General features: G+C 66.5%; 104 protein-coding genes, 1 tRNA gene, 2 pseudogenes and 2 riboswitches (1 of these 109 running past the window's edge). Of the genes and pseudogenes, 60 read left to right on the forward strand and 47 right to left on the reverse strand.

The genetic code is table 11. From position 1 onward, the window contains the following. Positions 1–169: 169 nt before the first annotated feature. The 5 genes from ACVOKU_RS09035 to ACVOKU_RS09055 form a co-directional block, all read right to left on the reverse strand. On the reverse strand, positions 170–901 hold the full coding sequence (locus ACVOKU_RS09035; RefSeq protein ID WP_053517196.1) for a LytR/AlgR family response regulator transcription factor: 732 nt from the start codon (positions 899–901) through the stop codon (positions 170–172). Positions 902–911: 10 nt separating this feature from the next. Then, the gene (locus ACVOKU_RS09040; RefSeq protein WP_481559699.1) at positions 912–1955 is read right to left on the reverse strand and encodes a sensor histidine kinase; all 1044 of its coding nucleotides are present in this window, start codon (positions 1953–1955) and stop codon (positions 912–914) included. A gap of 3 nt (positions 1956–1958) precedes the next feature. Continuing rightward, positions 1959–2618 (reverse strand): alpha/beta hydrolase, encoded by a 660-nt coding sequence (locus tag ACVOKU_RS09045; RefSeq protein ID WP_065174484.1) that lies wholly within the window; start codon positions 2616–2618, stop codon positions 1959–1961. Positions 2619–2668: 50 nt separating this feature from the next. After that, positions 2669–4594 carry a glucans biosynthesis glucosyltransferase MdoH gene (gene mdoH / locus ACVOKU_RS09050; protein ID WP_481559700.1) on the reverse strand — a complete coding sequence of 642 codons (1926 nt, stop codon included), beginning with the start codon at positions 4592–4594 and terminating at the stop codon, positions 2669–2671. A 394-nt stretch (positions 4595–4988) separates the two neighbouring features. Beyond that, entirely contained in the window at positions 4989–5159 is a 171-nt protein-coding gene (locus tag ACVOKU_RS09055) for a hypothetical protein (protein ID WP_164972337.1), read from the reverse strand. A gap of 215 nt (positions 5160–5374) precedes the next feature. Between ACVOKU_RS09055 and ACVOKU_RS09060 the strand changes: the two genes are divergently transcribed. Next, entirely contained in the window at positions 5375–5761 is a 387-nt protein-coding gene (locus ACVOKU_RS09060) for a DUF2628 domain-containing protein (protein ID WP_111186117.1), read from the forward strand. Between the two features lie 79 nt (positions 5762–5840). Here ACVOKU_RS09060 and ACVOKU_RS09065 read toward each other — a convergent pair whose 3' ends face one another. Together ACVOKU_RS09065 and ACVOKU_RS09070 are read right to left on the reverse strand one after the other, a co-directional pair. Next, positions 5841–8381 carry a methyl-accepting chemotaxis protein gene (locus tag ACVOKU_RS09065; protein ID WP_481559701.1) on the reverse strand — a complete coding sequence of 847 codons (2541 nt, stop codon included), beginning with the start codon at positions 8379–8381 and terminating at the stop codon, positions 5841–5843. Between the two features lie 210 nt (positions 8382–8591). Further along, a complete protein-coding gene (locus tag ACVOKU_RS09070) occupies positions 8592–9485 on the reverse strand; it encodes an NAD-dependent epimerase/dehydratase family protein (RefSeq protein WP_263175924.1) in 894 nt (297 codons plus the stop codon). Positions 9486–9689: 204 nt separating this feature from the next. On the opposite strand from ACVOKU_RS09070, the gene ACVOKU_RS09075 reads away from it, so the two are divergent. After that, complete coding sequence (locus ACVOKU_RS09075) at positions 9690–9977, forward strand: KGG domain-containing protein (RefSeq protein WP_481559702.1); 288 nt, start codon at positions 9690–9692, stop codon at positions 9975–9977. Positions 9978–9987: 10 nt separating this feature from the next. Here the strand turns inward: ACVOKU_RS09075 and ACVOKU_RS09080 are convergent, their stop codons facing one another. Beyond that, entirely contained in the window at positions 9988–10338 is a 351-nt protein-coding gene (locus tag ACVOKU_RS09080; RefSeq protein ID WP_481559703.1) for a VOC family protein, read from the reverse strand. Between the two features lie 222 nt (positions 10339–10560). Here ACVOKU_RS09080 and ACVOKU_RS09085 point away from each other — a divergent pair, with 222 nt between their 5' ends. Next, positions 10561–13914, forward strand: coding sequence for an autotransporter domain-containing protein (locus ACVOKU_RS09085; protein ID WP_481559704.1), 3354 nt, complete (start codon positions 10561–10563; stop codon positions 13912–13914). Between the two features lie 82 nt (positions 13915–13996). Here the strand turns inward: ACVOKU_RS09085 and ACVOKU_RS09090 are convergent, their stop codons facing one another. Further along, a complete protein-coding gene (locus ACVOKU_RS09090; protein ID WP_053517176.1) occupies positions 13997–14449 on the reverse strand; it encodes a PA2169 family four-helix-bundle protein in 453 nt (150 codons plus the stop codon). 458 nt (positions 14450–14907) lie between these two features. Between ACVOKU_RS09090 and ACVOKU_RS09095 the strand changes: the two genes are divergently transcribed. Both ACVOKU_RS09095 and ACVOKU_RS09100 read left to right on the forward strand, forming a co-directional pair. Then, positions 14908–15405 (forward strand): YciE/YciF ferroxidase family protein, encoded by a 498-nt coding sequence (locus tag ACVOKU_RS09095; RefSeq protein ID WP_065174478.1) that lies wholly within the window; start codon positions 14908–14910, stop codon positions 15403–15405. Between the two features lie 50 nt (positions 15406–15455). Next, positions 15456–15734 carry a hypothetical protein gene (locus tag ACVOKU_RS09100; RefSeq protein WP_346480483.1) on the forward strand — a complete coding sequence of 93 codons (279 nt, stop codon included), beginning with the start codon at positions 15456–15458 and terminating at the stop codon, positions 15732–15734. Here ACVOKU_RS09100 and ACVOKU_RS09105 read toward each other — a convergent pair whose 3' ends face one another. The 4 genes from ACVOKU_RS09105 to ACVOKU_RS09120 all read right to left on the reverse strand — a co-directional run bounded on the left by ACVOKU_RS09105 (position 15735) and on the right by ACVOKU_RS09120 (position 18321). Further along, positions 15735–16496 (reverse strand): DNA-formamidopyrimidine glycosylase family protein, encoded by a 762-nt coding sequence (locus ACVOKU_RS09105; RefSeq protein WP_481559705.1) that lies wholly within the window; start codon positions 16494–16496, stop codon positions 15735–15737. It lies immediately after the preceding gene. Then, positions 16489–17259, reverse strand: coding sequence for a DUF72 domain-containing protein (locus ACVOKU_RS09110; protein WP_481559706.1), 771 nt, complete (start codon positions 17257–17259; stop codon positions 16489–16491). Before ACVOKU_RS09110 ends, ACVOKU_RS09105 begins: the two co-directional genes overlap by 8 nt. After that, entirely contained in the window at positions 17256–17732 is a 477-nt protein-coding gene (locus tag ACVOKU_RS09115) for a BLUF domain-containing protein (protein WP_481559707.1), read from the reverse strand. The genes ACVOKU_RS09110 and ACVOKU_RS09115 overlap by 4 nt, the downstream gene beginning before the upstream one ends. Before the next feature lie 250 nt (positions 17733–17982). Beyond that, a complete protein-coding gene (locus ACVOKU_RS09120) occupies positions 17983–18321 on the reverse strand; it encodes a hypothetical protein (RefSeq protein ID WP_481559708.1) in 339 nt (112 codons plus the stop codon). A gap of 191 nt (positions 18322–18512) precedes the next feature. Here ACVOKU_RS09120 and ACVOKU_RS09125 point away from each other — a divergent pair, with 191 nt between their 5' ends. From ACVOKU_RS09125 to ACVOKU_RS09145, 5 genes and pseudogenes are all read left to right on the forward strand, one after another. Then, on the forward strand, positions 18513–18905 hold the full coding sequence (locus tag ACVOKU_RS09125) for a response regulator (protein WP_053517160.1): 393 nt from the start codon (positions 18513–18515) through the stop codon (positions 18903–18905). Positions 18906–19008: 103 nt separating this feature from the next. Continuing rightward, positions 19009–19307 (forward strand): annotated as a pseudogene (locus tag ACVOKU_RS09130) (DUF6766 family protein); the annotation flags it as partial. 98 nt (positions 19308–19405) lie between these two features. Continuing rightward, positions 19406–19630, forward strand: a complete 225-nt coding sequence (locus ACVOKU_RS09135) for a hypothetical protein (RefSeq protein WP_481559709.1) — start codon at positions 19406–19408, stop codon at positions 19628–19630. 74 nt (positions 19631–19704) lie between these two features. Beyond that, positions 19705–20346 carry a glutathione S-transferase family protein gene (locus ACVOKU_RS09140; RefSeq protein ID WP_481559710.1) on the forward strand — a complete coding sequence of 214 codons (642 nt, stop codon included), beginning with the start codon at positions 19705–19707 and terminating at the stop codon, positions 20344–20346. A gap of 252 nt (positions 20347–20598) precedes the next feature. Continuing rightward, positions 20599–21354, forward strand: a complete 756-nt coding sequence (locus tag ACVOKU_RS09145) for an SDR family oxidoreductase (RefSeq protein ID WP_481559711.1) — start codon at positions 20599–20601, stop codon at positions 21352–21354. 52 nt (positions 21355–21406) lie between these two features. Here the strand turns inward: ACVOKU_RS09145 and ACVOKU_RS09150 are convergent, their stop codons facing one another. Next, the gene (locus ACVOKU_RS09150) at positions 21407–21814 is read right to left on the reverse strand and encodes a hypothetical protein (protein ID WP_481559712.1); all 408 of its coding nucleotides are present in this window, start codon (positions 21812–21814) and stop codon (positions 21407–21409) included. Positions 21815–21997: 183 nt separating this feature from the next. Here ACVOKU_RS09150 and ACVOKU_RS09155 point away from each other — a divergent pair, with 183 nt between their 5' ends. Then, positions 21998–22390 (forward strand): DoxX family protein, encoded by a 393-nt coding sequence (locus ACVOKU_RS09155; RefSeq protein WP_481559713.1) that lies wholly within the window; start codon positions 21998–22000, stop codon positions 22388–22390. A 178-nt stretch (positions 22391–22568) separates the two neighbouring features. After that, the gene (locus tag ACVOKU_RS09160) at positions 22569–23186 is read left to right on the forward strand and encodes a hypothetical protein (protein WP_481559714.1); all 618 of its coding nucleotides are present in this window, start codon (positions 22569–22571) and stop codon (positions 23184–23186) included. 25 nt (positions 23187–23211) lie between these two features. Here the strand turns inward: ACVOKU_RS09160 and ACVOKU_RS09165 are convergent, their stop codons facing one another. Continuing rightward, positions 23212–23994 (reverse strand): SDR family oxidoreductase, encoded by a 783-nt coding sequence (locus ACVOKU_RS09165; protein ID WP_481559715.1) that lies wholly within the window; start codon positions 23992–23994, stop codon positions 23212–23214. Continuing rightward, positions 23991–24317 (reverse strand): nuclear transport factor 2 family protein, encoded by a 327-nt coding sequence (locus ACVOKU_RS09170; protein WP_065174462.1) that lies wholly within the window; start codon positions 24315–24317, stop codon positions 23991–23993. Before ACVOKU_RS09170 ends, ACVOKU_RS09165 begins: the two co-directional genes overlap by 4 nt. A 99-nt stretch (positions 24318–24416) precedes the next feature. Here ACVOKU_RS09170 and ACVOKU_RS09175 point away from each other — a divergent pair, with 99 nt between their 5' ends. After that, the gene (locus tag ACVOKU_RS09175) at positions 24417–25352 is read left to right on the forward strand and encodes a LysR family transcriptional regulator (RefSeq protein ID WP_481559716.1); all 936 of its coding nucleotides are present in this window, start codon (positions 24417–24419) and stop codon (positions 25350–25352) included. A gap of 146 nt (positions 25353–25498) precedes the next feature. On the opposite strand, the gene ACVOKU_RS09180 is transcribed toward ACVOKU_RS09175, so the two are convergent. Continuing rightward, positions 25499–26218, reverse strand: coding sequence for a helix-turn-helix domain-containing protein (locus tag ACVOKU_RS09180; protein ID WP_164151289.1), 720 nt, complete (start codon positions 26216–26218; stop codon positions 25499–25501). Between the two features lie 245 nt (positions 26219–26463). Between ACVOKU_RS09180 and ACVOKU_RS09185 the strand changes: the two genes are divergently transcribed. The 9 genes and pseudogenes from ACVOKU_RS09185 to ACVOKU_RS09225 all read left to right on the forward strand — a co-directional run. After that, positions 26464–28497 carry a serine hydrolase domain-containing protein gene (locus ACVOKU_RS09185; protein ID WP_481559717.1) on the forward strand — a complete coding sequence of 678 codons (2034 nt, stop codon included), beginning with the start codon at positions 26464–26466 and terminating at the stop codon, positions 28495–28497. Between the two features lie 61 nt (positions 28498–28558). Continuing rightward, positions 28559–29560, forward strand: coding sequence for a dipeptide epimerase (locus ACVOKU_RS09190; protein ID WP_481559718.1), 1002 nt, complete (start codon positions 28559–28561; stop codon positions 29558–29560). After that, positions 29557–30828, forward strand: coding sequence for a peptide MFS transporter (locus ACVOKU_RS09195; protein ID WP_481559719.1), 1272 nt, complete (start codon positions 29557–29559; stop codon positions 30826–30828). The genes ACVOKU_RS09190 and ACVOKU_RS09195 overlap by 4 nt, the downstream gene beginning before the upstream one ends. Before the next feature lie 13 nt (positions 30829–30841). Further along, positions 30842–32548 (forward strand): N-acyl-D-amino-acid deacylase family protein, encoded by a 1707-nt coding sequence (locus ACVOKU_RS09200; RefSeq protein ID WP_481559720.1) that lies wholly within the window; start codon positions 30842–30844, stop codon positions 32546–32548. Positions 32549–32688: 140 nt separating this feature from the next. Then, on the forward strand, positions 32689–35034 hold the full coding sequence (locus ACVOKU_RS09205) for a TonB-dependent receptor (protein ID WP_481559721.1): 2346 nt from the start codon (positions 32689–32691) through the stop codon (positions 35032–35034). Between the two features lie 59 nt (positions 35035–35093). After that, positions 35094–36146, forward strand: coding sequence for an N-acetyltransferase DgcN family protein (locus ACVOKU_RS09210; protein ID WP_481559722.1), 1053 nt, complete (start codon positions 35094–35096; stop codon positions 36144–36146). Between the two features lie 4 nt (positions 36147–36150). Next, on the forward strand, positions 36151–37275 hold the full coding sequence (locus tag ACVOKU_RS09215; protein ID WP_164151299.1) for a YkvI family membrane protein: 1125 nt from the start codon (positions 36151–36153) through the stop codon (positions 37273–37275). A 13-nt stretch (positions 37276–37288) separates the two neighbouring features. Next, positions 37289–38884: a serine hydrolase gene (locus tag ACVOKU_RS09220; RefSeq protein WP_481559723.1), complete on the forward strand. Its 1596-nt coding sequence runs from the start codon at positions 37289–37291 to the stop codon at positions 38882–38884. A gap of 796 nt (positions 38885–39680) precedes the next feature. Then, positions 39681–39848 (forward strand): annotated as a pseudogene (locus ACVOKU_RS09225) (arsenical resistance protein ArsH); the annotation flags it as partial. A gap of 34 nt (positions 39849–39882) precedes the next feature. On the opposite strand, the gene ACVOKU_RS09230 reads toward ACVOKU_RS09225, so the two are convergent. Together ACVOKU_RS09230 and ACVOKU_RS09235 are read right to left on the reverse strand one after the other, a co-directional pair. Beyond that, the gene (locus ACVOKU_RS09230; protein WP_481559724.1) at positions 39883–40407 is read right to left on the reverse strand and encodes a DUF6622 family protein; all 525 of its coding nucleotides are present in this window, start codon (positions 40405–40407) and stop codon (positions 39883–39885) included. Positions 40408–40651: 244 nt separating this feature from the next. Further along, positions 40652–41533 (reverse strand): LysR substrate-binding domain-containing protein, encoded by an 882-nt coding sequence (locus tag ACVOKU_RS09235; RefSeq protein ID WP_231108643.1) that lies wholly within the window; start codon positions 41531–41533, stop codon positions 40652–40654. 161 nt (positions 41534–41694) lie between these two features. On the opposite strand from ACVOKU_RS09235, the gene ACVOKU_RS09240 reads away from it, so the two are divergent. After that, on the forward strand, positions 41695–42093 hold the full coding sequence (locus ACVOKU_RS09240) for a RidA family protein (protein ID WP_481559725.1): 399 nt from the start codon (positions 41695–41697) through the stop codon (positions 42091–42093). Further along, positions 42090–43241: an NADH:flavin oxidoreductase gene (locus ACVOKU_RS09245; RefSeq protein ID WP_285317590.1), complete on the forward strand. Its 1152-nt coding sequence runs from the start codon at positions 42090–42092 to the stop codon at positions 43239–43241. Before ACVOKU_RS09240 ends, ACVOKU_RS09245 begins: the two co-directional genes overlap by 4 nt. A 13-nt stretch (positions 43242–43254) precedes the next feature. Here the strand turns inward: ACVOKU_RS09245 and gcvA are convergent, their stop codons facing one another. After that, positions 43255–44430 carry a transcriptional regulator GcvA gene (gcvA, locus tag ACVOKU_RS09250; RefSeq protein ID WP_481559726.1) on the reverse strand — a complete coding sequence of 392 codons (1176 nt, stop codon included), beginning with the start codon at positions 44428–44430 and terminating at the stop codon, positions 43255–43257. On the opposite strand from gcvA, the gene ACVOKU_RS09255 reads away from it, so the two are divergent. Beyond that, the gene (locus ACVOKU_RS09255) at positions 44332–45120 is read left to right on the forward strand and encodes an MBL fold metallo-hydrolase (RefSeq protein WP_481559727.1); all 789 of its coding nucleotides are present in this window, start codon (positions 44332–44334) and stop codon (positions 45118–45120) included. The genes gcvA and ACVOKU_RS09255 overlap by 99 nt on opposite strands. Continuing rightward, on the forward strand, positions 45117–45977 hold the full coding sequence (locus ACVOKU_RS09260) for an MBL fold metallo-hydrolase (protein WP_065174150.1): 861 nt from the start codon (positions 45117–45119) through the stop codon (positions 45975–45977). The genes ACVOKU_RS09255 and ACVOKU_RS09260 overlap by 4 nt, the downstream gene beginning before the upstream one ends. Before the next feature lie 244 nt (positions 45978–46221). Here the strand turns inward: ACVOKU_RS09260 and ACVOKU_RS09265 are convergent, their stop codons facing one another. Further along, entirely contained in the window at positions 46222–47154 is a 933-nt protein-coding gene (locus tag ACVOKU_RS09265; RefSeq protein ID WP_481559728.1) for a LysR family transcriptional regulator, read from the reverse strand. Positions 47155–47247: 93 nt separating this feature from the next. Here ACVOKU_RS09265 and wrbA point away from each other — a divergent pair, with 93 nt between their 5' ends. From wrbA to ACVOKU_RS09300, 7 genes are all read left to right on the forward strand, one after another. Further along, positions 47248–47880 carry an NAD(P)H:quinone oxidoreductase gene (gene wrbA / locus ACVOKU_RS09270; protein WP_309338282.1) on the forward strand — a complete coding sequence of 211 codons (633 nt, stop codon included), beginning with the start codon at positions 47248–47250 and terminating at the stop codon, positions 47878–47880. Next, complete coding sequence (locus ACVOKU_RS09275) at positions 47877–49097, forward strand: MFS transporter (RefSeq protein ID WP_081279686.1); 1221 nt, start codon at positions 47877–47879, stop codon at positions 49095–49097. Before wrbA ends, ACVOKU_RS09275 begins: the two co-directional genes overlap by 4 nt. Beyond that, positions 49094–50023, forward strand: coding sequence for a SphA family protein (locus ACVOKU_RS09280; protein ID WP_481559729.1), 930 nt, complete (start codon positions 49094–49096; stop codon positions 50021–50023). The genes ACVOKU_RS09275 and ACVOKU_RS09280 overlap by 4 nt, the downstream gene beginning before the upstream one ends. Positions 50024–50182: 159 nt before the next feature. Continuing rightward, positions 50183–50611: a RidA family protein gene (locus ACVOKU_RS09285; RefSeq protein ID WP_481559730.1), complete on the forward strand. Its 429-nt coding sequence runs from the start codon at positions 50183–50185 to the stop codon at positions 50609–50611. Between the two features lie 281 nt (positions 50612–50892). After that, positions 50893–51324 carry a nuclear transport factor 2 family protein gene (locus tag ACVOKU_RS09290; RefSeq protein ID WP_081279689.1) on the forward strand — a complete coding sequence of 144 codons (432 nt, stop codon included), beginning with the start codon at positions 50893–50895 and terminating at the stop codon, positions 51322–51324. A 99-nt stretch (positions 51325–51423) separates the two neighbouring features. Then, entirely contained in the window at positions 51424–52548 is a 1125-nt protein-coding gene (locus tag ACVOKU_RS09295) for an alpha/beta fold hydrolase (RefSeq protein WP_481559731.1), read from the forward strand. A 405-nt stretch (positions 52549–52953) separates the two neighbouring features. After that, a complete protein-coding gene (locus tag ACVOKU_RS09300) occupies positions 52954–53259 on the forward strand; it encodes a hypothetical protein (protein WP_481559797.1) in 306 nt (101 codons plus the stop codon). An 834-nt stretch (positions 53260–54093) separates the two neighbouring features. Here ACVOKU_RS09300 and ACVOKU_RS09305 read toward each other — a convergent pair. From ACVOKU_RS09305 to dtd, 4 genes are all read right to left on the reverse strand, one after another. Beyond that, positions 54094–54169: transfer RNA gene (locus tag ACVOKU_RS09305), tRNA-Ile, on the reverse strand. Positions 54170–54234: 65 nt separating this feature from the next. Then, complete coding sequence (locus ACVOKU_RS09310) at positions 54235–54978, reverse strand: HipA domain-containing protein (RefSeq protein WP_481559732.1); 744 nt, start codon at positions 54976–54978, stop codon at positions 54235–54237. A gap of 114 nt (positions 54979–55092) precedes the next feature. Then, positions 55093–56946, reverse strand: a complete 1854-nt coding sequence (gene rpoD / locus ACVOKU_RS09315; protein WP_481559733.1) for an RNA polymerase sigma factor RpoD — start codon at positions 56944–56946, stop codon at positions 55093–55095. 92 nt (positions 56947–57038) lie between these two features. Further along, a complete protein-coding gene (gene dtd / locus ACVOKU_RS09320; protein ID WP_053517128.1) occupies positions 57039–57479 on the reverse strand; it encodes a D-aminoacyl-tRNA deacylase in 441 nt (146 codons plus the stop codon). Positions 57480–57540: 61 nt separating this feature from the next. Here dtd and ACVOKU_RS09325 point away from each other — a divergent pair, with 61 nt between their 5' ends. From ACVOKU_RS09325 to ACVOKU_RS09340, 4 genes are all read left to right on the forward strand, one after another. Next, positions 57541–58461 carry a lauroyl acyltransferase gene (locus ACVOKU_RS09325; RefSeq protein ID WP_065174456.1) on the forward strand — a complete coding sequence of 307 codons (921 nt, stop codon included), beginning with the start codon at positions 57541–57543 and terminating at the stop codon, positions 58459–58461. Between the two features lie 74 nt (positions 58462–58535). Further along, a complete protein-coding gene (gene ribA / locus ACVOKU_RS09330) occupies positions 58536–59672 on the forward strand; it encodes a GTP cyclohydrolase II RibA (RefSeq protein ID WP_481559734.1) in 1137 nt (378 codons plus the stop codon). Positions 59673–59746: 74 nt separating this feature from the next. Then, a complete protein-coding gene (locus tag ACVOKU_RS09335; RefSeq protein ID WP_481559735.1) occupies positions 59747–60247 on the forward strand; it encodes a PH domain-containing protein in 501 nt (166 codons plus the stop codon). Next, positions 60244–61767: a PH domain-containing protein gene (locus ACVOKU_RS09340; protein WP_481559736.1), complete on the forward strand. Its 1524-nt coding sequence runs from the start codon at positions 60244–60246 to the stop codon at positions 61765–61767. Before ACVOKU_RS09335 ends, ACVOKU_RS09340 begins: the two co-directional genes overlap by 4 nt. A 95-nt stretch (positions 61768–61862) precedes the next feature. Here the strand turns inward: ACVOKU_RS09340 and ACVOKU_RS09345 are convergent, their stop codons facing one another. Further along, positions 61863–62921 carry a CDP-glycerol glycerophosphotransferase family protein gene (locus ACVOKU_RS09345; protein ID WP_065181628.1) on the reverse strand — a complete coding sequence of 353 codons (1059 nt, stop codon included), beginning with the start codon at positions 62919–62921 and terminating at the stop codon, positions 61863–61865. Here ACVOKU_RS09345 and ACVOKU_RS09350 point away from each other — a divergent pair. After that, the gene (locus ACVOKU_RS09350) at positions 62920–63726 is read left to right on the forward strand and encodes a glycosyltransferase family 2 protein (RefSeq protein ID WP_053517120.1); all 807 of its coding nucleotides are present in this window, start codon (positions 62920–62922) and stop codon (positions 63724–63726) included. The two genes, ACVOKU_RS09345 and ACVOKU_RS09350, sit on opposite strands and share 2 nt — an antisense overlap. Here ACVOKU_RS09350 and ACVOKU_RS09355 read toward each other — a convergent pair. The 5 genes from ACVOKU_RS09355 to def form a co-directional block, all read right to left on the reverse strand. Next, on the reverse strand, positions 63696–65090 hold the full coding sequence (locus ACVOKU_RS09355) for an O-antigen ligase family protein (protein WP_481559798.1): 1395 nt from the start codon (positions 65088–65090) through the stop codon (positions 63696–63698). The two genes, ACVOKU_RS09350 and ACVOKU_RS09355, sit on opposite strands and share 31 nt — an antisense overlap. Before the next feature lie 143 nt (positions 65091–65233). After that, on the reverse strand, positions 65234–66946 hold the full coding sequence (locus ACVOKU_RS09360; protein ID WP_481559737.1) for a glycosyltransferase family 39 protein: 1713 nt from the start codon (positions 66944–66946) through the stop codon (positions 65234–65236). Between the two features lie 22 nt (positions 66947–66968). Continuing rightward, positions 66969–68300, reverse strand: coding sequence for a 16S rRNA (cytosine(967)-C(5))-methyltransferase RsmB (gene rsmB / locus ACVOKU_RS09365; protein WP_481559738.1), 1332 nt, complete (start codon positions 68298–68300; stop codon positions 66969–66971). 3 nt (positions 68301–68303) lie between these two features. Then, positions 68304–69227: a methionyl-tRNA formyltransferase gene (gene fmt, locus ACVOKU_RS09370; RefSeq protein WP_481559739.1), complete on the reverse strand. Its 924-nt coding sequence runs from the start codon at positions 69225–69227 to the stop codon at positions 68304–68306. A 121-nt stretch (positions 69228–69348) separates the two neighbouring features. Continuing rightward, positions 69349–69861 (reverse strand): peptide deformylase, encoded by a 513-nt coding sequence (gene def, locus ACVOKU_RS09375; RefSeq protein ID WP_053517114.1) that lies wholly within the window; start codon positions 69859–69861, stop codon positions 69349–69351. A gap of 126 nt (positions 69862–69987) precedes the next feature. Between def and ACVOKU_RS09380 the strand changes: the two genes are divergently transcribed. From ACVOKU_RS09380 to ACVOKU_RS09420, 9 genes are all read left to right on the forward strand, one after another. Beyond that, positions 69988–71118 carry a LysM peptidoglycan-binding domain-containing protein gene (locus ACVOKU_RS09380; protein ID WP_481559740.1) on the forward strand — a complete coding sequence of 377 codons (1131 nt, stop codon included), beginning with the start codon at positions 69988–69990 and terminating at the stop codon, positions 71116–71118. Between the two features lie 79 nt (positions 71119–71197). Then, on the forward strand, positions 71198–72325 hold the full coding sequence (gene dprA / locus ACVOKU_RS09385; protein WP_481559741.1) for a DNA-processing protein DprA: 1128 nt from the start codon (positions 71198–71200) through the stop codon (positions 72323–72325). Between the two features lie 43 nt (positions 72326–72368). Further along, positions 72369–72842, forward strand: a complete 474-nt coding sequence (locus ACVOKU_RS09390; RefSeq protein ID WP_053517108.1) for a DUF494 family protein — start codon at positions 72369–72371, stop codon at positions 72840–72842. A gap of 39 nt (positions 72843–72881) precedes the next feature. Continuing rightward, positions 72882–73619: a pilin gene (locus ACVOKU_RS09395; protein WP_481559742.1), complete on the forward strand. Its 738-nt coding sequence runs from the start codon at positions 72882–72884 to the stop codon at positions 73617–73619. 48 nt (positions 73620–73667) lie between these two features. After that, positions 73668–74600: an RDD family protein gene (locus ACVOKU_RS09400; protein WP_053517104.1), complete on the forward strand. Its 933-nt coding sequence runs from the start codon at positions 73668–73670 to the stop codon at positions 74598–74600. 191 nt (positions 74601–74791) lie between these two features. Further along, a complete protein-coding gene (locus ACVOKU_RS09405; RefSeq protein WP_481559743.1) occupies positions 74792–77293 on the forward strand; it encodes a DNA topoisomerase I in 2502 nt (833 codons plus the stop codon). Between the two features lie 100 nt (positions 77294–77393). Beyond that, on the forward strand, positions 77394–77984 hold the full coding sequence (gene tsaC, locus ACVOKU_RS09410) for an L-threonylcarbamoyladenylate synthase type 1 TsaC (RefSeq protein WP_481559744.1): 591 nt from the start codon (positions 77394–77396) through the stop codon (positions 77982–77984). Positions 77985–78042: 58 nt separating this feature from the next. Then, positions 78043–78717 carry a DUF4124 domain-containing protein gene (locus ACVOKU_RS09415; RefSeq protein ID WP_481559745.1) on the forward strand — a complete coding sequence of 225 codons (675 nt, stop codon included), beginning with the start codon at positions 78043–78045 and terminating at the stop codon, positions 78715–78717. A 25-nt stretch (positions 78718–78742) separates the two neighbouring features. Then, positions 78743–79465 carry a hypothetical protein gene (locus ACVOKU_RS09420; protein WP_481559746.1) on the forward strand — a complete coding sequence of 241 codons (723 nt, stop codon included), beginning with the start codon at positions 78743–78745 and terminating at the stop codon, positions 79463–79465. A gap of 38 nt (positions 79466–79503) precedes the next feature. Here ACVOKU_RS09420 and ACVOKU_RS09425 read toward each other — a convergent pair whose 3' ends face one another. Further along, positions 79504–80280 carry an SDR family oxidoreductase gene (locus ACVOKU_RS09425; RefSeq protein WP_312556203.1) on the reverse strand — a complete coding sequence of 259 codons (777 nt, stop codon included), beginning with the start codon at positions 80278–80280 and terminating at the stop codon, positions 79504–79506. A gap of 111 nt (positions 80281–80391) precedes the next feature. Between ACVOKU_RS09425 and ACVOKU_RS09430 the strand changes: the two genes are divergently transcribed. Further along, complete coding sequence (locus ACVOKU_RS09430) at positions 80392–80604, forward strand: hypothetical protein (RefSeq protein ID WP_481559747.1); 213 nt, start codon at positions 80392–80394, stop codon at positions 80602–80604. A 100-nt stretch (positions 80605–80704) separates the two neighbouring features. Here ACVOKU_RS09430 and sppA read toward each other — a convergent pair whose 3' ends face one another. From sppA to ACVOKU_RS09450, 4 genes are all read right to left on the reverse strand, one after another. After that, on the reverse strand, positions 80705–82627 hold the full coding sequence (gene sppA, locus ACVOKU_RS09435) for a signal peptide peptidase SppA (protein WP_481559748.1): 1923 nt from the start codon (positions 82625–82627) through the stop codon (positions 80705–80707). A 109-nt stretch (positions 82628–82736) separates the two neighbouring features. Further along, positions 82737–84101, reverse strand: coding sequence for an MATE family efflux transporter (locus ACVOKU_RS09440; protein WP_053515745.1), 1365 nt, complete (start codon positions 84099–84101; stop codon positions 82737–82739). A 125-nt stretch (positions 84102–84226) separates the two neighbouring features. Beyond that, on the reverse strand, positions 84227–84796 hold the full coding sequence (locus tag ACVOKU_RS09445; protein ID WP_481559749.1) for a DUF3106 domain-containing protein: 570 nt from the start codon (positions 84794–84796) through the stop codon (positions 84227–84229). Further along, complete coding sequence (locus tag ACVOKU_RS09450) at positions 84789–85796, reverse strand: hypothetical protein (protein ID WP_481559750.1); 1008 nt, start codon at positions 85794–85796, stop codon at positions 84789–84791. Before ACVOKU_RS09450 ends, ACVOKU_RS09445 begins: the two co-directional genes overlap by 8 nt. A gap of 413 nt (positions 85797–86209) precedes the next feature. Here ACVOKU_RS09450 and ACVOKU_RS09455 point away from each other — a divergent pair, with 413 nt between their 5' ends. Then, positions 86210–88387 (forward strand): primosomal protein N', encoded by a 2178-nt coding sequence (locus ACVOKU_RS09455; RefSeq protein WP_111186295.1) that lies wholly within the window; start codon positions 86210–86212, stop codon positions 88385–88387. A gap of 59 nt (positions 88388–88446) precedes the next feature. On the opposite strand, the gene ACVOKU_RS09460 is transcribed toward ACVOKU_RS09455, so the two are convergent. Further along, the gene (locus tag ACVOKU_RS09460; RefSeq protein WP_053515737.1) at positions 88447–89067 is read right to left on the reverse strand and encodes a glutathione S-transferase family protein; all 621 of its coding nucleotides are present in this window, start codon (positions 89065–89067) and stop codon (positions 88447–88449) included. 106 nt (positions 89068–89173) lie between these two features. Further along, a complete protein-coding gene (locus tag ACVOKU_RS09465) occupies positions 89174–89968 on the reverse strand; it encodes an NYN domain-containing protein (RefSeq protein ID WP_065174439.1) in 795 nt (264 codons plus the stop codon). Between the two features lie 119 nt (positions 89969–90087). On the opposite strand from ACVOKU_RS09465, the gene ACVOKU_RS09470 reads away from it, so the two are divergent. Beyond that, positions 90088–91368 (forward strand): NAD(P)/FAD-dependent oxidoreductase, encoded by a 1281-nt coding sequence (locus tag ACVOKU_RS09470; protein WP_481559751.1) that lies wholly within the window; start codon positions 90088–90090, stop codon positions 91366–91368. Between the two features lie 68 nt (positions 91369–91436). On the opposite strand, the gene ACVOKU_RS09475 is transcribed toward ACVOKU_RS09470, so the two are convergent. Next, positions 91437–91712, reverse strand: a complete 276-nt coding sequence (locus ACVOKU_RS09475) for a GIY-YIG nuclease family protein (protein ID WP_481559752.1) — start codon at positions 91710–91712, stop codon at positions 91437–91439. A gap of 39 nt (positions 91713–91751) precedes the next feature. Further along, positions 91752–91841: riboswitch (glycine riboswitch) on the forward strand. Positions 91842–91854: 13 nt separating this feature from the next. After that, a riboswitch (glycine riboswitch) is annotated at positions 91855–91960 on the forward strand. Positions 91961–92042: 82 nt separating this feature from the next. On the opposite strand from ACVOKU_RS09475, the gene ACVOKU_RS09480 reads away from it, so the two are divergent. Then, entirely contained in the window at positions 92043–92660 is a 618-nt protein-coding gene (locus ACVOKU_RS09480) for a trimeric intracellular cation channel family protein (RefSeq protein ID WP_053515730.1), read from the forward strand. After that, the gene (locus tag ACVOKU_RS09485; RefSeq protein ID WP_312556186.1) at positions 92657–92806 is read left to right on the forward strand and encodes a hypothetical protein; all 150 of its coding nucleotides are present in this window, start codon (positions 92657–92659) and stop codon (positions 92804–92806) included. The genes ACVOKU_RS09480 and ACVOKU_RS09485 overlap by 4 nt, the downstream gene beginning before the upstream one ends. Positions 92807–92857: 51 nt before the next feature. Here the strand turns inward: ACVOKU_RS09485 and ACVOKU_RS09490 are convergent, their stop codons facing one another. Together ACVOKU_RS09490 and ACVOKU_RS09495 are read right to left on the reverse strand one after the other, a co-directional pair. Beyond that, positions 92858–93931 carry a 3-deoxy-7-phosphoheptulonate synthase gene (locus tag ACVOKU_RS09490; protein ID WP_481559753.1) on the reverse strand — a complete coding sequence of 358 codons (1074 nt, stop codon included), beginning with the start codon at positions 93929–93931 and terminating at the stop codon, positions 92858–92860. 257 nt (positions 93932–94188) lie between these two features. Continuing rightward, a complete protein-coding gene (locus tag ACVOKU_RS09495; RefSeq protein ID WP_481559754.1) occupies positions 94189–94449 on the reverse strand; it encodes a hypothetical protein in 261 nt (86 codons plus the stop codon). A gap of 511 nt (positions 94450–94960) precedes the next feature. Here ACVOKU_RS09495 and ACVOKU_RS09500 point away from each other — a divergent pair. Further along, the gene (locus tag ACVOKU_RS09500; RefSeq protein WP_279941967.1) at positions 94961–95317 is read left to right on the forward strand and encodes a hypothetical protein; all 357 of its coding nucleotides are present in this window, start codon (positions 94961–94963) and stop codon (positions 95315–95317) included. A gap of 59 nt (positions 95318–95376) precedes the next feature. On the opposite strand, the gene ACVOKU_RS09505 is transcribed toward ACVOKU_RS09500, so the two are convergent. Continuing rightward, positions 95377–96111 (reverse strand): DNA alkylation repair protein, encoded by a 735-nt coding sequence (locus ACVOKU_RS09505; RefSeq protein WP_481559755.1) that lies wholly within the window; start codon positions 96109–96111, stop codon positions 95377–95379. Then, complete coding sequence (locus tag ACVOKU_RS09510; RefSeq protein ID WP_481559756.1) at positions 96108–96608, reverse strand: MarR family winged helix-turn-helix transcriptional regulator; 501 nt, start codon at positions 96606–96608, stop codon at positions 96108–96110. The genes ACVOKU_RS09505 and ACVOKU_RS09510 overlap by 4 nt, the downstream gene beginning before the upstream one ends. A 166-nt stretch (positions 96609–96774) precedes the next feature. Between ACVOKU_RS09510 and ACVOKU_RS09515 the strand changes: the two genes are divergently transcribed. Continuing rightward, positions 96775–97935: a serine hydrolase domain-containing protein gene (locus tag ACVOKU_RS09515; RefSeq protein ID WP_346475317.1), complete on the forward strand. Its 1161-nt coding sequence runs from the start codon at positions 96775–96777 to the stop codon at positions 97933–97935. 100 nt (positions 97936–98035) lie between these two features. Here the strand turns inward: ACVOKU_RS09515 and groL are convergent, their stop codons facing one another. Together groL and ACVOKU_RS09525 are read right to left on the reverse strand one after the other, a co-directional pair. Beyond that, positions 98036–99685 (reverse strand): chaperonin GroEL, encoded by a 1650-nt coding sequence (gene groL, locus ACVOKU_RS09520; protein ID WP_053515717.1) that lies wholly within the window; start codon positions 99683–99685, stop codon positions 98036–98038. 81 nt (positions 99686–99766) lie between these two features. Then, positions 99767–100054: a co-chaperone GroES gene (locus tag ACVOKU_RS09525; protein ID WP_006396661.1), complete on the reverse strand. Its 288-nt coding sequence runs from the start codon at positions 100052–100054 to the stop codon at positions 99767–99769. Between the two features lie 312 nt (positions 100055–100366). On the opposite strand from ACVOKU_RS09525, the gene ACVOKU_RS09530 reads away from it, so the two are divergent. The 4 genes from ACVOKU_RS09530 (at position 100367) to ACVOKU_RS09545 (ending at position 105502) form a co-directional block, all read left to right on the forward strand. Next, entirely contained in the window at positions 100367–102157 is a 1791-nt protein-coding gene (locus ACVOKU_RS09530) for an endonuclease (protein ID WP_481559757.1), read from the forward strand. A gap of 68 nt (positions 102158–102225) precedes the next feature. Further along, positions 102226–102564, forward strand: coding sequence for a divalent-cation tolerance protein CutA (gene cutA, locus ACVOKU_RS09535; protein ID WP_053515713.1), 339 nt, complete (start codon positions 102226–102228; stop codon positions 102562–102564). Further along, complete coding sequence (locus tag ACVOKU_RS09540; RefSeq protein ID WP_481559758.1) at positions 102561–104939, forward strand: protein-disulfide reductase DsbD family protein; 2379 nt, start codon at positions 102561–102563, stop codon at positions 104937–104939. Before cutA ends, ACVOKU_RS09540 begins: the two co-directional genes overlap by 4 nt. Continuing rightward, on the forward strand, positions 104936–105502 hold the full coding sequence (locus ACVOKU_RS09545) for a TlpA disulfide reductase family protein (RefSeq protein WP_053515709.1): 567 nt from the start codon (positions 104936–104938) through the stop codon (positions 105500–105502). The genes ACVOKU_RS09540 and ACVOKU_RS09545 overlap by 4 nt, the downstream gene beginning before the upstream one ends. Before the next feature lie 38 nt (positions 105503–105540). Here ACVOKU_RS09545 and ACVOKU_RS09550 read toward each other — a convergent pair whose 3' ends face one another. Then, positions 105541–106461: a bifunctional helix-turn-helix transcriptional regulator/GNAT family N-acetyltransferase gene (locus ACVOKU_RS09550; RefSeq protein ID WP_481559759.1), complete on the reverse strand. Its 921-nt coding sequence runs from the start codon at positions 106459–106461 to the stop codon at positions 105541–105543. Between the two features lie 296 nt (positions 106462–106757). Here ACVOKU_RS09550 and ACVOKU_RS09555 point away from each other — a divergent pair, with 296 nt between their 5' ends. Together ACVOKU_RS09555 and ACVOKU_RS09560 are read left to right on the forward strand one after the other, a co-directional pair. After that, positions 106758–109301 carry a TonB-dependent receptor plug domain-containing protein gene (locus ACVOKU_RS09555; RefSeq protein WP_481559760.1) on the forward strand — a complete coding sequence of 848 codons (2544 nt, stop codon included), beginning with the start codon at positions 106758–106760 and terminating at the stop codon, positions 109299–109301. A 161-nt stretch (positions 109302–109462) separates the two neighbouring features. Then, positions 109463–111979, forward strand: coding sequence for a PepSY domain-containing protein (locus ACVOKU_RS09560; RefSeq protein ID WP_481559761.1), 2517 nt, complete (start codon positions 109463–109465; stop codon positions 111977–111979). 36 nt (positions 111980–112015) lie between these two features. On the opposite strand, the gene ACVOKU_RS09565 is transcribed toward ACVOKU_RS09560, so the two are convergent. Then, positions 112016–113753, reverse strand: partial view of a methyl-accepting chemotaxis protein gene (locus ACVOKU_RS09565; RefSeq protein WP_481559762.1) — the 3' portion only. The gene runs 797 nt beyond the window's last position; 1738 of the gene's 2535 nt are visible here — the last part of the coding sequence; the start codon falls outside the window, past its right edge; it ends in the stop codon at positions 112016–112018.

Here is a 113753-nt window from a genome sequence, read left to right on the forward strand (position 1 = left end):
GGCGCCATGGATGGCGCCATCGAGCCCCCATGGATGGGTTCACGGCGTGTCTCGCCCGCCCATCCCGACTCACCCAACACGCAACAGCTCAGAGCCGAACACAACCTGCAGTTGCTGTTGCTTCAGACGTTGCCCGCAAGCAGTCGCGGCCGCAGGCCGCGCAGGACACTCACAGATGCCGCAGTTCCTGCTTCAGCGTCGCCACACAGCGGCGGCTGACCTCCAGCGGCTGCTTCCCATGCCGGAGCACCGCCTGCACCTGCCCGCCCACGCCACGACGCAGTTCCACCAGTTCGTGCCGCGCCACCAGACAGTTGCGGTGGATGCGCACGAAGCGGCTGGCGAATTCCTCCTCCAGCGACTTCAGCGACTCCTCGATCAGGTCCTCACCACGCGCGTGGTGCACCACCACGTACTTTTCCTCGGCCTGCAGGTAATGGATGTCATCCAGCGGAATCAGCCGCAGGCTGCCCCGCAACCGGGCGCACAGCATGCTGCGTGCCTGTTGCCCCGCGTCGTGCTGTGGCTGCCCCCCGCGCCCGGCCAGGAAGGTCCGCGCGCGCGCGATGGCCGCTGCCAGCCGCTCGGCACGCACCGGCTTCATCAGGTAGTCGATGGCCGCCGCTTCGAATGCCGACAAGGCATGCGCGTCATAGGCCGTACAGAACACCACCGCCGGGCGTGGCTCGAAGCTGGCCAGGTGACGGGCCGCTTCCAGCCCATCCAGTCCGGGCATCGCGATGTCCAGCAGCACCAGGTCCGGCTGCAGTTCCGCGCAGGCGTGCAGGGCCTGCTCGCCGTTACCGGCCTCAGCCACCACGTCCACCCCCTCCTGCGCCGCCAGCAGGCTGCGCAGGCGCTCGCGCGCCAGCGGTTCGTCATCGGCGATGACTACCCTCACGATCGTTCCCTCACTGGATCGGCACCGTCACCTGGCAGTCATAGTAGCCCTCGCTCCAGCCGGCCGTCATCCGTGCGGCACTGCCGAAGCGCCACGCCAGGCGATGACCGATGCTGTGCTGGGCATGCCCGGCGCCGCGGGCCAGGGCGAGCCCCGGCATCTGTGGATCGGGAGCGGGATTGCGTACGCGGATGTGCAGCTCGTTGCCTTCGCGCGCCACGTGCAGCTCGACGGTGCCACCTTCCGGCAACCGCGAAATGCCATGCAGCACCGCGTTTTCCACCAGGGGCTGCAACACCAGCCGCGGCAGCGGCTGCTCCCACGGCAGTGGCTCGTCACGCTGCCAATGCACCTGCAGGCGCTCTCCCAGGCGCAGCGACTCGATCGACAGGTAACGCTCGGCCAGCTCGCATTCGGCCTGCAGGGTGGAATCTCCATCGCCCGCCCCCAGCGCCGCGCGGAACAGATCGGACAGGTCCAGCACGGCGCGTTCGGCCACCGCCGGATCGCGATGCAGCAGGCTGGCGATCAGGTTCATGCTGTTGAACAGGAAATGCGGACGGATCCGGGCCTGCAGTGCATCGGCCTGTGCACGTGCGTTGGCCTGCACCTGCGCGGCCCAGCGGTCGCTCACGTAGAAGTAGCGCAGGGCCAGCGCGCTGATCAGTGCGCTGGTGGCCGCACTGCCAAGGGTGAAGCGCCAGAAGCTGATGCCACGGGCGAAGCTGTCGCCCAGCACGGCATACAGCGCGTGGATGATGCCCGCGCAGACCACGGCGATCAGCGCCGCCAGTGCGATCGCCGCAGCGGCGCCCAGCAGCGGTGGCAGCCTCGACAGCGCCTGCCGCAGCATGCACAGGCTGGCGGTCACCGCCAGCGCCAGCCAGAGTGCGAAACCGCTGGCCGAAAGCAGCTCGCCCACCGTCCAGTGACGGCTGCCATCGGGGGCCAGGGCCAGCAGCACCACCACCAGCTCGGCCAGGCCGAGCATCGCCGCCAGCCGCCGCAGGCGGCACAGTTCCGGCATCCAGGGAGGCGTGCTGGCCGGAGACATGGGTCAGGCGACGCCCAGGCGTTCCTGCAGCCAGTCACCCAGGGCATCGATCTCCTCGGCACAGACCTGGTGCGCCATCGGGTAGCTGTGCCACTGCACCTGCAGGCCCAACGCGCGCAGCGCCTGCGCGCTGTGTGCGGCTACCGCCTGCGGAATGACCGGATCGCCGCTGCCGTGGGCCATGAACACCGGCACGTCCACTGCGGTAGCCACGCGCTCGGCGCTGTCCGCGTCGGGCAGGTAGGTGGACAGCGCGATCAGCCCGGCCAGCGGCGCCGTGCGCGACAGCGCGGCGGTAAGAATGATCGCGCCCCCCTGCGAGAAGCCGGCCAGGAAGATCTGCTCCGGCGTGATGCCCCGCTCGATCTCGCGGGCGATCAGGGCCTCTACCTGGGCCACCGATTCGCGCACGCCGGCCATGTCGGCGCGGGAACGGAAATCCATGCCGACGATGTCGTACCAGCCGCGCATCGGCACGCCGTTGTTGATCGTGATCGGCCGCACCGGGGCGTGCGGGAACACGAAGCGCAGCGCCGGCCAGTGCGGACGCACCAGCTCCGGAACGATCGGGGCGAAGTCATGGCCATCGGCGCCAAGGCCGTGCAGCCAGATCACCGACCACTGCGGCGAGGCGCCGGTTTCCTGTTCCACCGTTTGCAGCATGTTGCGGCTCCTTCAGATGCGAGCCGCATTATGCCGCCGGTGTGGGGCGATCAGTACAGCGGTGGCTGTTCGGCCGCTTCCCGGCGCAGCTGCGCGGCGCGTACCAGCACCGGCGGCGGAATGTTCTCCTCGGGGATGTCGAGCAGGCCCAGCCGGTGCAGGAACGCACCGGGACCGCGCGACGAGGTCAGTGCCACCACCGGAATGGCCAGCACCATGCCGATCACCACCGGCGCCATCCATGCCGCCAGCGACGGCGAGACCAGCCAGGCCAGCACGCCCATGAAGGCGCCGAACAGGCCCAGGCCGCCGTAACCGCGCACCAGCGCCATCCAGGAAATGCCACCGTCATCGCGCTGCTGCGCGTCCCACCCCGAGTCGCGTCCGGACAGCACTTCGGCCACCCCGCGGGACTGCACGTACATGACCACCGGCGCCATCAGTGCCGCCAGCACGGTCTCCACCAGCATCGACACGAAGGCACGGAACGCACCGCCGCAGCCACGACGATCCACCGGGTCCAGCAGCATCGCCAGGTAGCCCAGCACCTTGGGCATCAGCAGTACCGCCATGGTGGCGGCGAACAGGCGCACCACCTGCTGCTCGTCCTGCGCGCGCCAATACACGCCGGGCGCCAGGTGCAGCACGGCATTGAAGTCGATGCCTTCCTGGAACAGCGGGATGGCGATGCCGATCAGCATCAGCATCGCCCACATGGGCGCAGTGAAGTAGTGGCCGATGCCGATCAGCATGTGCATGCGGCTGATCCAGTGCAGGCCGCGGCTGCCGACCACCTTGCCGTGCTGCAGGTTGCCCTGGCACCAGCGGCGGTCGCGCACCAGCAGGTCGGTCAGGGTCGGCGGGCCTTCCTCATAGCTGCCCCCCAGGTACGGCACCATGTGCGCGGCCCAGCCGCCACGCCGCATCAGCGCGGCTTCGACGAAGTCGTGGCTGAGCACGTGGCCGCCGAACGGCTTGCGCCCAGGCAGCGATGGCAGGCCGGCATGGTCGGCGAAGGCACGGGTGCGGATGATGGCGTTGTGGCCCCAGTAGTTGCTTTCAGCGCCGTGCCACCAGGCCACGCCCCGGGCGATCACCGGCCCGTAGACGCGGCCGCCGAACTGCTGCATGCGCGCGAACAGGGTGCGTCCGCCGATCACCGACGGCAGGGTCTGGATCAGGCCGACGTCAGCGTTGTGTTCCATGCCGGCCACCAGGCGCACGATGCTGTCGCCGGTCATCAGGCTGTCGGCGTCCAGGATCAGCATCTGCGGGTAGGCCCCGCCGAAGCGGCGCACCCAGTCGGCGATGTTGCCCGCCTTGCGGCCGCTGTTGTCGCCACGACGGCGGTAGAACAGCCGCACGCGGCCGTCGGGCACCTGCTCGCGGAGCTCGGCGAAGACCTGCTCTTCGGCCCGCGCGATATCGTCACGGCGGGTGTCACTGAGCACGAAGAAGTCGAAACGCTCCAGCTGGCCGGTGGCCGCCACCGATTCGTAGATCGCACGCAGGCCGGCCAGCAGCCGGCGCGGATCCTCGTTGTAGGTCGGCATCAGCAGCGCCGTGCGGCTGTGCACGGTGGGCAGCGGCTTGTCCGGATCAATGCCCAGGCGATAGCCACGGTCGAACACGGCGGTGAGGAAGCCGGCCACCGCGCTGGCGAACGACAGCGCGATCCAGGCGAACAGGCCCACGAACAGCACCAGCAGGCAGGCTTCGAGCACGCTGATGCCGTTGACCGACAACACCCGCCACATCATCCGGGTGGCCGCTGCGGTCATCACCAGCGTGCCGCCCAGGATGTACAGCCGACGCAGGCCGATCAGGCGTGGCGAGGTGCGGTGCCGTCGCACCCTGAGCCGCCCTTCGCGCAGGGTCTGCTCGGGCATCGACAAGGGCACTTCGGCAGGCAGCAGCGCCCAGCCGGCGTCAGGCCCGGGCGATTCCGCCTCCGCATGGATGGTCTGCACCCCCATCGGCGCCTACTCCGCGCAGTCGGCATGGCCGGCCGTCCCGGCCAGGCTGCATGCACGAAGGTTCCCGGCGCGCCTTCCCGGCGCCCGCACTTGTCCTGGCTGCGTCGGCCTGAGGCCGCGCAGTCGCTGTCTGTCACTACCGGAACCCACACGATCTCCAACGGGGCGGAATCGAAAATGCGGCCCAGTCTAGGCCGCTACATGTAAGCCGGGTGCGAAGGCCTACGCCGGGATTTCTCCCCATTCAGCAAACAGCAGGCGAGGCTGCCGGCGCGGTGCCGACGGCCTGGCACATCGAGCGCAATTGGATCGAGCAAAACGGGCGGCGACACATCCCTCGGCGATCGCGCTGTAGGCGGGGCCAACGCGATCGATCGTACTTCAGCAGCGCGCGTTACTCGTCCTGCAGGACGACGCCGGCCGCGTCCTGCAGGGCAGCGGTGCGCGCACGGTCCATCGCCACCGCCAGTTGCTGGCGGGCGAGCAGTTGTTGGGCCTGCACCACTTCGGGTGTGGGCAGAAGCACCGGTCCCGGTGCGTTTTCCGGTGTAGCGGGTGTGGTCATGCAACCTCCGTGGACATCCCCGCTGCCGCGCGGGTCCAACCGGGCGGCAGCGGAACTGCGCACCCTATCCTAAAAACAAGGCGGATGGGTGACGTGCAAGCCGGTGAGGCCTGCGCCTGCAAAGGGCATGCGTCACGTTCCAGGCACGCAGCGCTGGATCCTGAATAGGCATTTCCGTTAGCATGAAAACGTTTTCTCACAGGGAAGTTCCTCCCATGAATACCGTCGACCTCACCCACTTCAGCCCCAAGTGGCAGTTCCGCTTCAACTTCTACCGCCAGCACGGCGCGCCCAAGGAGCCCGGCTTCAAGCAGGCATGGCGGGCCCTGTCCTTCGGTGACCGCCTGAAGATCAACCTGAACATCTTTGCCCTGTTCTTCGGCCCCATCTACCTGCTGATCCTGGGCATGTGGCGCAAGGCGCTGGTGGTGGTCGGCATCGCCATCGCCCTGGCGGCCATCACGATGTTCCTGCCCGACATCGTCGGCCGCGCGGTGTTCATCGCCTTCAATGTACTGGTCGCCTCCAGCACCAACTACAGCTATTACCTGGAAAAGGTGGAAGGCCGGACCGGCTGGAACCCGTTTGAAGGAATGTTCTGAGCCACTCAGACCTGCGCACGGACGCGCGGCAAGGATGCAACCGACGCCCGGCCCCCGCCGGGCGTCTTCGTTTCCGGCATCAGGCAGCGCGCAGCGTGGCCGTCGTGCCCGTGCCCGCTTCCGACTGCAGCCGGAAGCGGGACACCGCCACCGCAAGCTGCTCGGCCTGCTCTTCCATCGCGCGCGCGGCAGCACTGGCCTCTTCCACCAGCGCCGCATTCTGCTGGGTGGTTTCATCCATCTGCACCACGGTCTGGTTGACCTGCTCGATGCCGGCCGACTGCTCGCGCGAGGCGGCCGAGATCTCGGCCATGATCTCGTTGACCCGCCCGACCTGGCCGACGATCTCCTGCATGGTGTTGCCTGCGCGGTGCACCAGCTGCGCACCGCTGCCGACCTGGGCCACCGATGCGTCGATCAGTCCCTTGATTTCCTTCGCCGCTGCGGCCGAGCGCTGGGCCAGCGCGCGCACTTCGCTGGCCACCACGGCGAAGCCGCGACCCTGCTCGCCCGCACGCGCGGCCTCAACGGCGGCGTTCAGGGCCAGGATGTTGGTCTGGAAGGCGATGCCGTCGATCACCGAGATGATCTCGGCGATGCGTTGCGACGAGGTTTCGATCTGCTGCATGGTCTGTACCACCTGGCCGACCACCTTTCCGCCTTCGCTGGCCACGTCCGCCGCCGATGCGGCCAGCGTGTTCGCCTGCAGGGCATGATCGGCATTCTGGCGCACGGTGGAGGTCAACTCCTCCATCGACGCTGCCGTTTCTTCCAGGTTGGCCGCCTGCAGTTCTGTGCGACGCGACAGATCGCTGTTGCCCGCGGCGATCTCGCCGGCCGCCAGGCGGATGCTCGCCGCTGACTGCTGGATCTGGCCGACGATATGGGTCAGCTGTTGCGCGGTGCTGTTGGCATCGTCGCGCATCACCGCGAACACGCCGTGGAAGTCGCCCTGCATGCGTGCACTGAGGTCGCCGGCGGCGATGGCGCGCAGCAGCGTGGAAAGCGCCGCGAGGTTGTGGTCGCTGGCCTGCATCATCGCGTTCAGCGTGGTCACCATGCGGCGGAAATCGTGCTCGAACCGCTCACTGTCACCACGCACGGCAAAGTCGCCGGCGGCAGCAGCGGCGGCCAGCTGCTGGATCTGCTCGTTGATCGCCGCCAGGTTGCTCTTGGTGGTGGCCATGGCGGCGGTGAACACCGCCTTCTCGCCCGGCAGCGGCTCCATGTCCACGCTCAGATCGCCCACCGCGTAGCGCTGCATCACGTCCACCAGGCGCTGGGTGACCGCATTGCTGGACGCCACCAGCTGATTGCTGTCGGCCACCATGCGACCGTACTCCCCCGGGAAGGCCGCCGCGTCCATCCGGTAACTGAGCTCACCCGCATCATGGCGGCGTGCCATCTCCGCCTGCGCCGCCATCACCGCCTGCAGCTGTCCCCGCATGCCCTGCATCGCCTCGAGCAGGCGCCCGACCTCATCGTTGCCGCGCGCCGGCAGCGCGGTGTCCAGCTTGCCCGCCGCCACGTCACCTGCAACGCGTACCGCCTGTGCCAGCGGCCGGATCGCCAGCTGGCGCAGCAGCAGGTAGACGCCTGCGCTCAATGTCAGCGCGGCCAGCACGCCGACCAGCAGCGTCAGCCACAGCAGTTGGCGAGCCTCGGCCACGATCACCGCATGCGGCACCACCACACCCAACGCGAAGCGCTGCGGGGCCTCGCCAACCCGCAGAGGCACGTACAGGCGCACATTGCCGGCGGCATCCGGCTCGAACGCTTCGACGGTCCTGTCGGCCGCGATTCCGGCCAGCATGTCGCGGGTGAAGGCATCGGTGCGCGGCTTGCCGATCTCGGCGGCATCGGCCGAAGCCAGGACCACGCCCTTGGGCGAGAGCAGTTCAACGCGGCCTGCTCCCATCGGCGCAAGCGTCGCCAGATGCTTCTGCAGCGCCGCCAGCGAGAAATCGACGGTGAACACGCCGAGGAACGTGCCGTTCTCCACGATGGGCGTGCTCAGGGTGCTCATCAGCACCTTCTGGCCGGCGATCTCATAGGCATAGGGCTCGCTCACCTTGGGCAGCTTGTCGCGGCTCGGCCCCATGTACCAGTCACCGGACCCGCTGGCGGTGTCGGTGTAGTCGGTCATCACCGACTGCTGCGGTTTGCCATCCTGCCAGGCCCAGTAGCTCATGTAGCGACCGGTGGCGTCATGTGCCTCGCTGTTGACGAACTCCGCGTCCTTGCCATCGAAGGCATCGGCCTCCCACATGGTGCTCTTGCCCAGCCACTCCGGGTGCGCGCGGAGCTGTTCGCCGAGCACGGCCGCCAGGCTGGCACGATCAGGCTGGTCGCCCCGCGAGCGCTGGGCCAGGACGGCCTCGACCATGGCATCGTTGCTGGCGAAGGCGGTGCCCAGATCGGCCGCGACCTGGCGTGCTTCGGCCTGCGCCTCGCTGGCCATGGTCTGCCGCGATGCGTTGATCAGGCTGGCACTGGCCTGGCGGTAGATCAGAAAGGCGGTCAGGCCGAAGCACAACAGCGCGATGGCAGCGGTGCCCAGCATCAGCTTGTGGGCGATGCTGCCCGGACGACGGGCAGCGGCGGAGCGGGAAGACGGCATGGGAGGGTCCGCAAGACAGGTCAGGACATCCGGCACCGCGTTGGCGCCGCGCTGGTGCGCGATCCCTCGCGCGGCGACCTGTCTGCGCCGGGCGATGCCCGGCACCGCAAGGGCGCACCGGGTTAGCGGCCGGTCCGCGGCGTTGTTGAGCCGTTGCCCTGCGTCAAACTGAATACACTCAGCTTCGGATGGCCTCCAGGCGGGGCGAACCTACTCGACCACCCGGTCCTTCAGCCACTGCGTGCGTGGCAGCACTTCGATGCTGCCTGCCGCATACTGCTGCAGTACATCGTCCGGACCGTAGCGCGGCTGCCAGCCCAGCACCGCAACCGCACGGCTGCCGTCGTACACGCGGTCGATGCTCAGCGGCAGTGGCCAGCCGCGGCGCTCGAACTCGGCCAGCAGCTGCGGTGCGCGCCGCGCCAGCACCCGGCGTGGCTGGGTGGCCAGTTCCAGGCAGTCCTCGCGCCGGAAGGGGGTCGGCGCGCAGGCGATGTAGCGCTGGAACGGTGCGCCCGCGTTGTGCAGCAGCGCGGCATGCGCGCTGGCCACATCGCGTGCATCCAGGCCCCGGTGCAGGCGGAACATCGCCATGCGCTCGGGAGGCTCGGGGAAGCAGCGGCCCATGCGCAGCACGCGCACGGCGAACGCCTCCGATGCCGCCGCTTCGGCCAGCGCCTCGGCCTGCAGCTTGGTGCGGTGGTAGATGGTCCTGGGCAGGGGTTCAGTGTCTTCGTCGATCCAGCGGCAACCGCCCGCCACCACGGCATGGCCGTACAGGGCGGTGGTGCTGGTCAACACGAAGCGTCCGACGCCAGCATCGCGCGCCAGCCGCAGCAGCTGCGCGGTCGCCTCCACGTTGATCTGCTGGAACACCGTGTCCGGCACCAGCCCGACATGCGGTGCATGCAGCGCAGCGGTGTGAATCACCGCATCCACGCCGCGCACGGCACGCTCCAGTGCCTTCGTGTTGGTGACGTCGGCAATGATGCGTGTAGTAGCGAACGGGCTGCGGTCCAGCCCGATGACTTCATGGGTGGCCGCCAACGCGCCGAAGATCGCGCGTCCGATCCGCCCGGAACTTCCGGTCAACAGAATCTTCATTGAGTCCATTCACTCAACAGCGCCCGGGAGCTACCGGGATGAACCGATTCTAGGCGTGGCCTGTGTCCGGGGCGATAGCAGCGCTGCGCAAGTGCAGCGTCAACGACAAGCAGGCAGAACGTGAAGACCGCGCGCCATCTGCGGACGTACCGTTAGCCTGCCGTCGGCAAGCATGAGGCTCCGCCACGCCGAGAGAGACCCCCTATGGCCAGCAGCAACCGCGGGTTCGCGTCGATGGACCAGCGCATGCAGCGCGCGATCGCCGCCAAGGGTGGGCGCGCCGCCCATGCCTCCGGCAACGCCCATGAATTCAGTCCCGCCGAGGCGCGCATTGCCGGCCGCAAGGGAGGCGAAGCCATCAGCCGCGATCGCCAGCACATGGCCGCGATCGGTCGCGAAGGCGGCCATGCACGCCGCGCCCGCGCACAGCAGCAGCGCCAGCAGTCCGACCAAGGTCCACGGGATCGCGACGAACCGGGTCAGCAGGACTGAGCGACGCGCCTCAGCCGTGGCTGAGCAGGTTCAGCAGGCGCCCGAACGGGTCACGGACGAAGAACCGACGCACGCCCCATGGCTCCTGGACAGGACCATACACGACATCAATGCCGGCGCTGCGGATGCGTTGCAGAACCTCATCCAGATCGTCCACCTCGATCGACAGGTCCGGCACCGGCGTCCCCGACCCGCCCTCGCTGGCGAAGCTGAGCTGCGCAGGCGCAGTGTGCTGCCCGGCGTAGGTGACGATCCAGCCATGATCCATCACCACCGGCATGCCGAGGATGCCGCCGTAGAACGCGGCGGCGCGCGTCGGATCGGGTGTGGCGATGTTGGCGACGATGCGTCTGACAGCCATGACGTTCCTGTTCAATGAGGGGCAAAAACGAACTGCGCGACCGGCCGGCACACCGTCAACCTTCAGGGACGCGTGTACAGACTGATGCGGCAGGGTGCGAAAAGTGTGGCTTTCGTCACGAAACATTAACGCGTTAACAAAATTCCCGTCACATCGCTGGGGGTGAAACGCATCCAGGACAGTTAGCGGCTGGGTAGACCGTCAATCAAGGAAGTTTGCCTGATGAATCACCCGCTGCATGGCCGTTCGTCCCGCTCCCGTTCCCCCTTGCAACGCCCGCTGGCACTCGCGGTGGCCAGCTCCCTGCTACTGGCAGCCGCCCTGCCGGCAATGGCCTCCGATTCACTCGATGCCTGGCAACAGCAGCGCCAGCTGCAGGCGGCGTGGGCCCAGCCGGGCCATGCACAAACGGACGCAACCGTCGCTGCTTCGGCGCAGGCCACGTCCACCCCGGTCCTGGGCAATGCGGGCGACGCCGCCAGTTGGCACAGCGACGAGTTCAATGCCGACTGGGGCCTGGCCGCGATGGGGGCCGACCATGCCTATGCCCGCGGCCTGACCGGCCAGGGTGTACGCCTGGCGCTGTTCGATTCCGGCTCGGCGCTGGCCCACCCGGAATTCGCTGGCCGCAACACCACCAGCATCACCATCGGCCCGGACTGCGCGACGGCGGGGATCGTCGCCGGCGAAGGGGCCTGCGCGCAGACCCGCGGCGAACAACCCGGCTACAACTATTACGGCCTCGGTGCCGGGGTGCCGGCGGCGCTCGCCGGTCGCCTGATCGCGGCCGGCCTGCCCTACGGCTTCAGCTACGCCGATCATGGCACCCACGTGCTGGGCACCATCGGCGCCAACCGCGACGGCACCGGCATGCATGGCGTGGCCTTCGGTGCCGACCTGACGGCAGCGCGCGTGTTCGGTGACACCTACTATGAGTGGCGCCTGGATCCGGATGGTTTCTATCGCCCCCGCGCGGTGTACCGCACCGACCCGGACGACGACGCCGTACTGGACATGTATGCGCAGATCCAGGCGCAGGGCGTGCGCGCCATCAACCACAGCTGGGGCATCTCGACCCGCAACATGAGTGCCGCGGCGCTCGACCGCCAGTATGCCGCGATTGGCGCGGATTACGACGTCTACGGCAGCATCTACGCAGGCAGCGACGCTGCCCCCGGGTCGACCCTGATCCAGGTGTGGTCGGCCGGCAACGGCAGCGGGGCCGTCGCGGGCATCACTGCGGCCCTGCCCCGCTGGAAGCCGGAGATCGAACCCTACTGGCTGGCCGTGGCCAACGTGCGCCAGCCGGTCGCCGACGATGGCGAAACCGACTATGTGCTCGACGACAGCTCCAGCATCTGCGGTGCCGCCGCCAACTGGTGCATCTCCGCCCCGGGCACCGACATCGCCAGCACCATCGTCTCCGGTGAGATCCAGGGACGCATCGAGGAAACCAGCGAGTACCTGCGGCTGATCATCGACAGCGAGAACACCGAGTACACCTACGGCCTGAAGACGGGCACCTCGATGGCGGCGCCGCACATCACCGGCGCCCTCGGGCTGCTGTTTGAGCGCTTCCCCTACCTGGACAGCGCACAGGTCCGCGACGTGCTGCTGACCACCGCCCGCGATCTGGGCGATCCGGGCATCGATGAGATCTACGGCTGGGGCATGGTCGACCTGCGCAAGGCCATCGAAGGCTTCGGCTCGCTGCGCGTGGACACCGATGTGGTGATGAACCAGAAGGCCGGTGGCCTGAAGGTCTGGGAAGGCGAGGCCTGGGATGACTGGACCAACGACATCGGCGGCCCCGGCAAGCTGACCAAGTCCGGCATCGGCTGGCTGCGCCTGAGCGGCGACAACAGCTTCAACGGTGCGGTGGTGAACGATGGCGTCCTGGAATTGAATGGCGCCAACTCGCTCACCTCGGCAGTGGAGGTGAAGGGCGGCCAGTTCCTGCTCAACGGCTCGCTGGTTTCCACCGCCCTGAACACCACCGGCGGCGTCAGCACGGTCAGCGCCGGCGGCGTGCTTGACCACAGCAACCTGGTGGTCGATGGCGGCGTGGTCTCCTTCAACGGCACGCAGGCCGGCGGTAATACCACCGTGGGCGCCAACGGCCTGCTGAAGGGTGTCGGCACCCTGGGTACCACCCGGGTCGACGGCATCATCGCGCCGGGCAATTCGATCGGCACCCTGACCGTCAACGGTGACTACGCGCAGGGCGCTACCGGCGTGTTCGCGTCCGAACTGGCGCCGGGAGGCCGCAGCGACCAGCTGCACGTCACCGGCACCGCCGCGCTGGACGGCACACTGGTCGCGCTGCCCGAACCGGGCGTGTACTACCTGGGTGAGCAGTTCAACATCCTGCGCGCCGACGGTGGCATCAACGGTCAGTTCGCCCGTACCGACTTCAGTGCATTCTCGCCGTTCCTGCAGTTCAGCCTGGCCTACAGCGCCAATGGTGCGCGCATCGACGTGACCCGGGGTGCGCTGCTGGCCAGCGCGGCCACCACGCGCAACCAGCGCGCCGTCGCCGGCGTAGCCGACGGTCTGGCGATCAACCAGGGCCTGCCCCGGCCGCTGACCCAGCTGTTCCCCGCCCAGGTCGGCGCCGCGCTGGACGGCCTGAGCGGCGAGCTGCATGCCGCCACGCCGCTGGTACTGGTCGAGAGCAGCCGCTACGTGCGTGATGCAGCCTTGTCGCGACGTGCGGGCAATGCGTCGCCGGGCAGCACCGGCGACGCGACCGGTGCGTGGGTGCAGGCAATCGGCGGCAACGGCAAGCTCGATGGCGATGTCGAAACCGCGCGCACGGACGCCAACAGCAACGGCCTGCTGGTCGGTATCGACCGCGAGTTCGATGGCTGGCAGGCCGGCGTACTCGCCGGCACCGGCCGTACCGACGTCAAGCAACGCGACCGCCGTGCCAAGTCCAAGATCGACAATACCCACTTCGGTGCCTACGCCAGCCACAGCTGGGGCGGCTTCGGTCTGCGCGGTGGCGTGGCATGGAGCAAGCACGAGGCAGAGAGCACCCGCGAGCTGGCGTTCGCAGGATTCAGCGACACGCTCACCGGCCGTTATGACGCGCGTACCCGCCAGGCTTTCCTCGAAGCCGGCTACCGTTTCGGCTCTGCTGAAGGCAGCCTGGAGCCCTACCTGCAGGTTGCCCGTGTCGAAGTGGACCTGAAGCGCATCAGCGAGCGGGGCGGCGCCGCCGCACTGCAGGGCGAAGTGGAAGACACCCGTACTACCGTGGCGACCGCCGGGCTGCGCTTCGACAAGGGTCTGAAGGCATCCTTCCAGCAGGACAGCTGGCTGCACCTGCGTGGCGCGGTGGGCTATCGCCGGGCCTCCGGCGACCGCAGCCAGGTGGCCAATCTCGCCTTCGCCAACGGTGGCGGCGCGTTCACCGTCAGCGGCGCGCCGATCGCCGACAGCGCTGTCGTGGCCGAGCTGGGGCTGTCCGCGTGGCTGACCCCGCGGCAGTCGCTGGAGCTGGGCTACAGCGGCCAGTTCGGCAGCGAGAGCCGTGACCACGGCGCTACGGCGCGCTGGTCCGTGCGCTTCTGATCCACGTTCAACTTACCTGCTGAAGAGCATTGGGGCGGCCTGGGGCCGCCCCTTTTTTCTCCGGAGACTGCATCCCGCTCGATCAGGCTGCCTTCATCGCGTGCTTCCGCGCACGCATCACGTTGTGGCATTCCTGCACTTCCGGCAGCAGCTGGGTCACTTCCTGGCGTACCGCCGGCGGCAGGCCCTCATCCTTCAGCGCGTCCTTGAAAGCCGCCAGCAGGCGGTCTTCCGATTCTTCCAGCTCGGCCACATAGCCATAGTTGGTGTCGCCGAACGCTGCGCGCACCTTGCCGTAGAACTGCTGCATCGAGCCGACCAGAGTGCCGTGCTCGGCAGGCTTGCCACCGGTGGCCGCAACCGCGCCACTGAGTGCCGACACGATGCGGCCCTTGACGCCGGCAATGCGGGTGAACAATGCCGCCAGCTCGGCATCCTTCACCTTCGTAGCCGCCTCTTCGTAGAACGACTTGCCGTCGCGTGCGATCTCGATCAGGTCGTTGAGACGATGTTCGATGGTGGACTGGGTGCTCATGTTCTGCTCCTGAAGTTCAGATTCGTTGGGAACGGACAACGGTGTGCGTTGCCTGCATCACTACCTTGGACAAAGGACTGTGGCCCCGGGGTGAGCGTCGTTTGATGCATGCATCACGTCGCTCAACGCGGCCTGACCGCCGCTACCAGGGCACGAAAAGGATGATCCCGGTAATCACCAGCACGGCGGCCAGCACTCCCAGCAGCACCTTCCCTTGTCGCCAGCTCGGCGTCGGTTTTCCTGGCGTGTTCATCGTGTTTTCTCCTGTCGATGCGGACGCTGGCAGCCTGATGCATACGCCAGCGTCGGCACGTGCACGCCATGTGCATCGCGCGTGCACATGTGAGGGCCCTGCATGGACCATGCCGGTGGACAGCGATATCGCGCTCACTGCATGTACGCCGGGCATCAACGCCGGGCCCGCTACGGTCATCATTCCTTCCCGACTGGAGCCGCACATGGCCATCAAGACTGCCGAAGACCTGTTCATCCACGAACTTTCGGACATCTACAGCGCCGAGAAGCAGCTGACCAAAGCCCTGCCCCGCCTTGCCCGTGCGGCCGAGAATCCGGATCTCGCCGCCGCCTTCGAAACCCATCTGGAGGAAACCCAGGGCCAGATCGAGCGGATCGACCAGGTGGTCGAGACGCTGGGCATCCGTCTCAAGCGCATCAAGTGTGCAGCGATGGAAGGGCTGGTGGAGGAAGGCAAGGACGTCATCGACAGCATCGACAAGGGACCGGTGCGTGATGCCGCACTGATCGGTGGCGCCCAGAAAGTCGAGCACTACGAGATTGCGTCGTACGGCACCATCGCCGCGCTGGCCAAGCAGCTGGGCTACAAGGACGCGCTCCCCCTGCTGCTGGAAACACTGGCCGAAGAAAAGTCGACCGACGAGAAGTTGACCCTGCTGGCCAAGGGGGGTGGCAACGCCAAGGCAGCACAGGCCGCCTGAGTTCCACTGCCATACGCCGCCAGGAACGGCGGCGGCAACAGGAGATTCCGATGCATCCGGATATCATCGGCTGGATGGCGACCCTTGTGCTGGTCGCCACCTTGCTCAGGCAGATGGTCAAGCAGTGGCGTTCGCCACATCCCGAGACACTGTCACGATGGTTGTTCGCCGGCCAGATGGTGGCCTCGGCGCTGTTCACCCTCTACAGCCTGATGCTGGGCAGCAGCGTCTTCGTAGTGACCAATCTGCTTCTGTTGGCGACGGCTCTGCTTGGCCAGCTGTTGGCCCGCCATCGCCAGAAGCAGGCACCCCTGCCTCCGCCCTGTTGATCATCGCTGGCGGCCACCGGCCGGCCTGGCGCCGTCGAACAGGACCTGATCGCGGGGACAGAAGAAGCTGCGTCGCCGGGTTCTGCCCAGATACTGCTTGCTGACGGGGCCGCCACATCGCGGACAGCTGCGTTTGGCATGCACCTGCCAGTGCTTCTTGAGCTCGTGACGACGCTTCCATTCCAGGAACTCGTAGCTGTAGGTCCTGGCTTCGCGGATCAGTGAACCCAGCCTGCGCGGCGGCAGGTCACCCACACGCGTGGCCGGGTGTACGCCGATCCGGAACAGCACTTCGTTCTTGATGATGTTGCCAACGCCGGCAAAAACGTTCTGGTCCAGCAGTGCGTCGCACACCAGGACGTCAGCCATCGCTTTCAGGCGGCGGCGCGCGAGCCGGGGGTCCCACGCATCGCTCATCACATCGGTGCGCCAGTCGTAGGCTTCTTCCAACGGGCCGTCGATGAGTTTGACCGAACAGGCATAGAGGTTCAGTTCGCCGGCATCGAACCTCAGCGATACGCGCGGAGGCGAAGGCTTGCGCTCATCGATACGCCAGCTGCCGAACAGCATCAGATGGATCCGCAGGGTATCCGTGCCGAACTCCAGCAGGAAGTGCTTCCCCCAACTACGCACGGATCGCACGCGCTGCCCTGCAAGCATGGACAGGTCAATCCGGCTGTTGCCCCCGACATGTCGCAGTATCTGGCCGGTGAACATCTCGGCGGCCTCGCGCAGCAGCACGATGGAAGGGCCTTCAGGCATGGCCGTGTTCTCCAAGCAGTGCCTGCAATCGCAGTGCATTGCTGACCGCATGGCCCTGCGCCGTGTTGTCCAGGATCATCCAGGCGCAATGGCCGGCACGCGCGCGGTCCCTGAGCAGCCCGGCCAGCCGTGCCAGTGTGGTCTCGTCATAAGCGCTGCGATAGATATCCGGCTGGCCGTGCCATCGCCAATAGCTCCAGCCGCGGGCCCCGCCCGGCTCTCCCGCCTGCGCGACCCGCGCCGGGTCCGCCGCCACGCGCGCGATGTCATGGACCGCCAGCAGCGCATCCACTTCGGCACTGAACCAGGACGGATGTCGAGGCTCGCACGCCACCTGCCTGCGCGTGCGCCGACGCAGATCGTGCAGAAACGGTTCGACGTGCTGCGGCTCGTATGCCAGGCTGGGAGGCAACTGCAACAGCAGCGCACCCAACCGGCCGCCGAGCTCCTCCACCGCGTCCAGGAACGGGTCGAGCAGCGGGCCGGCACCGTGCAGCCGCTGCTCGTGCGAGATGGAACGCGGCATCTTCACCGTGAAGCGGAAATCGTCCGGAACGGAAGCGGCCCAGCGCCGATAGGTCTGCGGCAGGTGCGGGCGATAGAACGAGGAGTTGATCTCGACCAGGGAAAAGCGTGTGGCGTAGCGCTGCAGCAGACTGTCGCCTCCACCGAAGCTGGAGCGATCCGCCGCCGACAGGGACCATCCTGCGCAACCGACGCGTATCCGCGTTCCGGCAGGGTGCGGTTCCACCCGAGTGCTCATGACCCTTCTTCGCCAGCAGGCGCAGCGTGCATGGAAGGTCCGCCCTGACCGGCCCGCAGCAGAGGCGCCGTCAACAACTGCAGCCTGTCCAGCGCGCTGGTCGGAACTCCGGTGATGGCCGTGCTGCGCACGAACCCGGTCCAGTCGGACAGTGCCATCCTGCCGAGTGCCGAGTGCTCGACCTGCAGCCAGCCCATCCGCCAGTGCGAGAACTGGCGGCGACCGATGCGACCGCGGTTGAGCTCGACCACACTGTGATGGCTGCTGCTGTCGAGTATGCGCCGCCACGCGGCGTCCATGCCCTGCTGTGGCCCCTCCAGGTACTGCAGGAAGCGATGGCCATCGAACAGAAGCACGCCGGTGATGTCCGCTGCTTCATTGAATGCCACCGCGTCGTCGACGAGACCGCGCAGCCACTCCGCGCTCAATGAGGCAACGGCTTCGCTCGCATAGGCAATCGCACGCAGAGGCATGGGGGCACCGACGGTTGCAATAGTCTCTACATTAATCTTCGCCGCCGAAGGTCCAGTGACTTCGGCGTGGAGGCTGCGTTCAAGTGTGGGGTCGACTCTGCACTTGAGGAGATGGCACGAGATATATGGCGGCCCAACACGGGCGACATTCCAGGGCCGACCAGCACCGGAACCCGGGCAACAGCAATCGCGGTTCCGCTTCGTTGCAGTGGTGCTCCAGCCCGTCCCCCCCGTTGCCGCCGATGCGCGCTCAGGCCTGCAGCACGGATGAAGGAGCCGCAGGCGGCATCGTGTACGCGCACGTGGCAGCGGCCGGCCGACCCTCCGCAGCAGACAGCACCTGCATGACCCGATGCTCGGCTCGACGCTGCGCGGCCTCCACGCCCACCACGTAGACGAAGCGGCCATCGAACTTGGCCTGCGCGCCGTCGAGGCCGTCTGCCAACAGCAGTGCCCGCTTCAGCGACTTCATCCAGGCGCGGGAGGGCACCCTGTCAAGTTCGACGACAACTGCCATCCCACCGCAGGCGAGCGGCATGCTTTCCACGCGCAGCACCTGGGGCGCAGACAGGGATCCGGAAGCGTTCATTGGGCGACTCCTCGTGCGGGGACGGCGGCAGTATCCACAGTGATCGCCAAGGCATCGTCAACATTGCCGGCCCCTCCGTGCACGCTGCCTGCACGGCGCGCGCGGCTTCGCGCCGACACCACATCATCTCCGCATCGCCTTGATGGCCTGCGGCGGACACTGTCGTTCCCACGGCTCCATAGACCCACCTCATGCCTCGCACGACCGGCCAGCCTCCCTGCAATCTGCTTCTGGTGGAGGACCAGTTCGATCTGGCGGCACTGATGGAACAGGCACTTGAGGACAGTGGCGACCACGTCACCCATGCCTACAGCGTGTTTGACGCCCTCGGCCTGCTGGACCGTCAACGGTTCGATGGCGCGGTACTGGATGTGGAATTGCGCGATGGCGTGGTGTTTCCGGTAGCCGACCGCCTGGCCGAACTGAAGATTCCCTACCTGTTCGTCTCTGCGGTGTACGACCAGCTGGTACCTGCGCGCCACCGGCGTGCCCCCTTCGTCGCCAAGCCGTTCCACATCGAGGGCCTGCAACGCGCTGTCCGTCAGACGCTCTGCAGCGATACGGCGGCGGGAGGCCAGCGCTGAACCAGATCGTGCAGCGGCGAAACACGCGCCGCCGATGGATGCTTAGGCCGCGCGGGCGTAGGGCTCGACCACGGCGAGCAGCCGCTCCATCGCCGTTGCATCATGGAAGACGCTCTATGGACATTCACTGGCGATCGCGTTCGGCCTGCTCTTCCTGGTCAGCTTCAGTCTGCATGCCGTCGGCAGCGGGAAGACAGAACAGGTAGAACAGCCGTTGCAGGGGCTGCCCCCATCGTCCTTCCTGGAGCATCTGACCAGCAGCAGGTTCTGGTTCGAGTCCATGCAGGACTGTCAGAGCGAATTCCTGGCGGTACTGGCGCTGGTCGTGCTGACCATCTTCCTGCGAAGGATTCCCCGCAGTCCAAGCCCGTGCAGGCGACGCATGCGCAGACCGGAGACTGAGCCATGCCACGCCGGAATGCCACGACCGCACTGCTGGTCATCGACATGTTCAGCCGCTTCGATTTCCCCGACGCTGGCGCGCCGCCCGCCGCTGGCCGGTGATCCATGCCAACGACCACTTCTCGAACTGGCAACGGGATTTCCGCCAGCAGGTGGAGCAGTGCAGGCGGGACGGTGGCAGTGCCGCGCGTATCGCGGACATGCTGACGCCGGCCCCGCCAGCACGCAGGAGGGTGGCACTGCAGACGCTGGAGCGTTCAGGCGCCGCACAGATCGCGACGGTTGCCGGGCTGCTGTCCTCGCCGCGGCGCGCGCAGCGCTGAGCAACGGTCGATTTCCGGTCCTGCCATTCGTCGACACAGGGAAGGCAGGCCTTCCGCCGGCCGGAGCACCTCCGATGACCCCGATCCTCACGGCCTTCGCCACCTCGCCCGATCGCGGCAAGGGCCTGGCCCGCGACATGCGCGTGCGCTGGGCACTGGAAGAACTGGGCGTCGCCTATGACGTCCAGCTGCTGTCCTTTGCCGAGATGAAGCAGCCGGCCCATCTGGCGCGCCACCCCTTCGGGCAGATCCCCACCTACCAGGAAGGCGAGCGGGTGCTGTTCGAATCCGGCGCGATCCTGCTGCACCTGGCCGAGCGCCATCGCGGCCTGCTGCCGGCCGGGGACAGCGCCCGCATGCGCGCGATCATGTGGATGTTCGCTGCGCTGAACACCGTCGAGCCGCCCATCGTCGAGCGATCCATGGCATGGCTGCTGGAACGCGAGAAGCCCTGGTATGCACAGCGGCAGGTGATGCTGGACGAGCGCGTGCACGCACGGCTGTCCCAGCTGTCGGCATGGTTGGGCGACAGGACCTGGCTGGAGGACGAATTCAGTGTTGGCGACCTGATGATGGTGGCGGTGCTGCTGCGTCTTCAAAGCAGCGGCATGATCGGCGGGTATCCGACGCTGGCCGCCTACCTGGCGCGGGCCACGGAACGCCCTGCCTACCAGCGCGCATTCGCCGCCCAGCGGGCGGTCTTCCAGAGCCGGTAGCCCTGCTTCGGGCGGGGACCCCGATGCACCGACACGGTTGACGCCTCACCAGGCTGCGCCTACAGTCTGCGCCGCAGCCCCGCAACGGCGCTGCCGCAGGCGTTATCGTCATCCAACGCGCCCACAGCCGGGAGGGCCTCAGCAGAGGAAACCCGGGCGACAGGCGCCACGGTACTGCCCTGCCCTTCGCTCCTGCGGGAGTGGATGCATCACGCCGTGGCCTTTCCCAAGACCCTATGGAAAGGCATTCCCATGAACCTCACCGGCAACACCATCCTCATCACCGGCGGCAGCCGCGGCATCGGCCGTGCATTGGCCGAGGCGCTGCACGACCGCGGCAACCAGGTCATCATCACCGGCCGCGACCGGGCACTGCTGCAGGCGATCGGCGAGCAGCGCCCGGGCCTCGTCGCCCTGCCGCTGGAGCTGGGCGATCCTGCATCACTGGCGGACCTGGCCGAGATCGTCCATGCCCGCTTCCCCGGCCTCAACGTGCTCATCGCCAACGCGGGCATCTCCCGCCCGGAAAACCTGGCCAGCGGCCACTGGGACGACTTCGATGCCGAAGCCATCATCGACACCAACATCCTGGGGGTGCTCCGCACCGTGGCCACGTTCCTGCCGTTGCTGACACAACAACGCAGCGCCACCTTGATGGCCACCGGTTCTGCGCTCGCCTTCCTGCCACTGGCCAGCTTCCCGGCCTACTGCGCCAGCAAGGCGTTCCTGCATTCGTGGCTGGTATCGCTGCGTCATCAGCTTCGCCATCTGCCGGTGGAGGTGCTGGAACTGTCGCCCCCGTATGTGCAGACCGGACTGACGGGTGAGGCGCAGGCGACCGACCCGCGCGCGATGCCCGTGCAGGAGTACGTGCAGCAGGTTCTGCTGAAGCTCGAGCGCGGGGACCACCCGCGGGGTGAGCTGCTGCTGGAGCCGGACCAGGCACGACGCTGGGCCGAACGCGATGGCACTTACGACACGCTCTTCGCACTGATGAATCCAGCCTAGCGCAGGCACGGAATGCAATGGAGGCCGCCGCCGGCAGACGCCGGCGGTGGCTTCAGCGCGCGCTGCGCCGGCAGGCCGCCTGCACCAGCATCAACTGCGCGACCAGGATCAGCATCGCGCATCCCGACAGCAACCACGGGTCGATGTACCACTGCGCGTTGAAGCTGAAGCTGCCTGAGGAAATGCGCTTCCAGCCGTTGAAGTGCTGCATCGCCGCCACCACGAACGCGAAGCCTCCCGCGGAGAAGGAGAGCCAGGGCGCGACGATGCCGCCGGGCCGCGCGAACAGGGTCAGCACCCCCAGCACGCCGATGACCGTGCGCTGCACACGGCAATAGGGACAGACGTAGGCCAGCCCGCTCCACTCCACCGACCACGCCAGCAGGCTCACCAGCACAGCCACGGCGCCTGCGATGTACAGGGTCTTCGCTGGAATCGTCATGCCGCCATCGTCTGCCATCCTGTGCCTCCTTCGTCGCCGGACCCGCGCAGGGTAGCGTGAAACGCGCCGTATGACCCCACCCCGCAGCCCTGTGCGCGGAATGCCCTCAACGCGGGCTTCACCGGCTCTGGAGTCCGATCGGCCCATCTCCTGTGCCCTTGCGCACGGTTGCCCTGCCTATCTCCGCCTGAGGATATCGACGTGAACCACTCATCGCCTCCCCTTGCCATCCTCGTTGCACGCGTACTGCTGATGCTGCTGTTCCTGGTCTCCGGCCTTGGCAAACTCGGCAACCTGGCCGGCACACAGAGCTACATGGAGACGATGGGCGTGCCCGGTATCCTGCTGTGGCCGACCATCGCGTTCGAGATCATTACCGGCCTGTGCATCCTGCTGGGCTTCCAGACCCGTCTGGTCGCCGCGGTCCTGGCCGGTTTCAGCCTGGTGACCGCCTTCATCTTCCATCACCAGTTCAACGATCCCACCCAGCAGATCATGTTCCTGAAGAACATCGGCATCGCCGGTGGCTTCATTCTGCTGGCCTGCACCGGCGCCGGCCGCTACAGCATCGATGGTCGGCGGCGTCGCGGATGAGGGCACCCTCGTCCATCCGTGGGTGACGGATGTGGCCGCGTGTCGTTTTTCACCCCGCCCCCGCCTTCGCGATCTACGCCGGCGCGCGACACCGCGCCGGTTGCGGGCCCCTGCCTTGCCTGCATCGGCGGGCCTGTGATTACGTGGTGCTCCAGATCGGCAACGCGCAAGGTCCTGCATGAGCGACACGGTGGATACCTTCTGCCCCTGGATCATCGGCCGTCCCTGCCTGCCGGTCGGCGAATGGGCGGACTGGTCACAGGTGCTGGTGGCAGTGGTGATCGGCTTCGCTGCCATCTATGTGCCCTGGCAGATGTCCCGCGCGCAGACCCAGCGCCGCATCACCACCTCGCTGACACTGTGCGGCATCACCCTCTTCCAGTTCCTGCAGGCGGCGAAGCTGGCCACGGATCGATCCGGCGACACGCAGCTGTATCGCTACCACCGCACCTGCGGCATGGACATGCTCAACTCGCTGCGTCAGATTCCAACGCACGAGCTGATCGACTGGGATGTGATCCACGCACGTATCCATCTGGAGATGCGCTGCGTGCAGCTGATCGAGTACGCCGACAACTGGCATATCGAGCAGGAGGGCTTCGCGCGCCTGCCCGACAGTACGCTGGAGGAGCTGGCGCACCGCATCGGCCTGCTCCATGCAAGCCTGGATGAGGTGCGCGGCCTGCTGCTGCGCAGGCGGATCTTCTGGCCATGGCTCTCGCGCCGGGTCGTTGCCTTCGAGCGGCTGCCGACAGCGCCCGGGCCGGTCAGCCGGAGCGCATCAGCGATCCGATGAGGGAGGCCGACGCCAAGCCCGTTGATCACACGGTGGGGACCGTACCCCCATCGATCCGATACTCCGTCCCGGCGATCGAAGCGGAGCGCGGGGAGGCCAGGAAAGCGATCAGGTCGGCCACCTCCTGTGGCCTGGCAGGTCGACCCACCGGAATCCCGCCCAGCCAATCCATCACGATCTTCCTGCCACCTTCGTAATCCGTTCCGGCCTCTGCGGCCATCCTCGTCGCGAACGCCACGGACGCCTCGGTCTCGATCCAGCCCGGCGCAACGCTCAGTACGCGGACTCCCTTGGGTGTCACCTCTCTGGCAAGCGACTTGCTGTACGTGGTGAGAGCGCCCTTTGCCGCAGCGTACGCAGTGGTGGACTCCGGCAGCGGCAGCACGCGCTGGATGGAGCTGACATGGATCACCACACCCGCACCCTGGTGCAGCATCGTGGGCAGCAGTGCACGGTCCAGGCGCACCGCCGACATGAGATTCAGGTTCAGCTCGGCGAACCAGTGCGCATCGCTAATGGCAGCGAAGCCACCACCGGGCGTGTTCGAGCCTCCGAGCACATTGATCACGATGTCCACACCTCCCCACTGCCGGAGGACGGCCTGCGCAAGGTGATCCGTGCCTTCCGCGGTCGACAGGTCGGCAGCGACGTAGGTGACGCCCTCGCGCGTCTGGGTGGGAACGGTACGCGCGGACGTCGTCACGCGCGCTCCAGCCTCCGTCAGGGTTTTCACAACGGCAGCCCCCAGTCCCAGCGTTCCTCCTGTGACCACTGCCCTCAAGCCCTTCAGTTGTAGGTCGAAGTTCATGCCGTGATCTCCAGCGATGCGATCCGGCCGCGCTCCAGTCGAAAGCGGTACGTCAGAACCGTCGGGCTGCCGGGAAAGTCACCGGTGACGTCGGCCTGCACCCTGTGGATGTCGTCCTGCCGCTCGATGGCAAACGGCACACTCGTCGCGTGGTACCGGGCCGTTGCCTCGGCCATGAACGCCTTGATGGCATCGATGCCCACGTAGGTATGTCCGTCGTCCTTCATCACCGCGTGTGCCGTGAAGCACTGCGTCAAGGCGTCCGGGTTCTGCTCTGCCGCGAAGTACGCCGCAATGGGCTCGGGAAGGGTCAAGGCGCTCACGTTTCTGTCTCCTCGGGTGGATGGCCCGTAGGATGCGCACCCAGGCTAATTTATTGAATATCCTAGAATCCGGATGGGCTCTTTAGAAACGAGTACATAATGCGCGGATCCGACTTTGCTGAACTCAGGGCCTTTGTTGCCGTCGTGGAGCGTCACAGTTTTGTGCGAGCCGCAGAGCATCTCGGCCTGTCGCCTTCGGCGCTGAGCCAGACGATCCGCCAGCTCGAAGGTCGCATCGGCGCCCGCCTTCTGAATCGCACCACGCGCAGCGTCGCACCCTCGGCAACGGGCGAACTGCTCTACAGGCGCATCGCCCCGCTGTTCCGGGAGATGGCTGCTGCAGTGGCGGATGCCGGTGAGGCGACGGGGCGGATGAGCGGCACGCTTCGCATCAACACGCTGGGCATCGCGGCAAGGACGGTCATCGCCCCACGGCTTGCGCGCTTCCATCGCGCGCATCCTGATGTCGTGCTCGACATCGTGGTCGACGATGCGCTGGCCGATATCGTCCGGGGCCGCTTTGATGCAGGCATCCGCGTCGGCGGCCAGCTGGAAAAGGACATGGTGGCCGTCCGCCTCACTCCCGACATGAAGATGATGGCGGTGGCATCGCCCGACTACCTCTCACGTCGAGGCACCCCCACCTCGCCGGCCGAGCTGCACGAGCACGCGTGCATCAACTGGCGACTCGAGATGGATGGCAGGCACTATCGCTGGGAGTTCGAGAAGCAGGGGCATCGGCTCGATGTAGCCGTCGATGGCCCTGTCATCACCAATCACGCTGACGTCGGCATTGCTGCTGCGCTGGGTGGGCTCGGCATTGCCTATCACTTCGAGCAGGACGGCGTAGGCGAACTGCTGGCCCAGGGGCGGCTGGTCCGGGTCCTGTCGGACTGGTCGATCTCGCGCCCCGGGCTGTTCCTCTACTACCCTAGCCGGCAGCATCGACCCGCCCTGCTGGGCGCCTTCATCGACTGTCTTCTGGATCACGGGCCATTCGAAGAAGGGAAGCAGACGGAGGTGCGGTTGCGCTGAGGATGGGGTGGGTCCACCCGCAAACGAACTGAAACAGTTCTGGATATCCGATCCACGTCGAGGCGACGGTCCGCTTCGCGCTGCAGGATCGGCCATGACGGGATCCGGCCGCCGCGCACGATGACGCACGCCCGGCGGCCTTCGCTTCAGGCCTTCGATGACGCCGGGGATTTCCGGCGACGCGCCTTGGGCACCATCTTCGTCGGTGGCGGGAGGCGTTCCACCTTGCCGGGGCGCACCGCATTTTCGTCGCCATGCAGCGTCAGCAGCGACTCCATGAGATGCTCGTCGCTGCTGGAGCAGACCCCAAGCAGCACCACCTCGTCACAGCCCTCGGCCGCGATGTAGGCGTGGCCCATGTTGGAATCGATGTAGACCGACTGCCCGGCCTCGAGTACGACCGGATCGTAGAATTCGGTATGCACTTCCATGCGGCCTTCGAGTACGTGGATGTACTCCTCGCCGGAGTGGTGTACCAGGGCACCGAATTCCTCGATGGTTTTCGCCCGCACACGGGTCAGTACCGGGATCATGCGCTTGCGGCGCAGCTCCGGGCAGAGATAGAAATAGTCATAGTTTGGCGTGGTGACCCGGATCGCGTCCTCAATGCGGCCGATGCTGCGGCGCGCGGTCACCGAGGGCTCTACGGCATCGGCATCCTCGGCGAACAGCTCGGACATCCGCAATTGCAGCCGCTGCGCGAGCTGCAGGAGCTTGTCATAGCTGAGGGTCAGGCGATCGTGCTCGACCTTGGACAAGGTGGACAGCGGAATGCCGGAGTGTTCGCTCATCTGCTTGAGCGTCCAACCCTTGCGAGCGCGCAGCGACCGCAGCAGTCCGCCAATGGTGGGGTGTTGTGACGTCATTCTTGCGGTATCTCCTGGAACACCAGTACTTCTGCTGGAACCTCCCAGCCCGGGTCATGATCACCCTCGGGGATGTCCTTTGGAAAGAGCAGTTCCCTGCCCAGGCACCCTGGCCCGGGACTTTCGGCACGGGTTGACAATTCTCTGATTAGGATCATTATCGCCAAATCAGGATATATCCGCCACCGTGCGACGTGCCAGACGCACAGGAGGCCGTCCAGTCGCTTCAGTTCGGAGACCGTTCGATGCGTAAGATCCCTGTCCTCCTGTGCAGCGCGGTGCTGACCCTGGTCGCTGCGCTGCCGCTGCAGGCCCAGCAGGCCATCGCTCCGCCCGTATCGGTGCCGCCGACAACGGCGCCCGTACCCACCGCGCCCTCCTTGCTGCCGGCCGCAGAGAACACGCCTTCCGCGCCGTCAGCAGGCGCGCCGGTACTGACCCGCGAAGACGCCGCGGCCTGGCTGGACGGCATCATGCCCTATGCACTGGCCAACGGCGACATCGCCGGCGCCGTCGTGGTGGTGGTGAAGGATGGGCAGATCCTGGTGCAGAAAGGCTACGGATACGCCGACCTGGAGAGGCGCGCACCAGTTGATCCGGAAAACACGCTGTTCCGCCCCGGCTCTGTCTCCAAGCTGTTCACCTGGACGGCGGTGATGCAACTGGTCAGCCAGGGCAAGCTGGACCTGGACGCCGACATCAACACCTATCTTGATTTCAAGATACCGCAGCGTGACGGCAAGCCCATCACGCTGCGGCATGTGATGACCCATACCACCGGAATGGAAGAGCAGATCCGCGGGCTGATCACCTCCCGCCTGGACGAGGTGGTACCGCTCGGTGATGCACTCAAGAACTGGACACCCGAGCGCATCTACGCACCGGGCACCACACCGGCCTATTCGAACTACGCCACGGCACTGGCCGGCTACATCGTCGAGCGCGCCTCGGGCCAGCCGTTCTACGACTACATCGACGCGCAGATCTTCAAACCGCTGGGCATGAAACACTCCAGTTTCCGCCAGCCATTGCCGGCAACGCTGCTGTCCGGCATGTCCAAGGGATATGAGCGCGCATCGTCCGGCGAGGCCAAGGAGTATGAATTCATCAGCCTGGCGCCCGCCGGCAGCCTGGCCGCCACCGGATCGGACATGGGCCGTTTCATGATCGCCCACCTGCAGGACGGTGCCTTTGGTGATGCGCGCATCCTCGATGCCGCCACTGCACAGCAGATGCACTCCACCGGTCAGGCGTCGATCGGACCGCTGAACCGGATGATGCTGGGTTTCTACGAGACCTCGGTCAATGGCCACCGTGCCGTTTCGCATGGTGGCGATACCCAGTGGTTCCATAGTGACCTGCAGCTGTTCCTGGACGATGGCATCGGCCTGTTCGTGTCGATGAACAGCGCCGGGCGCGACGGGGCAACCGGGCACATCCGCACTGCGCTGTCGCGCGGTTTCGCCGACCGTTACCTGCCCGGCAAGCCAGCCGCACCACAGGGCGTGTCGAAGGAGGAGGCCCTCCTGCACGCTTCACAGATGGCAGGCACGTACATAAGCAGCCGCCGTGCGGACAGCAGCTTCGTGTCGCTTTCCAATCTTCTGGGACCAGTCAAGGTCATCGCCAACGACGATGGCTCCCTTACCGTGAGCGCGGCGATCGGCTACGGTGGCGCGCCGAAGAAGTGGCGCGAGATCGCACCATACGTCTGGCAGGACACCACCAGCACCGATCGCCTGGCGGCGGACGTGGTGGAAGGAAAGGTCACGCGCTTCACCCTGGAACCGTACGCACCGATCATGGTTTTCCAGCGCCTGTCGAGCTGGCACGCCGCCTACCTGCCGCTGCTGATCGCCAGCCTGATCGTGGTGCTGCTGACCGTGGTCGCCTGGCCGGTGTCGGCACTGGTCCGTCGCTACTATGGCGTGCCCTACCGGCTGAGCGGCGTGGACGCACGCGCCCATCGCCTGGTGCGGATCGGTGCGCTGCTCTCGCTGCTGGCCACCGGCGCCGCGCTGGCGCTCGTGGCGAGCATGCTGAGCGCCCTGGAAATGACCTCGCCAAGAAGCGACGTCATGATCAATGTGATGCGCCTGTTCGCCACCGTTGCCCTGCCCGTCGGCGCAGCGTTCGCGGTCTGGAATGCCTGGCATGTCCTGCGCAGTCAGCGCAGATGGTTGGCCAAGCTGTGGGCCGTGCTGCTGGCACTGGCCTGCCTGTTCCTGCTGTGGCTCGGCTTCGCGCAGCACGTCATCGGATTCGGCGCGAACTACTGATGCCACCGGCCGGCGGGGCCTCCGCCGGCCGCCCCCCTCCTTCCTTCTGCACGAGGCAGTGGTGGCCCTTCGACTTGAGCTGCACAACGAACCGTTGCCGATGTCGGCACCGTTCCGCATCGCCGGACATGTCTTCGATGCAATGCCGGCCACCGTGGCGACCCTGTACGACGCGGACTTCATCGGCCGCGGCGAGGCTGCCGGCGTCTACTACAACGACGACCAGCCGGACACGATGAAGGCCACGCTGGAAGCACTGCGTCCACGCATCGAAGCCGGCATCGACCGCGATGCGCTGCGCCAGCTGCTGCCCGCAGGTGGCGCGCGCAATGCATTGGATGCCGCGCTGTGGGAACTGGAGGCACAGCGCAGCGGGCTGCCGGTATGGCAGCTGGCCGGCCTGGATGGTGTGCGCCCGCTGTTGACGACCTTCACGGTGGGCGCTGATACACCGGAGGTCATGGCCGAGCGCGCAGCCGCCTATGCGCAGGCACGTGCGCTGAAACTCAAACTGACAGGCGACCCCGAACTGGACGCAGCTCGCGTGCGCGCCGTACGCGCACGCTGTCCGACGCCGTGGATCGGTGTGGACGCCAATCAGGGCTACACCGCGGCCACGCTGCCGTTGCTGCTGCCGGCACTGGTCCAGGCGCACATCTCGCTGCTGGAACAGCCCTGTCGGCGCGGGCACGAATCCGACCTGGACGGCATCGAACGCCCACTGCCCTTCGCCGCCGATGAAAGCATCCTTGACCTGGCCGAACTGGAAGCGTTGCACCATCGTTTCAACGTCATCAACATCAAACTCGACAAATGTGGCGGGCTGACCGAAGGCCTGATGATGGCCCGTCGCGCGCGTGAGCTGGGCAAGCAGGTGATGGTCGGGAACATGTGCGGGACCAGCCTCGCGGCGGCACCGGCCTTCGTGCTCGGGCAATTCTGCGACATCGTCGATCTGGACGGCCCCACCTTCCTGGTGAAGGATCGCACGCCTTCGGTACGTTACGTGGATGGTTTCATCGATTGCGGTGACGAGGTATGGGGGCCGCGGACCCACCCATGAGCATGCCGGCCGATCTCCATGGCAAGACCTGGTTCGGCCAGCCGCGCGGACTGACGATCCTGTTCCTGACCAACATGTGGGAGCTGTTCTCCTACTATGGCATGCGCACGATGCTGGTCTATTACATGACCAAGCAGCTGCTCTTCGCACAGGAAAAAGCATCTTTCGTCTACGGCCTGTACACGGCGATGGCGTACTTCACGCCGATCATCGGCGGAATCATCGCTGATCGTCATCTCGGCAAGCGCAACGCGGTCATCCTGGGCGGCAGCATCATGGCCTTCGGCCATTTCCTGATGGCGTTCGATTCAATGTTCTACCCCGCGCTGGCGACGATCGCGCTGGGTAATGGCCTGTTCCTGCCCAGTCTACCCAGCCAGATCAACGACCTGTACGCCAGCGACGATTCCCGCCGTGGGCGGGCCTACAACGTCTATTATGTCGGCCTCAACATCGGTGGCCTGCTGGCCCCGCTGGTGTGCGGCACCCTGGGCGAACTGTACGGTTGGCATTATGGCTTCGGCGCCGCCGGCATCGGCATGTTCATCGGGCTGCTGATCTACGTGGCCGGTCGCCGTTACCTGCCACCGGAGCCGCCCCGCCGCACGCGGGTGATCACCGATGCCGGGCCCACCCGCAGCGACCCGCGGATCTGGTGGCTGCTGCTGGGCGTTGGACTGGCCGCGACGATTTTCCGTGGCGCCTACGAGCAGATCGGCAACACGCTGCCGTTGTGGATCGACAGCCGCGTTGACCGTGTGGTCGGAGGCTTCCTGGTACCGATGACGTGGTTCCAGTCGCTCAATCCGCTGCTGGTGATCGCGATCACCCCCGTACTGCTGGCCCAGTGGCGACGTCGTGCAGACCAGGGCCGTGAATCCTCCCCGGCCCGTCGCATGGCCATCGGTGCCTTGATCGTCGCCGTCGCCTACGTGCTGCTTGCCGGGCTCGCTGCGGGTGCCGGCCAGATGCTGGTCAACGGACTCTGGCTGGTGGCCTTCTTCATGATCCTGACGCTGGGTGAGCTGTACATCCTGCCGACCGGGCTGGGGCTGTTCGCCCGGCTCGCGCCACCGCGCCTGGGCGCGACCACCGTTGCCTCCTGGTTCCTCGCCGTCTTCAGCGGCAGCCTGCTGGCGGGACTGGTGGGCACGCTGTGGTCGAGGACCAGCCACGCCGGCTTCTTCCTGCTGCTTGCCGGGCTGGCCGCGGTTGCCGCGCTGATCCTGTGGCGGCTGGATCGGCCGATACGTTCGTTGTCATCATGATGGAGAAAGCACCATGCCGCGATTCACGCCGACCCTGCTCGCCTTCACCCTCGCCCTCGCCGCCTGTACCACGGCCCGCAGCGCCGATGCGCTCCCGCGCTACGACCTGGTAATCCGCAACGGCGTGGTCTACGACGGCAGCGGCAGTTCGCCCCAGCGCGTGGACGTGGCAGTGCGGGATGGTCGCATCGTGGAGCTGTTGCCCGCCGGCAAGGCGGCGCTCGCCGGGAAGGAGATCGACGCCGGCGGCAAGGCAGTCGCCCCGGGTTTCATCAACGTGCTGAGCTGGGCGACGGAGTCGCTCATCGTTGATGGACGCGGTGTCAGTGATACCAAGCAGGGGGTGACGCTGGAGATCTTCGGCGAAGGCTGGTCGATGGGACCGGTCAACGAACGCATGAAGGCCGATGCCCTCAAGCAGCAGGCCGATATCCGATACGACATCCCCTGGACCACCCTCGGTGGCTACCTGGAACATCTGCAGCAGCGGGGCGTCACACCCAATGTCGCGTCGTTCATCGGCACTGCGACGGTCCGCATCCATGAGCTCGGCGAGGACGACGTCAAACCAACCCCCGAGCAGCTTTCCCGCATGCAGGACGTGGTTCGCCAGGCGATGCGCGAAGGAGCGCTGGGCGTAGGCAGTTCGTTGATCTACCCGCCGGGCAGGTTCGCCGAAACCGACGAACTGATCGCGCTGGCCAAGGCCGCTGCCGAATCCGGTGGCGGATACATCTCCCATATGCGCAGCGAAGCCGATCGCCTGCTCGAAGGCATCGATGAGGTCGTGGCCATCGCACGTGCAACCGGCCAGCATGCCGAGATCTACCACCTGAAGGCAGCCGGCGAGAAGAACTGGCCGAAGATGCAGCAGGCGATCGATCGCATCGAAGCAGCGCGCAAGGAAGGACTCAAGCTGAGTGCGGACATGTACGTCTACACCGCAGGCGGGACATGGCTTGCGGCGAGCATGCCACCGTGGCTGCAGGCCGGTGGCCACGACGCGATGATCCGGCGGCTCAAGGATCCCGCCACGCGCGCGCGGCTGATCGCCGAAATGCGCGATCCGAACGTGCCCTGGGAAAACCTGCGCATGCTCGCCGCATCGGATGAACGATTGGTTCCGATCGAATTCAAGAGCGAAGCACTGAAGCCCCTGGCCGGAAAGTCACTGGCAGCGATCGCGCGTGAACGCGGGACATCCGTTGAAGAAACAGCGATGGACCTGATCGTCGAGGACGACCACCGCATCGGCACCGCCTACTTCCTGATGAGCGAGGACAACATCGAGCTGGGGTTGAAGCAGCCGTGGGTGAGCCTGGGTTCGGATGCCGAATCCGCCGCGCCGGAAGGTGTTTTCCTGAAATCCAGCACGCATCCGCGCGCCTACGGCAACGTGGCGCGTTTCCTCGGCCACTACGTCCGCGACCGCAAGCTGATGCCGCTGGAAGAGGGCATCCACCGACTTACCGGCCTGCCGGCCAGCAACTGGAAACTGACTGATCGGGGTTGCCTGCGCGCGGGCTGTCATGCCGACATCGTGATCTTCGATCCCGCCACCATCACCGATCACGCGACCTACGAAAAACCCCAGCAGTACGCGACCGGCGTCAGCGATGTCTTCGTCAACGGCGTACAGGTGCTGCGCGAAGGCGAGCATACCGGCGCCACGCCGGGCCAGGTGGTCCGAGGGCCGGGCTGGACGCCAGCCACGCGCTGACCGCTTCACACGTGATTTTTCCGAATGTATTGACAATTCTCTGATTAGGATCATTATCCCGGATCAGGACAGATCGCGTGCGAAGGGCGACACGTCGACGCCAGACCATCACTGATTCAACCTTGCCCGGGAGAGCAGGCATGATCCAGTTCCAGTCCGCACGGCCGTGGTACCGCACCCACCTTTCCCTTTCGATCGCTGGCGCGCTGGCCTGTTGCAGTGCTTCGGCACTCGCACAGGACGGCACGAACGCGGCGAACGCAGGTGCCCAGCGCACCGATGCCCAGCAGCTCGATACCGTGGTGGTCACTGCCAACAAGCGCGAAGAGAATGTGCGTGAAGTGGGCGCCTCGATCAGCGTGATCGGTGAACGCCAGTTGGAAAACACCGGCGCGGTCTCGCTGTCAGACTATGCCGCCTACATTCCCGGCCTGCAGGTGCAGAACGACGGCACCCCTGGCCTGACCCGCGTGTCCCTGCGCGGCATCTCCGCGCTGTCGTCCGGCGCGACGGTGGCCACCTACATCGACGACGTGCCCGTCGGCTCCAGCGGGATCTACCAGGGCGCCAGTGCGCTGATGCTCGACCTGATGCCCTACGACATCAGCCGCGTCGAAGTACTGCGCGGTCCGCAGGGCACCCTGTACGGCGCAGGCGCCATTGGTGGCCTGCTGAAGTACGTGACCCGCGCGCCGGAAGTAGTGGGTGAAGAAACCCGTGTGGGTTTCGGCCTGCGCTCCGTGCAGGGCGGCGGCCAAGCCTGGAACGCGCGCCTGGGTGCCAGCCTGCCGCTGAAGGACGAGCGGCTCGGCCTGCGCATGAGCTTCGCCCGCAACGGTCTTGCCGGCTTCACCGACAACGTCGTCGATGGCCGTAAGGACATCAACACCGGCGACCAGATCGGTGCCCGTACTGCGCTGGCCTGGGATGGTGATGCATTCGATCTCGGACTGTCGGTGCTGCACCAGCGTATCCGCAGTGATGATCGCGCCGGTGTGGCTCTCGATCCGGAAACACTGACGCCGCTGTTCGGCGAACAGAAGGACACTGTCTGGCAACCGCGTCCCTTCTCCAAGGACCTGACGCTGGTGTCGCTGAGCATGGACTGGGACCTGGGCTGGGGCAATCTCGTATCCGCAACCGGCTGGTCGCAGACCAAGACCCTGGACCAGATCGACGCGACGACACAGTTCGGTGAAGTGGCCGACCTGTTGCTGGGCCTGCCCGCGCCGGGAAGTTCCAGCCTGCGCTACGGTTACGACATGGACAAGATCACCCAGGAGTTCCGCCTGCTGTCCAAGGATGGTGGAACATTCGAATGGATGGTCGGTGGCTTCTACACCAAGGAAGACAGCAGGCAGGATCAGGTGGCCAGTCTCGCCGAGCGGGATGGCACGCCGCTGCCACCGCCCTACGATGCGCAGTTCGGCACCTTGGCGGTCATTGGCCTGCCCAGCACCTACAAGGAATACGCGGTGTTCGCCAATGGCTCCTGGCGCATCAGCGATCGCTTCAAGCTGGACCTCGGCGTCCGCCAGGCGCGCAATGACCAGTGGTACAGCCAGCGGGTATCGGAAGGCATCCTCGCACCGATCGGTGTAACCACCGGAACCTCCAGCGAGAATGTGTTCACCTGGAGCGTGAGCCCGCAGTTCAAGCTCTCCGACGACATCATGCTGTATGCCCGCGTCGCCACCGGGTACCAGCCCGGTGGCCCCAACGTGGCGATGGTCGGCATTCCGCCGCAGGTGGATTCGTCGATGCTCGACAGCTATGAGGTCGGCATCAAATCGCAGTTCGCCGATCGCCGCGTCACGTTCGATCTTTCCGTCTTCCGCATCGACTGGGACGACATCCAGGTTTCCTCTTCGTTCAACGGCATCAGCGGCCTGGTCAATGGTGGCCAGGCCACCAGCGAAGGCGTTGAGCTTTCTTCGCAGTTCAGTGTCACCGATGCATTGACGCTCGGGCTCAACGGTGCCTACACCAACTCACGGCTGAAGAACGATTTTGACCCTACCGTGATTCCGCAGGATGGGTTTGATTTCATCCAGTGGACCGGCCTTGCCGACGATCGCATGCCGTATTCCCCGCGACTGTCCTGGACGGCGACCGCCGAATACGCGTTTTCCACCGCCAACGGCTACAACGGCCAGATCGGCGGCGCGTTCCGCTGGACCGGTGAACGCTTCAATGGCACCACCGAACGGCAGCGCTTCACTGCCCCCGGTGATCCAGATACCCAAGTGATGCCGGACGTCATCACCTCGCCGCTGAAGCTCGGCAGTAACCATTCCCTCGACCTGTATGCCGGCATCGGCCGTGGCAGCTGGGAACTGCGTGCTTACGTCAACAACGTGACCGGGGAGGACGGCTGGCTGACGCTGGCACGCGTCGCCGGTGCGCTGTCGCGGGTCAACTCGCACGTCGCCGCAGTCCCCGTACAACCGCGGACGTACGGCATGGAGCTGGACTTCCGGTTCTGAGCCTGGCCTGCATCGCTTCACTGTCGCCGTTCATCCTCCCCCCCCTTCGGGACCCGCGCATGCAGACCGCCGTTTCGAGCTTGCACGAAGCCGCAGCGCTTCCGCAGCCCTACCTGTTGTTCCTCGGCGACACCCGGGAGCCGAACTATGCGAAGACCGCCTACGGCCTTCGCGACTGGGCACGCGAGCGCTGCGTGGGTGAGTTCGCGTGCGAGGATGTCGGCGTCAGCGCCGGCCTGCCCTTCCTCACCCCCGAGCATGCCCGCATGGCGGGCGCCCGGGCGATGGTGATCGGCGTCGCCAACCCCGGCGGACATATCCCCAACGCGTGGATTCCGTTGCTGTTGCAGGCACTGGAAGCCGGCCTGGACTTGATCGGCGGCATGCACATGCGGCTGTCGGACATCGATACCCTTCGCAACGCGGCACGCGCGCTCGGCCGTCGGCTGATCGACATCCGTGAGCCACCACGCAACCTGCCCATCGCCAGCGGCATCCGTCGCACGGGCAAACGCCTGCTCACTGTCGGCACCGATTGCGCGCTCGGCAAGAAATACACGGCGCTCACGCTGGCCCGCGCGTTCCAGGCCCGCGGGGTTGATGCGGATTTCCGCGCCAGTGGTCAGACGGGCATCCTGATCGCCGGCGCCGGCATTCCGATGGACGCGGTCATCGCGGATTTCGCCGCCGGCGCAGCTGAAATGCTGTCTCCCGATGCGGACCCCTGCCATTGGGACGTGATCGAAGGCCAGGGATCGCTCTCACATCCCGCCTACGCCGGCGTATCACTGGCCCTGCTGCATGGCAGCCAGCCGGACGTGGTGGTGGTCTGCCACGAGCATGGACGCGACCATGTGCTGGGCTATCCCCACTATGCGCTCCCCTCGCTGGAAGACACGGTCGAGCTGGCCCTGACCCTGGGATCGCGCACCAACCCGGACATCCGTTGCGCCGGCATCAGCCTCAATACCGCGAAACTGGAGGCGGACGCCGCGTACCGCGCCATCAATGCGCTTTCCGACCGCCTCGGCATGCCCGTGGCCGATCCCGTGCGGGGTGGGGAATCATTCGATGCCCTGGTAAGCGCCTGCCTGGCCAAGCAGGCAGAATGAGCCGATGACCAACGCCGCGACGCGATTCCAACGTTGGATACTTCCCGGTCTTGCCTTCAAGGCCGCGGTGATCGGCGGCGGATACGCGACGGGCCGCGAGTTGGCGGAATACTTCATTCCCAGCGGCCCCCAGGGCGGCATGCTGGCGATCCTGGTAGCGATGGCCTGCTGGAGCCTCGTCTGCGCACTGACCTTCGCGCTGGCGCACGCCACCCGCAGTTTCGACTACCGCAGCTTCTTTGAAATGCTGCTGGGGCCGTTCGCTTTCCTGTTCGAGCTGGCGTACGGCATCTTCATGGTGCTCATCCTGGCGGTGTTCGGAGCAGCGGCAGGGGAAATCTTTTCGGCGTTGCTGGGTTGGCCGACACTGGCCGGCACGCTGCTGCTGATGGTGACCATCGGATTCTTCGTCACCTTCGGCAACGATACCGTGGAGGCCCTGTTCAAATGGGTCTCCGTACTGCTGTATGGCACCTATGCCGCCTTCCTGGTGCTGGTGCTGGCCCGCTTCGGCGATGCGGCGTTCACCACGCTGTCGGTGCCGCAACCGACCACCGGCTGGCTCCAGGGCGGCTTGACCTACGCGGGTTACAACATCGTCGGCGCGGTGATCATACTGCCGCTGGCCAGGCACTTCCTCAGCCGTCGTGATGCCGTGGTGGCCGGCGTGCTGTCCGGCCCGCTGGCGATGCTCCCGGGGCTGTTCTTCTTTCTGTGCATGCTGGCGTGGTATCCCCGGATCGGAACCGTCGCGCTGCCTTCGGACTTCATCCTGCGCCAGTTGAACCTGCCGGTATTCCATGTGCTGTTCCAGCTGATGATCTTCAGCGCTCTGCTGGAAAGCGGAACGGCCGTCGTGCATGCCTGCAACGAACGCATCGCCCGTACGTTCGCAGGAGGTGATGGCGCGGGACTGGGCAAGCCCGCACGGTCGATGATCGCCGGCGTGCTGCTGGTCGGCTCCATTTTCATCGCTGATCGCGTGGGCCTCGTAGCGCTGATCGCGCAGGGCTACCGGGGACTGGCCTATATGTTCCTGTGCCTCTACATCCTGCCGCTGCTGACCGTTGGCAGCTGGCGCCTGTTGCAACGTGCTGCACGCCGCACGGCGCCTACCGCCCATTCCTGATCGGAGATCGCGCATGACCCGCACGTCCAGAACATGGAAGACAATGATCTCCTGCGCGCTTTTCTGCGTGGCGGCACTGGCCAACGCACAGTCCTCGCTGCCGGCGGACTTTGATGCCCGTGTTCTGCAGGCGATGAAATCCCGCGAGGTACCGGGCATGGCGATCTCCATCGTCAAGGACGGGCAGATCGTGCAGGCCCGGGGATATGGCGTACGCCGCCTGGGAGGCAGCGAGCCGGTCGATGGCGATACGATCTTTCCCACCGGCTCGACCGGCAAGGCCGTTACCGCCGCCGCGCTGGCGATTCTGGTGGATGAGGGCAAGCTGGGATGGGACGACAAGGTGATCGACCACCTGCCGGACTTCCGCATGTACGACCCGTGGGTCACCCGCGAAATGACCGTGGCGGACCTGCTGCTGCACCGCAGTGGCCTGGGACTGGGCGCAGGCGACCTCCTGTTCATTCCGCGCACGTCCCGCACGCGCATGGAGATCGTGAGAGCACTGCGCCATCTCAAGCCCGCCACCAGTTTCCGCAGTGGGTATGCGTACGACAACATCCTGTACATCGTGGCCGGTGAACTGATAAGCCAGGTCAGCGGGCAGTCCTGGGAAACCTTCGTGGCCAACCGGATCTTCAAGCCGTTGGGCATGACAACCGCCGTCAGCGACGAGGCCAACCGGTTCGCCACTGCCAATCGGGTACAACCGCATGCACGCCTGGACGCGCGGCTGCGCGGCCTGGGAAAACAGCAGATGCTGCCTGAGTGGGAAGGTCTGGGCCAGGTGGGCGCTCCCGCCGGCGGCCTGTCGTGGAGCGCAAAGGATTTTGCCCGCTGGATGCAGGTGCAGTTGGGTCAGGGCGCGCTGCCCGATGGTGGCACGCGCCTGTACAGCGAGGCCTCCGCACGCGCGATGTGGACACCGCAGGTGCCGACCCCCATCAGCCCCTATCCGGCTCCGATCAGCGACATCACCCCGCAGTTTTCCGGCTACAGCTACGGGTGGTACGTGCAGGACTATCGCGGTGTGAAGGTGATACAGCACGGCGGCGCGGTGTTCGGTGTGATCACGTTCGTCGTGCTGGTACCCGACCGGAAACTCGGTATCGCCCTGCAGATGAACGCCGAGGACGTGGACGTGCTCCGTGGCCTCGGTTACGAGCTGATGGATCATTATCTGGGCTTTGAGCGGCGCGATTGGGTGGGCGCTTTTTCGAGCTGGTACCAGGATCGCCTGACCGGCGGATTGAAGGCACTCAAAGACATGGCGCCGATCGCACGCACCGCTTCGCGTCCATCGCTGCCGGCACGCGGCTACGTGGGTCGCTACGCGGATGCGTGGTATGGCGAAGCGACCGTCGCCGAACAGGGGGGAACGCTCCGCATGGATTTCACCCGCACCCCCAACATGGTGGGTACGCTGCGGCATTGGCAGTACGACACGTTCCGCGTCGACTGGGATGACACGGCGCTCGAACCCGCGTTCGTGACCTTTGCGTTGAACGCGGAAGGACACGTGGCGAACATCACGATGAAAGCGGCGTCACCGCTTGCGGACTTCAGTTACGACTACCAGGACCTCAGGTTCGAGCCGGCCGGGAGATAGGTTTCCTGGCCGCTCCAGGGGCGGGGGCGGTTGCTGCCCTGCGCTCTCACCGGGTCCTTCACGTTGATCCAGGCCACGGCCGGCAACTGGCTGAACTGACTACTACACTGTTGAAGCCCTCTCGCTATTGCGTCACAGTTCGTCACTTCCTATGGAGCTGCCGCATGCACGGAACGACTCAACACCTCAGGATCGCAGCAGCCGGAATCACCCTTATGCTGCTGGCAGCCTGCACCTCTGTTGGCGACATGCGCAGTACCGGACCTGTAGCCACTTTTTCGTCCAATCAGGATCCCTTAGCCGCTGCCACTTGTGTCCGTGACGCATGGGGAGAGGTGAGCATTGGAGGATCACGATGGCAGTATGTGCTTGAGCCCCGTTCCGATGGCTACTGCGTGTCGAACTCCAATGGCGGCGTCCCGGCGGAGTTTGTTGAGGTCGCCCCTCGAACTGGAGGGGGAAGCGATATCAAGTTCTACAGCAAATTCCTGAAGCGCCGACAGGCTCGATACATCGAGGCCGTCACCCAATGTGGTGTCCGCTCACAGTAATCCCAGTTCTTGGTTCTCGCGAAGGTCACACCCTTTGCCGGGATGTGCCACGCGCTGATTCAACTTGCATGTGCTTCGGCCTCCAGCTTGGTCTCGGCCGAAGTTCTGCGTGGCTACAGCGCTGCCTTGATTCGCGCCAGTTCCTCGGCCCCGGCCTCGCCGAGATTCAGCCCAGCTACGCTGGGCGCGGACGCAGTCCGCCTCAGTGATCCTGTATAGCTGCGAAGGCCGGGAGGTCACTCGGATACTACGACGGGGTGGTGGATTTCATGGAGGAACTGGTGAAGTTCACCCTGCTGACGCGGGGCCGGGCGGACTACCTGGTGGATCGCTACAGCGAACGCAAGAGCGATGCTGCAGCGGCAGTGCTGGCGCAGGCCGCAGGGGCGACGACCGCAGCCGGCACCGGGTGACGGCGCTGCGCGACGCCTCCCGGGTGCACCAGCCTCAGCTTGCAGCCCCCATCCGGCTGTGCTCCTCAAGGCGTGCTGCCGACAGATACCGGCAGTAGCGGCCGATGAAGATGCCGGTGAATCCACCGGACAGCAGCAGGTAGGCAGCGCTGAAACCTGCGTTCGCGCTCAGCGCGGGCGACACTGCGAGCGCGGTTTCGAAGCCATACTTCACCAGGAACGTGATCAGCAGCAGCGGCAGCAGGCTGTAGTCCGCGCTGCGCCGCAGCCGTCCCGTCGCACTGTTCGTGGCCACACGCGCCCGGCGCAGCAACAGCCAACCCAGGCCCGTTCCTGCGCCGATGCCGACCAGCCACTCGCCCCAGGACGACCACGATGCGCCGTAGCGGTGGCTGATGGACCACACCCCCCATGCCGTGAACACCGCCGGCACGATCGCCAGCGCGGGCAACGAGGTTTCGCCGGGCTTCATGGCGGCGATGCCCCGGCTGATGAGAAACACCATCAGCACCCAGACCCAGATCGGAGTATGCGAAAGGAGTTGCTGGAACAGGTTCATGACACGTCCCCTTGTGAGTACCGGCGAAGTGGCGCCGGGCGGTGACACGTACTATTCGCGCCGGAGCCTTCCCGAACCAGTGACAGGTGTCAGTCTTATGGAGGTACATGACGGGCACGGTGGCGCGTGGCACAGGAAGCAGCTTCATCAACTGGCCTGAGTTGAGAACCGACAAGCGCCGGCCGCCAGTACATCGCCCGATGCGGCTACGTTGGCTCCTGCCGCAGGTCTGGAAAAAGCAGCACTACGCGCCTGGATGAATCGCCTTGTCGGCGTGCCGGCGAAGCCAATCCATCACCGCCGCTACTGCGGCGCCAGGGCTATCCTGCTCTCGCGTTACCAGGTGGTAGGTGTAACCGGGAATCGTAGGCCCGAATGGCTGTATTAGTCGTCCGGCGGTCAGTTCATCGGCTACCAGTGCCTGGCTCAGCAGCGCGACGCCCTGTCCGGCCACCGCCGCCTGGATCGCATGGCTCTCATCGGAATAGCGCAGCCCCGCCTGCATGGGGGGCTGCGCGATACCGGCTTCTGCATGCCACTTCGTCCAGGTAGGGTTATCCGGGGAGGCTTTCTGCCAGTCGAAGTGAATCAGCGGATACGCGGACATGTCCTTGCTCGCGCGCAGCTGGAGTATCGGATTGATCGCCGGGACATACACGTCTGCGAAAAGCACATCGCTCCGGTACCCCGGATATGGTCCCCTCCCGTAGCGGATGGCAATGTCGAATGCATGGCTGGCCAGATCCACCACCGCATCCGACGCATGCAGCTGCAGATCTATGTCCGGATGATCGGCGCGGAAGCTCGCTACGCGGGGCACCAGCCACTTCGCTACAAACGCATTGGTGGCTGAAATGGTGACTCTTTCGCGATCGTTGGGCGACATCAGCCGCCGGATGGCGACGTCGAACATGTCGAAGCCCTGTTGGAGCACCGGATACAACTGCAGACCGGCCGGAGTGAGCGACACCTGTCTCACCTGACGATCAAACAGTCGCACGCCGAGATGATCTTCGAGTACCCGGATCCGGTGGCTTACGGCAGTAGGCGTGACCGAAAGCTCAGCCGCTGCCTGCTTGAAACTCGAATGGCGCGCCGCTGCCTCGAAGGCACGCAGGGTGGACATGGGGGGGAGGCGACGGGGAGGAGATGTCATGGATGAAAATCTATCACCTGTTGAATGAGGAATGATCGTTTGTGGTACGGATACAGGCGGATCAGCATGAGTGGCACCAGGACATTGATGAATCCACATCATCATTAACTGCCACCACCGAGGAACTGACCATGCGCGAACACATCACCACCGAGCCGGACCATTACGCTCCCTATCTGCTTTCCCAGGGCATCCGCTTCGGCGAGCTGCTCTTCATCTCTGGCCAGGCTGCCGGAGGACAGGATGGGAAGATCATCCCGGGCGACTTTCTCACCCAAGGCCGCCAAGCCTTCGCCAACCTGTCCCGTGCACTGGAGGCCGGAGGCTCAAGCCTGCATGACGTCATCAAGGTCACCATTTTCGTCACTGATATGGGGCACTTCCAGCACGTAGTGCAACTGCGGCGGGAATTCTTCAAGGCACCGTATCCGGCAGACACCATTGCTGAGATCAAGGCCCTGTATGACCCCAATGCGATGATCGAGATCGAGGCGATTGCCGCGGTCACGAAGGGAAAAGCCGCGCCATGAGCACCGTCGACCGTGTTTCGCCCTATGCGCCTGCCGCACAAGCGTTGCTAGCCACCCACGCTTTTGGTCCGCTCTCGCTGCGCAATCGCTTGGCCGTGGCGCCGATGACTCGGGTAACCGCTACCCCGGATGGCTTGCCGACCGGGAGGATGGCGAGCTACTACGATGGTTTTGCCAGAGGTGGATTCGGCCTTCTCATCAGTGAGGGTCTCTACACCGACAACGCTTTCGCGCAGGGCTATCTCAACCAGCCTGGCCTGGCGGAGGACAATCAGGCAAGAGCATGGGCGCCGATCACGGCTGCCGTGCAGGCAAACGGCGCCCGCATCGTCGCCCAGCTGATGCATGCCGGCGCGCTGCGCCAGGGCAATCGCTTCCGTGCATACGCCGTTGCACCCTCGGCCATACAGCCAAAGGGTCGACAGATGGCGTTCTACTACGGCCAAGGCACCTATGAACTGCCACGGCAGATGACTGAAGAGCAAATCGAGGATGCCATCGCGGGTTTCGCAGCCAGCGCGCGACGCGCGGTGGCGATCGCCGGATTCGATGCCGTCGAGATCCACGGCGCCAATGGCTACCTGCTCGATCAGTTCCTGACCGCTGGCACCAACCAGCGTTCCGACAGGTGGGGGGGTGGTATGGGCGAGCGCATGAGATTGCTGGTGGCGGTAGTACGGCGCGTCAAGCAAGCGGTGGCCGGTCAAGTACCGGTGGGCATTCGAATCTCACAGGGCAAGGTCAACGACTTCCATGCGAAGTGGAGCGGTGGCGAGCGCGACGCTGAAGTCGTGTTCGCAGCCCTCGCCGATGCAGGCGTGGACTACCTGCACATCACCGAGTTCCAAGCATGGCAACCCGCGTTCGAGTACGGCAGCACCACACTCGCCGAACTCGCCAAGCGCTACGCACCAGCGGTGCCGTTGATTGTCAACGGCGGCCTCCATGACCTCGACCGAGCAAACGCTATGCTTGATACGGGGGCAGACCTCATCGCCATGGGGCGTGGCGCGCTGGCCAACCCGGACATGCCCCGATTGCTTCAGCGAGGCATACCGCTGCGGGAGTTCGACAGCACCATTCTTGGTCCGATCGCCGACATAAAGCAGGCGGAGCTGAGACTGAGAGCCCACCCTGCCGGCGTGTAACCATGCCGCTTGCTCAACGCCTCGATGCCCCGGCTTCCTCATGAAGCCACGCGCAGAATGCATCTACGGTGGCGTCACCCTTTCGCCCGGCCTGCCGAACAAGCCAGAACCGATAAGCATTCTCCGCTATCGGCTCAAGCGGCCGGACGAGCCGCCCCTGGCGGAGATCCTCTTCGACCAGGGGTGCAATGCCCATTGCGACGCCGTGTCCGGCAATGGCCGCCTCCTGGGCAAGATAGATGCTGGCGAACACGGGGCCGCGAAGGGCATCGACGCCGTGGGCACCGGCGATCTTCAACCAGTGGGCCCAAGAGGGAACGCCCGGTCGGCCCCGTGCACTTTCGTCGTGGAGCAGTGTGTAATGCCGAAGATCTTCAGGGCGGGCAAGCGGAGGTGAATCGTTTGAAAGCAGGGAAGGTGCACATACAGGGAAGGCCTGCGCATCCATCAAGGCCTCGCAGCTGACGGCCTTGTAGCCACCGGCTCCGTAACGAATTCCAACGTCGAAACCCTCTTTCGCGAAGTCAACGTGCTCGTCGCTGGTGATGACGTGCACCCGAACATCGGGCCGGACGCGATGGAACCGATGCAACCGCGGTGCGAGCCACTTCGCGGCCAGGGATTCCATCGTTGTAACCCGCAGATCTGCTGATATGCCTGGCATCGCGCGATCAAGGGCGACATTCAGTTGCCCGAGCAGGTCGCCCACGGTGTCGGCCAACGCCTGCCCCTCCTGCGTGAGCACCACCTTGCGGTGGTTCCTCTGGAAGAGCGCTGTGCCCAGATAGGCCTCAAGGTGCTTGACCTGATGACTGACGGCCGCTGGCGTCACGAACAGTTCCTGTGCCGCTGCGCTGAAACTGAGGTGCCGGGCGGCGGCCTCGAAGGTTCGCAGGGCGTTGAGAGGGGCGGCGTGGCGTCGTTTCACGAGCATCCCGGGACTGTGGGTCCAGTGATCGTATCGCATTAGATTTTGTAATGAGAAGTCAAGAACAACTCGTTTGTCCCAGCATCCACGATTGCTCACGATGCGGATCTCCCAAGAAGGGTCTCCGTCGTGCGAATCGAAGAACTGTGTGCTGACGTATTGATGTTCGTTGGCGATGCCTACGAATCGGTGTGTACCGCTTTCATTGATGGCGATCAAGTACTTCTCATCGATGCGCTTGGCAGCGAAGAAGATGCGCATTGGATGCGCAGCGTGCTCTGCGATCAGATGGGGCTGACCGTACGCCTGGCCGCCACCACCCATTACATGAGTGACCACATGGCGGGGCTTACGCAGTTTCCGGAGGCATTGGTCATGGCGCACCGACATCACCGCCATACATTCCTCTCGCAGAACAGACCGGTTGCTGCGTTCTACCGAACGCCGGACATTGTCTTCGACAACATGGCCATCCACTGGGGGCGGCACCAGCTTCGGTTCCTGTTCAACCCCGGCAAGACGATGGACCACTTCAGCATTGATGTGCCGACGGCGGATCTCGCTTTTGCAGGAGACAATATTGTTGGGAACACGGTGTATCTGTCGAAAGCCGATCCGATCCTTCAGGCTTCGGCCATCGGTCGCATCCGCCAGTTTGGAAGAAGCAGGGTTGTGGGGGGGCACATTGGTGTTTTCGATGCGTCCGTGCTCGACAATGCATTGCACTATCTGGAAAGGATCCGGGAACACGTGGTCGGCATTCGCGCGGCATCGCCCGTGGCAGAAGTGTCCCAGCGGATCGCCTCGATCAGGATCGAGGACTGCGTGGAACTGCAGGTGGAACCCACGGCTTTCGAGCGGGAATGGCACGGGAACAACCTGGACGCCATTGTTTCGCAATCCATCTTCGCATTGGACGCATCGCTCGCTTCCACGAGGGTTGCCGCATGAGCGGGTTCGATACCGTGTCGCCGAGCGATGAAGGTCGCAGGGCTTTTCTGCTTGGCTTGGCAAGCGCATCGGCTGCCGTGCTGCTTCCTGCCTCGCTCCTGGCCTCTCCTCAAGCGACATTACGCGTCCAACGCCTGGCGTGGGCAGGCATACGTGTGCAACTCCCGGATGCGACCCTTTTCGTCGATCCGCTGACGAACCCGGACGCCTGGGGCGCCGCACTCCCCGACAAGCTGGTATCCGTGGACGACGCAGTAGGCGACACGAGCGTCCTGATCACCCACTCCCACTCCGATCACTACGATATCGGCGCGGCGGCATCCGCACTACGTCGAGGGGGCGTGTTGGCGCATCCGATCGGTATTCCACCCCTGTCGCTTCCACAGGGCTCACGCGCGCGTCCCAGCCCCCTCTGGGAGCCCCAGCTTCTGGGCGACTTCACCGCAACCCCCGTTCCGGCAGCGGACGGTTATGGTGATGCCCAGGTCTCGTGGATCGTCGCGGCTGGGGGACGGCGCATCTTCCATGGTGGCGACACGCTCTGGCATGGGCACTGGTGGCGCATCGGTCGCCAGTTCGGGCCCTTCGACGCGGCGTTTCTGCCTGTCAATGGAGCGCGTTTCGGATGGCGCAAGCCCGCGAGCGACCAGCCAGGTGTACTGACCCCCGAACAGGCCGTCGCGGCCGCGGACATCCTCGGGGCCAAGGTTCTTGTGCCGATCCACTATGGGGTGACCGGCATGAAAGAGTACGTGGAGATTCCCGACCCGATCGGCGAACTGCACCGCGCGGCGGGCAAGCGATCAATCCACGTCAATGCGTTGGCACCCGGAGACTGGCTGGACTGGCCGGCCTGAGCCGGTCCTGTGCCGACGGATCATGCCTGGCGTGTCATCCACCGCCTCATCCCTGTAGACGTTGGCCCGCTGCAACAGAGAAACTCCGCCATGTTCCCGGACATCAGCCGCATCAGGGAGGCGGCGGAGACCGGAGCGTGGCGGAACGCGTCGATGAAGATCGCATGGGGCGAAGAAGGCGGGCCTGGCGAAGCGCGGGCCCTGCTATCGGGCCCGTGTGCCGAGGTAAGCGCCGCGGACCCTCTCAGGAAACACGTTGGGCGTCCGCACCGGCCAGGTAGGAGAGCAGTCCCGAGCGGAGCACGCGTGCGGCAGGCCCCAGCGTCTGATCGCTGCGATGCGCGAGATAGGCTTCCAGGTCCACGCGCCCCTGTCGTCCCAGTGCTGAAACGTGCAGGCGCTTGAGCCTGCCCCGCGCCACATCGTCCTCAACCACCCACAAGGGAAGTCTTCCCCAGCCCAGCCCTTCACAGATCATGGCGTGCTTGACGTCCTGCCCTGCGACGCGCCATGTCCCGGGCGACAGGACTCCGAAGTCCCTCCGTCCGGTCTGTGCCGTCGTATCTTCCAGCACGATCTGCAGGTGTTCCATCAGTTCGGCCGGATCCAGCGGTTCTGACCGATCAGGATGCATCGCCAAGGGATGATGCGCGGCGGCCACGACGACGAAGGGCACCGGCGACAGCGCTTCCAACTGGATCTGCGGCTCACGGAACTCTTCGCCCACCGTGATAGCCAGTGTGCAGCGGCCATCGCGTAACGCGACGAGCGGCTCACCCAAAGGCGCCGTACGCAGATTGACCGCCACGGACGGATAGGTGCTCTGCAGGCCCCGCAGCGCATGCGCCACGGCCTTCAGGGGAAACAGCGTGTCCACCACCAGCGAAACGCCGAGCTCGACGCCTTCCCCCATGCCGCGTGCACGGGCACGCATGGCATCGGCCCTGAGCAGAATCGCTTTTGCATCGGTCAGCAGTGCGCGCCCCTGCGGCGTCATCTCCGGACGCCGGGCGGAGCGGTCGAAGAGCACAACACCCAGCTGAGCCTCCAGTGTCGCGATGGCGTGGCTCACGGCCGACTGCACCCGCCGGATGCGCTTGGCCGCAGCGCGGAAGCTTCCCGTCTCGGCGACGGCGACCAATACGCGCAGCTGATCGAGCGTCAGTCCATCCAGCATGATCTATTCCATCGATCGTAACGGGCAAAAGATTAGCACTTCCCGAGATCACTCATCGCTGCCAACGTGGCCGTACCCCACGGAGACGTCGTTATGACCAAGATTCTGGTGCTCTACTACTCGGCCTATGGCCATGTCGAAACCATGGCGAAGGCCGTGGCGGACGGTGCCCGCGATTCGGGGGCAGAGGTTGCGATCAAGCGGGTTCCTGAACTCGTTCCGGAGAGCGTGGCCGGTAGGTCCGGCTACAAGATGGATCAGGATGCACCGATTGCGACCATCGCCGAACTGCCTGAGTACGACGCGATCATCATCGGCACGCCGACGCGCTACGGCAACATGGCCGCACAGATGAAGAACTTCCTCGACCAGACCGGTGGCCTCTGGTTCAGGGATGCGCTGGTGGGCAAGGTGGGCAGCGCGTTCACGTCAACCGGCAGCCAGCACGGTGGGCAGGAGACCACGCTCCAGTCCATGCACACGGTGTTGCTGCACCTGGGCATGGTGATCGTAGGCCTGCCCTACTCTTTCAAGGGCCAGCTGCTTATGGGCGAAGTCACCGGTGGAACACCCTACGGGGCGTCCACGCTGGCCAGCGGGGAAGATGATGATGATCGTCAACCGTCCGTGAACGAACTCGACGGCGCCAGGTTCCAGGGGCGCCATGTCGCACGGATCGCAGAAGCGCTCAAGCACGGCGCCACGCATGCAGCTACGGCGCCATGAGCCGTAGCGACTCTTCAAAACGTGCTGCGCCTCCACCGGTTGCCGATGACAACCTCGCACTGGTCCTGGTGATCTGTGCGGGCATCCTCTCTGCCTTCCAGGTAGGTAAGGCGCCGGTGGCCCTGCAGTCCTTGCAGAGCGAACTGGGCGCTGACCTGGGAGCGGTGTCGTGGGTATTGTCGGCATTCGCCGTCGTGGGTGCTGTGACGAGTCTTCTGATCGGCGCCGTCTCGGATCGCATCCAAGCCCGCCAAGCCGTCACCGCCGGACTGCTGTTGCAGGCAGCGGGGTCGGCTTTGGGCGCACTCGCGGCAGGCCTGCCCTGGCTGCTGGCCACGCGTGCATTGGAGGGTCTGGGGTTCCTCGCCGTGACTGTGGCCGCACCCACCATGGTGGTGTCATCGACGACGCCCCCTTCGAGACAACGCGCATTCGCGGCGTGGGCGACGTTCATGCCAGTCGGGATGGCAATCATCATGTTGGCAGCGCCGCTGCTGGGCGAGCTCGGCTGGCGTGGACTGTGGTGGATCAATGCAGCGGTGCTCACAGGCTACGCCATGCTCTTTGCCGTCGGCACCTGTCGACCGCCGGTTGGAACAGCATCCCAGACGCGACACAACGTACTGCGTCGATCCTTGCTCGACACACTGCGTTCGCCTGCCAGTTGGTTCCTCGCAGCTCAGTTCTGTGCGTATGCAGCAACGTTCTTCGCCTTGTTCGGCTTTCTGCCCGACATCCTGCGAGAGCGCCTCGGTGTGGGGGACGCGACGGCTGGAGCACTCAGCGCGTGTGCTGTCGCCGCCGGTGCGGTCGGTTGCGTCGCCTGTGGTGTGCTGCTGCAACGCGGCTTCCGTGCATCACGCCTGCTGGTGACGGGCTTCTCCACAATCGCCTTCTGCACCGCAGGCATCCTGCTCATACCGCTCCCAGGAGAGCTGGTCTACGCGCTCTGCGTGCTCTTCTCGTTCACGGGTGCCTTCATCCCCGTCGTGATCTTCGACGCAGCCCCACGCCTGTCCCCAAGGTGCTCACTACTCGGCTCGGTGATTGGCCTGGCGACCCAGGGCAACAATCTTGGCATCGTCATCGGTCCCGCCCTGGCAGGTGCCATTGCCGGTGCCGTCGGCTGGCAGTGGGTAGTACCGCCTGTAGCCGCCATCGCGCTGGCGGCCGCTGTCAGCGCCTATGCATACCGTCATAGACTGGAAGCTGCATGATGAGCAAAGTATCGCGCGGTTCTGCAGCACTGTGGTTGATTGCTGCCAGTCTGGTGTCGGCAGGGCAGGCGCGATGCGAAGCTGTCCTCCCTCCTGTCAACCTGGGCGACAGTACGTTCCAGGACGGTATCGCTGGGCCTGGAGTGATGCTTCAGCAGACACTCTCGGCTTATCGCGCGGGGACGTCACGCGATGGAAACGGAGACCCTCTCCAGCAAGCTCCCAAGGTCACTTCAGTGGCTCTGCTGACGCAGGTCAGCTATCTGTCGGAGCATCGCGTGCTGGGAGCGCACTGGGGCGGTGAGGTCATCGTTCCCTTCGCACATGTCCGGTTGCAGCCTGCCACGGGCGAAGCCATCCACGGAACCGGAGCGGGCGACATCTTCGTCAGTCCGTTCATCCTTCAATGGCCTGCGGCCTCGCTGGCGGGACGTCCGTTCTGGCAGCGGTTGAATCTCAACGTGACCCTGCCCACGGCCCGACACGGCCGAGCAGGACGCATGGACCTTGGCAGCGGTGCAGTGCAGTTGAATCCGCATTACGCATTCACCTGGGAGGCATCACCTCGGTGGGAGGTAAGTGCCCGTGTCCACTATCTCTGGGTAGATGGTCATCGTGATCCTGCTGTCGGAAGCGGAAGGTCGAGCGAGCAACCCGGGCAGGCGGTACACCTGAATACTGCAGTCTCCAGGTCGCTGAACAACAGCCTTCGCATCGGCGGCTCGCTGTACGTGCTCATGCAGATCAGCGATGACCGCATCGATGGTGCCAGCCGGCCAGGTCGCGAGCGGGTGCTGGGCATCGGCCCATCGCTCAGCTGGAAGCACGGCCGCGCTTCGCTCCATGTGGCTGCCTATATCGAAGGCGAGGCAAAGCTGCGCTCTGAGGGGAGCCGGCTCAGCCTCCGATACGCAGTCAACCTTTGATGCTGCTTCGAGGAATCGGGCATGTCACACCACGGTCCACTGGATCGTCGATATAGAGACCAGGAAGGTCTGGAGCCGTTGTCTGGTGCGATATTCAGAAAGCGACTCCTCGACAAGTGCAAACGCGCCAATCCCTACTCGATTCCGGAGAAGTAAGCAGTGACCCCATACGCCCGAAATTCTGCGCTACCCACCTTCCTCAACCCCGAAGGCCTCTACGATCCGGCTCCCAATGGCTATTCGCACGTGGCTCTCCCGGCGAGCAGCGCGTGGCTGGTATTCATCGCCGGCCAAGGAGGCGAGGACGCACAAGGTAGGCTTTCCGACGACTTCCGGATGCAAGTCAGTCAGGCGCTGCAGAACCTGCAGACTGCCCTGCGCGCGGTCCACTGCGAGCTCTCCCATGTAGTGAAGCAGACGGTTCTGATCGTCGATCACAGCCAGGCACGGCTGGAAATACTTGGTGACGAGTTAGCAGCCGTCTACGGGCCGGGCCCGAAGCCTGCGTGCACCCTGATTCCCGTGTCACGTCTGGCGCTGGACGGTATGCTGTTCGAGGTGGAGGCCATTGCATCGGTTCCCGCCTGACGGGAACGAAGATCAAGCGATGGTTTTACTGAGCGAATTCCTGTTCTTTGGCGGCGCTGCACTCCTGGCGATGGTGACGCCGGAGCCGAACATGGTCTGCCTGGTTTCGCGCGCGATACGCCGGGTGGCATATGCGGGAGCGATGTTACTACTTGGCGCGGTTGCAGGGTTGACGAAGACGGATCCGTTCTGGCGATTGACTTGCCGGCTGAGCGCAGGCCAGGCCAATAGGGAGAGGATGCGAAACCGATTACTGAATTTAGGTAGCGCGGAAGAACCTCATGATCAAGCAGCAAGTGTTTCTCACCGAAGTACCTTATGGAGTCACCATGGATGCCGAGATCCGGAAATGCGAAGAAGATCTACGCGTGGCGATGCTAGCAGGCGATGTGGATGCACTTGATCGCTTGATCGATGAGGACCTGATCTTTGTGGGTCCGGCGGGAGAGGTACTTGGCAAGGAGGACGACCTGGCACTGCATAGATCGGGTCGGCAAAGGCTGGACGTCATCGACCATGTGGCAGTACGGAGCGTCACGCGTGAACAGTCTGCGGTCGTGTTGGTGACGGCTGATCTTTCAGGATCATTGGATGGGGCCGCCTTCCGCGGTCGATTCAGATACTGTCGCTTCTGGACGAAGTCTGCGAGCGGATGGAAAGTGTCCGGAGGATCCGTGATCGATCTTTCGACGCATATCATCAGGCGGCAGTAGGTGTTCGGCGCCCCTCGTCCTCTGCGTGCCGCGCTACTGATTGAGTATCCGTCCAAACGCCGTGAGATCTGCATGTTGCGTTGTTCCTTGTGGCCTTTGATGTTGCTGATCCTGTTCCTGTGCGCATCCACACCCATTCAAGCGGCTACGGAGGGACCGCCCTGGGACCGCACTCAAGCCGTGAAGATTATTGCAGGCTTGAGAAAAATCGTGACTCCAGACGGAGTCGAGCGGTTGCAATCGCTCGACATCAACGGGGTGGAGCAGTGGGTATCGATAAGGAGTCGGAATCCCACCAATCCGGTGCTCTTGGTGGTCCACGGAGGGCCGGGCTGGGTTGCCATGCCCACATCCTGGTACTTCGCGCAAGGATGGGATGAGTATTTCACTGTGGTCCAGTGGGACCAGCGTGGCGCAGGAAAGTCCTACGACATCAATGCCCTCGATACGTTGAGCATCGAGCAGATGCGCCGGGATCTGGACGCCGTGGTTGGCTGGATAAGGTCGGAAACCCGGCAGGACAGGATATTCCTGCTTGGTCATAGCTGGGGAAGTTTGCTGGGCCTGGACATGGCTCGACGGCATCCGGAATGGCTGTACGCCTACGTAGGCGCAGGCCAGGTGGTGGACATGCGTGAGAGCGAGCGACGTGGCTGGGCATGGGCCATGCAGAAGGCGCGAGAGCGGGGTAACAGTGACGCTGTGGCCGAACTGCAATCCATTGCACCCTACGCGGAGGGTAGTGCCGCAGTGTCGATCACCGACCTCTATGTGCAGCGCAAGTGGGTCAATTTCTTCGGCGGCGCCGCCTACAATCGTCCCGATGCTGGCTTTGAAGCGGCGGCAATGGCGCTTTCACCTGAGTACACAGACGACAACCTGAGGGACGTCTGGAAAGCACAGGCCACCTCGGTTGAGCGACTGATGCCCGAAATCATGGACATATCCGTGTCATCACTGACAGACCTTCGCGTTCCGGTAATCCTGCTGCTGGGTAGACATGATGTCAACGTATCGGCACAAGTGGCGGCCGAGTGGTTTGACCGGATCCAGGCGCCGGCAAAGAAGTTGGTCTGGTTTGAGCACTCGGCCCACGAAATGCTGGTGGAGGAGCCCGGAAAGGTGTTCCTGACATTGGTCAATGAAGTACGGCCTTTGGCTATCGGGGTTGACGAGAAAACGCCGGCAGCCAGGTGCCCTTCTGTTGAACAGGCGGGCGATTGATTGGCCACTTCCGGAATCGCGGGCTTCCTTGTTTGGTCGCCCATGGACGGAAAGTGCACCGGGTTCCCGGCCAGTAGCCGATGCCCGCGTCTTGCCGCGGATTCATATGAACGAGACAACACGGATGGCTGCACAGGTAGAAGGAGTGTTGCGGACGCCCAAGGTGTTTGACCATGGGGATGACTCGATGTGACAGATTGGTTGGCAGCCCAAACAACTACGGCGGGATGCGCACGGCTGCCCATCTTCGTCTGAGTCTTACACCATAGTTGATGCAGTAGACGAACTCATAGTTCGCGAGAATCGGGGCGTTCCACGCACCAACTATGGTGTCCATGTACACCATAGCCTGCTCACTGTTATACATTACGCTTTACAATCAATGGCTTGTGGAAACTCTTGCACATGCTTCTTAGGGGACAGAGACTGCGCGGGGAGTGGTACAGCGGTACTGAAGCGTTCTTCTCGGTACTAGATGCAGTCCTACGCCGCGTCAATGCGGGCGGCTTCAGCTATGAAGAATTGCTGGAGACGCCGGATACAGTCGGGCCGGAGTTTGAAATCATGCTGCATCGTCATGAATTCTGCTTCTACGAACTGGCCCTTCCACTTGTTCGAGGCGCCAATCCTATGGATTCGGCGAGAGCCTTGCCTCCAGAACGAATTGCATCGGTGCTGTCCGGTGTCCATTTCCAGTCCACGCACGGTTGATCGATAAGCGTTGTCTGCTTTCGGCCAGAAGCAGACATGTTGCTCAGAGAAAGCGCAACTCGCACAAAGCGTCTACACGCCCGGATGCCTGTACGCGCGACTGATCTCTACTAAGCAGCATGAAACTCTTGCTCAGCTGCCGTCAGAACGCTGAAAGGGTCCGTCTGAAGTACTTCGATAGGAGTGGATGCATCCAGAAGTGCATGACGAGTCGTAAACCACTCGAATTCGCCCCATCCTGTGGACCGGCCCTGTGCGTCCAAGAACAGACCACTTTCGCGAAGAACTCCTATGATCCTCGCAAGAAATGGGAGCGGTTGACCATCTTGCCCAAGTTGCCATTCTGGGTAGCGCCAGCTACCACCATCGATTTCCCACTAGACAGCCAGGACGGTCCCCGCTTTTCGCAGCTGATTCATCTTCTGGGCCACGTCTCGACCATCGAACGCGAAGCGCTTGGCCACTTCGACCGAGGTCAGCCAATGGCATGCAAGCCTGGCTCTTCGCTCAGCGGAGGCCGCCTCCGCTGAGCACGAAGGACCTTTTTTTTCAGTCAGCTTAGAACCTTCATGCCCAATTTGGAGATCACCAGAGTTCGTCCGCTGGATCATAGCGCCATTGACGACCGGTGGGGCGACGACATAAGCCCGGGTCTAGAATGAGCGTTTCAGGCAATTGACGAATTCACGTCAGCATAAGTTGACCATCCCGGCCAACTTTTGCCTCCCGGGATGACCGTGCCTCATCGCGTTTGGCTGTACTTGGAAATGCCAGCAACTCAAGGCCAACTTATGCCTATGCCCACACTGACCTGGATGTCCTCAGACGTCAAGTTGGTGGGCCCACCAGGATTCGAACCTGGAACCAAAGGATTATGAGTCCTCTGCTCTAACCGTTGAGCTATAGGCCCGTGCAACGTGAAAGTGTAGTTGAGTCAGGCCTTCTCTCGCCACCGACCGGCCGCAGAAGCGTGCCTCAGCCGAAACGATTGCCCATGGCCCGGACCCGAGCTGCATTCTGTTCGACCACTTCCAGCAGCACCTTGGAGCGCAGCAGGCCAGACGCTGCAACCCGCTCCCAGAAATCTACCGCGAGCGGAGCCGCCCATTGCAGGTGATCCAGCTGGCCTGCGCGCCGTGGTGCGACCGGGGGAAGCGGCGTTGTCGCCCGCAGAACGCCCGTTCGCGAGGGGGCCAGGGACATCGGCAGCATGTCGTAGGCAGGGGCAAGCGGCAATGCCCCGTGATCCAGCAGATGGAAGCCGACGTTGCCCTGATGCATGTTTGTATTGCCGATCAATTGCCCAAAGGCGTGCAGCCGCGACAGGGCGGTTGTGGTCTCCTGATGGATCCACCGCTGCGCTCGCCACTGCTCACCCGCCTGCCCCCAATCCATGGTTACGTCACCCACATACGCGGAGGACAGGGCCAACAGCGACACGAATCCACGCCGTCCCAGGGTGCCCGGCGAGCGATCAAACCGCTTCACCTCCAGGAAAGAGTGGCTGTCGGTCTGGATGAGCGACGATTCTGCTGCAGATACACCCGCCTCGCGCAGAACCTCAAGCGCCAGATGCTCGCAGACCAACAGGTCTGCCCACCGCTCGGCAGCCTCCCCCGCGCCCGGCAGGGCGAACTTCACCAGCGCGGCATAGCGGCCGCCATCGTGCTCGACCGTCGCGGTGAACTTGGGCTGTTCGCCGCCGGGCGAGGAACCCACATCTTCGCCTTCCAGCGCAGCAGTTGCCCATTCGGGATAGCTACGAACTAATTTACGAAAAAAGAAAACCCCGCCGAAGCGGGGTTTTCCAGTTCACCTACACAGTCGCTGGAATCAATCGATATCCAGGAAGCTGCGCAGCTGTTCCGAGCGGCTCGGGTGACGCAGCTTGCGCAGCGCCTTTGCTTCGATCTGGCGGATGCGCTCGCGGGTCACGTCGAACTGCTTGCCGACCTCTTCCAGCGTGTGGTCGGTGTTCATGTCGATGCCGAAGCGCATGCGCAGCACCTTGGCTTCCCTCGGGGTGAGGCCGGCCAGCACGTCACGCACGGTTTCAGACAGATTGATGTTGGTGGTGTTCTCGATCGGGGACTCCACATTGGTGTCCTCGATGAAGTCGCCCAGATGGGAATCCTCGTCGTCGCCGATCGGGGTTTCCATCGAGATCGGCTCCTTGGCGATCTTCATCACCTTGCGGATCTTGTCTTCCGGCATGTCCATTTCCTTGGCCAGCTCCTCCGGCGTGGCCTCGCGGCCGTACTGCTGGAGCATCTGGCGGGAAATGCGGTTCAACTTGTTGATCGTCTCGATCATGTGCACCGGAATACGGATGGTGCGCGCCTGGTCGGCGATCGAGCGGGTGATGGCCTGGCGGATCCACCAGGTCGCATACGTGGAGAACTTGTAGCCGCGGCGGTACTCGAACTTGTCCACGGCCTTCATCAGGCCGATGTTGCCTTCCTGGATCAGGTCGAGGAACTGCAGGCCGCGGTTGGTGTACTTCTTGGCGATCGAGATCACCAGGCGTAGGTTGGCCTCGACCATCTCCTTCTTGGCCTTGCGCGCCTTGGCTTCACCGTAGGCCATGGCACGGCTGATTTCCTTCAGCTCTTCCAGGTCCAGCTGGGTCAGCTTCTCGATGTCGATCGTGGCCTGCTGTTCGGCAATGATCTGGTCCTTCACCTCACGCAGCGCCGACGACCACTTCTGCTTGCGCTTCAGTGCGTCTTCCACCCACTCCAGGTTGGTCTGGTTGCCTTCCCAGGAGCGGATGAAATCCTTGCGCGGCATGCGCGCGGTGACGGTGGCCAGGTTCAGCACGCGGCGCTCATGGCTCTTGATCTCGGCCATGGTGTCGCGCAGCTGCTTGGTCAGCACGTCGGTCAGCGGCAGCGGCAGCTTCAGGGTGACGAACACGGCCGACATCTCTTCGCGCAGGCGCGGCAGGTTCTTCTTGTCGCCCTTGCCGGCGGCCTTCTTGAAGGCATTGAAGGCATCGCTCAGCGCCTGCATGCGCGCGGCGACTTCCTCCGGGTCCGGACCGGTCGGTGCGGCTTCCTCATCGGCGCCGTCGACATCATCGTCCTCGTCCTCGTCGCCTTCGGCGTCGGCATCGTCGCTGTCATCGGCGGCGGCCGCCGGCGGAGCCGGCTCTTCGTCGGTCAGGTCGTTGAAGCCGACGATCACTTCGGCCAGGCGCTTCTTGCCTTCCTTGTGGGCTTCGTAATCGGACAGCAGCGATTCGACCGACACCGGGAACTGGCCCAGTGCGGCCTGCACCTGGCCCAGGCCTTCTTCGATGCGCTTGGCGATGGCGATCTCGCCTTCGCGGGTCAGCAGCTCGACAGTACCCATTTCGCGCATGTACATGCGCACCGGGTCGGTGGTACGGCCACCTTCGGTGTCGAGCGCGCTCAGCGCGGCAGCGGCTTCTTCGGCCGCGGTGTCGTCGACTTCGCGGTTGCCGGTGTTGCCGTCGTTGAGGAGGAGAGTCTCCACATCCGGCGCAACTTCATGGACATCAATGCCCATGCCGTTGATCATGCCGATGATGTCTTCGATCTGTTCCGGGTCGACCATGTCGTCCGGCAGATGGTCATTGACTTCGGCGTAGGTCAGGTAGCCCTGTTCCAGGCCCTTGCTGATCAGTTGCTTGATTTCGGATTGGGCAGGACGTTCGTTGGCCATGTAGTGCTCGCGCCACCGGCTGGGTAGGAAATAGGGAACGTAGCATTATACCAGCCCGGGGCCCCGCCTGCCGGGCGGTGGTCCCGGCGGCTTCAGGGCCTGAGAAGGAAGGTCACGGGACCATCATTGACCAGGCTGACGATCATATGGGCACCAAAGCGGCCCGTTTCCACCCCTGGCGCGTGATTTTCACGGCAGATGTCGACAAATCGATTGAACCCGCGTTCAGCCTCGGCCGGCGGTGCCGCAGTGGTGAAGCTGGGGCGCATGCCCGACCGGGTGTCGGCCGCCAGGGTGAACTGGCTGACCAGCAGCAGGCCGCCGCCGGTATCGCGCAGCGAGCGGTTCATCTTCCCGGCTTCATCGGCAAACACCCTGTAGCCCAGCAGGCGCTCGGCCATGCGCTGCAGCTGCGGCTCGGTGTCGCCCGGCTCCATCCCCACCAGGGCCAGCAGGCCAGGGCCGATCTGGCCGACGGCCTCGCCATCGACGTGGACGGCGGCCTGGCTGACGCGTTGGATCAGGACGAGCATCTGTGGGTTTCCGGTCGGGGGGCCGGCCACGATAGCAGCGCCCTTGGCTAAACTTGCGTGGATGAACCCGCAACGCAAAGCCCGGCTGGCCTATCGCGCCACCACCCTGTTCACGCGCCTGCCCTGGCCGCTGCTGCGCGGCGTCGCGCAGGCCCTGGCCTGGGCCTGGATCCGTCTCAACGCCCGTGAGAGTCGCGTCACCCGCCGCAACCTGGAGCTGGCCTACCCGGATCTGGACCCCGTTGCGCGCGAGCGCCTGCATCGCGATCTGCTGCGCTCCACCGCCCTGCAGGCCATCGAGACCCTGCGCCTGTGGAGCCGCCCGCCGGCCGAGAACCTGCGCCTGCACCTGAAGCAGCGTCACGGTGAAGCGCTGTATGACGCGGCGCTGGCCAGCGGCAGGGGCGTGATCGTGGCCGCGCCGCACTTCGGCAACTGGGAGCTGCTGAACCAGTGGCTGGCCTCGCGCGGGCAGATCGCCATCGTCTACAAGCCGCCGGAGGATGAAGCCAGCGACGCGTTCCTGCAGCTGGTGCGGGGTGGCCAGAACGTGCAGCAGGTGCGCGCCGAGGGCCCGGCGGTACGCCAGTTGTTCAAGGTACTCAAGGATGGTGGCGCCACCGGCATCCTGCCGGACCAGCAGCCGAAGGCCGGTGACGGCGTGTTCGTTCCGTTCTTCGGTGTGCCGGCGCTGACCATGACCCTGGTCAACCGCCTGGCCGAACGCACCGGCGCCATCGTTCTGTATGGCTGGTGCGAGCGCATCGGGCCGGACATGGAATTCGCCCTGCACGTCGAGCCGGCCGACCCCGCAGTGGCCGACCCGGACCCGCAGACTGCGGCCACCGCCCTCAACGCCGGGATCGAACGCATCGCCCGCCGCGATCCGGCGCAGTACCAGTGGACCTACAAGCGCTATACGCTGCGGCCACCGGGCAGCGGCGAGGATGATCCCTACGCGACCGAGGAACACCCGCACTGAGTCCCACCGTGCCGCCCTGCGACCGGCGGCCGCAGCACGTTGAATACGACGCCGGCGCCCCCATAGAGACTGCGATGTCCGCCTCCCCCGGTCCTGCCATGCCTGCTGCCTCCTCCCTGTTCGGCGACCCGGCCGCGATCCGCTGCGAGCGCGCGGTCGCGGAACTGCGCGCCGGTCGCCCGGTCCTGCTTCACGACGGCCAGGGCCAACGCCTGGCCGTGATCGCGCTGGACAGCGCCACCGCCAGCAGCTTTGCCGCCTTTGCCAGCGCAGCGCGCGAGCGTCATTACCTGTTCCTGACGGCGACCCGCGCCCGCGTGCTGGGGGTGGAGGCACCTGACGGTGTGCGCCTGCCGCTGGCCGGTATCGCCTTCGACGCCCTGCCGACGCTGGGCTACCTGCGCGAGCCCGGGCCGATGCCGGCTCACTGGACCGCAGGCGATGCCTTCGATGCCGGCGCGGTTGAACTGGCCCGCCTGGGCCTGCTGCTGCCGGCCATGGTCGCGGTGCGCCTGGATGTGGATGATGCGACCTTCGACGGCGCCGCCGACGTCGCCCTGTGCGACCTGGCCGAAGGTGCGGCGCACGCCGCCCACGACTATGAGCTGGTCGCCCGTTCGCTGGTACCGCTGCGCGATGTCGGCATGACCACCTTCGCGGTGTTCCGCGGCGGCGTGGCACAGCGCGACCAGGTGGCGATCATCGTCGGCGACCCGGACCTGTCTGCCGTGGTGCCGGTACGCGTGCACTCCTCGTGCCTGACCGGCGACCTGTTCGGTTCGCTCAAGTGCGACTGCGGGGACCAGCTGCGACGCGGTCTGCGCAAACTGAAGGAACTGGGCGGCGGGGTGCTGCTGTATCTGGACCAGGAAGGCCGGGGAACGGGCATCGCTGCAAAGATGCGCGCCTATGGCTACCAGCACGATGGGCTGGACACGATCGACGCCGATGCACAACTGGGCTTCGGCGCCGATGAGCGACGCTATGGCAGCGCCGTGGCGATGCTGCGCGGCCTGGGCATCAGCCGCGTGGCCCTGCTCAGCAACAATCCGACCAAGGCACAGCGCCTGCGCAATGCCGGCATCGAAGTGCTGGACTGCATTCCGGTCACTGGCGAGATCACGGCCGAGAACGAACACTACCTGCGCACCAAGGCCGACCGTGCCGGCCATCTGCTCGATGTCGATGCACTGATCCAGGCGGCGCAGTAGCGCGCCCGACCTGCTACCGTCTGCGCGGTGCGGCTGCGGCCGCCCCGCCTGCCCTGCCGCCCGACGGAGCCCGTGTGACCGACCAGCCTCTTCCTGCTGTGCCCATCAACGACTGGCAGCCGCTGCCGGCCCGCGCCGCACGCCTGGCTGCGCTGGAAGGCGCATTCGGCGGACTGTTCGTGCCAGGCGCACCGCTGGCGGCTGCGTGGTGGTTCTTCGATCTGCCTGCCGGGCTGTGGGGTGCAGCGTCGGGCCTGCTGGTCGGCGCCCTGTTCGGCGCGTGGCTGGGCCATCGCCGCCTGACCCGCACACGCTGGCGTCTGGACGCACAGGGCCTGGGCCTGCGCCGGGACCTGATGTGGCAGACCGAAACGCAGGTACCGGTCTCGCGCGTGCAGCACCTGGATCTGCGCCGTGGTCCGCTGGAGCGGCGTGCCCGCCTGGCGACCCTGATCGTGCACACCGCAGGCACCCGCCTGAGTGCAGTGACTGTCAGCGGCCTGGATGATGCCGACGCCGAACGCCTGCGCGACACCCTGGCCCACCAGCTCGACCAGGACGCCGACGCCCTGTGAGCCAGCCACCGCCCCTGCCGCCCCCGCTGCCACGCGGCGGCGACGAACAGCGCCTGCATCCCTGGTCATGGCTGTTCGTGCTGCTGATGCAGCTGCGGCACTACTTCCTGCCGCTGGTCGCGCTGCTGGTGTTCGGCCAGCGCGGCGACCGCGACCCGCTGTGGACGCAGCTGATGCCGCTGCTGGCCATCGCCGCGCTGGTGGTGGTCTCGGTGCTGCAGTACCTGAGCTACCGCTACCGCATCGGCAGTGATGCGATCACCGTGCGCAGCGGGCTGCTCGCGCGCAACCGCCGGGAGATTCCCTTCGCCCGCATCCACAACGTGGAAGTGCGGCAGAACCCGTTGCACCGGCTGTTCGGCGTGGCCGAGCTGCGCCTGGAGTCGGCCGGCGGCGTGCGCCCGGAAGCAGAGATGCGGGTGCTGCGGTTGGACCAGGCATTGGCACTGGAGCAGCTGGTGAAGCAGCGCGGAAAGGCGCCTGGCAACGCACCGTCTGCCACCGCCGACCCGACCGATGAAGTGCTGCTGCGCATGTCCACCGCCGAAGTGATCCGGCTGGGCCTGCTGTCCAACCGCGGCTGGGTGCTGTTCGCCGCCGCCATCGGTGCGCTGCTGCAGGTGATCCCGCGCCGTTCGCTGGACGGCGTGATCTCCAGCGGAGGACGCGAGGCGTTCGGCTATGCCAGCCAGCTGCACGAGGGCCTTGCCGGTCTGCTGATCCTGGCCGCGCTGGTGCTGGTCGCAGGCTGGCTGCTGATGCGCCTGCTGTCGGTGGTGCTGGCCCTGCTGCGCTATGCCGGTTTCACCCTGACCGAGCAGGAACACCGGCTGACGGTCGCGGCAGGCCTGCTCAGCCGCACGCGCAGCAGCGTGGCGCGCCGGCGCATCCAGGCCTGGACCCTGCGCGAAGGCACCCTGCAACGCTGGTTCGGGCGGCGCCAGCTGCAGATCGACAGCGCTGCCGGCGGCCCCACCCGCGAGGAAGACCGGGCCCTGCGCGAACTCGCGCCGCTGGCACCGGCCGCCGACTGCGACCATCTGGTGCAGCACCTGCTGCCACAGCTGCAGTGGCCGCCCGCGTACTGGCAGCCGGTGCCGCAGCGCGGCTGGTGGCGGTTATGCCTGGGCAGCGTACTGCTGGTGCCGTTGCTGGCCGCCGCGATGTACTGGCGCTGGGGAACACCCGGCCTGCTGGTGCTGGGCTGGCTGCCGGTCGCGCTGTGGGTCGCCCATCGGCAGATGGCGCGCATGGGCTGGCATCTGGATGATCGCTACGTCGCGGTGCGCGGCGGATGGTGGAAGCGCTGGTGGCGCTGGGCGGAGCTGGACAAGCTGCAGGGCCTGCGCCTGCAGCGCTCACCGCTGGACAGGCTGCTGGGCACGGCCAGCCTGCAGTTGGACACCGCAGGCGCGCATGGTGATGTCGCTCTGGCGCTGCATTACCTGCCGCACGCACAGGCACGGGCGCTGATGGCGCAGCTGGCCGCCGCGCTGCCGCGCCGCAAGCTGCGCTGGTGATGCGGGCATCAACGCATGGCGTGGATCTACTGTAGAGCCGGGCCCACGCTCGGCTGTGGCAAGCCGAGCATGGGCTCGGCTCTACATCCCCCCGATCACCGCTGTGATGGCCCCCAATAGCCCAGATCCCTGCGGATCTGCAGGTCACGCATCCAGCTGCCGAAGGGTTTGCGGCGCAGCGCGCCCATCTCGCCGGACAGGAAATCCTCGGTTGCGGCAATCACCCGCTCACTGGAGCGGCCGTCACGGTACGGATGGATCGCATCGGCATAGCGCACGATCTCCGCCTGCAGGGCGGCATCCGGGTGCAGCGCGCGCTGCAGCATGACGGGCAGCTGCGCCGGCACGTCGAAATCGATCATGTGCGGTTTCGGCACGCGGTTGCGGAAGGTCACCACCGGCTTGTGCTGGACGATGAACTCCGAAACGATCGAAGACGTATCGGACACCAGCACATCAGCGGCGCGCTGTGCGGCCATGACCTGCTCCGGTTCGATGAAGCGGGCATTGGCGCCGGCCAGCGCACGGTAACGCTCGAACAGCTCCGGCGGGCACTTCGGGTGCAGGGTCAGCAGCCAGTAGCGCTCCCCGGCCGCGATGTCGGCGGCGATCTGCGCATGCAGGTGCGGGGCGGCGCTGAGCCGCTCGGTGAAGGTCGAGCCGAACAGGATCACCGGACGACCGCCCGCCGCTGCGCGCAGCGCGGCGCTTTCGCCACCATCGTCGCGGAACAGCGGGTCCAGTTTCGGCCAGCCGGTCTCGGCCACCGCGAAGTGACCCTGCAGGGCGGCGATGTCGCGGAACGGCGCAGTGGTGGCCGGGCCCTGGGTGCAGTACAGGTCGAACATCCCGCGTACCCGGAAATGGCCACGTGCGCTGTCGCGCTTCTCCACGTTGAAGCCATGGAACAGCTGCACCTTGGCACCGGACAGGAACGTCGGCACCCAGTTGGCCGCGCTGTACACCGCGCGCGGGCGCATCGCCAGGGCCTGCTTCAGGCCGATCACGGGCACGCCCGGCAACTGGCTGCCGGCGGCGCCACCTTCGAACCAGGCAGCCACTTCCTGCCCGGACGCGTGCAAGGCCTGCGCCAACGGGGCGAGAATAGGCAGCGCATAGCGCTCCGTCGCAAACAACAGGTACCCGGCCATCATGTCCTCCACGACCGCTCCCATCGAACGGCCTCGCATCTCGGCGTGCATTATCGCGTTCAACGAGGCCGGCCGCATCGGCGACTGCCTGGCCTCGCTGGCCTTCTGCGACGAGATCATCGTGGTGGACTCGTATTCCAGCGACGCCACCGTGGCCATCGCCGAGGCCGCCGGTGCCCGCGTGCTGCAGCGGCCGTTCGATGGCTTCCGCAGCCAGAAGGCGTTCTGCGTCGAGCAGGCAGCACATGACTGGGTGGTGTGCCTGGATGCCGACGAGCGCATCAGCCCGGAACTGCGCGCCTCCATCGAACAGGCCCGCGAGGGGGGATTCAGCGGCCACGCGGGCTACCGCTTCGCCCGCCTTTCAGAGTATTTCGGCCGCTTCCTGCGCCACGGCAACGCCTATCCGGACCGGGTGATGCGCCTGTTCGACCGCCGCCGCGGCGGCTGGCGCGGCACCCGTGAGATCCACGAGGCCGCCAGCGTCGATGGCAGCGTCGGCACCCTGCGCGGTGACCTCATCCACTACCCCTACCGCTCGCTGCAGCAGCAACTGGCCAAGACCGAGAAGTACGCGCGGATGATGGCCGAGCACGAGTTCGCACGCGGCAAGCGCGCCACCCTGGGCAAGCTGGTGCTGGCACCGGCCTGGCGCTTCTGGCGGGGATTCATTTTCCGCGGCGGTTTCCGCGATGGTTGGCACGGCCTAGTCTATGCCTACGTGCGTGCCAACTACGTGCGGCAGAAGACCATCATGCTGTGGATGCTCGGCAACGGTCAGGCCGTGGCCGACCCGCCGCAGCCCTGATCCGCCGGGCATGGCCCGGCGCTACCGCACCCGTGCCCCGGCCTGCGCCGGGCCAGGGGGGGGCGGGGGAGCGCCGGGCCCTGCCCCGCGACGGGGCGGCAACCCGCGTTGGCCCCGCGGTGGCGGGCACCTTCCAGGATCGACAACCCGGCCAGCAGGCCGACGATGGTGACGTAGAAGCTGGCCGTCATCTGGTGCGCGAACATCGACTGGGTCAGCCCGCACAGCACGTACGTGGTCACGATCATGATCCCGGCCGCGGCAGGCCCGCGGAACGTACTGCGCCCGCTGCGCCGATGCAGGCGCACGAACACCCACAGCGGAACGCCATACACCGCCAGCAGCAGCAGCAGGCCGGGCATGCCCTGGGTGGCGGCCCATTCGGCCACGTCGTTATGGGCATGGCCAAGGTGGCAGCGCTGTTCGTCCGGGTTCTCGCGGCAGACCGGCACACGCTGCATCGCGTCATCGAAGTGGCCGATTCCGACACCGACCAGCGGGTGGTCCAGGAAGGTATCCCAGGCAACCTGCAGACGCTCCAGGCGGGCACCGGCGGAAGAGTCGCTGTCGCCCTGCTCCATGCGCTGCATGTCGCTGTGCAGCTCGCTCAGCCGCACCTGGTGACGCAGCTCGGGCACCGACAGCAGCAGGGTGGCGCCGATCGCCAGCATGCCCGCCAGCACCGACAGGCGGGCGGTGCCGGTCCGCCAGCGCAGGCTCAGCGCCAGCACCACCAGCAGAGCCAGCAACGCCGCGAACACGCCACGGCTGCCGGTCAACACGATGGTTCCACAGCCGGCCGCCATGCCGACGATCACCAGCGACCAGCGTCGCGAAGGTCGGCAGAACACCAGCAGCACCATCAGCACCATCACGATGTCGGCCAGCACGATGGCATTGGTGAACAGCTCCGCACGCGGAGCCCCCTGCAGTACCTGCCACAGCGACATCGCGAAGGTGACCAGCAGCCCGGCCAGCGCGCCACGCCAGAGCCAGCGCAGGTCCGGGCGCAACGCGCAGACCCACAGGGCGATCCAGGGGATCACCACGAAGCGCGAGCGGTTGTCGACATCGCGCAGGCCCTGCTCGAACAGCAGCACCGACAGCAGGCCCAGCGCCAGCACCGCGAGCATCAGCCAGGTCAGCACCTTCACCGGCTGCCCGCCCATGTGCCGGGCGCGCCACAGCAGTTCCGGCGCCAGCAGCGTGCTGGCCAGCAGCAACAGTCCATACGGAAGCAGGTTGATCGGCACGGTAAGCACCAGCGCCGGAAGGCAGAACAGACCGATCTGCGCCAGCCAGTGCGCCGTGCGCTGCCGACCGCCGACGGGGGCTCCCGGCAGGTCGCCGGCCGCGGGGTTCAGGTTGTCCGGTGGAGCTGGCACGTCGGAAGTTTCGCTGCGGGTGTGCGGGAAGAACGGGGGCGGCCACAACGGCCACTCCCAGTGTGCTGTTTTACTGCCTTTGTCGCCTGTTGGGCAGTCTGGACAAGCGTGGACACAGGCCGTTATCCCCGTTCCTGCAAACGCCGTTCACGTTCGCGCTCGCGATCGCTGGCCTGGCAGGGCGCGATCACCGCCTCCGCCGGCACCAGCCACCAACGGCGACGATTGGCCACGCCCGCCGGTTCGGCCCGGTCGCGGTCCACACACGGCAACAGGGCGTCCTCCTGCACCAGCAGCCAGCGCCGCGCCGGCACCAGCCGCTGCCAGCGCGTCGCCGCCTGCAGTTGTTCATCCCAGGGGGTGTTGAAGCCGAACGTGGCCGCCGGTCGGTCGGCCATCAGCAGGTTCTGTTCCTTCCAGGCCACCAGGCCCAGCTCGGCCTGCGGGCCGATGCGCTCCCCCACATGGCGCATCAGGCCCCGCGCCGAACTCGAATCGTTCAACAGCGGGTAGCCCACCAGGCTGTACAGCACCCACACCGTGGCCAGGGTCGACACCATGGCCAGATGACGCCGGCCACGGCCGGACAGCAGCAGGCTGGCCACACCGCAGGCGCCCATCGCCAGCGCCGCCCAGGCCAACGCGTCCATCACGCCCGGTGCCAGACCACGTTCGTGCTCCAGCCTCGTCTCGAATCCCGGCTCGCCCAGCAATGCCAGTGCGCCTGCCAGCAGCGTGCCCAGGGCCAGGGCCAGCGTGAACAGCCCCAGCAGTGCCTGCACGTCGCGACGGCGCAGAAGGCCGGGCAGCAGCGGCGCCAGGGCCAGGCAGAACATCGGCAGCGCAGGGAGGATGTACACATCGCGCTTGCCCTCGGGAATCGAGAAGAACAGCACGATCAGCAGCCACCACCCCAGCAGAAGCAGGTAGCGCGCGTCGCGTCGCCGCAGCCGGCGGCGCCAGGCCGGAATCGCCCACGGCAGTGCCAGGAACGCGGGAATCCACATCGACGGCATGATCGCCAGGAAGTACCACCACGGCTGGTGGTGGTCCCAGGACTGGGCATAACGCCCTGCGGTCTGCTGGAACAGGATGTCGTCCATGTAGGCGCGGTACTCGTCCAGCCCGGTCGCCAGCGCCGCCAGCACCATCGGCAGCAGCCACAGCGCCACCGCCAGCAGGAACGGCAGCGGCGCCAGCCAGAAGCGCAGGTCGCGCGCATGCAGGCGCACACCGTTCCACCGCAGCGCCGAGCCGATCACGGCCGGAACGAGCATCAGCAGGGCGATCACGCCCACGCCCTTGGTGATGACGCCGATCCCGGCGAAGAACCAGCCCAGCCACCACCAGCGCCATGCCGGTCCCAGCAGCAGGTGGCGCAGCAGCCCGTAATTGGCCAGGGTGATGAACAGCACCACCAGCGGATCGATCTGTGCCTTCTTCGCCTGGAAGGTGAACTGCAGTGCGAACAGCAGTGCCCAGCCTGCGTACAGGCCGACACGTCGCGTCCACAGCCGACCGCCGAGATCGACCACGCACCACAACGTGCCCAGCGCGGCGATCAGCGAGGGCAGCAGGAACGCCAGCCGCCAATCGCCGATCAGGTGGTAGAGCGTGGCCTGCCACCACATCAGCATCGGCGGCTTGTCCGAGTACAGCTCCAGGCCGCGATGCGGGAACAACCAGTGACCGCTGTCCACCATCTGCTTGGCGACGAGCGCGAAGCGCGGCTCATCCGACGGCCAGGGATCGCGCAGGCCGAGTCCAGCCCCCAGCACCAGCAGGGCCATCACCACGAACAACCACGTCTCTCGCGACGCGCGGGTTTTCAGCATGAGGACTTGAACGGCAGCGGATTCACACCGCTTTTAGCAGACGCGCGTAGAAGAATCCGTCAGCATCGCTGTCACCGGGCAGTCGTTGCCGTGCAATGCCTTCGCAATCCAGCCCGAACGCCTCGCCCAACGGCTGCGCCACCGCATCCGGGTGCCACTTCAGGAACGCGCGGATCTGCTCGATGTTCTCCGCACGCAGGATCGAGCACGTGGCGTACAGCAGGACGCCACCGGGGCGCAGCATCGACCAGCATGCTTCCAGCAGCCGGGCCTGAACGCCGACCAGCGCATCGATGTCCTCGGCGCGGCGGTGGAACATCACATCCGGCTGGCGGCGGATCACGCCCGTGGCCGAACAGGGCGCATCGAGCAGGATCGCATCGAACAGCGTGCCATCCCACCACGCGCCGGGATCGCTGGCGTCTGCCGCCAGGGTCTGCGCGCCCTCACCGACACCCGTGCGCGCGTATGTGTCACGGGCACGCGCCAGGCGACGGGCGTCGATGTCCAGCGCCAGCAGGCGCAGGCTGGGATCACGCTCCAGCAGGTGCGCCGACTTGCCGCCCGGTGCGGCGCAGGCATCCAGTACCCGCGCCCCGGCGGCCGGCGCCAGCGCATCGGCCGCGCACTGCGCCGACAGATCCTGCACCGAGAGCGCCCCCTCGGCAAAGCCGGGCAGCTGGTTGACAGCGACCGGCGTCGCCAGCCGCAGCGCGTCCGCACTGAGCGGACTCGGCTCGGCGACGATACCGGCCTCGGCCAGCACGGCCAGGACTTTCTCGCGGCCACCGTGCTGGCGGTTGGCGCGCAGCCACAGCGGCGCAGGCTGCAGGCTGGCGCTGAAAATCGCCTCGGCCTGCGCCGGCCAGTCGCGCTCGATGGCCTCGGCCAACCAGGCCGGAAACGCATCGCGGGCCGGCTGTTCCGGGAATCCCTCACGCTGGGCGCGGCGCAGGATGGCATTGACCAGGCCCGCCTGGCGCTCACGGCCCAGCGCACGCGCTGCGTCGACGGTGGCCGACAGAGCCGCGTGCGCCGGCAGTTCCAGCACGTCCAGCTGGGCGAAGCCGACCATCAGCAGCGTGCGCAGGTCTGCATCACGCGCCGAGAGCGGCTTCTGCATCCACGCCTGCAATGCTGCGTCATAGGTGCTGCGACGGCGCAGCACGGCAAAACACAGCGCTTCCAGCAACGCCCGATCACGGCTGTCGGCCAGCTTCGGCAGGGCCCACGCCAGTTCCGCCTTCAGCGAACGGCCACGGGTGAACACCTGGGCCAGCACGCGTGCGGCCAGCATGCGGGTGGCTGCACCCGGCGCCGCCCTGGCGATGGAGAAGTCATTCTGTTTCGTCACCGCTTACGCTCCCACGCGCAGGTCGCGACGGGCGTTGAGGTAATCGGCAGCAGTGATCGCCTTGCCGCCTTCGCGCTGCAGCACGCGCAGGCGCAGCGCGCCCTGGCCGCAGGCAATGTCGATGCCTTCGCGGCCGGCAGCAAGTACCGTTCCCGGTGCCTGGCCGTGCTCCATCGCCTGCGCCACGGCGCCGTGGATGCGCACGCGCTCGCCGGCCAGCGTTGCCTCGGCGACAGGCCACGGGTTGAACGCGCGCACAGTCCGCGCCAGCACCGCTGCATCCTGCGTCCAGTCCAGCTTCGCCTCGGTCTTGTCCAGCTTGTGTGCGTAGGTCACGCCCTGCTCCGGCTGCGGCCGCGCGATCGGCTTGATGCCGGCGCGCAGCAGTCCCAGGCCATCGGACAACACCTGCGCACCCAGCTCGGCCAGCTTGTCGTGCAGCTGGCCACCGGTATCGGTGGCCGCGATCGGCAGCGCCTGGTGCAGCAGCACCGGGCCGGTATCCAGTCCGGCTTCCATCTGCATCAGGCACACGCCCGTGGTCTCGTCACCGGCCTGGATCGCGCGCTGGATCGGCGCCGCACCGCGCCAGCGCGGCAGCAGCGAAGCGTGTACGTTCCAGCACCCGTAGGTCGGAATGGCCAGCACGGCCTTGGGCAGGATCAGGCCGTAGGCCACCACCACCATCAGGTCCGGCTTCAGGTCACGCAGCTGCTGCTGGGCCGCTTCGTCCTTCAGCGATTCGGGCTGGTACACCGGAATGCCGCGGGCCACCGCCTCAAGCTTCACCGGCGAGGGGGCCAGGCCGCGACCACGGCCTGACGGACGGTCAGGCTGGGTGTAGACGGCCACGACCTCGTGGTGGCGCGCCGCTGCGCGCAGCGATGACACCGCGAATTCCGGCGTACCGGCAAAGACAATCCTCATGGCTACCCCACTTGCAGGATGGATTCGTGCAGGAAAGAAAACGGCGCCGTCGGCCGGCGCCGTGCAGCCCGCGCGCTGCGCGCGGGCACGGGCCACCCCTGCGGGCGGCCCGGAGCGGCGATCACGCCACGTGCTTGCGCTGCTTGGCCAGCTTCTTGCGGACCATCTCGCGCTTGAGCGGCGACAGGTAATCGATGAACAGCTTGCCGTCCAGGTGATCCATCTCGTGCTGGATGCAGGTGGCCAGCACTTCACCGGCCTCCATCTGCTGTTCCTGGCCATTGCGGTCGAGGAACTTCACGGTGATGGTGTCGGCACGGGTCACGTCGGCGAAGATGCCCGGCACCGACAGGCACCCTTCCTGGTACACCCGGCCCCCGTCCTTGGCGACGATCTCCGGGTTGATGAACACCAGCGGCTGGTTCTTCTCTTCGCTGACATCGATGACCATGAAGCGCTTGTGCACGTCCACCTGGGTGGCGGCCAGGCCGATGCCCGGCGCGTCGTACATGGTCTGGAACATGTTGTCGACCAGTTCCTGGAAGGCCGGCGTGGTCACTTCGGCGGCGTCGATCAACGCGGCCTTGGTACGCAGGCGCGGATCGGGGAACTCAAGAATCGGGAGGAGGGCCATGGCAGTTTCCGGATAGGGGGCCGGCACGCCGGCATACGTCGCAGATTCTAGCTGCAACGCTTGCCTTGCGCCCCGGTTTCTGGACTATAGTGCGCGGACCTGTTGGGGAATCAGGGCTTCACACCTATGTTGCTTCGTTTTCGTACGGTCGTCGCCGCGGCGATGCTGACCGTGGCTGCCTATGCTACCGCCGTGGAAGTGAATGGCGGGCACCCGGATACCTATGTGGTCCGAAAAGGGGACACGCTGTGGGATATCGCCGCGCGTTTCCTGCAGAAGCCCTGGCTGTGGCCGGAAATCTGGCAGGCCAACCCGCAGATCGCCAATCCGCACCTGATCTATCCGGGTGACGTGCTGAGCCTGGCCTACCTGGACCGTGTGACGGCCCAGCCCGGGCCCCGCCAGGAGGCCCCGATCGATGCCATTCCGCTGGCCCAGGTCGAGCCGTTCCTGAAGCAGCTGAGCGTGGTCGACCGCATCGACCACCTGCCCTACGTGGCGGGCCTGGAAGAAGACCGCCTGCGCGCCAGCAGTGGCGAAGCCGTGTACGTGCGCCTGGCCGATGCCCAGGTCGGGCAGCGCTGGGCCGTGGTCCGCCCGACCGTGCGCTATGGCGTGCCCAAGCCCACCGAGGACCTGACCGCCAATAGCGAGGTCACCCCCGGCAGCGGCAACCTGTGGCGGGCCTACAACGCGCCGACGCGACGTGCGCACCAGATGCTGGGCTACGAGCTGATGCAGGTCGGCACGGGCACCATCACCCAGGTTGCCGGCGGCAAGGTCGAGGCATCCACCCTGGTGCTGGACAAGAACACCGGCGGGCGTGAAGTCCGCGCCGGCGACCGGCTGGTGCCGGTGGAGGCAAAGCCCTACGACCTGCAGTTCGTGCCGCATGTGCCGGCGGCGGGCGTCGAGGGCGTGGACGTGCGCGTGCTCGCGGTGACCGACATGTTCAGCGTTGGCGGGCCGCGCGATGTGATCGCCATTTCGGCGGGCCGCGCGCAGGGCGTGGACAACGGCACCGTGTTCTCGCTGTGGCGGCCCGGCCGCCACGTCGCGCACCGGATGAAGTACCCGGGGTCCTCGCGCATGGATGATTCGCTCAGTACCGGCGCCGGCCGGGTCTCGCTGCCCGACGAGTACGCCGCGCATGCGATGGTGTTCCGCACCTTCGACAACGTCAGCTATGCGCTGGTGATGCAGGGTGTGAAGCCCGTACGGGTGGGCTACAGCGCGCTGCATCCGGACGCGAAGTAGGGTTGCCGGGAACATCCCTGACACCCGCACGCGAAGGCGCCCTAGGGCGCCTTTGTTGTCTGCGGCCGATAGTGGGGGGATGACCAAGCAGGCAGATGAGGCGCTGGTGCGCCTGGTGATGGCGGGAGGCGCGCTGGCGCCGCGGCGGGCACTGCTGCAGGGCGCGGGCAGCGCCGAAGCGGCCCTTGCGCTGGGCGTGGCCGGCTGGCGCGCCCATGGCTGCACCCCGGAACAGTGCGCGGCACTGGAACGCCCCGATGTGCAGCGGTCGAAGGCCGTCCTGCACTGGCTGCAGGGCGACAACCATCATCTGCTGGCGGTTACCGACCCGGCCTTCCCGCCCCTGCTGCCGGAGGTCCCCAACCCGCCGCTGGCGCTGTTCGTGGCCGGCGACCCCAGCCAGGCCTGGCGCCCGGCGGTGGCGGTGGTCGGCAGCCGCTCGCCCACACCGGCCGGTCGTGCGCTGGCGGCGCGTTTTGCCGGCAGCTTCGCCGAAGCCGGACTGGCGGTCGCCAGTGGGCTGGCGGCCGGCATCGATGCGGCCGCCCACCTTGCGGTGCTGGACGCCGGCGGCAGTACCGTTGCCGTCATCGGTACCGGCCCCGACCGTGCCTATCCGGACCACCATGCGCCGCTGCAGGCCCGGATCGGCGCCGAGGGCGCCGTGCTCAGCGAGTACCTGCCCGGTACGGCGGCCCGTCCCGGCCACTTCCCGGCGCGCAACCGCCTGGTGGCCGGGCTGGCCCTGGCCACCGTGGTGATCGAGGCGGCGCACCGCTCCGGTGCCCTGATCACGGCGCGTCTGGCCGCCGAGGCCGGTCGCGAGGTATGCGCCGTGCCGGGCTCGGTGCTCAATCCGCGGGCGGCCGGCTGCCACCGCCTGATCCGCGAGGGAGCTGCCCTGGTGGAACGGCCCGAGGACGTGCTGGAGCTGCTGGCCCCGGCCCTGCGCCAGCAGCTGCCGGCCTTGCAATCGCGGCTGGCCACCCCCACTGAACAGGCAGTGCCAGCCGACCTGCCGGCACGCTGGGTCGGCGACCCTGACTACCAGCGGTTGTGGCAGGCCCTGGACCTTGACCCAATCAGTATGGATTCACTGATCACGCGCTGTGGATTGACGGCGCCGCAGGTGTCCTCCATGCTGCTGGCCATGGAACTTGCGGGAATCGTGGTCTGCGTACACGGCCGCTACTGTCGAACTCCCTAGTTTCTTCACCTCCACAGCGTCGCGCGACGCAGGCCGAGGGGCAATGAAAGAGAGCATCCTGGATGTACTGCTGTACCTGTTTGAACACTATTTCAGCGAAGATGCGGACCTGATCCGTGACCGCGATTCGCTCCAGAACGGCCTGATCCAGGCCGGATTCAGCCCTACCGAGATCAACAAGGCATTCGACTGGCTCGATGCCCTGGCGGCACAGCGTCCGAGTGTGGCCCAGGCGCGGGTCGATGGCCCCGTGCGCATCTATCACGGGCCCGAGCTGGACAAGCTGGACGTGGAATGCCGCGGTTTCCTGCTGTACCTGGAGCAGCACGGCATCCTCGATGCCGACCAGCGCGAGCTGGTGCTGGACCGGGCGATGGCGCTGGACCAGGACGAACTGGACCTGGACGATCTGAAATGGGTCGTGCTGATGGTGCTGTTCAACCAGCCCGGCGCCGAGGCGGCTTACGCCTGGATGGAAACGCAGATGTTCATGGACGAGCCAGAACCCCTGCACTGACCGTACACTTGGGGCATAGCGCATTCAGGAGCGTGCCCCGTGAGCGAGTGGTTCCATGCAGAAGGCAACCGGCAGCAAGGCCCGCTGCCGGCAGAACAGCTGGTCGAGCTGTTCCGCAACAATCAGATCAGCCTGGACACCCTGGTGTGGCGCGATGGGCTGCCGCAATGGCAGCCATTGCGCAGCGTGGTGGATGAGCTCGGCCTGATCGTACCGGCCATCGATGCCGCCCGCGACGAACCCGGGCTGCAACCCCCTGCCCCGCAGCCTCCGGTACTGCCGGCGGCAACTCCCTATGCCCACAGTGCGCCCGCGGCCGCGTTGCCGCCACCGAAGAAGGGCCTGTCCGGCTGCGCCCTGACCGCCATCATCGGCGGGGCAGTGCTGCTGGTGGTGGTACCCATCGTGGCGATCCTGGCGGCCATCGCGCTGCCTGCCTACAACGACTACACCCTGCGCTCCAAGGTCGCCACGTCGCTGACCGCACTGCAGCCGCTGAAGGACCAGGTGCAGCATTTCGCCGATGAGGAAGGCCGGTGCCCGGGTGCCAACGATGCCGGTTTCCCGGCGCCGGGGGACTTCTCCGCCGCAGGCCTGTCAGCGGTCCACATCGGCCGCTTCAACAACGGTCATTGCGGTATCGAAGCCACGCTGGCCGCGCCCGGCAAGACCATCGATGGCGATCTGCTGTGGCTGGAATACGACCGCGACAGCGGCCGCTGGGAATGCAGCGGCGAAAGCAACGACAAGTATCTGCCGCAGCAGTGCCGCGGCTGAGCCATCGGCACTACACCCCAAGCAAGGACGACCCAGGAGGGACACACAATGACTGAGTGGTATTTCGCCGAAGGACAGCAACGCCAGGGACCGCTGCCGGTCGAGGACATCCGCCAGCGCTTCCAGCGCGGCCAGCTGACACTGGATACGCTGGTCTGGCGTGAGGGCATGGCGCAATGGGCCGCGCTGCGGCAGGTGGTCGACGAGCTCGGCCTGCAGACCCTGGCCAGCGCCACCACGGCCGCTGACAGTGGCGGCTTCGACCTGCGCAGCGACTACCAGGCCATCGACAACGGCACGGCGCCGCTGCCCGGCACCGGCGCGCTCAGCAGTTCGCCCTACAGCGCGCCGGGCACCGCAGCCATGGCCGGCCACGCACAGCCGGTGATGGGCGGCGAAGTGGTGTACGCAGGCTTCTGGAAGCGCGTGGCTGCCTATGTGATCGACTACTTCGTGCTGCTCATCCCCGGCACGATCATCGGCGTCATTTCCGCCCTGGCACTGGGTGCGGGCATGGGGGCCGCCGGCAGCGGCGAGTCGGCCATCGAGATCATGGGCCAGCTGGTCAGCGGCCTGCTCAACCTGGTGATCTCCATGGTGTACTACACCTGGTTCCACGCCTCGCGCGGCGGTGCCACCCTGGGCAAGATGGCCGTCGGCATCAAGGTCGTGCGCAGCAACGGTGACCGGCTGACCGTGGGACGTGCCTTCGGACGCTACTGGGCCGCCGTGCTGAGCGGCCTGATCCTGTGCATCGGCTACCTGATGGCCGCGTTCACCGAGCGCAAGCAGGGCCTGCACGACATGATGTGCGACACCCTGGTGGTGGACCGCTGGGCCTTCACCGACCAGCCGCAGCTGCAACGCCGCGAGCTGGGCGTGGTCACCATCGCCGTCCTGGTCATCACCGCCCTGCTGGCCCTGGCCGGCCTGGTGCTGATGGTGGCGGCCATCGGATTCATCGCCAAGATGGCCTCCTGACCGGCCATCCTCACGCCTGGGCGCTTGACATGGAGCGTCCGGGCGTGATTCCTCTAATAAGGAAACCTGAACGCCCGGCACCCAACCGGGCGTTCAGTTTATGGATTTGCCCGTGGCCGCTTCACTAATGCGGCCGTTTGCTCCACCCTAGCGGCCCCTCCCCTGCGGCTCGCCCCACAGACACTGCTGCCATGCCCAAGCACCTGCTCATCGTCGAATCGCCGGCCAAGGCCAAGACGATCAACAAATACCTCGGCAAGGACTACACCGTCCTGGCCTCGTATGGGCACGTGCGCGACCTGATCCCGAAGGAAGGCGCGGTCGATCCGGACAACGGGTTCGCCATGCACTACGACGTGATCGACAAGAACGAAAAGCATGTCGATGCGATCGCCAAGGCGGCCAAGGGCGCCGATGACATCCTGCTGGCGACCGACCCGGACCGCGAAGGCGAGGCGATCAGCTGGCACATCGCCGAGATCCTGAAGGAGCGCGGGCTGGTCAAGGACAAGCCGATGCAGCGCGTGGTCTTCACCGAGATCACCCCGCGCGCCATCAAGGAAGCGATCAACCAGCCGCGGGCCATCGCCAGCGATCTGGTGGACGCCCAGCAGGCACGCCGTGCGCTGGATTACCTGGTCGGTTTCAACCTGTCGCCGGTGCTGTGGCGCAAGGTCCAGCGCGGCCTGTCCGCCGGCCGCGTGCAGAGCCCGGCACTGCGCATGATCGTCGAGCGCGAGGAAGAGATCGAAGCCTTCATCGCACGCGAATACTGGTCCATCGCCGCCGAATGCGCGCACCCGTCGCAGCACTTCAATGCCAAGCTGGTGAAGCTGGACGGACAGAAGTTCGAACAGTTCACCATCACCGACGGCGACACAGCCGAGGCCGCCCGCCTGCGCATCCAGCAGGCCGCGCAGGGCTCGCTGCACGTCACCGACGTGGCCAGCAAGGAGCGCAAGCGCCGCCCGGCACCGCCGTTCACCACCTCCACCCTGCAGCAGGAAGCCTCGCGCAAGCTCGGCTTCACCACCCGCAAGACCATGCAGGTGGCGCAGAAGCTGTACGAAGGCGTGGCGATCGGCGATGAAGGCACGGTCGGCCTGATCTCCTACATGCGTACCGACTCGGTCAACCTGTCGCAGGATGCGCTGGCGGAAATCCGCGACGTGATCGCCCGCGATTACGGCATCGCTTCGCTGCCGGACCAGCCCAACACCTACCAGACCAAGTCCAAGAACGCCCAGGAAGCGCACGAAGCGGTGCGACCGACCTCGGCGCTGCGCACGCCGGCGCAGGTGTCGCGGTTCCTGACCGACGACGAGCGCAGGCTGTACGAACTGATCTGGAAGCGCGCGGTAGCGTGCCAGATGATTCCGGCCACGCTCAACACCGTCAGCGTCGACCTGTCGGCCGGCAGCGAACACGTCTTCCGTGCCAGTGGCACCACCGTGGTCGTGCCCGGCTTCCTGGCCGTGTACGAGGAAGGCAAGGACAGCAAGAGCGCCGAAGACGAGGACGAAGGCCGCAAGCTGCCGGCGATGAAGCCCGGCGACCGCGTGCCGCTGGAACGCATCCTGGCCGAGCAGCACTTCACCCAGCCGCCGCCCCGCTTCACCGAAGCGGCACTGGTCAAAGCGCTGGAAGAGTACGGGATCGGTCGTCCCTCGACCTACGCCTCGATCATCCAGACCCTGCTGTTCCGCAAGTACGTGGAGATGGAAGGTCGCAGCTTCCGTCCGTCCGACGTCGGCCGTGCAGTGTCCAAGTTCCTGTCCAGCCACTTCACCCAGTACGTGGACTACGACTTCACCGCCAGGCTTGAAGACGAGCTGGACGCCGTCTCGCGCGGCGAGGAAGAGTGGATCCCGCTGATGTCACGCTTCTGGGAGCCGTTCAAGGAGCTGGTCGAGGACAAGAAGGAATCGGTTGATCGTGCCGAAGCCAGTGGTGCGCGCGAGCTTGGCACCGACCCGAAGACCGGCAAGCCGGTCAGCGTGCGCCTGGGTCGCTTCGGGCCGTACGCCGCCATCGGCAGCACCGCCGAAGATGCCGAGGAGAAGCCGAAGTTCGCTTCGCTGCGCCCGGGCCAGTCGATGCACACCATCACCCTGGAAGACGCGCTGGAGCTGTTCCTGATGCCGCGCGCACTGGGTGAGGACAAGGGCGAACCGGTCAGTGTCGGCATTGGTCGCTTCGGCCCGTTCGCCAAGCGTGGCAGCACCTATGCCTCGCTGAAGAAGGAAGACGACCCGTACACCATCGACCTGGCCCGCGCCGTCTTCCTGATCGAAGAGAAGGAAGAGATCGCGCGCAACCGGATCATCAAGGAATTCGAAGGCAGCGACATCCAGGTGCTGAATGGCCGCTTCGGCCCGTACATCAGCGATGGCAGGATGAACGGCAAGATTCCCAAGGACCGCGAGCCCGCCTCGCTGACGCTGGCCGAAGTGCAGCAGCTGATGGAAGAAACCGGCAAGCCGGTGCGCAAGGGCTTCGGCGCGAAAAAGGCCGCTGCCAAGAAGGCACCGGCCAAGAAGGCGGCGGTGAAGAAGGAAGCCGCGCCGAAGAAGGCAGTGGCCAAGAAGGCACCGGCCAAGAAGGCGGCCGCGAAAAAGGCGCCGGCAAAGAAGGCCGCCGCCAAGAAGGCCCCGGCGAAGAAAGCGGCCAAGAAGGTCGTCAAGAAGGCCTGATGCGGGACAGCGCCCGGCCACCGGTCGGGCGCGGACAGTGCCCGGTCCGTCGCCGCCTCGATGGCGCCGGTCCACCCCATCTGCACGCGGTGGGAGGATAATGAAGGCCCATGCCGGGCCGGTCGCCACCATGAAAGAACTTACCCTGGATTCTGCCGTCACCCTGCTGCGCTCCGGCGGCGTGATCGCCTACCCCACTGAAGCGGTCTGGGGCCTGGGATGCGACCCGTCGCACGAAGCGGCGGTGCACACGGTGCTGCGGCTGAAGCAGCGGCCGATCGAGAAAGGCATGATCCTGGTGGCCGCCGAGCTGGCGCAGCTGGAAGGCTGGGTACGCCTGCAGGCGTTGCCCGACGAGCGCCAGCGTGCAGTGCTGGCCAGCTGGCCCGGCGCCAATACCTGGATTCTTCCGGCCGGATCACGCGCGCCAGGCTGGATCACCGGCGAACACAGCGGTATCGCGGTGCGTATCAGCGCCCACCCGCTGGTGGCCGCCCTGTGCCAAGCGTGGGGCGGGCCGCTGGTCTCCACCAGCGCCAACCTGGCCGGCGAGCCACCGGCACGCAGCCGCGAGGAACTGGATCCGCGCCTGCTGCGCCTGCTGGACGGCATCCTGGACGGCCCGACCGGCGGCCTGGCCCAGCCGACGCCGATCCGCGATGCGCTCAGCGGCAACGTCCTGCGATCCTAAGCCGCCGCCCGTGGACGCGCGGATTGCGCCGCTCCGCCGGATCCCGCACGCTGCCTCCATGAGCCCGCTGCGCGCCGCCCTCTGCCTGAGCCTGCTGCTTCCATTGACCGCCACCGCCGGCGACGATGTGCGTGTCTACCGCTGTGTCGGCAGCAATGGCGCCGTGGCACTGCAGGACACGCCGTGCAGCAGCGGCCGCCAGGAAGTACGCGACCTGCAGCGGCCGCGTGACCCGGCGCCGCAGGGGGTGCGCAGCGACGCCGCGCCCGCAACCCGCACGCCGCCGGCCGTGATCGAGCGCGAGGTCCGGCACGTCTACATCCAGCCTCCGCAACCGATGTACGAATGCGTTACCGCCGACGGCGAGCGTTACACCAGCGACAGCAACGAAGGCAATCCACGCTGGGTCCCGCTGTGGACCACGGTCTGGTCGCCACGCGGCCATTTCGGGCCAGGCCATCCCGGGCCCCGCCCGGCCACGGGCGCATCGGCCGGAGGTCCGCCGATCTACCGGCCACCTGCGGTCGGCGTCGGCGTGCAGGTGCCGGCAGGCAACATCCTGGTCCGCGACACCTGCCATGCGTTGCCGCCGCAGGAAGTCTGTTCGCGCCTGCGCGATCGCCGCTGGGAGCTGGACCGCCGCTACAACAGCGCGCTGCAGAGCGAGCGCACCGCGATCAGCAACGAACAGCGCGGTATCGATGCGCGCCTGTCGCGCGACTGCGGGCGTTGAGCCCCTGCCCGTGTAGGCTGCACGCATGAGAAAAGCACTCTGGCTGGTTCTGGCGCTGCTGCCCGCAAACGCGCTCGCCGAGGACTTGGTGATCTACCGCTGCACATTCGGCAGCAGTGACGTTCCCACCCTGCAGCGCACGCCCTGCCCCGAAGGCAGCACGCAGCAGATCCAGCGGGTACCGGCGCCAGCAGCGACGCCGGCACCGCGCGTGGAGCCGCCCTTCGGCCAGCATTCGGAGCTCGTCCCGTCGGCAGTGCCGTCGCCGGCAGCGGCGGACACGCCGCGCCGGCTCGACCAGGCGCGCACCATCATGGAAGCGGGCATGGTTGAACCCGCTGGCGGCGGCGACGCCATTCTGGACAGCGCAGCGCTGCCGCCGCCGACGGACCCGGCAAGCGGCAGCAACAGCGCGCCACGGGCGCCGCTGCCGCCGATCTTCCAGTGCAGCAGCGAGGAAGGAAGCCGCTACCTGCACGAGTACGAGGCGGCGCCGCCGCACTGCGTGCTGCTCGACGTACAGGGTCTTGGCGGCGTCACCCCGGCCAATGCCGCCAGCTGCGAAGTGGTGCGCGACCGCTGCGAGGAAGTTCCTGAGATCCAGCGCTGCGGCAGCTGGCAGCAGCGCCTGCGCGACGCCCGGGGGCGTGAGCGCTTCGCCGCGCCGGAGAACGTCGACGCTGCGCGCAGCGAGCGCGAGCGTCTGCAGGCCGTGCTCGAGGCCAGCGACTGCCCGGTACCGGGGTGAGAACCTGCCGGCGTGGCGCGGGCCCAACGCGGTGACGGTCAGAACCCGTAGCGCAGGAAGCCGCCGTCCACGGCGATGCATTCGCCGGTGACATAACTCGCCGCCGGCAGGCACAGGAAGCCCACGGCCGCGGCGACTTCCTCCGGCTCACCGATGCGGCGCATCGGCGTGCGATCGATGACTTCCTCGTAGTAGTCAGGGTCGGACAACGGCCCGGAGGTGCGGCGCGTGCGGATGTACCACGGCGCCACCGCGTTCACGCGGATGCCATCCTCGGCCCATTCCACGGCCAGGTTGCGGGTCATCTGGTGCATCGCCGCCTTGCTCATGCCGTACACCACGCCACTGCGCACATGGGTCAGGCCGGAGACGCTGCCGACGTTGACGATGGCCGACGACGCGTGACGTGCCAGCAGCGGATGCGCATAGCGCGACAGTTCAAACGCCGAGAACAGATTGGTCTCGAAGATGCCGCGCCACTCGTCCTCGGTATAGTCGATGGCGGGGCGGGTGATGTTGCCGCCCGCATTGTTGACCAGCACGTGCAGGCCATCGGCATGGTCCTCGACCCAGTCCAGGATCTGCCGGCGATCCTCGTCGTCGGAGACGTCGGCGGCAAGCGCACGCACCTGCTGGTCGGGATAGGCGTCGGCCAGCTCGTCGCGCGCGGTTTCCAGCGCGTCGATGTCGCGCCCGACAATCATCAGGTCGGCACCGAAGCCGGCCAGTTCACGCGCGATGGCCAGGCCGATGCCGGCGCTGGCGCCGGTGATCAGTGCGGTCTGCCCGTCCAGTCGCCACCGTTGCTGGGTCATGTGTCCTCCCGGGCTGCGCCCGCTGTGTTCCGATGCAGAAAGGATACGCGCTCACGGCACACCGCTGCCGGGGGTGCCACACTGGCCGTACGCCCGTCGTGGAGAGCCACCATGCGCATCCTGATCCTGTCCGCACTGCTGTCGGCGACTGTGTTGCTGGCCGGCTGCCAACGCCCACCGGCACCCGACCCGGAACGGCCGCCGGAACCCCAGGCCCTGGCCCGTGCAGCGCAGCAACCGATCGATCGCGCGCGCGCCGTGCAGAAGACCGTCGATGATGGCGCCGAGCGCGAGCGCAGCGCGGAAGCCGACGCAGCGCGCTGATCGCCGCGATGGCGCTGTCAGCGGAGCGCCGCCAAACGAAAACGCCCGGCCAAGGGCCGGGCGTTTTCCGTCGATCCACGCTACGCGTGGCTGGCTGTGCTCAGAACCCGCAGAAGCAGTACGCCAGGGTCTTTACCGGAGCGCCGTTACCCTTCTCGCGCGCGGCGTTCTCGACGAAGCGCAGCTGGGTATCCACTTCCGGCATCGTGCGCGCCAGCATCATCCGCGCCACGCCCGAATCGGACAGCATCCAGGCACCGGTACGGCTGCCGGCAAACCCGCTGACGAACTGCGCGAACGGGGTCGCGGCCTTTTCGATGTAACGCACGCGGAACTTGTCTTCGCCGCCCAGCTTGGCGCGGCTGGCGGCATCGGCCACGGCGTCCTTCAGGCCACCGAAGGCATCGACCAGGCCACGTTCCTTTGCCTGCGCGCCACTCCAGACACGGCCACGGGCCACCTCATCAATGGCCTCGACCGGCTTCTTGCGTGCTTCGGCGACACGTCCGGTGAAGTCGGCGTAGCCCTTGTTGATGACCGTCTGGATGACCTGGCCCACCGCCGGATCCATCGGCCGGGTGACGTCGAACGCACCGGCGAAGCGCGTGGTGCCGACACCATCGGTATGCACGCCGATCTTGTCCAGCGCGCGGCTGAAGTTCGGGATCATGCCGAAGATGCCGATCGAACCGGTGATGGTCGAGGGATCGGCGTAGATGCGATCGGCATTCATGCTGATCCAGTAACCACCGGACGCGGCCAGGTCACCCATCGACACCACCACCGGCTTGCCGGCGGCCTGCAGGGCCACCACTTCACGGCGGATCTGCTCGGAGGCGAACACTTCGCCACCCGGCGAATTCACGCGCAGCACCACGGCCTTGACCTGCTCGTCGTCGCGCGCAGCGCGCAGCAGCGCCGACGTGGACTCACCACCGATGCGGCCGGCCGGCAGATCACCGCCACTGATCTCGCCGGCGGCCACCACCACGGCCACCTGCGGGCGTGCATCCACCGGACTGCGGCGGGCATCGAGCAGGGCCATGTAGCGACCGAAATCGACATTGCGGAAGCCGCCCTCGGCGTCTTCATCGGCCACGCCGCGTTCGATCATCAGGTCTTCGAACTCCTCGCGGGTCTTCAGCGCGGTCACCAGCTTCTGCTGCAGGGCGAACTTGGCCAGATCGCCACCGGCAGCCGCCACGCCCTCGGGCAGCGTATCGATGCCGGCGGCCAGCTGCGCCGGATCCAGCCGGCGCGCCTTGGCGATGTCGCCCAGATAGCGCTGCCACACGTCGTTCATCCAGTACAGGTCGGCTTCCTTGGCCGCCGGCGAAGCGGCATCGAGCACATAGGGCTCGGCCGCGGACTTGTACTCGCCCACCTTGAACAGGTGCACGTCCACGCCCAGCTTGTCCTGCAGGCCGGAGCGGAAGTACTGGCGGTAGCGGCCCAGACCCTCGAGCATCACCGATCCCATCGGATCCAGGTAGACCTCGTCGGCCTGCGCAGCCAGCAGGTACTGCGACTGGCCCATGCTTTCGCTGTAGGCCACCAGCTGCTTGCCGGATGCGCGCAGGCTCTGCAGCGCGGCGGCGACTTCACGCAGCGAGGCGAAGCCGGAGGGCTGCAGCTTGTCCAGTTCCAGCACCACGCGCTCGATCTTCTTGTCGTCGCGCGCCGACTCGATCACCCGGATCAGGTCACGCAGCTGGACCTCTTCGGCACTGTTGTCGCCCACGGCCTTGGCCAGCGCACGGCTGACCGGATCGGCACTGAACTGCTCGACCAGGCGCCCTTCCGGTGCGATCACCAGGGTCGTGCGGTCCTGCAGCGATTTGCTGGCGCCGGCGCCCATGCCGGCAGCGATGACGAACACCACCAGCAGCAGGAACAGCAGGCCGAAGAACACCAGGTTGAGGATCAACCGGCGGGTGAAATTCATGACGTCCCACAGCCCGATGAAGAAACTGGCGACGGGATTGCGACGCGCCTGGGGCAGCGGGGGCACGGGTTGATTCATGGAGCGCTCCGGATGGCTTCTTGCCGTGGTACCAGCATAGCCGGTGCCGTGTGAGGCGGCATCGGACACAAGTCAGGGGATCGCCCGTCACGGGGTGACGGGCGGAGGGTCAGGACAGCGCGGACTGGCCGATGCGCTGGCTGCTGCGACGCAGGCGCCAGCCCATCAGGATGGCGGCGGCAGTGAGACCGACGATCAGACCGATCCACATGCCCTGCGGGCCCATGCCCAGCCCCAGGCCGAGCCCGGCGCCGAGCGGCATGCCCAGGCCCCAGTAGGCGAACATGGCGATGAACATCGGCACGCGGGTGTCCTTCAGGCCGCGCAGAGCACCGGCCGACAGCACCTGGATGCCGTCCGGGAACTGGAAGGTGGCCGCGTACAGCAGCAGCGTGGAGGCCAGGCCGGCCACCGCCAGATCGTTGGTGTACACCCCGACGATGGCATCGTGGCCGAACAGCAGCACCAGCGCGGACAACGTCTGTGTGCCCATGATGATCGCGTAGCCGGCCCAGGCTGCACGACGCACACCGAAGCCATCACCCCGCCCCACCGCATGACCCACGCGCACCGTGGTGGCCTCGGCCACGCCCATCGGGATCATGAAGCACAGCTGTGCCACGTTGATCGCGATCTGGTGGGCTGCCGCCTCGTTGGCGCCGAGGCGGCCGATCAGCAGCGCGGTGACGATGAACAACCCACCTTCCATCAGCACGGTGATGCCGATCGGCAGACCGGTGCGCAGCAGGTCCCAGATCGCCTTCCAGCGCGGCCACTCGAAGTGCGAGAACAGCTGCAGATGGGCGAATCGCCGGGTACGCCACAGATAGAGGGCAAATGCGCTGGCCTGCAACCACATCATCACCGCCGAGGCGATGCCCAGGCCCTCGGCACCCAGCTCAGGGAAGCCCAGCTTGCCGTTGGCCAGCACGTAGCCCATCGGCGCCAGCACCACCAGGCCGCCGAAGCCGATCAACATGGTCGGCAGCGTCCAGTGCATGCCCTCGCTGAGATAGCGCATGCAGAAGTACAGCGTCAGCGCCGGCCCGCCCCAGCGCACCGCGTGCAGGAACGCTGTTGCGCCGGGCACGATGTCCGGCGCGATGCCGAAGGCGGGCAGCAGCGGCGGCACCACCGTGAGGAAGGTGAACATGATCAGGCCCAGGCCCAGCGCCAGCCACAACGCCTGCCGGAACAGCGGGCCGATCTCGCGCTCGCGGCCGGCACCGTGCAGCTGTGATACCGAGGCGGTCAGCGAGATCAGCGTGCCGATCGGAATCAGCATCGGCAGCCAGAGCAGGGCGGTGCCGATGGTCACGGCCGCCAGGGTTGAGGTGGCGTGATGACCGGCAATCACGTTGTCGACGAAGGAGATCAGGCCGGTGGAGACATGCCCGAGCACGAGCGGCAGGGCGAGCAGACCGGTGGCGCCGACTTCCTTGCTGAAGCGCGGCGTGGAGGTTGCGTTGGACATGGGATGCAGAACGCGAACTGCGGTTGCGCGCGAAGGGCACAGGCACCGGGTTGCGGGCCGTCATCTTACGCGCGCGGTGCGTTCATTCCCATGACATGGCGTGAACGCTGGGTTTGACCGCGCGCTTACTGGCCGGCCTGGCGCTTGAGCCAGGCGTCTCGTTCCGCAGCAGGTACGGCGAGGAACGCGCTGCGCACCGCATCGCGTTCCTGCGGCGGCGTGCGCTGGGCCACCAGCGCCAACTGCGCCAGCTGTGCCGGGCTGAGCTGGTGCAGCACGGCCAGTGCACTGTCGCGCTGCTGCGGTGGCAGGAAGCCGAACAGCCCATGCAGCTTGGGAAACTCCACGCCCAGTTGCGGCCCCAGCCGCCAGCCATCGCGGAATGCCTGGTCCTGTGCCTGGAATTGCGAGCGCAGGCGCTCCTGCTGTGTGGCCGGCAGTGCGGCGAACCGCGTGGCCGCCTGACGGATGCGTTCGCGCTCGCTTTCCGGCAGCGCGCGCCAAGCGGCGTAGTCGGCGCGGCGCTGCCGCTGCTGCTGCGCGTCGAGCTGGGCGAACGCGGTGGGTGCCGCCGATGGCGGGACCGGGGGCGTGGCCGCCGGCGCGGGTGGCAGTGGAACGTTCAGGGTCTGGGGCGTTGCGGACAGCGACAACGGGATGGCCAGCAGCAGGCTGGTGATCACGGACTTATTCATCGGCGGCGGCGGTTTCCAGCACTGCGCTGGCCGGCTCTGGCCGGCTCGGCTTGGTTTGCGATTCGTCCACCGGCAGCGGACCACCGGCGGCCGTCCAGGCATACAGATCGGCCTCGGCCAGCAACGGATAATCGCGGTCGGCCAGCATCGCTGCGTCATCGCTGGCCGGGGCGCTGTCCGCCTGCGGCGTGGCAGCGACCGTGCTTGGCGGCAGCGCCTCGACCGTGACCGGGCCGGCCTCGGCAACCACCCCCTCCGGTAGCGGCGCATCGCTCACCAGCGACCGACCGCTCCAATGGCGCCAGCCCAGAGCGGCCGCCAGCAGTACCGCCACCGTCAGCAGCAGGATCGCCGGCCCGCGCCAACGCGGTCGGGCATCGGGGCGCCGGCGCCGGGGGCTGGCAGCGCTCCGTTCATCGCGCTGCGGTGCCCTCCAGCTGGACGTCGGCGCCTGCGGATTGCTGCGGGTGGCAGCTGCCGGCTGCTGCAGCTGCTGCAGGCGCTGCGCCGGCAGGTCGCGGATGCGCTGCTGCACCTGTTCGGCCAGGCCGCGCCAGGCAACGGCATCCGGCTGACCCTGGGCATCACGCGGGCAGGCATCGGCCAGCAGCTGCTGGTAGCCGGCCTCATCACGATCGAGTACCCGCGTGGCGATGTTCTCATCCAGGCTGCCGCCCACCCGCAGCAGCAGGGCCAGCCGTGGCAGCGGTGCCATGCCGCCCAATGCGGCGAGTGCCGGCGGCCACTGGCCCGGGGCCGGCTCGCGCAGTGCCTGCCGCTGCCCCAGCAGGGTCCAGAAGCGGGTCGGCCACTGTGCCATCGGCAGATCGCTGGCAACGGCCGAGAAGGCGCGCATCACCGCCACCAGGGTCTGCTCGGCCCGGGCCGGGTCGCCGCATTGCAGCTCCGCCACCACCAGGGCGCGGCGCTCTACGCCACGCAGAAACGCCGACAGCGCACCGGCCGCGGTCGAGGAAACAGGGGCGGGCACAGCGGTCATCGGTCACTCCAGAGGTCTGCCGGCATGATAGCGGCAGGCCATCGGCGCCCGGCAGGACTTGCGTCCGTGGGCACTTCATGCTGCAGGTTGTGCACAGCACCACGCTGGCGCCCGGCAAAACCGCGACATCTCGCTGAATTCACTCTGTTTCAGCAATGTTTCACACATAACATATTGATTTTAATACATTTTAAAGTATGGCGATTTTTTGACCAACCCAAGGGCGAGGCCGTCGCCATCGGCGTCCTGCGCAGCCGTTGACCGGTAACGCACAGTGTTATCCACAGAACGTGTGGATAAGACTGAATCTCCAATGGACACCGATATTTAGGTGACATTTATGATTCGGCGACGTCCCCCGTGTGGGCCTTCCGGGCGGCATGCGCGTGCACACGGCCCGTTACACTGCCCCGATGCTCGACCCGATTCCGACCCTGCAGGTCGCCCTGCCCGTCCCCCTGCCCCGCCTGTTCGACTATCTGTCGCCGCAGGGCGATGCCCCGGACGTGGCGGTCGGCTGCCGGGTGAAGGTGCCGTTCGGCAACCGCGAACTCATCGGCGTGGTGGCCGGCCACGGCCAGGCCGACGACGGCCAGGGCCTGCGTCAGGCGCTCGCGTGGTGCGACCCCGCGCCCCTGCTGCAGGGCGAACTGTGGCAGAGCCTGCAATGGCTGGCCCGATACACCCACGCGCCGCTGGGCGAAGTGCTGAGCACGGCCCTGCCGGGGCCGCTGCGGCACGGCGAAGCCCTGCCCGACACCCATCATTGGGGCTGGCAGCTGACCGCCGCAGGCCACGCGCAGCGCGGCACGCTGCGCGCAGGCAGCCGCCCGCGGCAGTTGGCGGAACTGCTGGCCGACGCCGTCGTGGACGAGGACGTGCTGGGGGCGCGCATGGAGGACTGGCGCAGCGCGGCGCGCAGTCTCGGCAAGCGCGCACTGGCCGAGCGCGTTGCACTGAGCGTGGCGCCACAGCACGCGCAACCGCTGCCCGGCCCGACCCTCAATCCGGACCAGGCCGAAGCGGTTGCCGCGATCAACGCCGCGGAGGGTTTCCAGCCCTTCCTGCTTGATGGGGTGACCGGCAGCGGCAAGACCGAGGTCTACCTGCAGGCGATCATCCACTGCCTGGCCCAAGGCCGGCAGGCGCTGGTGCTGGTGCCCGAAATCGGATTGACGCCGCAGACCCTGGCGCGTTTCCGCGGCCGCCTGGGCATCGCCGTGCATGCGCTGCATTCGGGATTGAACGACAACGAGCGCGCGCGCGTCTGGGCAGCGGCCTCGCGCGGCGAAGCGCGGGTGATCGTCGGCACCCGCTCGGCGGTGTTCACGCCGCTGCCGCAGGCCGGCCTGCTGATCGTGGACGAGGAACATGACGGCAGCTACAAGCAGCAGGACGGCATCCGCTACCACGCGCGCGATTTCGCCCTGGTGCGGGCCAAGGCACTGGGGGTTCCCGTGCTGCTGGGCAGCGCGACACCGTCGCTGGAAACCCTGCACAACGCCTATGCCGGTCGTTACCTGCACCTGCGCCTGAAGCAGCGTGCCGGCGACGCGCGGCCGCCACGCGTGCGCATCCTCGATGTGCGCAAACGTCCCCTGCAGGACGGTCTTTCGGCCGAAGTGCTGGCCGGCATCGGCGAGCACCTGCAGCGCGGCCAGCAGGTGCTGGTGTTCAAGAACCGGCGTGGTTACGCACCGGTACTGCTGTGCCATGACTGCGGCTGGACCGCGCCGTGCCAGCGCTGCGACGCGCCGATGACCGTGCATGGCGGCGGCCGTCGCCTGCAGTGCCATCACTGCGGTGCGCGGCAACCGGCGCCACTGGCCTGCCCCGCCTGCGGCAGCCTGGCCCTGCAGCCACAGGGAATCGGCACCGAGCGGCTGGAGGAGCACCTCACCGCCGCCTTCGCCGAGTACCCGGTGGTGCGCATCGACCGCGGCACCACCGCCCGCCGCGATGCGCTGGAACAGCAGCTGGCCAAGCTGGGGGACCAGGCCGGCATCCTGGTCGGCACGCAGATCCTGGCCAAGGGCCACGATCTGCCCAGACTCACGCTGGTGGTGGTGGTCGGCATCGACGAGGGCCTGTTCTCGGCCGACTTCCGCGCCAGCGAGAAACTCGCGCAGCAGTTGATCCAGGTCGCCGGCCGCGCCGGGCGCGCCCGCGATCCGGGCGAGGTGTGGCTGCAGACCCACCATCCGGGTCATCCCCTGCTGGAGACGCTGGTCAACGGCGGCTACCACCCGTTCGCGCAGGCCGAGCTGAACCAGCGGCAGGCCGCCGGCTTCCCGCCATTCGCGCATCTGGCACTGATGCGTGCCGAAGCGCAGCAGGTGGAGCACGCCAACGCGTTCCTGCTGGCTGCACGGCGACTGCTGGGCGAACAGGCGCTGGTGGAGGCGTACGGACCGATGCCGGCACCGATGCCGCGCCGGGCCGGCTACCAGCGCACGCAGCTGCTGCTCTCATCGGCACAGCGCCCGCCTCTGCACGGCGTGCTGGCGCAGCTGGTACCGCAGCTGTATGCCTTGCCGGAAGCCCGCAAGGTGCGCTGGTCGCTGGATGTGGATCCGACGGATCTGTATTGAATGCATGCAGAATCCGCCGGGCATGGCCCGGCGCTACCGTTACCGCGCGCGGCTCCCGCTTACGTCAGCGGTGACATCACGCCGCGCTGGTAAGCGGGTCGCTCACGCAGCCGGGCGTACCACTCGGCCAGGTGGGGCAGGTCCGGACGCTGGATCGGCAGTTCATACCAGGCGTACACCAGTGAACCCAACGGGATGTCGCCCATCGCGAATGTCGCGCCCGACAGCCACGGCTGCGTGGCCAGCGTCGCATCGGCCATCGCCAGGTAATCGGCGGCGCGCACGATGGCGGCATTGATGCGCGATTCGTCGCGGTCTGCCGGCGCGGTGCGCATGATGCCCCAGATCAGATCGCTGTACAGCGGCGCCATCCGCGAAGTGCTCCAGTCCATCCATTTCTCGGCCTGTGCACGTTCCATCGGATCCTCCGCGTACAGTGTCCCCAGCGCGTAGCGCGCGCTCAGGTAACGCACGATGGCGTTGGACTCCCACAGCGGCAGGCCGTGGTCCTCGATCACCGGCACCAGGCTGTTGGGGTTCATCGCCAGGTATTCCGGCGTCTGTGTGCCACCGTGGCTGCCGCCCACTTCGATGGACTCGTAGGGCAGGCCGATCTCTTCGGCACACCACAGCACCTTGCGGACGTTGCTGGAATTGCGACGGCCCCAGATCTTCAACATGCGGGTATTCCTTGCGGGCAATGCGAGCGGCAACGATACGCCTGATCGGTGTACATGTGGGCGTGCGGAATGATGCGCGGGGGCGTCGGCCGGGCATGGCCCGGCGCTACCGGTTCTTCTTCGGCAGCGCGCGCACGTAGGATGACTTGCCATCCTTCTTCAGTTCGAACAGGCCGATCGCCGCCAGCAGATCACTCAGCTTTCCATAGCCATAGTTGCGCGAATCGAACGAGGCCTGGTTGGCGATCTGGCTGCCCACCGGCCCCAGGTGCGACCAGCCGTCTTCGCCTTCCGCTGCGGACACGGCGCGGCGCAGCATCTTCACCAGACGTGTATCGCTGCGCATTTCCGCGCCGCTCTTGCGCGGGCGCACTTCGTCGCCGCTGCCCGTTTCACCGGTGGCCGGCTCGATGGCACCCGGCTCTGCCGTGCCCTGTTCCACTTCCGGCACGCTGGCATGGGCCTGGCCCAGTGCTTCCAGATAGGTGAATTTGGAACAGGCATTGACGAAGGGTTCCGGCGTCTTCTTTTCGCCGAAGCCATACACCTTCACCCCGTCGGTCAACAGACGCATCACCATTGGAGTGAAATCAGCATCGCTGGAGACGATGGCGAAGCCGTCGAGGTTGCGCGCGTACAGCAGGTCCATCGCATCGATCACCATGGCCATGTCCGAGGCGTTCTTGCCCTTGCTGTAGGCGAACTGCTGGATGGGCCGGATCGCGTACTCGTGCAGCACCGCCTCCCAGCCTTTCAGCCGTGGGCTCTTCCAGTTGCCGTAGGCACGGCGGACATTGGCCACGCCGTAGCGGGCCACCTCCGCCAGCACTTCGTCGATCTTCGATGCGGGCGCGTTGTCGGCATCGATCAACAGGGCGATGCGCTTTTCCGGTTCGCTCATGGGCCTCTCGCTGGCGGTTGCCTGAATCCGAGTATCGCCGATCCGCGCGCACGCTGACGTGACAGGCCGCCGCCGTGCGAAGATGCCGGACGGTTCCCCATGCCCCCTGGAGTGAGTCGATGAGTCGTGAGCGCGTTCCCCACCTGGTCGTTGTCGGCGGCGGTTTTGCCGGCCTCTGGGCCACCCGTGCGCTGGCACGCGAACGCATCCGCATCACCCTGGTCGACCGCCGCAACCATCACCTGTTCCAGCCGCTGCTGTACCAGGTCGCCACTGCAGGCCTGTCAGCGCCGGACATCGCCGCACCGCTGCGCCACATCCTCGGCCACCAGCGCAACGTGGAAGTGCGGCTCGGTGAGGTCGTGGTCATCGACAGGCAGCTCCGCCAGGTGCGGCTGGCCGACGGCAGCACGCTGGACTACGACAGCCTGCTGCTGGCTACCGGCGCCACTCACGCCTACTTCGGCAACGACCAGTGGGCCGATGATGCGCCCGGCCTGAAAACCCTCGACGATGCCATTGCCCTGCGCCGCAAGCTGCTGCTGGCGTTCGAGCGCGCCGAAGCCGAACCGGACCCGGCCAGGAAGGCGGCATGGCTCAGCTTTGCCGTCGTCGGCGGCGGCCCGACCGGCGTCGAACTGGCGGGCACCCTGGCCGAGATTGCGCGCCATACGCTGCGCAATGAATTCCGCCACATCGATCCGGCCAGCGCCAAGGTGCGCCTGGTGGAAGCCGGTCCACGCGTGCTGTCCTCGTTCCCGGAAGTGCTCTCGCTGAAGGCGCGCCGGCAGCTGGAAAAGCTGGGTGTGGAAGTGCTGACCGGAACCCCGGTGAGCAACATCGACAGCCAGGGCTTCACGCTGGGTGACCAGTTCGTGCCGGCGCGCACCGTGGTGTGGGCGGCCGGCGTGGCCGCCTCGCCGCTGGCGCGCACGCTGGACGTGCCACTGGACCGTGCCGGGCGCGTGCAGGTGCAGCCGGACCTGACCCTGCCCGGGCATCCGGAACTGTTCGTGGCCGGCGATCTGGCCGCCGTGAACCAAGCCAATGGCAAGCCCGTGCCCGGCGTAGCGCCCGCGGCCAAGCAGATGGGCAAGTACGTGGCCGAGGTCATCCGCGCGCGCCTGCACGGCAGGCCGGAGCCCGGGCCCTTCAAGTACGCGGACTACGGCAACCTGGCCACCATCGGCCGCATGGCCGCCATCGTGCACCTGGGGCGCCTGCAGCTGTCGGGCGTGCTGGCCTGGTGGTTCTGGCTGGCCGCGCACGTGTTCTTCCTGATCGGCTTCCGCAACCGCATCGTGGTGCTGCTGAACTGGGCGGTGGCGTACTGGAGCTACCAGCGCAGCGCACGCATCATCTTCGGCGATGACCAGGATGACCGCCGGCCGAAACGGTAGCGCAGGTCTGCAACGGGGTCGGATCCCCTTCCTGCGGAAAGGGGTCTGACCCCACGTTGGGCACGGCACTACAAAGATGCGGAATCCAATGCCTGCAGCCACGCCAGCTTGCGCTCGCGCGGCAGCTGTTTGAGCTGCCACTCGGCGCGCGAAGCCGCGGCGCGGTCCGGGTACTCACGCACGGCCAGGATGCGCAGCGGCGGGCGGGCCCGGGTGTAGCGCGCCCCGGTGCCGGCGCGATGGGCGGCGAAACGCGCGTCCACGTCGGTGCTGATGCCAGCGTAGTAGCTGCCATCGTGGCATTCGAGCAGGTACAGGAACCACGGGCGGCGGGAGGGGGCCATGCCGGGATTATGCCGTGCTGCACCGCAGCGGATATACTGCCCGCGAATGCAGGAGAGAGGCGCCGCGCTGGCGCCCGCCGAAGGCGCAGGCTCCCATGATCGCTCAGGCCGGTGGGCTGGAATCCCACCAACCATGCATTCGACTCGCCGAGCTGGAGAGAGGTCACCGGGCATGCCCGGTACGATCCGCCGAAGGGGCACGCGGCCTACGCCGCTGAACTCTCAGGCAAAAGGACAGCGGGAGCGGCACCGGTCATCGTCATCCCGTCATTGCGCAGGCAATGGCGGCGTCCGCGCATGGCCGGCCCCACCGCGTCCGGAGCCTGTTCCATGTTGCTGTCCATCATCTACCTGATCGCCATTTCCGCCGAAGCCATGACCGGCGCACTGTCCGCGGGACGCCGCCGCATGGATCTGTTCGGCGTGGTCATGATCGCCTGCGTTACCGCACTCGGCGGTGGTTCACTGCGCGACATCCTGCTTGGCCACTATCCGCTGGGCTGGGTCAAACATCCCGAGTACCTCGGCTTCACCGTGTGCGCGGCGCTGATCGCCACCTGGGTCGCACGCTGGATGCACCACTTCCGCCGCACCTTCCTGGTGCTCGACGGCCTGGGCCTGATCGCCTTCACCCTGATCGGCTGCTCGATCGCACGCGAGGCCGGTCATGCCACGCCGATCGTGCTGATCGCCGGCATGCTGACCGGCGCGTTCGGCGGCGTGCTGCGCGACATCCTCTGCAACGAGGTGCCGCTCATCTTCCAGAAGGAGCTGTACGCGATCATCGCGCTGCTGACCGGCGCCGCCTATCTGCTGCTGCTGCACTGGAACGTGTCCGATGCCACGGCCATCCTGTGCTGCCTGGCGGGCGGCTTCGCCCTGCGCCTGCTGGCGATCCATTACCGCTGGGAAATGCCGAAGTTCGTGTATCACGACGAAGTGCATTGAACGATGGCGTGTTCGCCGGGCATGGCCCGGCGCTCCCCTTCGTGCCCTGCACCACCCCGGCGATGGACCTGGCGCTGTCGCTCATGCGCAGCGCCAGGCGCATCGCCGGTGCGGACGGGCCGGTCTCCAACTCCGACCGGCCCTGATCGCGGCCGCACCCCCGCAGGCGCTGGCCGCCATCCACACACATGCCGCGCTCAGGCGGCTTCTGACACTGTCACTTCGCGACGGGCGCGCACGGCCGCGGCCAGTCGCTCTAGCACCGTCACCGTGGTGTCCCAGTCGATGCAGCCATCGGTGATGCTCTGCCCGTAGACCAGCGGCTGGCCTTCCACCAGTTCCTGCCGGCCTCCCACCAGATGGCTCTCGATCATCACACCCACGATGCGCTGTTCGCCGTCTTCCAACTGAACGGCGATGTCTTCGATCACCTTCGGCTGGTTTTCCGGGTTTTTCAGGCTGTTGGCATGGCTGGCATCGATCATCAGCCGCGTTGGCAGCCTGGCCTTGGCCAGTGCCTGGCAGGCGTCGGCCACGCTGGCCGCGTCGTAGTTCGGCTGCTTGCCGCCGCGCAGGATCACATGGCAATCCGGGTTGCCGGTGGTCGAAACGATGGCGGTACCGCCCTGCTTGGTCACCGACAGGAAGTGATGCGGGTTGGAGGCCGCGCCGACCGCGTCGGCCGCGATCTTGACGTTGCCATCGGTGCCGTTCTTGAAGCCCACCGGGCACGACAGGCCGGAGGCCAGTTCGCGGTGCACCTGGCTTTCGGTGGTGCGTGCGCCGATCGCGCCCCATGCCACCAGGTCGGCGATGTACTGCGGCGAGATCACGTCGAGGAATTCAACGCCGGCCGGCAGGCCCAGCTTGTTGATGTCGCGCAGCAGGCCGCGGGCAATGCGCAGGCCCTTGTCGATCCGGAAGCTGCCGTCCAGGTCAGGATCGTTGATCAGGCCCTTCCAGCCCACCGTGGTGCGCGGCTTCTCGAAGTACACGCGCATGACGATCTCCAGCTCGCCGGCCAGCGCGTCGCGCAGAGGCTTCAAGCGCTGTGCGTACTCGATGGCCGCATTGGGATCGTGGATCGAACACGGGCCGACCACGACCGCCAGGCGATCGTCGCGGCCATGCAGGATCTGGTGCAGGGCCGCGCGCGAAGCACTGACGGTGTCGGAGGCTTCATCGTCACACGGCAGCATCGCCAGCAGCTGGGCAGGCGGTGCGAGCGGTTCGATGGTGCGGATGCGCAGGTCGTCGGTATGGGGGGGCATGGGGGAGGTCTCCGGTACGTTGGGGGTCCCCAGCGAGGCGGCATGAAAAAAGCCGCCAGGTTCGCTGGCGGCTTTCGGGAATGCGTCTGAAGCTTTCTTCAGGGTGAGCGCAGTCCTTCCTCCGCCAGTGGCTTCGGAAAGTAATACCAGTAAAAGCGGGTAGCGGCTGCGTTCATGGGATGTATTGATAGCACAGCTTCTGCGCAGCACAAAATGTTTCATCCGCAACTGGGGAAGCGGTTCAGCAGCACGGCGATCTAGCGACTGCCATGCACTTCCACGTCCAGCAGCAGGCCCTCGTGGATATCGGCCCAGCGCTCCAGCACCTGGTCCAGCTCCCGCCTCGCCTCCTCCAGCTGCTCGGGGTTGAGCAGGGACCGCGCCGTGTAGAGATCGGAGACCAGCCGCCGCAGGGTCGATTCCGGTATCGCCACCGAGGGCCCGTCCACATCCGGCAACTGCAACGCCGGAGTCTCGCCGGGAGGGCCGAACAGCGTGACCTGGAGCGTGCTCTGCATGATCGACTCCCCTGCGGGTGGACGTGGGCAATGCACTGTTTACCGCGTCTGGCGCACCAGCGCATGTGCCGGTGTGCGGATCGATCGTGTCGCGACTGGACCGATGGTGCCACCGCGTTGAGATCTTCCTTCCAGGCTTCCCACCCTTCGGCCCGGAAGGGGCGTGCAGGCGATCGATGCGCGGTTATACGGGCAACGGCATATGCGATACTTCCGCCGCGTTCATGACGTGTCGCGTACTGCCTTGGCATTCCACGCGGACATGTGCTCAAGATGGTTTGCCACCGGAAAAGGGTGGCCGGGTCGGCAAAGCCCGAGGAGATGTTGTTTACGCTTGTCAGCCGGCGTCGCCTTGCGCGGCGCCGGCTGGCAATCCGTCCGCGTTCCATGGCGGGCGGTGCGTGGGGGCGCTTGCGCCCGCCGGTATCAGCATCTCCCGGTCTTTGCCGCCACGTACCGTCCGCCACCTCTTCCGGTGGCGGTGTCGTCTGTCCTGTACGGAGCACACGCCATGAACACACCACACGTTCCCTTCCCCGGTGCCCACCCCGATCCGGCCAATGCCGATCAGGCGCCGTTCGATCCCAACAGTCTGGTCGCCCACCTGCAACGCATCGGCAGCGGTGCGGCCGCCGATGGCCAACCCTGGCCCGAGCGCCATCCAGCGAACGGCCGACGCATGATGCTGGCCGATGCCGATGGCGCACTGGCCGGCCTGCGCATCGTGCAGGAGGTGCTGCTGGCCGCCGAACGCTGCCGCCAGAATGCCGCGCCCGAACATCACGTGAGCGACCGGGTGATGGAAGGGTTGATGCTGGCATCCCTGGGGCTGGCCACGCATGCGGCCGAACGCCTGCAGCCCCACTAGCCGCGTCCGCGCAATGTGACCGGGCCCGATGGCCCGGTCATGGGCCGGCACCCGCCGGATCACAGTGAACGCAGTGCGCGCCTGCGGATGTAGGCGTTGGCAGGGCTGTCGCGCTCGCGTTGCCAGCGTGTGCACAGGTCACGCAGCCACTGCGGCTGGGTCTTCCCGGCATCGTTGAGCCAGTTGCCGACGGAGTCCTGCACATAGCGTTCGGGATCATCCGCCAGTGCCTCCAGCAGCGAATGCGCGTGTTCGGGATGCTGCTTGAAAAGAGCGATGTGCGCCGCCCAGACGCCACGGGGACGCAGTGCTTCACAGGCAAACCGGCGCAGATGGGCGGACGGTTCCTGCGTCCACGGCTGCAGGCATTCAAGCGCCAGCAGTGGCCCGGCAACGATGTCGGTGCGCAGCGCCAGCCACGCCCATTCGCGCACGCCGAAATGCGGATCATCGGCCAACGGGCGCATCTTCTCCAGCTTCACCGGCAGGGAGGCGGTGGCATCGCCACCGATCAGGTAGCAGGCCCAGCCGCGCACGGTGTCGGATGCATGCGACTGCCACTGTGCAGGATCACCCTGGCTGGCCTCACGCAACAGCGTTGCCGCCAGAACCATGCGCTGGGTAATGCCTTTGCTGGCAGCATCGCGCATGCATTGAATGGCAGTCTCCGGCAGCACCGCAACGGTCTGCAGCAACACCGCGAAATCCACGGCCAGGCATTCCGCCAGATGCGTGCTGGCGGCTGCCCCGGTATCCAGTTGATGCTTTCGCGCCGGGCTGATCGCTGCGCTCACTGCAGGTCCTTCCGTCCGCCGCCGGTGTGCTGCCACACCTTGGCCAGCAGCTGTGAGAGCTGCACCTGCTCGGCAGTGTCCAGGCCATTGAACAGGCCCGCGATCCACTGCGTGTGCTGATTGAAGAGGTCTTCGGCCAGGCGCTTGCCCTGCGCGGTCAGCACGATCTGCAGACGACGGCCATCGTCCGCATCGCTGCGCCGCTGCAGCAGACCTTCGCGCTGCAGGCCATCGAGCAGCCCGCTGATGGTGGCGCGGGTGACGCCGGCACGCTCGGCCAGCGCATGCGGCGGCAGTGTGCCACCGGCACCGTGCAGCAGGAACAGCACGATGAAGCGGCCTTCACTGAGCCCGTACGGCGCCAGCCGGCTGGCGCAGTCGCGATCGATCGCCGAGGACAGCGACAGCAGCTGGAAGCACAGATGCAGCAGGGCGACATTGGCGTGGCCACGTCGCCGGGCCTCATCCAGAAGGGCGCCATGTTTTGCCTCAAGCACGGTGATTTCCAATATGTTTAGGTGCCTAATCATATTCATGACGGGATGGAACGCAACATCTACGGGGCCTGCCGCCGGGCCTGGCCGGGCACACTCCTCGCGCAGGGGGCTGAAAGCAGCCGAAGCTGCGGTAGCATCGCGCCACGTCCCGCCAGGAGTTCCACGCATGCGCCGTGCCGTCCTGCTGTTGCTGACGCTGTTCCCCGCCGCCGTAATGGCCGCTCCCCCTCCCGTGCCCTCCCCGGCCCGGATCGATGCCGAGGCCAAGCGCCTGATGCAGGTGGCTCACGCCCGCGGGATGGCAGTGGCCGTCGTCGACGGTGGCAAGGTCGTGCACGTTGCCGCCTATGGCGAGCGCAACGCTGCCGGCGAACCGCTGCAGACCGACACGGTGATGTATGCGGCATCGCTGACCAAGATGGCCTTCGGCCACCTGATCGCGCAGCTGGCACAGGACAAGGTGATCGATCTGGATGCCAGCATCGCCAGCGCCCTGGACAGACCGCTGCCGGACTATCCGGCCGAGCCGAAGAAGTACGCCGATTACACCGTGCTGGCCGGCGACGAACGTTGGCGCCGGCTGACCCCGCGCCTGCTGCTCAACCATGCCAGCGGCTTTGCCAATTTTGCATTCCTGGAGCCGGACGGAAAACTGAAATTCCACTTCGATCCGGGCAGCCGCTATGGCTATTCCGGCGAAGGCCTGATCCTGCTGCAGTTCGTGCTGGAGCGCGGGCTGGGCCAGGACGTGGGTACGCTCATGCAGCAGCGCGTATTCGACCGCTTCGGCATGCCCCGCACCAGCATGATGTGGCGCGAGGATTTCGCCACGAATCTGGCCGACGGCTGGACCGCCGAAGGCACGACGGAACCGCACGATGAACGCAGCCGCGTGCGTGCCGCCGGTTCGATGGACACGACCATCGCCGACATGGGCAATTTCGCGGCCGGCTATGTCAGTGGCCAGGGGCTGTCGGCATCGATGCGCCGGGAGCTGGTGCGGCCGCAGCTGCCGATCACCACCGCCAGCCAGTTCCCGACGCTGCAGCCGGAACTGCCGGTGGCGCAGCGGCGCAGAAACCTGGCTGCGGGACTGGGCGTGGTGACATTCACCGGCCCACAAGGTGCAGGCTTCTACAAGGGCGGACATGACGATGCGGTGGGCAACACGCTGGTGTGCGTCGAACAAGGCCAACGCTGCGTGGTGATCCTGGGCAACGATGTGCGCGCCGAAGCGGCCTTTCCGGCACTGGTGCGCTTCGTGCTGGGCGAGACGGGGGTGCCGTGGGATTGGGAATACGGGGCCACGAAGGCATTCGTGCGCTGACAGGTGGAGCACGGTCCACGTCCAGCAGGGGCGCGGAACGCCCACAAAAAAACCCCGCCTTGCGGCGGGGTTTTTCACTTCATCGGGAACAACGCAGACCTTAGAAGTCCATGCCGCCCATGCCACCCATGCCGCCCATGCCACCGGCGCCGCCCAGGGCCGGCTCGTCCTTCTTCGGAGCTTCGGCAACCATGGCTTCGGTGGTGATCATCAGGCCAGCGATCGAGGCCGCGTTCTGCAGCGCCGAACGGGTCACCTTGGTCGGGTCCAGGATGCCGAACTGCAGCATGTCGCCGAACTCACCGGTGGCGGCGTTGTAGCCGAAGCTGCCGCTGCCTTCCTTGACCTTGTTGACGATGACGGACGGCTCTTCGCCGGCGTTGGCGACGATCTCGCGCAGCGGGGCTTCCATCGCGCGCAGGGCGATCTGGATGCCGTGGTTCTGGTCTTCGTTGGCGCCCTTCAGGCCGGCCAGCGCGGTGACCGCACGGACCAGTGCAACGCCGCCGCCCGGAACCACGCCTTCTTCAACGGCTGCACGGGTAGCGTGCAGGGCGTCGTCGACGCGATCCTTCTTTTCCTTCATTTCGATTTCGGTGGACGCACCCACCTTGATCACGGCAACGCCGCCGGCCAGCTTGGCCACGCGTTCCTGCAGCTTCTCGCGGTCGTAATCCGAGGAGGTGTCCTGGATCTGGGTCTTGATCTGCGCAACGCGCGATTCGACCGCAGCCTTGTCGCCCACGCCGTCGATGATGGTGGTGTTCTCCTTGGAGACCTGCACCTTCTTGGCGCGGCCCAGGTCCTTGATGGTGGCCTTCTCCAGCGACAGGCCCACTTCTTCGGAGATCACGGTGCCGCCGGTCAGCACGGCCATGTCTTCCAGCATCGCCTTGCGACGGTCGCCGAAGCCCGGGGCCTTCACGGCCACGACCTTGACGATGCCACGGATGGTGTTGACCACCAGGGTCGCCAGCGCTTCGCCTTCGACTTCCTCAGCCACGATCAGCAGCGGCTTGCCGGCCTTGGCGACGCCTTCCAGCACCGGCAGCAGGTCACGGACGTTGGAGATCTTCTTGTCGTGCAGCAGGATGAACGGGTCATCCAGGTCAGCGGTCTGCGACTGCTGGTTGTTGATGAAGTACGGGGACAGGTAGCCGCGGTCGAACTGCATGCCCTTGACCACGTCCAGCTCGTTGTCCAGGCCCGAGCCTTCTTCAACGGTGATCACGCCTTCCTTGCCGACTTCCTTCATCGCGTCAGCGATGATCTGGCCGATCGACTCGTCCGAGTTGGCCGAGATGGTGCCGACCTGGGCGATCGCCTTGTCGTCAGCGGTCGGCTTGGAGATGTTCTTCAGCTCGGTGACGGCAGCCACGACGGCCTTGTCGATACCGCGCTTGAGGTCCATCGGGTTCATGCCGGCAGCAACGGCCTTGGCGCCTTCGCGGATCAGGGCCTGGGCCAGCACGGTGGCGGTGGTGGTGCCGTCGCCGGCGTCGTCGTTGGTGCGCGAAGCAACTTCCTTCACCATCTGCGCGCCCATGTTCTCGAACTTGTCAGCCAGTTCGATTTCCTTGGCGACGGAGACGCCGTCCTTGGTGATGGTCGGGGCGCCGAAGCTCTTCTCGAGCACGACATTGCGGCCCTTCGGGCCGAGGGTGGCCTTGACGGCATTGGCGAGAACGTTGACGCCGCGCACCATGCGCGAACGGGCGTCTTCACCGAAACGGATATCCTTGGCAGCCATTGCAATTACCTCATTGGTCGCGCCGGGCCGTGCCCGGCGGCTGGGATGTGGGGATCAGGTTGAAACAGGTCGCGGCGGGGCTCAGCCGATGACGGCGAGCACGTCGTCTTCGCGCAGGACCTTGTACTCGACGCCTTCGCTCTTGTACGAGCTGCCGGCGTACTGGCCGTAGATGACCTTGTCACCGACCTTCAGCGACGGCGCGCGCACGCTGCCGTTGTCCAGCGGCTTACCGGGGCCGACGGCCACGACTTCACCCTTGGTGGACTTTTCCTTGGCCGAGTCGGGGATGACGATGCCACCGGCGGAGATTTCGTCGGCTTCGATCGGCTTGACCACAACGCGGTCGTGCAGCGGCTTGATGCTCATAGGAGACCTCTTAAGTGATTGATTGGTCTAAAAAAGTCCGGCGATGTTAGCACTCGCACCAGGCGAGTGCCAGAACCGCACGTGAAGAAACCCGACAAGGTCGGGAGCACGGCAGAGATGGAGCCCCCCGGGAGGCTTTCAAGGGGCGTCGCGAAAAAAGTTTCCGCGCCGGACGCTGCGGCAGTGCGGTGGGGTGGCCCCGAATTAGGTGACCAACGTCGCACTGTCAGATATCTGACGTTCATTTACGACAAAGTGTGACTGGATCGGCCTTAGGCTCGGCCGCGCATTCCCAATCACAAGGAGTCGTCGATGCGATTGCTGTCCCCGCTCGCCACCGCCTGCGTGCTGGCCCTGGCCACCGCGCCGGCCCAGGCCGAGGTCTTCATCAACGAACTGCACTACGACGACAGCACCGCAGCCGGTGACGTCGGCGAGGCGATCGAGGTCGTGGCCACCGCCGGCGAGGATCTGTCCGGCTATCGGCTGTATCTCTATAACGGCAGCACGCCGTCGGCCGCTTCGGTGTACGCCAACACGGCCGTCCCTGCCGGCAGCGCGGCCGGGTGCGGCAGCGCCACCCTGGCCGTGGTCAGCTATCCGACCAACGGCATCCAGAACGGTCCCAACGACGGCATCGCGCTGGTCGACGCCAGCGGCAAGGTGGTCCAGTTCCTCAGCTATGAGGGCACGATCACTGCCTCCGGCGGTCCTGCCGCAGGCATGACCAGCCAGAACATTCCGGTGGCCGAAACCAACAGCACGGCGCCCGGCACCTCACTGCAGCTGACGGGCAGCGGCAGCCAGTACGCCCACTTCACCTGGGCCGAATCGGCGACGCAGACCTTCGGCAGCTGCAACAACGGCCAGACCTTCAGCGGTGGGGGTACGCCCGGTCCCAATACGCCGCCATCGGTGTCCACCACCACCCCGGCCCAGGGCAGCAGCACATTCCCGGCCGCGGCCGATCTGGAAGTGGTATTCAGCGAGACGGTGAACCTGGCCAGCGGCGCCTTCGCGCTGAGCTGCGGCACCTCCGGCAGCGTACCGCTGACCCATCCGGCCAGCGGCAGGAGCGTGAAGCTGTCCACCAACACCGCGCTGGTGGCCGGTGAGGCCTGCCGCTTCGACATCCGCGCTGCGCGCATCACCGACCTGCAGGGCGCGCATCCGGCTGCCGACAGCCGCATCGCCTTCACCGTGGCCAGCGCCACGGGCAACCCCGATCCGGGCAATCCCGGCGTACCGGCGGGCTACTACTCCAGGGTCAACACCTCCAGCCCAAGCCAGCTGCGCTGCTCGCTGCACGCGACCATCAAGGGCCACACCGCCTATCCGTACAGCGGGTCGGGCACCAGCACCTGGACCATCCTGGAGATCGCCGACGAGGATCCGAACAATCCCAACCGCATCCTCGATGCCTATCGCAACCGCAGCTACGCCAAGGTCAGCGATCGCGCTGGCACGGGCAGCGGCCTGACCTACAACCGCGAGCACACCTGGCCGAACTCGCTGGGCTTTGCCAGCACCACCGGCGACAAGGGCCTGCCGTACGCGCCCTACACCGACACCCACATGCTGTACCTGACCGATGCGCAGTGGAATGCCGACCGCGGCAACAAGCCGTTCGGCAAGTGCGATGCCAACTGTGGCGAGCGCGCCACCGAGGCCAACAACGGCCATGGCGGCGGCAGCGGCGGCTACCCGGGCAATTCCAACTGGGTGCGCACGCCGGACGGCAACACCGGCACCTTCGAGGTGTGGGGCCATCGCAAGGGCGACATGGCGCGCGCGGTGATGTACATGGCGATCCGCTACGAGGGCGGCAAGGATGCAGCCACCGGCCAGTCCGAGCCGGACCTGGAGCTGACCGACGACCGCAGCCGGATCGTCAGGACCAGCAGTTCGCCGGCCTACATGGGCCTGCTCTCGACCCTGATCGACTGGCATCTGTCCGATCCGCCGGACGACGCCGAGCGCGCGCGCAACGACGTGATCTACAGCTTCCAGGGCAACCGCAACCCGTTCATCGACCACCCCGAGTGGGCGACGCCGGCGTTGTTCACCTCGGCCAAGCCGGCGACCTGCCAGCTGGCCAACTGACCGCGCAACGCAGCGGTCCATCGCCGCCGCCGGACCTTGATCCGGCGGCGGCCCTATACTCGACGGTCATGCCGACCGTCGATCCCGTCCTGCTGCTGTTGACCACCTGCCCGGACCGGGCCAGTGCCGAGCGCATCGCGCATGCGCTGGTCGGCGAGCGCCTGGCCGCCTGCGTGACGCGCCTGGAAGGGGCGCAGTCGACCTACCGCTGGCAGGGCGAGGTCACTACCGATGCCGAGCTGCAGCTGCTGGTGAAGACCACGGCCAGCCGCGTGGAGGCAGCGATGGCGCGGATCGTCGAACTGCATCCGTATGAACTCCCCGAGTGCATCGCGGTCGAAGCCCGGGCCGGACTGCCGGCCTATCTGGATTGGATCCGGGCGCAGACCCGGGAGGACACCGCTTGATGAATCTGTTTGCCCGTGCCGCCGCGCTGTGCGCCCTGCTCTCGCTGGCCCTGCCTGCATTCGCCCTGGACGAGAAAGATCTGCTGCCGGTGGACCAGGCGTTCGCGCTGACCGCCAGTGCGCCGGAGCGGAACCAGATCCAGCTGCAGTTCAAGATCGCGCCGGGGTACTACCTCTATCGCCACCGCACCAGCGTCAAGGCCGACCCGGCCTTCAATGCCGGTGCGCTGCAGATGCCCAGCGGCACCAAGCACCACGACGATTTCTTCGGCGAGGTCGAGACCTACCGCGAACGCCTGCAGGTTTCGCTGCCGGGCGCCCCGACGGATGCAGCCGGCACCCTCAGCCTGGAAGTGCGCTACCAGGGCTGCGCCGATGCCGGTGTCTGCTACCCGCCGCAGAAGCGCGTGGTCCAGGTGACACTGCCCGGTGGTGGCGGTGGCGCCGCAGCCGCCCTGCCGACCGCGCGGGTCACCGGCGTGAACGCGTTCAACACTCCGCTTGCCGGGGCCGGCAGCGGTGGTGGCCTGCGCCTGCCCGGCAGCAGCAACAGCCAGGCGCTGCCGCTGCCCTCCGAACAGGCCTTCGGCTTCGACGCGATCGCCAGCGATGGCAACACCCTGCTGCTGCGCTTCAGTCCCGCGCCGGGCTACTACCTGTATCGCAATCGCACCTCGCTGAAGCTGGAAGGCAGTGCCGGTGTGCTGGCAGATGCGCCGCGCTGGCCCGCCGCGCAGTCGCATCGCGACGAGCACTTCGGCGATGTGTCGGTTTACTTCAACCAGGTCGAAGTGCCGCTGCCGCTGCGCCGCACGGTGACCGACGCGGTGGACAGCACACTGGTGGTGACCTTCCAGGGTTGCCAGACTGATGGCATCTGCTACCCACCGATGACCCGCCGGGTGAAGCTGTCGATCCCCGCGGGAAAGATCAGCGCCCACGCCGGCCAGCCTGCGCCCCGCAGCGAAATGATCCGACCGCTGCCGGCGGGCAGCGCCGCACCGCGCGAGGCGGCCAACGGCACCGCGTTGCGCCTGCTGCCGACCGTGCCGAACAGCGAACCGGCGCGTGCCGATGTGGCCGGCGCGCAGGCGGGGTTCGCCGCCGATGCGCGGGGCGACAACGCGCTGCGTACCCGCCCGCCGGCCACCACCCCGGATCCGGACCGTTCGTTCCTGTGGGTGCTGCTGCTGGCACTGGCCGGTGGCCTCGTACTGAACCTGATGCCCTGCGTGCTGCCGATCCTGTCGCTGAAAGTGCTGGGCCTGGCACAGAGCGGTGAGAGCGCCGAGCGCGCCCGCAGCCACGCCATGTGGTACACGCTGGGCGTACTGGTCGCCTTCGCGGTGATCGGCGCGCTGATGGTCGGCTTGCGCATGCTTGGCAATGCGGTGGGCATCGGTTTCCAGCTGCAGCACCCAGGCGTGGTCGCGGCCCTGGCCTACATCATGTTTGCGGTTGGCCTGAGCCTGTCCGGCGTGTTCACCCTCGGCGGTGGCCTGGGCAACCTCGGCCAGTCACTCGCCCGTCGCAGCGGTCCGGCCGGCGATTTCTTCACCGGTGCGCTGGCCTGCGTGGTCGGCAGCGCGTGCGTCGGTCCGTTCATGGGAGGCGCGGTCGCCTATGCCTTCGTTGCCACGCCCGTACAGGCGATGGCCGTGTTCCTGTTCCTGGGCCTGGGCCTGGCCCTGCCGTTCCTGCTGATCGGCTTCGTACCGGCGCTCGCGCGGCGCCTGCCCAAGCCCGGCCCGTGGATGGAAACGCTCAAGCACGTGCTGGCGTTCCCGATGTATGCCACCGCACTGTGGCTGCTGTGGGTGCTGGGCAAGCAGCGTGGCGTGGACGGCATGGCGCTGGCGCTGGGCGGACTGCTGCTGCTGGCCCTGGGCCTGTGGTTGTTCGAGCGCAGCCGCTGGCGCAGCCAGCGCGCCGCCGGCCTGCTGGGCGTGCTGCTGGCAATCGCCGCGCTGGTACCGGTGTGGGGCGTGACCCAGCTGAAGCCACCGGCACGTGCGGCACAGGCCACCAGCGAGAACGTCGTGGAGTATTCGCCGCAGCTGCTCGACCGCCTGCGTGCCGACAACCGCGTGGTGTTCGTCAACATGACCGCCGACTGGTGCGTGAGCTGCAAGGCGAACGAGCGTGCCGTGCTGTCGCGGCCGGAGTTCAGGGAGCTGCTCAGGCGCACCAACGCGGTGTACATGCGCGGCGACTACACCAACGTGGACCCGCAGATCACCGCTTTCCTCGATGAGCACAAGGCCGTGGGCGTTCCGCTTTACGTGGTGTACGGGCCCGGCGCACCGCCGACGGTGCTGCCGACCCTGCTTACCCAGGCCGTGGTCGAAGAAGCGCTGCTGCGCACCGCACGATGAGGTGGCAACGGCCAGCGCTGCTGTGGACCGCGGTGCTGGCTGCCGGACTGGGCCTGTGGGCCGGCCATCGGCTGACGCCGGTGCCGGCGGCGGACGCTGGCGATCCAGACGTGCAGCCACCTGCAGCACCGCTGCCCGTGCTGCAGGCAGGCGATGCCCTGCCCGCACTGGTGCTGCCGGACCTGCAGGGACAGCCGCTCGATCTGCGCCAGCGTTTTGCCGGCCGGCCGCTGCTCATCAATGTCTGGGCCAGCTGGTGCGGGCCCTGCGTCGAGGAAATGCCAGAACTGTCGCGCTTCGCGCAGGCGCAGCAACCTGACGGCGTGCAGGTGCTGGGGCTGGCGCTGGATACACCCGAAGATGTGCAGCGCTTCCTGCAGCGGGTGCCGGTGGACTACCCGATCGTGCTGGAGACGCCCGGTCCGCGCGATGCCAGCGTGCAGCTGGGCAATGCCCAGGGGCTGCTGCCTTACAGCGTGCTGGTGGATGCACAGGGCCGCATCGTGAAGCAGAAGCTGGGGCCGTTTGCCGCCGGCGAAGTCCAGACGTGGGCCCGGCTGTAAGCCTGGCCGCGGCCGGCATCCACGCGTCCTGATCCCGGTCAGACCAGTGAGCGCGCCCAGAGCTGGGACACCTGTGGCTGGCCGAACAGCTGCTCGTGCTGCTCGGTCATCAGTTCGAAGCCGGCCCGTTCGTACAGGCCGCGGGCGTCGATGAGCGCGGCATTGGTCCACAGCACCATGCGCTTGTAGCCCACCGCGCGCGCGAAGCTCATCGCCTCGTCCACCAGTCGCTGCCCGATGCCCCGCCTGCGCGCGCTGGCATCGACGTGCAGCAGCCGCAGCTTGGCATTGTGCGCGTCGTGCCGGACCACGAACACCGACCCCACCGGGGCGCCGTCCAGTTCAGCGATCCAGCAGCGCTCGGTCTGCGGGTCGTGTTCGCGCAGGTAGCGGGTGACGATGTCGGCCACCAGCGCTTCAAACTCCGCGTTCCATCCGAATTCGCGTGCATACAGCGCGCCGTGCTTCTGGATCACCCAGCCCATGTCGCCGGGGCGGGGATCGCGCAGCACGCAATCCGACGATGCACCTCCCAGCAGTGCCTGGATGTGCGCCATCGCCTCAAGAAGGCGCTGGCATCCTGCTTCGCTGATATCTCCCAGCATGGCAGCGACGCTTTCGCTGGACGCTGCATCCAGCTGTGCGAAGGCGGCACGGCCCGCCTCGGTCAACACCAGCCGGTTCGCGCGCGCATCCATCACCGACGGTTCGCGTTGAACCAGACCGCGCGCCTGCAGCCCGCTCAGCAGCCGGCTGAGGTAGCCCGCGTTGAGGTCCAGCCGATGGCCCAGCTGCGCAGCCGTGATGTCCTGGCCCGCCGCCAGTTCGAACAGCACCCGCGCCTCGGTGAGGGTGAAGTCGCTGTGCAGCAACCGCTCCTCAAGCACCGCGATCCTGCGGGTGTAGAAGCGGTTGAAGGCGCGGACCTGTGCGACGGGATCGGAAGTGAGCGCAGACACGGGGACGTTCCTGATGGTTGCCTTGGGCACATAGTACATGCCTTGAGCAACCATATAAGGCTGTTTTGCGATCCATTCCGCGTCTTGGCGCCTTAAAACGAAAGATGCGTTGCAGTACGGTTTACGTTCTGTTAATTCTGCGTTTAGCGACCAGGGCCCTGGCTGCAAGGAGAACCAACAGGATGAACGACTGACCGACAAACCACTCAAATCGACTGCAGGGTGCATGCATGAAACACGGAATTCGCAGAAGTGTTCAGGCTCCAGACGCAATCACGCCATTGGCATCCGCAGTAATGGTGGCCCTCGCCACCGCGCTGCTGTCCACCAGCCCCGTTGCACGGGCGCAGGACAGCGGCACATCGACGACGCCCGACGCGGCCACCACCCTGGATACCGTTTCGGTACTGGGCAGCCGCACCAAACCGCGCACGGTGTCCTCGTCGGCGGTGCCGATCGACATCATCAGCGGTGAAGAGTTCCGCAACCAGGGCGCGACCGACGCCCTCGACCAGCTCAAAGTGCTCGTGCCTTCCTTCAACGTCAGCACGATTCCCATCGACGATGCGGCCAGCCTGGTGCGTCCGGCCAACCTGCGTGGCCTGCCGCCGGACAACACCCTGCTGCTGGTCAACGGCAAGCGTTTCCACCGCTCGGCGGTGATCACGTTCCTCGGCCACGGACTGTCCGACGGCGCACAGGGACCGGACCTGTCCGTGTTCCCCTCGCTGGCGCTGGAACAGGTGGACGTGCTGCGCGACGGCGCAGCGGCACAATACGGCTCGGACGCCATTGCCGGCGTGCTCAACTTCAGCTTGAAGAAGCTGCGCGAAGGCGGCACCGCCGAGGTGTTCGCCGGCCAGTACTACGAGGGCGACGGGCTCACCACCCAGTACTCGGCGCAGATCGGCCTGCCGCTCACCGAGCACGGCTTCGCCACCCTTACGGCCGAATGGCGCAACGCCGACGACACCTCGCGCAGTGTGCAGCGCGACGATGCCGCCGCGGTCGCAGCGGCAGGCTACCCCGGGGTGAAAGATCCTGCGCAGATCTGGGGATCGCCGAAGGTGGACGACGACCTCAAGCTGGTCGCCAACCTCGGTTACGACACCGAGAACGTGGAGTTCTACCTGTTCGGCAATTACGCCAAGCGTGAAGTGGATGGCGGGTTCTACTACCGCGACCCCACCGCACGTTCGGGCGTCTACTCCAACGATGGCGGGCAGACATTGCTGGTGGGCAACCTGACCGGCGTGGGCGCCTGCCCCACCATCACCCTGCGCGATGGCGCCGGCAACCTGCTGCCGTACGGCACCGTGAGCGGCGCGGTGGCTGCCCTGCCCGCCAACTGCTTTACCTTCCTGTCCAGCCTGCCCGGCGGCTTCACCCCACGCTTCGGCGGCAAACTGGAAGACGCCTCGGTGTTCGCCGGCGCCAAAGGCACCTGGGGTGAGTGGTACTGGGACGTGAGCGGCTCCTGGGGGCGCAACGACATCGAGTTCACCATCTACAACACCGTCAACGCCTCGCTCGGTCCCGACCAGCCGGCCGGGCTGTTCTTCCGCCCGGGTGGCAATACCCAGACCGAAAAGAACCTCAATGTGGACGTCAGCCGGGACATCCCGGTCAGCTTCAGCAGCCAGCCGCTGCGCCTGGCGATGGGTGCCGAATGGCGCGAGGAGAGCTTCAGGATCAGCCCGGGAGACGGCCCATCCACGGCCATCGGGCCGCTGACCGAGCAGGGCTTCGCGCTGGGCTCCAACGGGTTCAACGGCTTCAGCACGCGCACCGCCGGCACCTTTGATCGTCGCAACTGGGCCGCCTACGCCGACCTGGAAGCCCAGCTCACCGAGCGGCTGCTGCTGGCCGGTGCGCTGCGCTACGAGGACTACGATTCGTTCGGCAGCACCACCACCGGCAAGCTCACCGCGCGCTTCGACTTCAACGAGCACTTCGCTCTGCGCGGCGCCTACAACACCGGCTTCCGTGCACCCACTCCCGGCCAGGCCAACATCAGCCAGATCAGCACCGTGTTCGGCGGTACCGCACTGGAAGACATCGCCACCCTGCCGCCAACCAATCCGATTGCCCAGCTCAAGGGCGCGCAGCCGCTTACTCCGGAAGAGTCCAGGAATGTGTCATTGGGTGCGGTGTGGACCGAAGGTGACTGGCTGGTCACCCTGGACGGCTATCAGATCAAGGTGGAAGACCGCATTGCCCTGAGCACCAGTTTTGCAGTCACTCCGGAGGAGCGTGCGGCGCTGGTGGCCGGCGGCAATGCAGAAGCCGCTTCCATCTCGCAGGTGACCTACTTCGGCAACGCCTTCGATACCACCACCACCGGCGTGGACCTGGTGACCAGCTTCAAGAGCAACCACTTCGGCGGGGTCACCACCTACTCGCTGGCGGCCAACTGGAACCGCACGAAGGTGGACCGCTACGACACCGACTTCATCGACGAAGCGCGCGTGTACAAGCTGGAGAAATCGCTGCCCAGGACCAAGGGCTACTTCAGCATCAATCACCAGCGGCAGATCTTCCACGCCAATCTCCGGTTCAACTATTACAGCAGCTGGTACGAGGATCACCTGGACAGCGGCGTGATCTCCGCCGAGGACGGCGGCCTGCCGATCTACGGGGGCAGCGCGTTGATCGTGGATGCGGAAGTGGGCTGGAAGTTCGATTCGGGCCTGTACGTCAGCGTGGGCGCGCAGAACCTGTTCGACCGTGTGCCGGCCAGCAACCCCTGGGGGGGCGTGGCCGGTGCGCAGTATCCGGTGCATTCGCCCTACGGATTCAACGGCGGGTTCTATTACACGCGGGTGGGCTGGAAGTTCTGAGGCAGGTGCAAGGACGCGCAACGGTGGCCATGGAAGGCCCCGTCGCTGGCGCCACCCCACCGACTTGACCGCAGACAGGGCGCCCCCGAGAATTACGCGACTAATTCTCATTTGCTGTTGCGCAGGATGCGGGCGGCAGCCCTCCTGGCTTTCATCCCCCGATGTTCAAGAACGTCCTGTTCCAACTGCACTGGCTGCTGGGCATCACGGCCGGCACCGTCCTGGCCATCATGGGCCTGAGCGGCGCAGCCCTGTCTTTTGAAGATGAACTGCTGCGCGCCGCCAACCCCGGCTTCGCCGCCATCGCCGAACATCACGCCGAAGGCCAGCAGCCGCTGCCCCTGAGCGAGCTGGTGCCGATGCTGCAGGCCGACAGCAAACGGCCGTTGCAGCGGCTGCGCGTGGATGCCAGCGGCCAGCGCCCGTCGGTGGCCCGTTTTGCCGGCGGCAAAGCGCACTGGGTGTACTTCGACCCATACAGCGGCGAGCGCTTCAGCGCCCTGCGCGGGCAGGCCTTCTTCGACTTCGTCGAAGACCTGCACCGCCACCTCGCCGCGGGCGAGCGCGGAAAATGGATCACCGGCAGCTGCGCGATCGCCCTGCTGTTCTTCACGCTGTCCGGGCTCTACCTGCGCTGGCCCCGCCGCTGGTGGCACTGGCGAAGCTGGCTGGCCGTGGAATGGAAGCGCAGCGGCCGCGGCTTCCTGTGGAGCCTGCATTCGGTGGCCGGCACCTGGGTGCTGCTGATCTACCTGATGAGTGCCCTGACCGGCCTGTGGTGGTCGTTCGACTGGTATCGCAGCGCGGCCAATGCCCTGCTCGGCGTGGCGCCACCGGCCAAGCAGGTGATCGATGCCGGCGCCGTGCTCGACCTGCGCCGCGTGGAAACGACGCTGTACGCGCAGGCCGGGGTGCGCACCGGTTACATCGACCTGCGGCTGCCCGAGAAGCCCGGCCAGGCACTGAATGTGCGGACCATGGCGGGCGATCCAGCATTGCGCGGTGGCCATCATGACCGCGCGCACGATCTGCTGCAGCTCGACCCTGCCAGCGGTGCGATCCTGGATGCGCGTCCCTACGCGCGCCAGGGCGCTGGCGGCCAGCTGGCCACCAGCGTGTTCGCGCTGCACTCGGGCAGCTACTTCGGGATTCCCGGGCGCATCATCGTGATGCTCAGCAGCCTGGGCATGAGCCTGTTCTTCATCACCGGCTGGCTGCTCTATCTCGACCGTCGCCGCAGCCAGCGCGCCGCACGTGCGCTGCGCCAGCCACTGCCGGCGGCCGCAGCCAACGGCGCCGCATGGCTGGTGGTGCATGCCAGCCAGAGCGGCCTGGCCGAACAGCTGGCATGGCGCGCGGCAGCGCAGCTGCAGGCCAGCGGCCAGGCGGTGCAGGTACTGCCGATGGCAAGGATCGACGCGGACCGCCTGCAGGCGGCCAGCCACGCGCTGTTCGTGCTCAGTACCTTTGGTGACGGCGAACCACCGGATTCGGCACGACGTGCCTCGCGCCAGCTGCTGGGCCGCCCCGTGGACCTGGCCACACTGCAGTTCGGCATGCTCGCGCTGGGCGACCGCCAGTACCCGCACTACTGTGCCTTCGGCCGCCAGTTCGATGCGTGGCTGCTGGGCAACGGTGCCCGCGCGATGTTCGACCGCATCGACGTGGACGCTGCATCGGTCGCAGCATTGCGCCAGTGGCAGCAGCAGCTCGGCCTGTTGACCGGCATTGCTGCCGACGACAGCGTGCTGCCGGCGGCCACCCGCATGCACGACTGGCAGCTGCTGGATCGCCAGCAGCTGAACCCGGGCAGCGTCGGTGGTCCGATCTGGCGGATCCGTCTGGCTGCGCCGGATGACGTGCAGTGGCAGGCCGGCGACATCCTGCACATCGCGCCGCGGCACAGTGCCGCGCATGCCCGTGCGGTACTGCTGGCGCATGGACTGGACCCGCTGCAACCGCTGCTGATCGAAGGCGGCACGCAGACCCTGCAGTGCCTGGCCAGCGAACGTGAACTGCCGGACGTGGCCAGTGCGCTGCAGGTGCAGGATGCCGGACGCTGGCTGAAGGCCCTGCCCGTACTGCCGGGCCGCGAATATTCGATCGCCTCGTGCCCGGCCGATCGCGTGGTGGAACTGGTCGTGCGCCTGGTGCACGACGACACCGGGCGCCCGGGGCTGGGGTCGGGCTGGCTGTCGCTGCATGCGCCGGCAGGCGCGCACATCGCCGCGCGCGTGCACCGCAACCCCGGCTTCCATCGCGTGCCGGGCGCACCCATGGTGCTGATCGGCAACGGCACCGGCATCGCCGGCCTACGCGGCCTGCTGCGCGAGGCGGCACACGCAGGCGAGCACGGCCACTGGCTGCTGTTCGGCGAGCGCCAACGCGCTCATGACTTCCTGTTCGCCGATGAGGTGAGTGCATGGCAGGCGCAGGGCCATCTGGCCCGGGTCGACCTGGCGTTCTCGCGCGACGCAGCAGGCGGTTACGTGCAGGACCGCCTGCGGGCGGCCTGCGATGAACTGCGGGACTGGATGCAGCGTGGCGCCGTGATCCATGTCTGCGGCTCGCTGCAGGGCATGGCCGAGGGTGTGGATCAGGTACTGCGGGGCGCGCTCGGTGACGAGGTGGTGGAAACGCTGCTCGAGAGCGGCCGCTACCGGCGCGACGTGTATTGAGCCGCGCCGCCGGGCTGAACCCGGCGGCGGACGTGATCACGCCGCCGCGCGGGCCTGACCGTCCGGCTGCAGGCGGAACGCGGACACGGCTTCGGCCAGCGCGCGCACCTGCGCCTGCATCTGCGCGGTCGACGAGCCGGCCTCTTCCACCAGGCTGGCGTTGCGCTGGGTACTGGCCTCCATCTGCACGATGGCGTGGTTCACCTGGGCGATGCCCGCGTGCTGATCCTGCGAGGCGCTGCGGATGCCAGCGAGCAGGTCCGCCAGTTGCTGCACGCTGCCGACGATCTCGTCCATGGTGGTGCCCGCCTGCGCGGCCTGCACGCTGCCCTGGCCGACGCGTGCCACGGAGTCCTCGATCAGCGACTTGATCTGCCTGGCTGCCTCGGCACTGCGCTGCGCGAGCAGACGCACTTCCGCCGCGACCACCGCGAAACTGCGGCCCTGCTCTCCAGCACGCGCGGCCTCCACGGCGGCGTTGAGCGCAAGGATGTTGGTCTGGAACGCGATGCCGTCGATCAACTGGGTGATGTCCCCGATGCGGCGCGATGCTTCACTGATGCCCTGCATGGTCTCCACCACCTGACCGACGGCCATCCCACCCCGCTGTGCAACCGCTGCAGCCCCCTGCACCAGCGCGTCGGCACGTCCGGCGGCGTCGGCGTTGCGGCCGACGGTGTCGGTCAGCTCATGCATCGAGGCTGCGGTCTCTTCCAGATTGGCCGCCTGCTGCTCGGTACGCTGCGAGAGGTCGTGATGGCCAGCAACGATTTCACCGACACCGTTGTCCAGGCTGGCAGCGGCGCGCTGGATGCGGGTGACGATGCGGCCCAGCTGCGCGACGGTTGCATTGGCGTCGTCGCGCATACGCGCGAACACGCCCTGCAGCTGGCCTTCCATGCGCACGCTCAGATCTCCTCGGGCCAACGCCGCCAGCAGTGCCTGCAGGTCCCCCAGGTTGGTTTCAAAGGTGGACAGCAGGCGGTTGATGCTGGTGGACAACGTATGCACGAAACCGTGCTTGCCCTGCAGGGCGATGCGCCCGTGCAGGTCACCCTGCGCGGCAGCGTCGACCAGTGCCGCCACCTCGGTCTCCAGCAGCGTTTCCAGCGCACGGCTGCGCCACTCCAGCGCCACGCCCAGGAACTGGTCGTCATCGACGATGGCATTGGCGATCAACTGATAGCGCACACCGGCATGACTGATTTCCCGCTCCTGGCGGTGGCGCGCGTCGACCAGGCCGGCCAGGGCCGGATGCAGGTCCCGCGCGTCAGTGCCGACCAGCGCGTCGGCCTGCAGGCCCAGCACGTGCCGCAACGCAGGATTGGCGTAGGCCACCTGGCCTTCGGCATCGACCACCATCAGCCCGGTCTGCGCGCAGTCCAGGGCCTGGCGTACGCGCGTGTTGCCACGGGCCATCGCACGCTCGGTCTCGATGCGCGCACGCAGCCGCTGCTGCATGTCCACCAGGCGCTGTGCCAGCTGGCCGATCTCGTCGTTGGCGTTGTGCACGCGCAACGTGGTATCGAGCCGGTCATCGGCGATGTCGCTGGCGAACCGCAGGGTGTCCTGGATCGGCCTGCGCACCGCGCGCAGCACCAGCAGCAGGCTGGTGATCAGCACGCCGGCCACCAGCAGCAGGGTGAGGGCGAACAGCACGCTCATGGTGCGTGCACCGGCCTGCTGCCGCGCCTGCGCCAGGGCCAGCGCATTCACCTGTGCCTGCTGGAAGGCGGCGAGCGCGGGCGCCACGCCGGCAGCGGTCTCCAGCAGC

Source organism: Stenotrophomonas sp. STEN147 (assembly GCF_056757995.1).

Bases quoted from the DNA above. Each gene is read 5' to 3' on its own strand.
- ACVOKU_RS09455 (WP_111186295.1), top strand. From the start codon at position 86,210: ATGCTCGACCCGATTCCGACCCTGCAGGTCGCCCTGCCCGTCCCCCTG.
- rpoD (WP_481559733.1), bottom strand. From the start codon at position 56,946: ATGGCCAACGAACGTCCTGCCCAATCCGAAATCAAGCAACTGATCAGC.
- ACVOKU_RS09140 (WP_481559710.1), top strand. From the start codon at position 19,705: ATGACCCCGATCCTCACGGCCTTCGCCACCTCGCCCGATCGCGGCAAG.
- ACVOKU_RS09345 (WP_065181628.1), bottom strand. From the start codon at position 62,921: ATGATGGCCGGGTACCTGTTGTTTGCGACGGAGCGCTATGCGCTGCCT.
- ACVOKU_RS09465 (WP_065174439.1), bottom strand. From the start codon at position 89,968: ATGAGCGAACCGGAAAAGCGCATCGCCCTGTTGATCGATGCCGACAAC.
- ACVOKU_RS09160 (WP_481559714.1), top strand. From the start codon at position 22,569: ATGAGCGACACGGTGGATACCTTCTGCCCCTGGATCATCGGCCGTCCC.
- wrbA (WP_309338282.1), top strand. From the start codon at position 47,248: ATGACCAAGATTCTGGTGCTCTACTACTCGGCCTATGGCCATGTCGAA.
- ACVOKU_RS09545 (WP_053515709.1), top strand. From the start codon at position 104,936: ATGAGGTGGCAACGGCCAGCGCTGCTGTGGACCGCGGTGCTGGCTGCC.
- ACVOKU_RS09390 (WP_053517108.1), top strand. From the start codon at position 72,369: ATGAAAGAGAGCATCCTGGATGTACTGCTGTACCTGTTTGAACACTAT.
- ACVOKU_RS09115 (WP_481559707.1), bottom strand. From the start codon at position 17,732: ATGCCTCTGCGTGCGATTGCCTATGCGAGCGAAGCCGTTGCCTCATTG.
- ACVOKU_RS09325 (WP_065174456.1), top strand. From the start codon at position 57,541: ATGAACCCGCAACGCAAAGCCCGGCTGGCCTATCGCGCCACCACCCTG.
- ACVOKU_RS09495 (WP_481559754.1), bottom strand. From the start codon at position 94,449: ATGCAGAGCACGCTCCAGGTCACGCTGTTCGGCCCTCCCGGCGAGACT.
- dtd (WP_053517128.1), bottom strand. From the start codon at position 57,479: ATGCTCGTCCTGATCCAACGCGTCAGCCAGGCCGCCGTCCACGTCGAT.
- ACVOKU_RS09070 (WP_263175924.1), bottom strand. From the start codon at position 9,485: ATGAAGATTCTGTTGACCGGAAGTTCCGGGCGGATCGGACGCGCGATC.
- ACVOKU_RS09185 (WP_481559717.1), top strand. From the start codon at position 26,464: ATGCGTAAGATCCCTGTCCTCCTGTGCAGCGCGGTGCTGACCCTGGTC.
- ACVOKU_RS09515 (WP_346475317.1), top strand. From the start codon at position 96,775: ATGCGCCGTGCCGTCCTGCTGTTGCTGACGCTGTTCCCCGCCGCCGTA.
- ACVOKU_RS09255 (WP_481559727.1), top strand. From the start codon at position 44,332: ATGTTCGTTGGCGATGCCTACGAATCGGTGTGTACCGCTTTCATTGAT.
- ACVOKU_RS09045 (WP_065174484.1), bottom strand. From the start codon at position 2,618: ATGCTGCAAACGGTGGAACAGGAAACCGGCGCCTCGCCGCAGTGGTCG.
- ACVOKU_RS09265 (WP_481559728.1), bottom strand. From the start codon at position 47,154: ATGCTGGATGGACTGACGCTCGATCAGCTGCGCGTATTGGTCGCCGTC.
- ACVOKU_RS09275 (WP_081279686.1), top strand. From the start codon at position 47,877: ATGAGCCGTAGCGACTCTTCAAAACGTGCTGCGCCTCCACCGGTTGCC.
- ACVOKU_RS09260 (WP_065174150.1), top strand. From the start codon at position 45,117: ATGAGCGGGTTCGATACCGTGTCGCCGAGCGATGAAGGTCGCAGGGCT.
- ACVOKU_RS09230 (WP_481559724.1), bottom strand. From the start codon at position 40,407: ATGAACCTGTTCCAGCAACTCCTTTCGCATACTCCGATCTGGGTCTGG.
- ACVOKU_RS09445 (WP_481559749.1), bottom strand. From the start codon at position 84,796: ATGAATAAGTCCGTGATCACCAGCCTGCTGCTGGCCATCCCGTTGTCG.
- ACVOKU_RS09450 (WP_481559750.1), bottom strand. From the start codon at position 85,796: ATGACCGCTGTGCCCGCCCCTGTTTCCTCGACCGCGGCCGGTGCGCTG.
- ACVOKU_RS09055 (WP_164972337.1), bottom strand. From the start codon at position 5,159: ATGACCACACCCGCTACACCGGAAAACGCACCGGGACCGGTGCTTCTG.
- ACVOKU_RS09205 (WP_481559721.1), top strand. From the start codon at position 32,689: ATGATCCAGTTCCAGTCCGCACGGCCGTGGTACCGCACCCACCTTTCC.
- ACVOKU_RS09350 (WP_053517120.1), top strand. From the start codon at position 62,920: ATGTCCTCCACGACCGCTCCCATCGAACGGCCTCGCATCTCGGCGTGC.
- ACVOKU_RS09065 (WP_481559701.1), bottom strand. From the start codon at position 8,381: ATGCCGTCTTCCCGCTCCGCCGCTGCCCGTCGTCCGGGCAGCATCGCC.
- ACVOKU_RS09470 (WP_481559751.1), top strand. From the start codon at position 90,088: ATGAGTCGTGAGCGCGTTCCCCACCTGGTCGTTGTCGGCGGCGGTTTT.
- ACVOKU_RS09090 (WP_053517176.1), bottom strand. From the start codon at position 14,449: ATGAGCACCCAGTCCACCATCGAACATCGTCTCAACGACCTGATCGAG.
- ACVOKU_RS09415 (WP_481559745.1), top strand. From the start codon at position 78,043: ATGAGCCCGCTGCGCGCCGCCCTCTGCCTGAGCCTGCTGCTTCCATTG.
- ACVOKU_RS09175 (WP_481559716.1), top strand. From the start codon at position 24,417: ATGCGCGGATCCGACTTTGCTGAACTCAGGGCCTTTGTTGCCGTCGTG.
- ACVOKU_RS09235 (WP_231108643.1), bottom strand. From the start codon at position 41,533: ATGTCCACCCTGCGTGCCTTCGAGGCAGCGGCGCGCCATTCGAGTTTC.
- gcvA (WP_481559726.1), bottom strand. From the start codon at position 44,430: ATGCGCATCTTCTTCGCTGCCAAGCGCATCGATGAGAAGTACTTGATC.
- ACVOKU_RS09460 (WP_053515737.1), bottom strand. From the start codon at position 89,067: ATGTTGAAGATCTGGGGCCGTCGCAATTCCAGCAACGTCCGCAAGGTG.
- ACVOKU_RS09220 (WP_481559723.1), top strand. From the start codon at position 37,289: ATGACCCGCACGTCCAGAACATGGAAGACAATGATCTCCTGCGCGCTT.
- ACVOKU_RS09555 (WP_481559760.1), top strand. From the start codon at position 106,758: ATGGTGGCCCTCGCCACCGCGCTGCTGTCCACCAGCCCCGTTGCACGG.
- ACVOKU_RS09095 (WP_065174478.1), top strand. From the start codon at position 14,908: ATGGCCATCAAGACTGCCGAAGACCTGTTCATCCACGAACTTTCGGAC.
- ACVOKU_RS09530 (WP_481559757.1), top strand. From the start codon at position 100,367: ATGCGATTGCTGTCCCCGCTCGCCACCGCCTGCGTGCTGGCCCTGGCC.
- dprA (WP_481559741.1), top strand. From the start codon at position 71,198: ATGACCAAGCAGGCAGATGAGGCGCTGGTGCGCCTGGTGATGGCGGGA.
- def (WP_053517114.1), bottom strand. From the start codon at position 69,861: ATGGCCCTCCTCCCGATTCTTGAGTTCCCCGATCCGCGCCTGCGTACC.
- ACVOKU_RS09215 (WP_164151299.1), top strand. From the start codon at position 36,151: ATGACCAACGCCGCGACGCGATTCCAACGTTGGATACTTCCCGGTCTT.
- ACVOKU_RS09195 (WP_481559719.1), top strand. From the start codon at position 29,557: ATGAGCATGCCGGCCGATCTCCATGGCAAGACCTGGTTCGGCCAGCCG.
- ACVOKU_RS09085 (WP_481559704.1), top strand. From the start codon at position 10,561: ATGAATCACCCGCTGCATGGCCGTTCGTCCCGCTCCCGTTCCCCCTTG.
- groL (WP_053515717.1), bottom strand. From the start codon at position 99,685: ATGGCTGCCAAGGATATCCGTTTCGGTGAAGACGCCCGTTCGCGCATG.
- ACVOKU_RS09120 (WP_481559708.1), bottom strand. From the start codon at position 18,321: ATGAACGCTTCCGGATCCCTGTCTGCGCCCCAGGTGCTGCGCGTGGAA.
- ACVOKU_RS09480 (WP_053515730.1), top strand. From the start codon at position 92,043: ATGTTGCTGTCCATCATCTACCTGATCGCCATTTCCGCCGAAGCCATG.
- ACVOKU_RS09125 (WP_053517160.1), top strand. From the start codon at position 18,513: ATGCCTCGCACGACCGGCCAGCCTCCCTGCAATCTGCTTCTGGTGGAG.
- ACVOKU_RS09110 (WP_481559706.1), bottom strand. From the start codon at position 17,259: ATGAGCACTCGGGTGGAACCGCACCCTGCCGGAACGCGGATACGCGTC.
- cutA (WP_053515713.1), top strand. From the start codon at position 102,226: ATGCCGACCGTCGATCCCGTCCTGCTGCTGTTGACCACCTGCCCGGAC.
- ACVOKU_RS09290 (WP_081279689.1), top strand. From the start codon at position 50,893: ATGATCAAGCAGCAAGTGTTTCTCACCGAAGTACCTTATGGAGTCACC.
- mdoH (WP_481559700.1), bottom strand. From the start codon at position 4,594: ATGGGGGTGCAGACCATCCATGCGGAGGCGGAATCGCCCGGGCCTGAC.
- ACVOKU_RS09240 (WP_481559725.1), top strand. From the start codon at position 41,695: ATGCGCGAACACATCACCACCGAGCCGGACCATTACGCTCCCTATCTG.
- ACVOKU_RS09165 (WP_481559715.1), bottom strand. From the start codon at position 23,994: ATGAACTTCGACCTACAACTGAAGGGCTTGAGGGCAGTGGTCACAGGA.
- ACVOKU_RS09060 (WP_111186117.1), top strand. From the start codon at position 5,375: ATGAATACCGTCGACCTCACCCACTTCAGCCCCAAGTGGCAGTTCCGC.
- ACVOKU_RS09075 (WP_481559702.1), top strand. From the start codon at position 9,690: ATGGCCAGCAGCAACCGCGGGTTCGCGTCGATGGACCAGCGCATGCAG.
- ACVOKU_RS09440 (WP_053515745.1), bottom strand. From the start codon at position 84,101: ATGTCCAACGCAACCTCCACGCCGCGCTTCAGCAAGGAAGTCGGCGCC.
- sppA (WP_481559748.1), bottom strand. From the start codon at position 82,627: ATGAATCAACCCGTGCCCCCGCTGCCCCAGGCGCGTCGCAATCCCGTC.
- ACVOKU_RS09425 (WP_312556203.1), bottom strand. From the start codon at position 80,280: ATGACCCAGCAACGGTGGCGACTGGACGGGCAGACCGCACTGATCACC.
- ACVOKU_RS09380 (WP_481559740.1), top strand. From the start codon at position 69,988: ATGTTGCTTCGTTTTCGTACGGTCGTCGCCGCGGCGATGCTGACCGTG.
- ACVOKU_RS09500 (WP_279941967.1), top strand. From the start codon at position 94,961: ATGAACACACCACACGTTCCCTTCCCCGGTGCCCACCCCGATCCGGCC.
- ACVOKU_RS09080 (WP_481559703.1), bottom strand. From the start codon at position 10,338: ATGGCTGTCAGACGCATCGTCGCCAACATCGCCACACCCGATCCGACG.
- ACVOKU_RS09360 (WP_481559737.1), bottom strand. From the start codon at position 66,946: ATGCTGAAAACCCGCGCGTCGCGAGAGACGTGGTTGTTCGTGGTGATG.
- tsaC (WP_481559744.1), top strand. From the start codon at position 77,394: ATGAAGGCCCATGCCGGGCCGGTCGCCACCATGAAAGAACTTACCCTG.
- ACVOKU_RS09300 (WP_481559797.1), top strand. From the start codon at position 52,954: ATGCTTCTTAGGGGACAGAGACTGCGCGGGGAGTGGTACAGCGGTACT.
- ACVOKU_RS09040 (WP_481559699.1), bottom strand. From the start codon at position 1,955: ATGTCTCCGGCCAGCACGCCTCCCTGGATGCCGGAACTGTGCCGCCTG.
- ACVOKU_RS09100 (WP_346480483.1), top strand. From the start codon at position 15,456: ATGCATCCGGATATCATCGGCTGGATGGCGACCCTTGTGCTGGTCGCC.
- ACVOKU_RS09295 (WP_481559731.1), top strand. From the start codon at position 51,424: ATGTTGCTGATCCTGTTCCTGTGCGCATCCACACCCATTCAAGCGGCT.
- ACVOKU_RS09105 (WP_481559705.1), bottom strand. From the start codon at position 16,496: ATGCCTGAAGGCCCTTCCATCGTGCTGCTGCGCGAGGCCGCCGAGATG.
- ACVOKU_RS09430 (WP_481559747.1), top strand. From the start codon at position 80,392: ATGCGCATCCTGATCCTGTCCGCACTGCTGTCGGCGACTGTGTTGCTG.
- ACVOKU_RS09280 (WP_481559729.1), top strand. From the start codon at position 49,094: ATGATGAGCAAAGTATCGCGCGGTTCTGCAGCACTGTGGTTGATTGCT.
- ACVOKU_RS09145 (WP_481559711.1), top strand. From the start codon at position 20,599: ATGAACCTCACCGGCAACACCATCCTCATCACCGGCGGCAGCCGCGGC.
- ribA (WP_481559734.1), top strand. From the start codon at position 58,536: ATGTCCGCCTCCCCCGGTCCTGCCATGCCTGCTGCCTCCTCCCTGTTC.
- ACVOKU_RS09245 (WP_285317590.1), top strand. From the start codon at position 42,090: ATGAGCACCGTCGACCGTGTTTCGCCCTATGCGCCTGCCGCACAAGCG.
- ACVOKU_RS09405 (WP_481559743.1), top strand. From the start codon at position 74,792: ATGCCCAAGCACCTGCTCATCGTCGAATCGCCGGCCAAGGCCAAGACG.
- ACVOKU_RS09180 (WP_164151289.1), bottom strand. From the start codon at position 26,218: ATGACGTCACAACACCCCACCATTGGCGGACTGCTGCGGTCGCTGCGC.
- ACVOKU_RS09400 (WP_053517104.1), top strand. From the start codon at position 73,668: ATGACTGAGTGGTATTTCGCCGAAGGACAGCAACGCCAGGGACCGCTG.
- ACVOKU_RS09200 (WP_481559720.1), top strand. From the start codon at position 30,842: ATGCCGCGATTCACGCCGACCCTGCTCGCCTTCACCCTCGCCCTCGCC.
- ACVOKU_RS09420 (WP_481559746.1), top strand. From the start codon at position 78,743: ATGAGAAAAGCACTCTGGCTGGTTCTGGCGCTGCTGCCCGCAAACGCG.
- ACVOKU_RS09475 (WP_481559752.1), bottom strand. From the start codon at position 91,712: ATGGCCCCCTCCCGCCGCCCGTGGTTCCTGTACCTGCTCGAATGCCAC.
- ACVOKU_RS09490 (WP_481559753.1), bottom strand. From the start codon at position 93,931: ATGCCCCCCCATACCGACGACCTGCGCATCCGCACCATCGAACCGCTC.
- ACVOKU_RS09525 (WP_006396661.1), bottom strand. From the start codon at position 100,054: ATGAGCATCAAGCCGCTGCACGACCGCGTTGTGGTCAAGCCGATCGAA.
- ACVOKU_RS09150 (WP_481559712.1), bottom strand. From the start codon at position 21,814: ATGGCAGACGATGGCGGCATGACGATTCCAGCGAAGACCCTGTACATC.
- fmt (WP_481559739.1), bottom strand. From the start codon at position 69,227: ATGAGGATTGTCTTTGCCGGTACGCCGGAATTCGCGGTGTCATCGCTG.
- ACVOKU_RS09210 (WP_481559722.1), top strand. From the start codon at position 35,094: ATGCAGACCGCCGTTTCGAGCTTGCACGAAGCCGCAGCGCTTCCGCAG.
- ACVOKU_RS09560 (WP_481559761.1), top strand. From the start codon at position 109,463: ATGTTCAAGAACGTCCTGTTCCAACTGCACTGGCTGCTGGGCATCACG.